Below are 113,623 nucleotides of genomic sequence, written 5' to 3' on the forward strand. Positions count from 1 at the left end.
GGCCTGCGCGCGCATCGGCGCGGTCCACTCGGTCGTGTTCGGCGGATTCGCCCCGCACGAACTCGCCCTGCGTATCGACGACGCCGCGCCCAAGGTGGTCGTCTCCGCCTCCTGCGGCGTCGAGGGCAAGCGTGTCATCGCGTACAAGCCGCTGCTCGACCGGGCGATCGAACTCGCCACCCACAAGCCGCAGAAGAGCATCGTCCTGCAACGCCCGCAGGGGCAGGCCGAGTTGGGGCCGGACGATCTCGACTGGGCCGAACTGGTCGCCGCCGCACCGCCGGCCGACTGCGTTCCCGTCGCCGCCACCGATCCCCTGTACATCCTCTACACGTCCGGAACGACCGGAAAACCCAAGGGAGTTGTCCGCGACAGCGGCGGCTACGCGGTCGCGCTGCACTGGTCGATGGGCGCCGTGTACGACGTGGGTCCGGGCGAGACGATGTTCACCGGCTCCGACGTCGGCTGGGTCGTCGGGCACTCGTACATCGTCTACGCGCCCCTGCTCGTCGGCGCGACGACGGTCCTGTACGAGGGCAAGCCGGTCGGCACTCCGGACGCGGGCCAGTTCTGGCGCGTCGCCGCCGAGTACCGGGCCAAGACCATGTTCACGGCGCCCACCGCCTTCCGGGCCATCCGGAAGGAGGACCCGAAGGGAGCGTTCACGGCCGAGTACGACCTCTCCCACCTGCGCTATCTCTTCCTCGCCGGCGAACGGCTCGACCCCGAGACCTACCACTGGGCCGGCGCCCTCCTGGACATCCCGGTGATCGACCACTGGTGGCAGACCGAGACCGGCTGGCCCATCGTCGCCAACCCGGTCGGCATCGAAGCCGCCCCGGTCAAGCCCGGCTCCCCCACCCGTGCGCTGCCCGGCTGGGACGTCCGCATCTTCGACGCGTCCGGCGCCCCTGTACCCCCGGGTGTCGACGGCGCGATCGTCGTGAAGCTCCCCCTGCCGCCCGGCGCGCTGCCCACCCTCTGGAACGACGACGACCGCTACGTCGCCTCGTACCTCTCCGCCTTCGACGGCTACTACCTCACCGGCGACAGCGGGCACATCGACGAGGACGGCTACGTCTTCGTCATGGGCCGTACCGACGACGTCATCAACGTCGCCGGGCACCGGCTGTCGACCGGCAGCATGGAAGAGGCCCTGGCGGCCCACCCCGACGTCGCCGAATGTGCGGTCATCGGTGTCGCCGACGCCCTCAAGGGACAGGTGCCGCGCGGCTTCGTGGTCCTGAAGGCCGGTACCGCCCGCGACCCGGGCGAGGTCGAGGCCGAACTCGTCCAGCTCGTACGCGACCGCATCGGCGCCGTCGCCTCCCTCAAGGACGTCGCGGTCGTGGCCGCTCTGCCCAAGACCCGCTCGGGGAAGATCCTGCGCAAGACGATGCGGGGCATCGCCGACGGCCACGACGAACCCATCCCCTCCACCGTGGACGACGCGAGCGTCATCGAGGCCCTACGGCCCGTGCTCCGCCGCTCCGGTCAGACCTCGTGAACGGCTGAGTCAGGTCCGGACGACGAAGGGGCACCGCTGCCGCTCACCCTTGAGTGGGCGGCACCGGGAACAGCATGCAGCTACTGGTGGCATGCGCGAGCAGGCGATCCTTCGCGTCGACCAACTGCGCCTGCGCCAGGGCGGTTTGACGCCCCTGGTTGACGACCGTACCGATGGCGCGCACCGTCCCGGTGTCCACGGTGATCCGCCGCAGGAACTTCACCGTCAGGTCGAGTGAGGTGTACGCCATGCCCTGCGGAAGGGTGGACTGGACGGCGCACCCCGCGGCCGAGTCGAGCAGCGTGGCGAAGATGCCGCCGTGCACGCTGCCGATCGGGTTGTAGTGCTCCTCGCCCGGCGTCAGGGAGAACACCGCTCTGCCGGGTTCCACCTCGTCCAGGGTGAAGTCGAGGGTGTGGCTGACGGGTGGTCCCGGCAGCCGCCCGGCCACCAGCTCACGCAGGAAGTCGATGCCCGCCATGCGTCCGGCGGCTTCCGCCAGGACGACGGGGTCGTCCCAGTTGTACGTACGTGTTCGTCCCACGGTCCAGTGCCTTCCCCTCTGACTTCGTCCATTGAAGCTAGCTCTGTCTGCGTCTGACTGTCAATGGCGAAGCCAGGCTCGTACGATGGGGGGATGGAGTGGCTTGAGGCGAGCACGGAGAACTGCCCCGTCCAGCGCACGCTCGACGTGGTCGGAGAGAAATGGACGATGCTGATCCTGCGCGACGCCGCCAACGGAGTCCGCCGCTTCGACGACTTCCACCGTCACATCGGCCTTTCGGAAGCCGTCCTCAGCGACCGCCTGCGCAAGCTGACCTCGGCCGGCATCCTGAAAACCGTCCCCTACCAGGAGCCCGGCAGCCGCGCTCGCAACGAGTACCGCCTGACCCGCAAGGGCTGGGACCTGTGGCCCGCTCTCATGGCGCTCGGCCAGTGGGGCGAGACGTACCTCCTCGACCCCGAGGACACCCTGCTGGACATCCGGCACACCGACTGCGACGCTCCGGTCCGGGTCGTCGTCGAGTGCTCCGCGGAACACTCCGCCCTCAACCCCTGGGACGTCACGGCCCGCCTGGGACCGGGCGCCCGTCGCCGGTCGTGAGCCGGCGACCGGGCCTCAGCCGTGCTGTTTCCGCCGCGACGCGTCAGTGACCCTGGCCGTGTCGGCCGAGGGTCTCCACGGGAGTCGCACCGGGGCGGGTCCACTGCGGTACGGGGCGGCCCGTCGAGCCCCAGGTGGCGACGCCCTCGGCGTCCGTGCGCCAGTACCAGCAGATCGGCGAGCCGTGCCCACCGACCGGCGCGCCGGCCTCAGGGGCCTCGGGCCAGCCCTGCGGGTTGTCCTCCCACCCCTCGCGGCGGCCGAAGGGCGTCATGTCGAGCAGGCCGAGGGACCCGTTGACCGGCTCGTTGCCACGCCCGGTCGTCGAGTAGGTCAGGAACACGCGGTCGCCGTCGCGCAGGTAGCAGGTGAGGTACCCCATGTCCCCGCCGACCGGCTCGTCGACGTCGCGCACCGAGTACCAGGGCTGGGTGTAGCCCATGAAGTCCACGAACGAGGCCACCTCGTCCCACTCCCCCGTGGTCACGATGGCGAAGGAGACGCCGCGGGCGTTGAGGTAGACGGCGTCCTTCATGTGCCAGGCCGTGGTCGTGCAGCCCTCGCACTGTCCCTGGTGCGGCGCGCCGTCGTACCACATGTGCTTGTAGACGATGAGCTCGTCGCGGCCCTGGAACAGGTCCAGGAACGGGACCGGCCCATCGGGTCCGTCGACCTCGACCGTCCCGTCGAACTCCACCATCGGCAACCGGCGGCGGGCCGCGGCGATGGCGTCGCCCTCGCGCGTGTGGGCCTTCTCGCGGACCAGAAGCCCGTCACGGGCGGCCTGCCAGGTGGCCAGGTCGACGACGGGCGGGCGGCCCGGCAGCTCGGTGGTCGGGTCGTGCGGCGTGGTCGTCATGGTGTCCTCCGTGGCGATGCATGGCCGGGCAGCGTCGTACGGCGCCTTTCGGCGGTCACCAGAACAGACTCGCAACCCGGACGGAACTCATCGCGGCATGGGCGCGCATGTGGAGCAGTACCGCCTTCGACACCGCCGCCCGACGGTCATCGGCATGGGTGCCAAGGTTCTCGATCCGATGGCCGTCCTCGACGAGTCCGTGCCACGATGAAAACGTCCCGCGGCGAAGACGCGGCCGAGGCACACGCATGATCGACCTCGGTGGCGGCTTCCAGCGGCCCGAGGTGGTGGCTGACCGACGACTGGGAGTAACCCGGCCAGGTTGCCGATCCGGTCACCGCATCCATTGCGCAAGGGAGTCGCCAGCCATGTCACGCGCCCGCGTCCACAACTTCTCCGTTTCGCTCGACGGTTTCGCCACCGGTGAGGGTCTGAGCCGTGACGCGCCGTTCGGCCACGCCGGCGAGAGGCTGCACCAGTGGATGTTCGCCACCCGGTGGTGGCACGAGAGGGTCGGCGAGCCCGGCGGTTCCGACGGCCTCGACGACGCCTTCGTGCGGCAGTTCACGCCGGGGATCGGGGCCGAGATCATGGGCGCCGGAAAGTTCGGCTACCCCGGATGGCACGACGACCAGGAGTGGAAGGGGTGGTGGGGACCCAACCCGCCCTTCCACACACCGACCTTCATCCTCACCCATCACACGCGCCCGTCGATCGAGATGGAGGGCGGCACGACGTTCCACTTCCTCGACACCTCGCCCGCCAAGGCGCTCGAGACGGCCCGCGAGGCCGCGGGCGGCCAGGACGTACGCATCGGCGGCGGGCCCACCGTGATCCGCGACTTCCTCGCCGACGGGCTCATCGATCACGTGCACGTTGCGGTGGTCCCGATCGTGCTCGGCCGAGGCGTCCGCCTGTGGGACGGGCTGGAGGACCTCGAGAAGGACTACGACATGGAGGCCACCTCCTCGCCCAGCGGAGTCACGCACCTGACGCTCACCCGATCGGGTCTCTGACCCCACCCATTTCGCCGGCCCATCCCGACACCGGCACACCTTCCCGCATGCAGACCACCGTCCCGGAGGTAACCGCAGCGTGAAGCGCCGTCAAGGTGCGTACGTCTGCGGCCGTTTGCACGTCCTCGAGTTCGTCCAGGCTGACGAAGGCGTACTGATCGTGCTCGGGACTCAAACGAATCGGGGTTCCCTCCGCGAGCGTTCCGCCGTCGAAGAAACAGTCGAGCACCGGCCCCGTGCCGCAGACGTCCACGCGGTGGTCGATGCCGATCAGCCTCAGTTCGGACCGGAGCTCAACTCCGATCTCCTCGTGGGTCTCCCGCCAGGCCGCCGCGCACGGGTCTTCGCCGTGATCGAGCATGCCGCCGGGCAGCCACCAGTCCGCGGCAAGCGGTTGACCGGGGGCGTACCGCACGAGCAGCATCCGCCCCTGACTGTCGAGGAGCATGACGCATGAGGCGATGAGCGCCTGAGGCTGGGTCTTGATCCACTCCTCGCGGGGCACCCACACCACGCCGGCCGCTCCTCCGGCATCCGCCTGCGGCGATACCGCGGCCTCTTCGTTCACGGTCACTTGCAACACTCCCGTAGAGATCGCTCTTTCCGATGAGGTGCGGTCGCGCGGGCCGAGCCCGCCGGCCCCTGTCCTTCGCCGAACGGGCGGCCCCGCCACCAACCGGCTGAATCCGCAGGCTGAGCAGCGTGGCTTCGAGGGCCAGGGCTGTCGGCCCGGAGCAGGGTGGTCGGTGCTGTCGTCGTCGAGGAGGACTTGTGAAGCGTCGCGTCGTCGCCGTACTGGCCACCGTCTTCGCCGGGCTGATGCTGTGCGCCGCCCCGGCCCCCGCTCATGACGACCATGGCACCGTCGAGAGCAACGACTGGAACATCCCACTCACCAGCATCCGTCTGCCCTAGCGCCGAGTCCGCCGGGGCCGAGCCGAACGGGCCGGCCGGCCCGAGCCGGCTGACCCATTCGTGAACTGCCCGACACCGCACCACCGAGGTGACTGTTCGTCAGCAGGTACGGCCGACGTAGTGGGCGCCCTGGATCTTGGCGGCGGAACCGAGCCAGCTCTTGCCCGGGCCGACGCACCGCTCGTAGTCGGCCGCGAGGGCGACCTCGACCTTGATGACCACCCGCGAGCCGTCGGACGTGCAGTGGTTGTAGAAGGCGTCGGAACCGGTCTCGTAGAAGCCGCACGGGTCGGCTGCCGCTGGGCTCGCCTGGGCGGTCACCGCGCCCAGGGACGTGAGGACGAGAGCGGCGGAACCGAGAGCACCGGTCAGCATACGACGAATGCGCAAGGGAGACTCCTTGGCCAGGGCAGGGCTGAAGGGCCCAAGGCCCGGTGCCTGCCGATCAGTTGGATCCTGCATCAGGATCGCCGTGCCGCCCCACGCTGCTGAGGGAGTAGCGCGCCGTTCACCTGGCGAATCGTTCTGTCGCTACATCCATGGGGTGATCTTGCCCGATTCCCCGGTCCGGACCGGTCAAGGCTGTGCAGACAGCTGAGCCCGGGTCAGGGGGCACGCCTGCCGGTTGCGGTGATGCGGGCGATCGCCTCGACCGTGAGGGCACGGTCGTGGGGTTGACGCGACAGGGCCCGGTGGAGCGTCAGGCCCTCGATGAGCGCGTCGAGCTGGCGGGCGGTGTCCGGGTCGAAGTGCTTTTCGAGGTGGACGCGGCTGCGGCGCATCCATTCGTGGGTGAGTTCCCGGTAGGCGGGCTGGCGGGCGGCCAGGGTGTACAGCTCCTGAGTGAGCACGAGGTCGCGTCCGCTTCCCTCGGACAACATGTGCACGAGGTCGGCCACTGCCTGGCGGGCCTGGTCGGGATCCGCCGGGGCGGACAGGTGGGCGTCGAAGACGGCAACGATGTGGTCGGTGAAGCGGCTGAACGCTTCACGCAACAGGTCGTCCATGCCGCTGAAGTGATAGGTCATCGATCCCAGCGGGACGCCGGCGCGCACGGCGATCTTCCGGTGGGACACGCGCGCGATGCCCTCCTCGGCGATGAGGTCGAGGGTGGCGGCGATGATGCGTTCGCGGCGCTGGGGGTCGGTGTGTCCGGTGGCCATGACGACAGACTTACAGGCTCCGCACCACTCGAGCAGGGTTCCCGACGGCGACGACATTCGCGGGGATGTCCTTGGTGACCACCGCGCCGGCACCGATGACGGAATTGTCCCCGATGGTGACACCGGGCAGGACGATCGCGCCACCGCCGAGCCAGACATTGTCGCCGATGGTGATCGGTCGGGCGGCTTCCAGCTTGTCGCGGCGGGGCTGCGGCTCCAGCGGGTGCGTGGGGGTGAGCAGTTGGACGTTCGGGCCGATCTGGCAGTCCTCACCGATGGTGACGGCCGCGACGTCCAGTGCGGTGAGGTTGTGGTTGACGAAGGTGCGCGCCCCGATGGTGATGTTGCTGCCGTAGTCGACATACAGGGGCGGCCGAACGTGGGCCTCCTCGCCGAGCGCGCCGAGCAGTTCGGCGAGGATCGGCCGGGCGGCGTCGGCGTCCTCGGCGTAGCCGGCCTGGTAGCGGGCGGCCAGGCGTACGGCCTCCTGCTGCCGGCGGGCGATCTCCGGATCGTCGGCGATGTAGAGGTCGCCCGCCTGCATGCGCTCGAGGTTCGTGCGCGGATCCTGCGCGAAGTAGTCCGTCGGCATGGGCACGAGCGTACACGGCCGAGTGTACGAACGTACATTCTGGGGCGTGGGGCAGCCCGGGTTCAGAGTCGATACGGGGGTTACCGGCGTCGGTTCTGCAGTACCTGGGCGAGGAGGATGACGAGCAGCCCGGCGAGCGGCACCACCAGCAGGCCCACGCGCAGGCTGGTCGCGTCGGCGACGAGGCCGACCACGGGCGGGGAGAACAGGAAGCCCAGGCGCATGAGCCAGGACACGATCGTGAGCCCCGATCCCGGCTTGAGGCCGGGCAGTTCGTCGGCCTCCTGCATCGCGGCAGGCACCAGGGTGGCCACGCCGCACCCGGCCGCGGCGAAGCCGAGGATCGTGCCGGGCACCGTGGGCACGGCCAGCGCCAGCCCCATGCCGGCCGCGGTGATGAGCCCGCCGGTGCGCGCCACGGTGCGCTGACCGAACCGGTCGACCAGGCGGTCGCCGACGAGACGGCCGACGAACTGGGCTCCGACCAGGGCGATGAACCCGGAAGCCGCCACGGTGACGGACGCGTGCAGGGAGTCGGAGAGGTAGAGCGTCGCCCAGGAGTTGCCCGCGTCCTCGACGACCGTGCCGGCCGTCGCGATGACGACGAGCGCCGCGAGCACATAGCCCACGCGCAGGCCGCCCCGGGAGGGCTGCTGCGGACTCTCGTCCTGGACCTCCGCCTCCTCCCCCACGGACTCGGTGTCGGGACCGGGCAGGCAGTGGCGCAGGGCCACGAGAGAAACGATCCCGAACACCACCGCCGAGATCAGCAGGTGCTGCCCGCGCGACAGGCCCAGTGCGATCGCGCCGGCGGCCATCGAACCGCCCGTGACGGCCCCGACGGACCAGACGGCGTGGAAGGAGTTGATGATGGAACGTCCGTATCGGCGCTGCACCCGCAGGCCGTGCGCGTTCTGGGCGACATCGGTGATGGCATCCATGGCCCCGGCCAGGAACAGCGCTCCGGCGAACACGGCCACCGACCCCGCAAGCCCGGCGGCCAGGGCTCCCGCTCCGGTCAGCAAGGTCCCGGCCACCGCGACACGGGCCGACCCCAGCCGTCGGATGAGCACGCCCGCGGCCAGGCCGGCCGCGATGGCACCGGCCGGAAAGGCCGCCACGGCCAGTCCGTACGCGGTGTTCCCGATGCCGAGGTCGGCCTTGATCTGCGGGTATCGCGGAATGAGATTGGCGAAGAGGGCCCCGTTCGTGAAGAACAGCATGGCGACGGCCGCACGGGCATGCCGTTCATGCCGGGTGGGCGGACGCAGTACGTCAACTGTCATGCGGCGGAGCCTACAAGCTGGAGCGTACGAACGTACACTCCCTTCGGTGAAGGCCACCGAGTTCCACGTGCCGCACCGGCGGGCAGGGCATTTCAGCCCTGCCCCTCCTGTTGGCGGCGGACCTCGTCGATGACGCGGCGCAGCAGCTCACGGGCCGCGGTGATCTCATCGGCCGGAATGTCGGCAGCCAACCGGCGGTGGACCTCCGCCGCGCGGACCGTGATCTCGTCCAGGACGCGGCGCCCGGTGGGCGTGAGTTCCAGGAGCGGCGAACTGCGGTGCTCCGGATTGGGGCGGAAGTCGACGAGGCTCTCGCTTGCGAGGTCGTTGGCGAGGCGCTGCACGCCCTGGCGGGCGACTCCCAGACGGCGGGCCGCCTGGGCCACGGTCAGCGGAGTCCCGGACGCGACGCTCAAGAGCTGCCAGCGCGCCTGCGTCTGACCCTGGGATGCGGCGATCACCTCCCCCGACTTTCGCAGCGCTCCGGCCGCCTCGAACACGTCTGCCACCAGCAGCGCCACCTCGTCGGACATGCCCGCCCCTCAGATTGACAACATGTTTCCACTTCGGAAACATGTTGTCATATTACGGCTGGGGTCACCGCATCGCACCCCCGCACCAGCCACCGCCCTCCTGGAGGAGATCATGAGCACCGCGATATCGAACCTGCAGGCCACGTTGGAGCGCGCGGCCACCATCCGGCCCAAGGTCGGCGGCTTCCCCTACCTGGCCGAGTCGCTGCGGCAGGCCGGCGTTGCCCACTGCCGCATGGCGGTGCCGTCCAACGCCATGCTCTACCTGACCGACACCGGCCCCGTCGCCGTTCAGGGCGAGCCTCTGGTCACGGGCATGGTCGATGTCCTGCCGTTCGACGGCCAGGCACTCGTGGCGGCTCTGCGCGCCGATCAGGCAGGCGAGACCACCTTCCCCGAGTTCGTCGAGGGCTGCTGGAGGGCCGGCGTGGTCTGGTACGACGTCGACCTCGCCGCTCGCACCTGCACCTACTACGGCGCCGACGGCGACAGCTACACCGAGACCTACCCCGAGGTCGAGATCTGAGCTTCGCCAAGATGGGGGGCCGTCGGCTAGATTCCAGGCGCGACGGCGAGGAGGCCAAGGTGACCGAGACGACAGTGGCGCAGGTCATGGCCGAGTTGGCCGTGCTAGAGGACCCGAAGATGCGCGCGGCGAATGAGAAGCGCGGCGACGATCACGGTGTGAACCTCGGCAAGCTGCGCGCGCTCGCGAAGCAGCTCAAGACGCAGCAGGATCTTGCGCGCGACCTCTGGCAGACGGACGACACCGCGGCGCGGCTCCTCGCCTTGTTGATCTGCCGGCCGAAGGCATTCGAGCGGGACGAGCTGGACACCATGCTCCGCGAGGCACGTGCCCCCAAGGTGCACGACTGGCTCGTGAACTACGTGGTCAAGAAGAACCCGCACTCCGAGGAACTGCGGCTCGCCTGGTTCACGGATCCGGATCCGGTGGTCGCCAGTGCCGGCTGGGCGCTGACCACCGAGCGGGTGGCGAAGAAGCCCGAAGGTCTCGACCTCGCGGGGCTGCTCGATGCCATCGAGGCGGAGATGAAGGACGCCCCGGATCGTCTGCAGTGGGCGATGAACCACTGTCTGGCTCAGATCGGGATTCAGCACGCCGAGCACCGCGCCCGCGCCATCGACATCGGCGAGCGCCTGGAAGTGCTGAAGGACTACCCGACTCCCCCGAACTGCACCTCTCCTTTCGCGCCCATCTGGATCGGCGAGATGGTGCGCCGTCAGCAGGAGAGTTGAACAACCCCCGGTGCCACATCGACGGTGAGGGTCACGCTGCCGCCCGGCACGACCGGGCGGTTCAGCGTGCCGAGGGCCGGCGATGCATCACCGGAGTGGAGTTGTTCGAATCCGGTGGCACCGCCCGGTCCTCCCCACCCCGGATGGTCCCGGGTCCTGATGCCCGTCGGGCTCCCGGGATCCATCGGGGCGTTCGGGCTCATCCGGGGGTGATGCGGCCGCGCCAGCTGCCGGACTCGATCCCGCGGTGCTCGATGTAGTCCTTGAAGCGGCGCATGTCGCCCTTGATGCGGCGATCGATGGTCCCCGTCATGTCCGCTGCCTTCTCCGCGGCTCCGCTCGGTTCGACGTCCATCACGAGCTCCACCCGGGTGTGGGTGTCGTCCACGCGCTGGAAGCGGACCGTGCCCTTCTGATGGGTGTCGCCGCTGACGGTGCGCCAGGTGATCCGCTCGTCAGGGAGCTGGTCGACGATCTCGGTGTCGAACTCCCGCCGTACCCCACCGATCTTGGTCGTCCAGTGGTTGTGGCTGTCGTCGAGCTGCCGGACCTCCTCGACGCCCTCCATGAACTTCGGGAACTCCTGGAACTGCGTCCACTGGTTGTAGGCGGTGCCGACGGGAACCCCGACTTCCACGGTTTCCTTGACTGTGCTCATGCTTGATCCTCCTTTCACGGTGTGCGGCGGGTACCCAGGAGCCGTACGTCTACAAGGGAAAATCCAATGCGGTCACGGCACAGTGCTCCGGACGCCGATCAGATCGGTGACCGCCTCGATGCCGCCGTCGGCGAGGGCGGTGCGCTGACGGTCGGCGCCGGTCCCGTCACGCAGGAGCCGACGTACCAGTGCCGTGACCAGCCGGGTGTCGCCGGACGCGTCGAGTGCGGGAGAGATGTGACTCAGGAGCTGCTGCAGCACCGCCGAGGCAGGCTGCAGCGTGCCGCCGAGGCCGATCAGGGTGTCACTGAGACCGTGGCGGGCTGCATGCCACATCGCGGCCCGGAGAAGTTCGGGTTCGTGGGTGAGCGCGGGCGCGCCGGCGGCGGCTTCCCTCAGGGCGGTCTTCACCAGGGCCCGGATGATCCCGGCGAGCATGACGGCCTCGTCCGCGGTCAGCTGAACGTCCGAGCACCGCACCTCGATGGTGGGGAAGCGGGGTGAGAGTCGGGCCTGCCAGTACACCTGGCCGGAGTCGACGATCAAACCGGCGTCCTGCAGTCGCTCCACGCGCCGGTTGTAGTCCGCGGCGTCCTCGAAGCACGGGGGCAGGCCGCTGACCGGCCAACGGCTGAAGATCACCGTGCGCCAGCTCGCGAACCCGGTGTCCTGCCCGTCCCACAGGGGGGAGTTCGACGACATGGCAGTCAGTGTCGGCAGCCATGCCCTGATCCGGTTCAGCACCTGGACGCCCTCTTCGCGGCCGGGCACGGCCACATGCACGTGCATGCCGTTGACCAGCTGCTCCGCCACCAGCTGCGGCGCCTGCGTGACCATGGCCCGGTAGCGGGCCTCGTCGGTGACGGCCACCGGGCTAGCGCGTCGCAGGGGCGATGTCCCACAGGCCGCGAGCCGGCAGCCATGTTCCTCGGCGGCCACCGCAACCGCCTGCCTCAGACGCAACAGGTGCCCCCCGGCCTCGTCCAGCGTGTCGCACACCGGGGTGGCCACCTCGACCTGCGCCTGGAGCAGCTCGTGCTGCACCTCCCGGTCGGCCGCGAGACGCCCCAGCCCCGCCGCCTCCCGCACCTCGGCCCCCTGCGGCACCGGCAAAGCCGTGGCCGGGTCGAGCAGCAGGTACTCCTCTTCAACGCCGATCGTCGTCATCGACCGCCCTATGCTCCGCCCGACTGCCGGGCCAGGTCCCCATGCGTCTGGCCGACGCACCGCACACAGCGATGATCACCCCGCAGGACACCATCCATGTGGCTGTCCGAGTGCCGCGGCAGTCGCACGACAAACCAACGTTGCCGATCAGAGACGGTGTGCCCGCCGCACACGATCACGCTCAAGGAAGGGCACCGGGGGGCCGATGCCGGTGGCATGGAGACTCGTTCCCTCGCCGTCGCGCACCCTCGCGTGCGCCGTCGGCCGATCGCGGTGGCCGCCGCGCTGTTCGCCGTTCTCTGGGGGGCCGTGGTGCCCGGCCCGCAGGCCTTGGCGGCCAGGGCCGCCCCGCCTCGTCCGGTGGCGGCCGCGGACCAGGAAGGCCTGCGGGCACTGTTCGGATCGGAGAACCGTGTGATCCGTACGGACGAGCGGGTGATCGCCGTGACGTTCAACGCGGCCTGGAACGATGCCGGCTTGACCGGCATCCTCGGTGACCTCGAGCGGCGGCACGCGCCGGCCACGTTCTTCCTGACCGGTGACTTCGCTGATCGACACCCCGAGGTGGTGAAGAGGGTCGCCGCTGCGGGGCACGGGCTGGGCAACCACTCCTACAGCCACCCGTACTTCGCGGACCTGTCGGCGGAAGGAAGGCGTCGCGAAGTGCAGGCAGCGGACCGGTCCCTGCGTGCGGCCGGGGCGGGCAAGGCGTTGACCCCGTTCTTCCGGTTTCCCTACAGCGAGACCAGCCCTGCCCAGATCAGGGAAGTCAACGGGCTGGGGTTCGCGGACATCGAGTTCACCACCGACACCAACGGGTGGATGGGCTCCGAGGGCGGCATGACCGTCGACCACGCGGTGCGCAGAGCGCTGGACGCCCTGCGCCCGGGCGCGATCCTGCAGATGCACGTGGGCGCGTCGCAGGGCCGCACCGAAGTGATCGATGCCGGAGCCCTGCCACGGATCCTCGACGCGGTCTCCGACCGTGGGTACCGGGTCATCGACCTCCGTGCCCTGCTCGCGTCCCCGGCCACCCTCGCGGCGCCCTCGGGCAGAGGCATCGAGGGCGACGCGTCCCGGGGGTGAGCCGACCGGTCTTCCGGCCGGCTCGTCCGCCTTGCGGTGGTGGCCCGGTTCAGCTGTTGCGGGTGAAGACCTCGTTCTTGGTGGAGCCGTTGGAGCAGAGCTTCTTCTCGTCGGCCGTCATCTTGCGGGACTCGACCACGACCGCGTTGTGCTTGCCGTCCGTGCCGTTCGGGGCGGGGCCGGTGATCACGTCGGGCACGAACCAGTAGTAGTGGCCCCACTTGGGGTCGTCGTAGTGGGTCTGCCAGGTGCCGGATATCTGCTGCATCACCTGGGCGCGGGAGATCCAACCCACCTCCCCCGGCTGCACGTTCACCGTGAAGGAGCTCGTCTCCGTGCGCGAGCTCTGCCACGTGTAGTTGTACGTCGCGGTGACACTGGCGGTGATGATGCCCTCGATGCCGCCGCCAACGGTGACCGAGCCGCCCACCGAGTGGGAGGAGCCCACGGTGTCGGCCCACGACATCGTCTGGGCGGCGGGCGAGGCGGTGCAGTTGTAGAGCAGTTCGGAGACCTGACGGGGCTTGCCGAGGTAGGCCTCGCCGATCTCGGGGGAGTTGAAGCTGCACTTGCCTTCGCCGGAAGCGCAGTCGGCCAGGATCTGCTCCGCCGTGGGCTGTTCGTCTGCGGCAGCGGGCACGGCCGCCGCGATCGTCCCGAGGGCGGTCGCTGTCAGCGCCAGCGTGCGGCCGCCGTACCGCAGAGCGCGGTTGATCATCATCGTTGTTGCCTTTCCACCGTGCGTGGGGGGATGGTGACGAGGCCGCTGCACCGTGTTACGGAGGGGTCTGCAGTCACCGCGTGGTGCCCACGAGGCTCACGCAATCCACGGCGGAGCTACACCAAGAAACAGCAAAGTTGTACTTGATGTTCAGAACTGGTGAACAGTCAACTTCCAGCACGGCGGCTTGGTTTGATCCCGTCGGGCGTCAGGGCGAGGCCGAGGACCGCCCGGTCGTCGTTGTCCGACTGCGTCGACCAGCGCTCGGCGTCGGTGCGTACGAACGACACGACCGTCTCCGGGTCGATGGCGCGCCGGCCCGAGAAGCGTTCACCGAGCCGCTCCTGAACCGGATAGAAGACACCGTCCGCATTGCGCGCCTCACTCACGCCGTCCGTGTGCAGGACGAGCACCTCCAAGGGCCCGAGCAGGTGGACGGTCGTATCGACCGCGCCCGGCGCCATCGCGCCCAGGCCCAGGGGCAGACCGGGCGCCGTGAGCAGCCGTCGGGCGCCCTGCGGGCCGACCACGACGGGCGGGGGATGGCCGCGGTCCACGATCCGCACCTCGCCGCCCTCCGGCGGGAACTCCAGCACCAGTGCGGTCACGAACAGCTCGGGGTCGCCGTCGCCGCCGGCCGGGCTGTTGCGGGCGATGCTGAGCTCCAGGCGCTCGGCCAGGCTGCTCAGGTTCTGCCATTCGTGGGCCGAGACCCGGAAGCTGCCCAGCACCGCCGCGACCGTCTGGACCGCGTCCAGGCCCTTGCCGCGGACGTCGCCGATGATCGCGCGGACTCCGAAGGGCGTCTCGCACACGTCGTACAGATCCCCGCCGACGAGCGTGCCGCCTTCCCCCGCCTCGTAGAACCCGGCGGCGCGTACCGGGCCGAGCCTGCGTGGTACGGGACGCAGCAGGGTGCGCTGCATGGCCTCGGCGACCGAGTTGGCCCGGATCAGATGCTGCCGGGTGCGCTCCCGCTGCCAGGCCAGCGCAATGCTGGCGATGCCGATGAGGGCCGTGGCGAGGTACATCGCGACATGATGCTGCTCGTCGAAGTGGCCGGGACGCCGGGCGGCCATCCACATCTGGAGGCCCAGGCACACCACCGCCGACATGGCGGTGCCCCGCGGGCCGCGGGTCGCGGCGGCCAGCGGCGGTACGGCGATGAGCATGAAGCTCACCGGTTCGCGCCCCCGGACGATGAGTTCGGCCGCCACGTCGACGAGCACCGCGGCCAACGGCAGCCACCACACCCACCCTCGCGCGGAGGGCGGCCGGAGTTCGGAGCGGAGGTTCGTGCTGGACACGGCGCGCCCCCTAACTTCCGTGGCTTCCACGGACGGCCGTCGTGCCGCGGGCCGGCCGGCGCAGCGCCTCGAGCAGTCCCGCCTCGATCCGGGCGAGCTGGACGGTGAGGCTGCGCAGCCACGTGTCGAGGTCGACCAGCACGGGCAGTGGCGGCCCTGTCGGTTCCGAGGCCGGCGGCCGTGTCCCGACCGGTGGCGGACGGTCGGCGGTGCACAGGGCGGCGAGCCGGTCGGTGACCTGAGCCAGCGCGCGGGCGCCTGCCCGTGCCCGGTCGGCGGTGTCCGGAGGCAGCGAGCTCGCGGGCAGGTCGAAGCGGGCCAGCCACTGGGCGCCGAGCAGGATGTGGTTGGCCGTGATGAGCACGGCATGCCAGTCGGCGCGCGCGGGCGAGTCGACTCCGGGCTCGCTGCGGAACTGGGCGTAGGCGGACTCTGCGAGGCGCAGCCGGTGCAGGGCGGGGAGCGTCGGCGGGGCCGGCGCAGATCCGGGTGGTACGGCGGTCAGCATGTCGACGGTGCCCTTGATCAGCGGGCCGCACTCCCGCAGCAGCTCCGCCATGGTTCTGCGCACCTCGGTGCGGGCGCCGGCCGGCCAGGCGAGCATCGCGCACAGGAGCCCGATGGCGCTGCCGGTCACCACGTCCACGATCCGTGCCTCGGCCAGCCGCCAGGAGACCGGGGCGATCTGGGCGAACGCGGTGGCCACCACCAGCGTGAACAGGCCCTGCGCCCAGGCGATGCCGAGCAGCGGCCCGAGCGCGAAGGCGATGAGCATGGCCGGCGCGAGAATCGCGGCGTACGCCTCGGTGTGCCGGTCGAGCCCGATGAGCAGGGCGCCCGCCGCGACGGCGCCCACGAGGTTGCCGGTGACGGCCTGCCGGATGGCCGCCCACGTCGCCCCTACGGTGGTCCGGCTCAGCGTCAGCACCGCCAGCAGCACCCAGAAGCCGTGGGTCAGATCGAGCGAACCGGCGACGAGCCGAGCGGCGGCGAGCGCCAGGGCGATCCGTACGGCGTTCTGGAACTGCACCGAGCGCAGCGTCATGTTGCCGGTGAACCGGCGCGCCCACAGCTGGGGCGCCGCAGCATGCGTGTACCAGAAGAGTTCCCGTGGCCGGATCGGCGGGGTGCGTCGCCCGTCGAGGCCGACCCGTACGGAGATCTCCAGGATGCGCGTCGACTCGGCGACGGCCAGCAGCGCCGCCTGCCGGCGCAGCACCGGCACCGGCGGCACGTCGGCGGCGGGTCCCGTCGCCTGCCGGACGCGCAACTGCTGGAAGTCGTCGATGGCCTTGTCCATCCGCTGCGGGCCGGGGGCTGGCCGGCCCGTGCGCAGGGCGGCGTCGGTCTCGTCGCACAGGGACGCCACCTGGGGCAGCAGCGACCCGGACGGCGTGTCGGCACGGCCCACGCGCACGCCGACCCCGGCGCCTTCCCGGACGAGTTCGCGCAGTTCGCCGGTCTCGGTGAGATGGGCCAGTTGTTCGAGCAGCCGGCGGGTCGCGGACCCCGCCTGGGCGAGACCGCGGGGCACACGGCCGGGGCCCGCGGGGCGCTCCGCGGGCGGGAGGCTCGAAAGTCGCAGCCGCGCGCCTGTTTCCCGCAGTGCCTCTGGGGAGAGGCTGCTTCGCCCCGCGATGGTGTCGCCCGCCGTCGCAAGGGCCGCGGCGAGGGTCGTCCGGTAGGGCGGATCCGGCGGCTGTGGGAGCAGGAACAGCTCGCACAGCACCAACGCCAGCACTCCGAAGCTGAGCCCCGCCAGCCGCAGCCCCAGCGTCTCGGGTTCGTACGGCGGGAAGCAGGCCAGGATGTAGAAGAGCTGGAGTCCCGGCGCCGCACCTGCCGGGCGCGGGCCCGCGATCGCCGCGAAGGCGAGGAAGAAGCCCACGACGAGCATCCCGAGCACCGCCGCCCAGGTCTTCACCGCCAGCACGGTCCCCAGCGTGACCAGGAGCAAACCCACGGGCAGCGCCTTCAGCATCACTTCGGCGCGCTGCCGCCCGGACCCGGGGATCGGGGACAGCAGGCCCAGCGAGATCGGCGCGAACAGGGCGTACAGCGCCAGCACCGGTTCGTCGAGCCCGTACACGAAGCTGTAGAAGCCGGCAGCGGCAGCGGCAGTCACCCGCACCGACCGGTGCAGGATCTGCGTCCGCTCGGCCCCGCCCTTCACGGCAGGCGCCCGCCACGTGGCGCCCGCGAACCTAGCGGCGGGACACTGCCGAGGACCACGAGCCGGTGGCGTACGGCCATGACGACCACGGAAGCCGCGAGGATCACCGCGCCTCCGAAGCGCAGGATCGTGTCGTAGGCGGCCTCCGCCGACCGCTCCGGCGTCATGGCCGTGATCGCGGCCGCGGCACCCGCCAGCGCCACGCCGCCCAGCGTGACCAGGAACGTCAGCAGCACGCCCGAGGCCTCACCGGCCCGTTCGGGCGCCACCACCTGCTGGGTGGCGACACTGGCGAAGGTCCAGCCGAGACCGAGGCCGAGTCCGCACCAGGCGAACACCGGAACGTATAGCCACCAGGCCGTGACGAGGCTGAGCACGATCATGCCCGACCCGGCGACCGCCCCGGCAAGCGCCATCACCACCGTCGGCTGCATGTGCAGGGACAGTCTGGCGCCGAGCGGCCCGCTGAGCGCCACGAGCACGGCGGGTGCCAGGAACACCACGCCCGCGACGAGCGGGGACAGCCCCCGCACCTGCTGGAGGTACAGCGTCGAGACGAAGACGGTGACGGCGTAGCCCATGTTGGTGACGGTCCCCGTGCCGGTCACCAGGACGTAGGGCGTGTTACGAAAGAGCCGCAGATCGATGAGCGGATGCCGGGCGCGTTGCTCCCGCCGTACGAACAGGGCGCCCGCGACGGCGGCGATGACCAGCAGGGTGAGCGTGCGGGCGTGGTCCCAGCCCCAGGCGCTGCCCCGCTCCACGGCCAGCGTGAGCGCCGCCAGGGCGCACACGACGGTCAGGCAGCCGGTCAGGTCGAGCTGGCGTGGGGCCGTCGGGTCCCGTGAGTCGGAGACGTACAGGTACGCCACGATCAGCGCGAGCACGCTCAGTGGCACGAGGAGCCAGAAGATCCAGCGCCAGCCGGGCCCTTCGGTGAAGCCGCCGCCGACGAACGGTCCCAGGGCCGTGCCCACGTTGGCGATCCCGAACACCGCCCCGAGCGCCCTGGCCCGGATCGCGTCCGGGAAGGCGTTGGTGATCACGGAGACCGACACCGGGAAGACGAAGCCCGCGCCGATGCCCTGCACGATCCGTGCCCCGACGAGCGCCCAGAGCCCCGGCGCGAGCGCACAGCCGACCGACCCGGCCGCGAACAGCGCGGTCCCGCCGAGCAGGGCGCCCCTGCGGCCGAAGACGTCGCCCACTCGGCCGCCCACGATGAAGCAGCAGCCGATGGAGAGCATGTACGCGGACAGCGTCCACTGGGCGGCCGAGGCAGTGGCACCGAATTCGTCGGCGATCCCGGGGACGGCCAGGTTCAGGGCGAAGAAGTCGAGCTGGATGCAGAACAGGGCGACCGCCACCGCGATGAACGCCCCCGTCCGCGCGGCCGGCGAAGACTCAGCGCGCATGAGCACGTTCCTCTCGGGCCGACGCCGCCGCGGCGCCTTGGGCGGGCCGGACATGTGATCCACTGCCCATTGTCGGCCGACCCGGTACGAACCGCAGCCCGACGCCTCCGCACGGTGGCGACGCCCCGCGGGCACAGAATCCACCGGCACCGCGATCGGCTCATGGTGCCGGTGGCTGTCGGACCCATCTGTGACGGGCTGTCAGTTGAAGGGTTCGAGGGTGAGGTAGGCCTGGCGCGGATCGCCGTCGTGCACGAGCGACTCGTGGTGGCCGACGTCGTCGAAGGCGAAGGCGTACGCCTTGCCGTCGGCCATCTGCGCGTGGATGTGACGGGCGTAGTGGTTGGTGACGCCGTCCTTGTAGAAGGCGCCGGCGTCGGAGTCGGGCTGGTTGGGGTTGACCAGCAGCGTGGAGCGGTTGAACCCGGCGCACAGCGTGCGCGAGATCGGGCCGCGCACCTGGTCGTTCGGCGCGTCGAGGAGCCGGTGACAGCCGAAGACGGAGGAGGCGTCCGGCTTCTGGAAGCTGGTGACGACGGCGCCGGCGGTGTTGGTGAAGTTCATGACGCCGCCGGAGACCCGGCCGTAGTACTTGGTGTTGGGCTGGTTGGCGAAGGGCGTGACCGTCAGCGTCGTGGAGGAGTATTTCTGCCAGACGCGATTGATGTAGTCACTCATGACGGCGGCCGGGAGGGCTCCGGTTTCCAGCCCGTACAGCGGCGACAAGGCGCGCAGCACGGTCCCGTCGGGTCGGGTCTGGATGAGGTTGGCCCAGCCTCCGGGCTGTGATCTGAGGGCGTTGAAGAAGGCGTTGTATCCGCCGGACTTGAGCCGGCCGGTGTTTGCCGTGCTGCCGTCGGCGCGCTGGACTCCGACGGCGTACGGCGCGGAGAACATGTCGACCTGCGTGCTGTTGATCCACAGGCCGGAGTCGTTGAGTGTGTATTCGGACCAGTTGAACAGGATGTTCCGGTTGGGGTCCGTCGGGTTCTGTACGGCGGGCTGGACCAGGCCTCCGGTGGTGAGCTTGAACACCAGTTTCTGGCCGTAGGAGAAGTACACGCGGCCGGAGAACTTCGGCATTCGGATGGTCGTCGACCGGCCCGCCGCCGGTCCCGGTATCGCGGCGTCGGGTGCGGGGGTCGGCGGGTTGCCGCCCGCGGGCCAGGGGTGGAAGGTGCCGCCCGCGTCGGCCCAGCCCTGCCGTCCGGTCGACAGTTCGGTGCCGAGGTTGTAGATGTACACCTGCTCGCCGCGGGCGGAGTTGTTGGTGATCTTCAGGGGGATCGTCGCCGGAACGGCGGCCTGGGCCGGCGACTGCGCGCCTGCCGTGAGCAGCCCTCCGGCGAGGACCGTGGCGATGGTCAACCCCACGGCCGAGGCTCTGCGTTTGAGTGTGCGCAGCATGCTCTGTCTCCGTTCGGCTCCGGTCGATCAGGACGATTCTGAGAGCGCTCTCAGAATCGCGCTCTGGTATGGACCTGTCAATGAGTTGGGGCTTGGCGCAGACCGGTCCGGGAGGTGGGAGAGGCACCGGCGCCACTCGGCGGGTCGTCAACTCCCCTTGCGGGCGCCGGCGTCGACGGTGGCGCCGGCCTACACGGAGACCGTGGTCTCGGCCGTCTCGTCGACGCGCCTCGCCGCGGCCGGCCTCAGAGTCACGGCCGCCGCGGCTCCCGCCGCCAGGCCGAAGGTCAGGGCGGCCGGGACGCCACCGCCCAGGCCGGCGAACAGTTGCAGCGGCCCGTAGCCCATGCCCGTCCTGTCGGTGGCCATCCGCAGCATCTGGCTCGCGAGCAGCCCCAGGACGGTCGCGCAGACCGCGCCCACCGCCATCGCCGGGACCGTGGCCCGGGTGAGCAGTGCCGGCAACCGCCGAAGCGCCCACCACACCACGGCGAGCAACAGCACGTCGCCGAGGCGGACCACGAGCCAGTCGCCGAGAGCCGCCCCAGTGGGGCCTGCCCAGGCGCCCAGCAGCAGCCACTGGCGCAGCAGGTCACCCGGTTCGGAGAGCAGCCCACCGCCTGTGGCGGCCGTCTGGATGGCGGCGGCGACCGGCTGGTACGACAGCACCACCAGGGACACCGCGATCACCGCGGTCCCAACAGTGGCGGCCAGGCGGGCGGCACCCGCCGGAACGGCCTCCGGCGCCGGCGGCCCGGTCCCCTTGTCGGTGACCCGCGCGGTGAGCACCGTGCCCGCCGCCGCGACCAGCGCCGTCACGACCAGGATCTGCCGCCCGGAGGAGCTCACACTCGCCAGCTGCGGCAGGAAACGGTAACTGCCGTGCCCCCACGCGGCGATCAGCCACGGCGCCGAGACGGTCACCGCGAGGGTCCCGGCCACCAGACCCCAGCCCCACAGCGCAAGGAACGCGGCCGTCATCCGTCCCCGCACCGGCGGCAGCCGGCGGACCAGGAGCAGCGCCCCGAGCACGAAGAAGGCGAAGACCGCGCAGAAGCGGATCTGCAGCGCGGTGGCGTACAACTCGCGGTAGCGGTCGCCGGGCTGAAGCGATGCCGGAGGATCGTACGACCAGGGAGTGAGCCACTGTTCGAGTCCGGCGGCGGTCTGCCCACCCAGCACGCCATCGGCACCCGGCAGGTCCAGCGCGTGCGCACTCGCCCCCGCCCACCAGAGCAGCGCCGCCAGCAGCACCCCTCCGACCAACGCCGGTATCACCGCACGCCGATACGTCATGTCGCCCCGTCCCCCCGCCTGTGGTACCGCATCCCCGTTGCTCTGAACGGGGGAGACTACGGGACGCTGATCACGTACGGCGAGCCCGCCACAGGTCTCGCAGGAGGGCGATCTCGGCCATGTGGTGGATCAACTCGAGGTTGGCACCCCACAGGGCGGAGATGAACGGCTCGTCGGGGTCGGAGCCGTAGGGGTACTGGGAGAAGCCGAGCGTGTCGAGTTGCTCGTCCGTCATGGCGCCGACGCTCTCGCGCCAGCGGTCGATCACCACCCAGAACCGGTTGAGCGTCAGGGCGGCGGACGGGCTGAAGTCGACCATCAGCTTGGGGTCCTGACGCCGTTCGCCGAAGGTCCACTCCCACTGGCCCGCGAACTGGTAGTGCAGATGGCCCAGTCGCCAGGCGATCGTGGTGATCGGTGTCTCGTCCGGTTCGGTCGGGCCGGTGTGGGCGAGGATCTGCTCGACGCGTTCGACGCTCACGCTCCAGTCCTCGGCGATCTTCGCCACGGACATGCCGCCGGCTGCCTGCCGGCCGATCTCGGCGTACTCGTTGGAGGGGATGTCCGGGGCGCCTTGGTCCAGCAGCCACTCACCCGGCCCGAAGGCTCTCGGCGTCGTCGCCTCGGCCCGGCGCCGGATCGACCAGCTGCCGGGTGCCGGCTCCCACAGGTACTCCTCGTCGCCGAGTCCCGTGAGCCGCACCTCGGCCATCTCCCTGGCGCGGTCGAACTGGTCGAGCAGCAAGCCGAATCGGTCGGTCCGCACGCCACCGATGTCCATGCCGGGCCCCCTTCGAGGAAACGCATCTCACTGCGTCTCAGCCGGAGGCTAACGGCTCACGCGTGCGGGGCGCGACGGATTTACGTGCCCCACGCGTCCACGCGCCCACGTGTCCACGGAAAAACGTCCGCGCGTACAGGATCTCCGGCGTGTCACGATGGCTTCGGGGAAGCGAGGTCTCGTGGACGAGTTGACGCGATGGCGCCGCGCGGTGGTCGCTTGGGCGGCCGGCGGAGCGGGGGCAGGCACGGCCGCCGCGACGGCGCGGGAGCTGGCCGGCGGCCAGGTGCGGACGATCGTGCTCGTCGAGGGAAGCAGCGATCAGGTCGCGCTCGAAGCGCTGGCCACGCGGCACGGCCGTGACCTCGGTACGGAGGGCATCGCGGTGGTGCCGCTGGGAGGCGCGACGAATATCGGGCACTTTCTGGACGTGTGCGGTCCGCCGGGGCTGGGCCTCCCGCTGGCCGGTCTCTGCGACATCGGTGAGGAACGGCATTTCCGGCGCCATCTGGAGCGGGTCGGACTCGGGTCCGGTCTCACCCACGCCGGGCTGGAGGCACTCGGGTTCCACATGTGCGTCGCCGACCTGGAGGACGAGCTGATCCGCGCTCTCGGCGCCGAGAACGTGCGGGAGGTGATCGAGGCCGAGGGCGAGTCGCGCCCCTTCCAGACCTTCCGGAACCAGCCGGCCCAGCGGGAACGGCCCGTCGAGCACCAACTGCGGCGCTTCATGGGCACGCACAGCGGTCGCAAGGCGCTCTACGCGCAGTCGCTGGTCGCGCACCTGGACCTCGCTCGTGTGCCCCGGCCGCTGGAACGCCTCCTCGCGCACGTCTGACGTCCGGCTTCTCGCCGTGCCCCTGCTCCACGTTCGGGGCTCCCACCGGCAAGGCATCTCGACTCGTCGACCCGGAAATGGCACCGTAATCCGGCATGAAGCTGACCGATTCCGGACAAAAGGTAAGTTCGGTGCGCTGGAGGCTGGTACTCGCCAGCACCACCATGCTTTTCGTAGAGCTGGCGCTGATCAGATGGGCAGGCGCCAACGTCGTCCATCTCAGTTACTTCTCGAACTTCATCCTGCTGGGATCGTTCCTCGGCATCGGCATCGGCTTCCTGATCCCCGCGGCGCGCGGACAGTGGCTCAAACGCTGGACCCCGATCCCCCTGGCACTGCTCGTCATCCTCGTAAGCACGTATCCGGTCCAGGTCCGTCAGAGCAGCAGTGAGGTCATCTACTTCACCGCCGTGAAGACCACCGGCCTCCCCCAGTGGGTGACATTGCCGGCCATCTTCCTGCTGACCGCGGTGATCATGGCCGGGATCGGCAAGATCACCGCCGACCTCTTCCGCCAGCTCCCCTCCCTCGACGCCTACCGCTACGACCTGCTCGGCAGCATCGCCGGTTCGGTCTCCTTCGCCGTACTGTCCTGGCTGCGCGCCCCCTCGGTGGTGTGGGGCGTACTCGCCACCGTGGCCCTGCTGATCCTCGGCGGCCGCCGCAACACCCTCGTCTACGGCGTCCCGCTCGCGGCGATGGTCGCCACGCTGTTCGTGGAGACGGCCACGGCCGGCATCTCCTGGTCGCCGTACTACAAGATCGAGCTGAAGTCCTCACCGACCACCACGCGGACGTACTACATCTCCGCCAACGGCGTTCCGCACCAGAGCACCGCGCCGCTCCCGGTACTGATGCGGGAGAACTCGCCCTATCGGCAGGCGTACGACCAGACACCCCGCAACCCGCACAAGCGCGTGCTGATCATCGGAGCCGGCAACGGCAACGACGTCGCCGTCGCGCTGGCGCACGGAGCACAGCGCGTGGACGCGGTCGAGATCGACCCCCGCCTGCAGGAGATCGGCGCGCAGCTGCACCCCGCCAGGCCGTACGACGACCCCAGGGTGCACGTCTACATCGACGACGGGCGGGCCTTCCTGGAGCGGACCAACGCCAAGTACGACCTCATCATCCTGGCGCTCCCGGACTCCCTGACGCTGGTGTCGGGCGCGAGCAACCTGCGGCTGGAGAGCTACCTCTTCACCCGGCAGGCGTTCGAGGCCGCCCGCGATCACCTGACGCCGGACGGCGCGTTCGCGATGTACAACTACTATCGCAAGAGCTGGTTGGTCGACCGCTTCGCCGGTGACCTCGACGACCTCTACGGCCACGCCCCCTGCATGACGACGTTCAAACGGAACGCGGCCGTGCTGGTGGCCGGAATGACCCCCGCCGACCAGTCCTGCAAGCAGACCTGGCAGCCCAGCGGCCCGGTCCCGGCGGCCGCGACCGACGACCACCCGTTCCCGTACCTGCTGCACCGGACCATCCCCACGATCTATCTGGGCGCGCTGGGCGCGATCCTGCTGGTGACGCTGCTGGCGGTACGCCTGGCCGGGGTCCGCATCCGAAGCACGTTCCGCTACGCCGACATGTTCCTGCTGGGCGCGGCCTTCATGCTGCTCGAAACGAAGAACGTGATCGGCTTCGCGCTCTACTTCGGTACGACCTGGCTGGTCAACGCCCTGGTCTTCTTCGGAGTTCTGCTCTCCGTGCTGGCCGCTGTCGAGGTGCGGCGCAGATTGCGGCGGGTCAACCTGCTGGTGCTGCAGCTGATGCTCTTCGGCTCCCTCGCGGTGGCCTTCCTCGTCCCGCCGCAGGCCGTGCTCTCCCTGCCCACCGTGGGCCGGCTGGCCGCGGCCATCGCCCTGGCCTTCGCGCCCATCTTCTGCGCCAACCTCATCTTCTCGGACCGCCTCGCGCAGGCCTCCGACCCGACCTCGGCGTTCGGCGCGAACCTGCTGGGCGCGCTGACCGGGGGCGCGCTCGAGTACCTGGCCCTGATGACGGGCTATCAGGCGCTGCTGCTGGTGGTCGCCGCGCTGTATCTGGGGGCCTGCATCGCCATGCACTTCGCCGGACGCGGGCCGGGCGGGCAGACGACGCGGATGCCCGACGAGACAGTGAGCGTCAAGACCTGACGTCGGCGGCGGATCCGGTCGAGCCGGGGGCCCGGTCGTCCCGTGGACATGCAGGGCGCCCGGCCGAGTGCTGCAATGGCTGGAGGGGCCCGACCCTCCGGCTGCGCCGCGGGCGAGCGATGCCCGACGATGTGTGACCGGGCCCGTACCCACCTCTGAGGAGTGGCCATGAACCAGGACATCGGGGACATGGGGCCCGTCGACTACCTGATCGTCGAGTTCCCCGGCAGCCGTATGACGGGTGAGGGGCTGCCCCTGCTCGTCGACCTGGTCGAGGGCGGCATCATCCGCATCCTCGACCTCGTCTTCATCCACAAGGGCACCGACGGTTCGGTCGAAGGGCTGGAACTCCGCAACGTCGGGGACGAGGTCGACCTGACGGTGTTCGAGGGAGCCTCCTCGGGACTGCTGGACCAGGGCGACCTGGACGACGCCGGTGCGGCGCTGGAGGCCGGCAACTCCGCCGCCGTCGTCGTGTACGAGAACGTCTGGGCCGCGCCCCTGGCGCGTGCGCTGCGGCGCGGCGGGGCCGAGGTGGTGGCCGGCGGGCGTATCCCCGTGGACGCGCTGCTGGCGTCGCTGGCGGCCGCCGAGGCGACGGCGGCGCCCTAGGGGACCGAGGCTGTCGTCACCTGGGTGCCACGCCACCCAGCGCGACTCCACCCGGGCGCTACTCCGTCCGGTGCCACTCCATCCACGGATCACAGGGGAGATGACTGACATGCCAGGACTCCTTCGCGGCGTCGCCCGCACCGCCGTCGTCGCGGGGACGGCCACAGCCGTGTCGAACCGCGTCTCACGGCGGCAGGCGGGCCGGTGGGCCCAGCAGGACGCCGAACGACAAGTCGCCTACCAGCAGGGCGTCGCGCCTCCGACACCCGCCGCGCCCGCCGCACCGCCGTCGACCGCCGACGAGATGACCAGCAAGATCGACCAGCTGAAGCAGCTCGGCGACCTCAAGGACCAGGGCGTGCTCACCGAAGAGGAATTCGCGGCCCAGAAGCGCCAGGTCCTCGGTTGACGCGGGGGGAACGGGGTCGTGCCTGAGCCGGGGTCTTCGGCTGCGCCCGCCACCGGTACGCAGCCGGAAGAGGCCGACCGGCTGCGTGAGCTGCTGCGCAGCCCGGCGTATCAGAAGACGCTCGTCTTCTCAGCGCTGATCGGTATCCCGGTCTCCCTTGCCGCGTTCTGGTTTCTGGCCGCCCTGCACGAGCTCGAGCACCTGATGTGGGCCGACCTGCCCTCGGGGCTGGGCTGGGACACCCCTCCGTGGTGGTGGCCGCTGCCGTTGCTGACGCTCGCCGGCGTCGCCGTCGGCCTCGTGGTCCGGTATCTGCCGGGAGCCGGCGGTCACGTTCCCGCCGGCGGTCTGCATGCCGCGGGGCTGCCTCCGGTCTCCCTGCCGGGGGTCATCCTGGCGGCCGTGGCCAGCCTGCCGCTGGGCGCCACCCTCGGCCCCGAAGCGCCGCTGATCGCGCTCGGCGGCGGCCTTGCCCTGCTCTTCGGGCAACTGGCACGTGCCCCGGTGACGACGCAGAGCGCGGCACTTCTCGGAGCGGCCGGCGCCGCTGCGGCGCTTCCGGCGATCTTCGGCAACCCGCTGGTGGGAGCAGTGATCCTGATCGAGGTGGCCGGAGTGGGCGGGCCGCGGCTGTTCGCCGTCATGCTGCCGGCGCTGCTGTCCAGCGGGATCGGCTCGCTGGTCTTCACCGGATTCGGCCGCTGGACCGGCCTGTCCATCGGCAACCTGACGCTCACGCTGGGGGTGCCCACGCCGCGCCTCGACGCCGGGGACGTGCTCTGGGCGATTCCGATGGCCGTCGCGATCGGAATCGCCGTGCACCTGATGCTGGACACCGGGCGCCTGGCCGCGGTGTTCGTCTCCAAGAGGCCCGTCGTCCATACGGTGGCCTGCGCCCTTGCCGCCGGGGCGTGCGCGACGGTCTACACGCTGGCCGTCGACCGGACGCCGGTGGACGTGGCGTCCTCCGGCCAGGCCACGCTGGCCAAGCTGGCCGAGGACCCCCACTCCTGGGGTGTCGGTGCACTGATCGCCGTGCTGCTGTGCAAGGGGGCCGCGTACGGGCTGTGCCTGGGCAGTCTGCGCGGCGGTCCCATCTTCCCCGCGCTGTTTCTGGGGGCTGCGTTCGGCGTCCTGCTGGCACCCCTGCCGGGGTTGGGAGTCGTGCCCGGCCTGGCGGCGGGCATGGCGGCCTCGGCCGCGGCGGCGCTGCGGCTACCGGTGAGCAGCGCGGTGCTGGTCGTGCTGCTCATGGGCAGCGGAGCGATGACTCCCGTGGTGCTCCTCGCGGCGGTGGTGAGCTTCGTGACCGCCCAACTCCTCCCCCCGGGCCGTCCCGTGCCACCGCTGGGCAAGCCGGCCCCGGTACCGGGCGGGGCCACGGTCGGCCCGAGCTCCGGTCCACCGGACGGGCACCCGTCTGACCGGGGCGCCGGGACGGCGGCGGAACGGGCCGAGGGCGCCTGACTCGACTGGGAGCTGTGGCCAGGTAGGGGCATGCGGCACTGTCGCGGTTGTGTTCGGCTGGGACGGGCCGAGGCTCCCCGTCGTGGTGGGCCGGGGACACCGCAGCGGGCCCCGGGATGCCCCGCAACCGCGACGCGCCAACATGCGTGGCCGCCCTGCCCGGTCGACAGTGGAAGCCAGAGCCCTGCGGACAAGGAGCTCACATGGCCGATCGCCGGAAGCGCACCGCGCTCGCATTGCTCGTAGTGCTCGTCCAGCTCGCCGCGCAGCGGAACCCGGCCGGGCCGGGCTCGCCGTCGTGATGAGTTCGCGTCCGAAGGCATCGGCGCCGGAGCGCATGTCCGAGGCGGCCTTCCGGGCCCTGTACCGCCGGTTGCGTGAGCAGGCGGGCGGCACCTGTGGTGACCGCGGGGCGCTCGGCCGGCTCACGCCCGAGCGGGTCGTCGCCGCCGTCGGCGAGGTCCGTACCGGGCGTACCGTCTCGCTGGCCGCGCCCATCGAGACCGAGCCGGGGCCGGACAATCGGCAGCCCGCGTCCCACCGGATGATCGCGCCGACGGACAAGAAGGAGACCACCGCCCCGGGGCTGCACTTCGCCCGCGACCGGTTCGCCATGAACGTGCACGGCGACGCCGACAGCCACCTCGACGCGCTCTGTCACGTGATGTTCGACGGCCGGCTCTACGGCGGCGTCCCGGCGAGCACGGTGACGCCGGACCACGCCGGCGCGCTGACGCTGGACCTGGTGCGGGAGGGCATCGTCGGACGGGGTGTGCTGCTGGACATCCCCCGGCTGCGGGGCGTCCCGTGGCTGGAACCCGGCGAGCAGGTGAGCGCCGAGGACCTCGAGGCCGCCGAGGCCGCGCAGGGGGTCACGGTCGGACCGGGCGACCTGCTGTTCGTGCGCGTGGGGCATCGCAGTCGGCGACGCAGCCTCGGCGCCTGGGACCCGGCCGAGGCCCGGGCCGGACTGCATCCGGAGGCGATGCGCTTCCCGGCCGAGCGGGGCGTGGCCGTACTCGGATCGGACGGCAACAACGACGCCGGACCGAGCGCGGTGACCGGGGTCGACTACCCCGTGCACGTCCTGGCCGTGAACGCCATGGGACTGCACCTGCTGGACTGGCTGGACCTAGAGGAGCTTGCGGAGGTCTGCGCCGGGTCGGCCCGCTCGCGGTTCCTGTGCGTGGTCGCCCCGCTGCGGCTTCCCTCGGCCACCGGATCGCCGGTGAACCCGATCGCCGTTCTGTGAGCGCCGGCAAGGGCACCCTTGCCGAGGCGGGCTCCCTTGCGGATGCCGCACCGGCGGCCTCCGTATACGTTCGAAGTGGGCCCCCAGACGTGTCCGGGTCACCGCAGCGGCGGGAGACCACCCCAGCCAAGGACGGTGGTCGTCATGGGCGACTCCCCCCAGTACGACGTCATCATCATCGGCACCGGAGCCGGCGGGGGAACGCTCGCCCACCGGCTGGCTCCCTCGGGCAAACGGGTCCTGGTCCTGGAACGCGGTGACTACCTGCCGCGCGAGCGCGACAACTGGGACTCCACGGCCGTGTTCGTCAAGGGCAAGTACCGGGCCCCAGAGTTCTGGCTCGACAAGCACGGCAACGAGTTCCCGCCCGAGGTCAATTACTACGTCGGCGGCAATACCAAGTTCTACGGCGCGGCCCTGTTCCGGCTGCGGCCCGAGGACTTCGGGGAACTGCGCCACCACGACGGCCTCTCCCCCGCCTGGCCGATCCGGTACGAGGACCTGGAGCCGTACTACACCCAGGCGGAACACCTCTACCGCGTGCACGGCCGGCACGGCGAGGACCCCTGGGAGGGCCCGTACAGCGAGCAGTACGCCCATCCTCCGGTCGAACACGAGCCGCGCATCCAGCAGTTGAGCGACGACCTGGAGAAGCAGGGCCTGCATCCCTTCCATCTGCCCATCGGCGTCGACCTCACCCAGGACGCGAACGGCGGGGCGACCCACTTCAGCGCCTGCATCCGCTGCAACCGGGTCGACGGGTTCCCCTGTCTGGTCCGGGGCAAGTCCGACGCCCAAGTGGTCTGCGTGGAACCGGCCTTGCGGCAGCCGAACGTCGAGATGATCACCAACGCCCACGTCACGCGCCTCGACACCGACCCGACGGGCCGCAGCGTCTCCGCGGTCGTCGCCACGCTCGCGGACGGGCAGGAGGCCCGCTTCGAGGCGGACATCGTGGTCGTGGCGTGCGGAGCGGTCAACTCGGCCGCGTTGCTGCTCGCTTCGGCGAACGACCGGCACCCGGGCGGGCTGGCGAACAGCTCCGACGTGATCGGCCGCCACTACATGCGGCACAACAACCTCGCCCTGATGGCCGTGTCGAAGGAACCCAACGACACCCAGTTCCAGAAGACGCTCGCACTGCACGACTGGTACCTCGGCGCGGACGACTGGGAGTTTCCGCTCGGCGGCATCCAGATGCTCGGCAAGTCGGACGCCGAGCAGATCCACGGCGAGGCCCCGCGCTGGGCCGGGGCGGTGGCGCCCGACATGCCCTTCGAGGTGCTGGCCCATCACGCCGTCGACTTCTGGCTGTGCGGGGAGGACCTGCCGCTGCCGGACAACCGGGTCACGCTGGAGGGCGACGGCCGCATCCGCCTGACGCTCGACGAGAACAAGAACACGGCCGGACTGAAGCGCCTGCAGCACAAGCTCCAGCACCTGCTCGGCCACCTCGGCATGCACGAGCACCACCTGCTGTCGCACAGCATCTACCTGCACAAGGGGATGCCCATCGGCGCGACCGCGCACCAGGCGGGCACCGTGCGGTTCGGCACCGATCCGGCGTCCTCCGCCCTGGACGTCCACTGCAAGGCGCACGACGTCGACAACCTGTATGTGGTCGACACGAGCTTCTTCCCGAGCATCGGCGCGGTCAACCCGTCCCTGACGGCCATGGCGAACGCCCTGCGGGTGGGCGATCACCTCTTGGAACGCCTGGGTTGAGCGGTCCCCGGCGACTCGCCTTCGAGCGGGCGAAGTTCCTCCGCCGGTCGGCCCAACACCGGCTCGTGCCACGCGCCGCCGCGCGCCCCCGGTGATTGTGTGACCCCTTGACCTCCGGGCCACGGCCCGGGCGACCCAGCCACGCAATGGAGAGACAGTCATCGTGAGTTCCCCCGAGGGCGCGCCCCGCGACGTGATCCCCGCCCACCTGCTCAAGGGCCAGAAGGCGTTGGTGACCGGCGCGAACTCCGGCATCGGCAAGGCGACGGCCGTGGCCATGGGCCGGGCCGGCGCCGATGTGGTGGTGAACTACGTAGCCGGCCGCGACGAGGCCGAGAAGGTCGTCGAGGAGATCAAGTCCTTCGGCGTGCGGGCGGAAGCCTACGAGGCGGACGTCTCCGACGAGGACCAGGTCGTCGCCATGACGAACCGGATGGTCGAGGAGTTCGGCACGATCGACATCCTGGTCGCCAACGCCGGCCTGCAGCGCGACGCCGCGTTCACCGAGATGACCCTCGCCCAGTGGCAGAAGGTCATCGACGTCAACCTGACAGGGCAGTTCCTGTGCGCCCGGGAGGCCACCAAGGAGTTCCTGCGGCGCGGCGTCGTCCCCGAGGTGTCGCGCGCGGCCGGCAAGATCATCTGCATGAGCTCCGTGCATCAGGTCATCCCCTGGGCCGGGCACGTCAACTACGCCTCGTCCAAGGGCGGCGTGCAGATGATGATGGAGACACTCGCGCAGGAACTCGCGCCCAAGAAGATCCGCGTCAACGCGATCGCCCCGGGTGCCATCGCGACCCCCATCAATCGCAGTGCCTGGGAGACGCAGGCGGCCCGCGACGACCTCCTCAAGCTGATTCCCTACGACCGCGTCGGCGACCCGGAGGACATCGCGCACGCGGCCGTGGGCCTCGCTTCCGACCTCATGGACTACGTGGTGGGCGCGACGCTCTACGTGGACGGCGGGATGACCCTCTTCCCCGGTTTCGCCACCGGCGGCTGACAGCACACACGCACGACGGCCCCGGACGGAAACCCCTGTGCACACGACTCTGCACGTGCTTGCGGACGCGCCGGCGCAACTGCTGCCGGCCAGGTCCCTGATGGCCTTCACTCTGGCGTCCCACATCATCCTGGTGCCCCTGGGTGTGGCACTGCCGCTGATCACGCTCATCCTGCACGGCTACGGCCTGCGCCGCGGCGACCGTACGGCCCTGCTGCTGGCCCGCCGCTGGTCGGCGGTGATGGCGGTCCAGTTCGCGATCGGGGTGGTCACCGGCACCGTCCTGTCGTTCGAGTTCGGGCTGCTCTGGCCGGGCCTGATGGGAAGGTGGGGCGATGTCTTCGGCATCGGCTTCGGCGTCGAGGCGTGGGCCTTCTTCCTGGAGGCCGTGCTCATCGCGATCTACCTGTACGGCTGGCGCCGCCTCCCCGCCCGGACCCACTTCCTGCTGGCGCTGCCGCTGCCCGCAACGGCCCTGCTCGGCGCCTTCGGGATCCTGGCCGCCAACTCCTGGATGAACACGCCGCGTGGCTTTCGCCTCGACTCGGCGGGCAACCCCGTCGACGTGAACATCTGGAAGGCGATCTTCACCCCGATGTTCGGCCCGCAGTACTGGCACTTCGTCGTGGCGATGCTCGTGACGGCCGGCTATGTCGTGGCCGGCGTCTACGCCGTGGGCTGGCTCCGCGGGCGCCGGGACCACTACCACCGGCTCGGCTTCACCATCCCGTTCACGGTCGCCGCGGTGTTCACGCCGGTGCAGTTCATGCTGGGCGACTCCATCGCGCGGCAGGTCTTCCACAAGCAGCCGGTGAAGTTCGCCGCCATGGAGATCGTCTGGAAGACCGACACCCACGTCCCCGAGTACCTGTTCGGCCGTCTGCATCCGGACGGGAGCATCTCCGGCGGCATCAAGATCCCGCAGTTCGACTCCATCCTCGCCGGTTTCAGCCCGGACACCCGGGTGACCGGGCTGACCTCCGTCCCCGCCGACCAGCGGCCGAACCCCACCCAGGCGACCATCGCCCACTGGGCCTTCGACACCATGGTCGGCATCGGCTCCCTGCTCGCGCTGCTCGCCCTGTGGTACGCCCTGATCTGGTGGCGGCGCCGCCGACTGCCCGCCTCGCCCTGGTTCTACCGGTGTGCCGCCGTGTCCGGCGTGGCCTCCGTCGTCGCCGTCGAATGCGGCTGGATCACCACCGAGGTCGGCCGCCAGCCGTGGATCGTCTACGAGAACATGCGGGTCGCCGAAGCGGTCACCTCGACCCGGTCCGGCACGCTGTGGACCATGTTCGGCCTGGTCGTCGTCGTGTACGCGTTCATCTTCGGGTCGTTCCTCGTGATCCTGCTGCGGATGCGCACCCGTTGGCGGCTCGCCGACGAGGCGGACAGGGCGGGAACCGGGAAGCGGACAACGGCCGAGGCACCCGAGACGGACACCCCCTACGGGCCGCGTCCTGCTGTCCCGTCCGGCGCTTCGCCGCCGTCCGGGAGTGACGGATCGTCCTCGTCCGCGGAGGGCCGGTCGTGATCGCCGATGTCATCGCCGTCGTCCTGCTGCTCGCGATCACCGCCTACACCTGCGCGGGCGGCACCGACTACGGAGCCGGCTTCTGGGACCTGATCGCCGGCGGAGCGGAGCGCGGCAAGCGGCCCCGGTGGCTGATCGACCATGCAATGGCGCCCGTCTGGGAGGTCAACAACGTCTGGCTGATCTTCGTACTCGTCATCATGTGGACGGGTTTCCCCGTCCTCTTCCAGCAGTTGTTCCAGTCGATGTGGCTGCCGCTCGCCCTGGCCGTCGTGGGCACGGTCCTGCGCGGCGCGGGGTTCGCGCTGCGCAAGCCCGCCCAACGGCTGGCCGGACGGCGCCTGTACGGCGCGGTGTTCGCCGTATCCTCGCTCCTTACACCGTTCTTCCTCGGCGCCGCGGCCGGTGGTGTGGCGTCGGGCCGGGTGACGGCGGACGCCAAGCCCTCGGACCACGCCTGGGCCCACCCCACCCCGTTGCTGTTCGGGGTGCTCGCCGTGGCGACCACCGCCCTGCTCGGTGCGGTGTTCCTCGCCGCGGACGCCCGGCGCTTCGAAGCGCCGGATCTGGACGGTTACTTCCGTCGGCGGGCGCTGGCCGCTCTGGCCGCCGTCGCCGTGCTGTCCGTGGTGACGCTGATCGTCGCGCACGGCGATGCAGAGCATGTGTGGCACGGGCTCACGCACGGTGCCGGACTCGTGTTCGTGATCGTGGCGGCGGTGAGCACCCTGGCCACCGCCTGGCTGCTGATCCGTCCGTCCGGCGCCTGGTCCCGGGTCACCGCGGTCGGTGTGGTGGCGTCCGCGGTGGTCGCCTGGGGCCTCGCACAGCGGCCGTACCTCGTCCCGACCTCCCTGACCATCGCGGAGGGCGCGGGCGCCGACACGACGCTGCGCTGGCTGGGGGTGGTCACCCTCGTCGCCGTCGTGCTCGTCATGCCCGCGGTCGTCCTTCTCTACTGGCTGGACACCCACGGGGAGTTGGAGGGCCTCACCGACACCGATCTGCGGCTCGGTGCCGGTGACGACGGCTGAGGTCCGCGGCGAAGGGTGAGGGCACGGTGAGCGAGGACGACATCCTGCTGGGGTTCGCCCTGATCGTGGCCCTCGCCGTCGGCTCCCAGATCCTGGCCGGCCGACTGCGGATCCCGGCCCTGATCGTGCTCCTGCCGGCCGGGTTCACTGCGGGAGCCCTCACCGACATCGTCCACCCGGACCAGCTCGTCGGAGAGGACTTCTCGGCGCTGGTGTCGCTGTCGGTGGCGCTCATCCTCTACGACGCCGGGCTGGGGCTGGACATGCGCCTGCTCAAGGGCGCGACCCGCAACACCGTCATCCGGCTCCTGGTGTTCCAAGTAGGGCTCACCTGGGCGGCGGTGTTGGCCCTGGGACCGGCGCTGTTCAGCGTTCCGGCGGCCGTGGCCACCATGATCGGGGTGATCCTCGTGGTGTCCGGGCCGACCGTCGTCGGTCCGCTGCTGGAACACGTCAAGCCGTCGGACAAGGTGCGGCGCGTGCTGGTGTGGGAGGGCTCGCTCATCGACGCCGTCGGCGGCATCCTCGGCGCCGTCGTCTTCCATTCCATCGTCTCCGGCGGCCTGCAGACCGGTCACTTCCGGGTGGGCTCGTTCCTGGGCAGCATCGCCGTCGGGCTGGCGGGCGGCGTGGTCGGGGCCGCGCTGCTGTGGTTCACCCTCCGGCTCCTCCACCTCGGTGAGACCCTCGGCACGCTCGCCCAGCTCGCCGTCGTCGTGGTGGTGGCCGCGGGCTGCGACGCGGTGCACGACGACACCGGGCTCATCGCCGCGATCGTCACCGGCCTCGTCGCCGCTAACCTGCCGGGCTTCGACATGCCCGCGCGGCGGCCGTTCTTCGAGACGCTGGTCCAGCTGATCATCGGTCTGCTGTTTGTCTCCATCTCGGCGTCGGTGACGCCCGAGTCGCTCGAGCCGGTGCTCCTTCCCACCCTCGCGCTGGTCGCGGCGCTCGTCCTGGTCATCAGACCCGTGATCGCGCTGCTGTCCACCCTCAGGACGGACTTCACCGGCCCCGAACGCGCCTTCATCGGCTGGATGGCCCCACGCGGCATCGTCGCCGCCTCCACCGCCACGACCTTCTCCGCCGCCCTCACCAGCGAGGGTCTGCGCGACGCGGACAAGATCCTCCCGGTCACCTTTCTGGTGATCGTCGGGACGGTCCTCGTCTACGGACTGACCGCGAAGCCCGTGGCCACCAAGCTGGACGTCGTACGCACCGCGCGATACCGGCCGTTGCTGCTGGGCGACGACCCGTGGGTCGTGGACCTCGCCCGTGCACTGCGCATCGCCGGCCTGGACGTGCTGATGTGGGCGGGATCCACCCAGGGACGGGCCCGGATCGAGGCGGCGGGCATCGAGCAGACAGCCGGGGAACTCATGGCCGTGGCCACCGATCCGCAGGCCCGCCTGGAAGGGATCACATCGGTCTTCCTGCTCACGGACGACGACGACTTCAACGCGCTCGTCGCGGTGGTCCTGCGGGACAGCGTCGACGGTCCGGTCTACCGGGTGGGCCCACCGCCGGCCACCCGGGGCGTGGTCGCCCCCTACACCTCCGGAGAGATCCTCTTCGGCCGGCAACTCGTCCGCCACACCCTCGCGGAGCGCCATGGGCGCGGCGCCCGCTTCCACGTTCAGCCCGCGTCGGCGCCGTATCCGCCGGGGTACGAGACGCTGTTCGTCGTACGGCCGGACGGGCGCCTGGAGCCGACGACCGAGGCACGGGCGGTCACGGCCGGGGAGGGCGACACGCTCGTGCTGCTCGGCCCCACGCCGGCACCGGGCGTGGACACCACTGGTTGAACCGGGGCGTCAGGATCGGCGCTCGAGCGCCGCGTTCAAAGTGATGGCGGCGTCGATGAGGGCGAGATGCGTGAACGCCTGCGGGAAGTTGCCCAGCTGACGTCCCGTCGGGTCGATCTCCTCCGAGTACAGGCCCAGGTGGTTGGCGTACCCCATCATCTTCTCCAGCACCAGCCGCGCCTTGCCGGTCCGTCCCGCGCGTGCCAGGGCGTCGACGTACATGAAGGTGCACAGCGAGAAGGTGCCTTCGGAGCCGCGCAGGCCGTCGGGGGAGGCGTCGGGGTTGTAGCGGTAGACGAGGCTGTCGCTGACGAGTTCCTGTTCCATGGCGCCGAGGGTGGATATCCACATCGGGTCCTCCGGCGTGATGATCCCGACCGTCGACATGCGCAGCAGCGAGGAGTCGAGGACTTCGCTGCCGTAGTGCTGGACGAAGGCCCCACGCTTCTCGCTCCAACCCTTGGCCATGACCTGCTCGTAGCAGTCGTCGCGTGCCTGGCGCCAGCGTTCGGACGGGCCCGGGCGTCCGTTCGCGTCGGAGAGCCGCAGGGCCCGGTCGAAGGCGACCCAGGACATGACGCGGCCGTAGGTGAAGTCCTGCCGGCCGCCGCGGGTCTCCCACAGTCCTTCCTCCGCCTGGTCCCAGTGGTCGACCAGCCAGTCGAGGTTGGTCAGCAGTGAGTTCCATCCGTGGTGCCCCAGCTGCAGACCGTGCCGGTGCGCGAAGTAGATGCTGTCCAGGGCCTCGCCGTAGATGTCCAGTTGGAGTTGGGTGGCGGCGCCGTTGCCGATCCGTACCGGCGCGGAGCCCGCGTAGCCCGCCCAGTGGTCCAGGATCTGTTCGTCCAGGTCGGAGGAGCCGTCGACCTTGTACATGATGTTCAGCGGCCCGGTGTCACCGTGCCGTCCGGCGCGCTCCCTGACCCGGTCGGCGAGCCACAGGATGAACGCCCTTGCCTCGTCGGTGAATCCCAGTCCCAGCAGGGCGTACACCGAGAAGGACGCGTCACGGATCCAGGTGAACCGGTAGTCCCAGTTGCGCTCCCCGCCCAGTTGCTCCGGGAGTGCGGCCGTCGGGGCGGCCACCACGGCGCCGGTGGGGGCGAAGGTCATCAGTTTCAGGGTGATCGCGGAGCGCTCCACGGCTTCGCGCCAGCGTCCCGTGTAGCTCGACTGGCCCAGCCAGGTACGCCAGAACTGCACCGTCTCGTCGAAGAGCTGATGGTATTCGGCCAGGCGCATCTCCCTGGGCGGCCCGTCGGCGCCCCACTCCAGCGCCAGCCCCCGCTCCTGGCCCGCCTCCAGGGTCAGCGTGAAGTGCAGGGCGTCCCGCCGGTCGGCGAGCAGGTCGAGCAGTCGCTCGTCCTCCGCTTCGCGTACGGGGTGCACGGTGAGCTTCGAGCCGTCCTCCGCTACGAACGCCGCCCCATGCGTGGTGATGTGCAACCGGTGCGCCTGCCGGCCGTAGTCGAACCGCGGCGCTATCTCGACCTCGAACGTCATCCTGCCGCGCACGCATCGGACCATGCGCACCAGTCGGTGACTTTCCGTGACCTTCGTGCCCGTCACGGGCATGAAGTCGATCACCTCACCGGCGCCCGCCTCGGTCATGAAGCGGGTGACCAGGATGGCCGTGTCGGGAAAGTACAACTGCTTGGTCGCGTAGGCGCCGTTCTGCGGCCGGACCGTGCAGTGCCCACCCTTGTTCTGGTCCAGCAGGGCCCCGAACACACTGGGTGAGTCGAATCTCGGGGCGCAGAACCAGTCGATGCAACCGTCGGTCGTCACCAGTGCGGCGGTCTGCAGGTCGCCGAGGAGGCCGTGGTTCTCGATCAGCGGGTAGTCGTCCATCGAGGCCACCTCTCGGCGTGCGCTTCACCCGAATGCCCCCCGCCTCAGACTAAGCCGGGAGTCGGAGATCGGCGCGCGGGGATGAGGGCGGCGGGGGTGCGGGGGCCGGGCAGCGGCCGTCCGGCATCCCCTAGCGTCCGGATGCCGCGGCCCGTCGGGTCGCGCGGTGCCACAGTCGCCGCTGGGCACGGAGAGCGAGGACTCCGACGGCCACGAGAACGATGACGTTGAGCAACAGCTGGACGAACGAGCCCCACACGTGGTCCCAGTCCCCGAACGCCAGCGAGACCGCCATGTCCGAGGCGGCGGGGATGGTGGTGACGGAGATGAAGACACCCAGCAGGGCGCTGCCGCGCGCCTCGGTCAGCGACACGATTCCGACGATGCCGGCGAGGAAGGCCACGACGACGGAGAAGAAGTTCGGCGTGCCGATGAGGTTGGACACGGGCCGCAGGCCCAGATCGAAGGCCTCCGACTGAAGGCCGAGGCCCCGGGCCACGGCGGCGAATCCCAAGGTGGCGACGATCGCCAGGGAGAACCCGACCACCAGCGCCCACACACCCTCGCGGACCCTGCGTCGGCTACGGCGGTCGAGGCCGAGGGCGACGCTGGTGATGGCGTTGTACTCGGGGCCGACCACCATCGCCGCCACGATGAGGATCTGAGAGTTCGACATGATGCCGACAGAGCCGATGATCCCGGCGATGACCAGGAACAGGTAGAACGACGGCCGGTAGGTGCCCTCAGCCCGGATGCGCGCCTCGACGCCGGCCCACAACGGCGCGTGGACGAGCGCGCTCGGCTGATCGGCCTCGAGCTGCTCGGCCCGCTGCGAGAACATCACGTCGATGCTGTCCACGGCGATCGACCCCGTACGGTCGACGCCCAGTTCGCGCAGCTGCCCCAGCACGTCGTTGGCGGCGCCCTGCACCACGTCGCACTCCACCGCGTCGCCCTCGGGGACCTGGCCCGACCTCACCACGACGAGATTGAGCACGCTGCCGTGCGAGGAGAGCAGGGCGACGGTCGGCCGGGTGAGGGCGGACGGCATCACCATGCGGAAGTGGACCAGTTCCATACGGGTCTCCTGTGGACGGGAAACGGGACGCCCGTGTGGGCGGGAAGCGGCACACCCGCTATCCGTCCGGTTCGGCCACCGCTCGCAGCGCCGCTGCCATGACCTGCTCCGGGGTGGCGCTCGCGTCGACGGTGACGCCCGGCTCGTCGGCCTGCAGCGGTTCGAGAATCGCGTACTGCGAGTCCAGCAGCCCCGGTGGCATGAAGTGCCCCTTCCTGCGGGCGATCCGCTCCCTGGCCGACCGGCGATCGATGGCCAGGTGGACGAAGCTCACCTTCGCGCCCTCGCCCGCGCTCCGTAACTCGTCCCGGTACCGGCGCTTCAGAGAGGAACAGGCGACCACCCCACCACGCCCGTGTGACACGGCCGAGCGGATCCACCGGGCCAGGGCCGCCAGCCAGGGCCGGCGATCGGCGTCGTCGAGGGGGTGCCCGAGGGCCATCTTGGCCCGTTCGGCCGCGGAGTGCAGTTCATCGCCCTCCAGGAAGGGCACACCGAGCCGTTGGGCAAGGCGCGCACCGACGGTGGACTTCCCGGACGCCGACACGCCCATGACGATCACGACCCGGGGGCTGTCGACCTTCGCGGTCAAGCTCCCTCCCTGAGGTGACGGTGGAGGTCCGGTACACGCCCACTATCGCCCCGGGTCCGGCCGGGCGCTGCGCGGGTGGTCCTTCCGGGACGTCAACTGGCCAGCTCGTAGACGCTCTTTCCCGTCAGCCACAGGCCGATCGCGACGCTGCCGAACACGATGGCCTGGTGGGCGTGGTCCGCCATCCAGGTGCGCAGGCCGAGCAGTCGGCGCCGGGCCGAGGCCGGTTTCAGTACGACGTACAGCTCGGCGGCGAGCAGGCCGGCCGTCGCGACGATGCAGAACGCGACCAGCTCCACCCAGGTCGTGACGTGGGAGGTGTCGGCCTCCACCACGGTCACGGCGCCCGCCGCGACGAGTCCCCACGGCTGGAGGAGGACGGCCAGTCCCGCCGCCGGCCAGATCGCGCCGCGGTCCAGCCGGGTGGCGAGGAAGGAGGACGACTTGCCGCGCGACGGCGAGGCTCCGGCGTCATCGGGCGCAGCGTTCGCTGTGCGGTCGTGGCCAGGTGGTCGGTGCCGGTCCCGCCGGCGGTGCCGGTGGAGGCCGTACCCGATCAGCGACACCCCGATGAGGAGTTTGGCCGCGAGGTTCGCCGTGGACGGAGGCGACCTGGGAGCCGGGGGCTGCCCGCCGGTCAGCGTCAGGACCAGGGCGATCACCGCGACGAAACACGCCATCCACCCCGCGATGAAGGCGAGCCCTGTCCGTACCCCCCTGCCGGGGATGCCACCACCAGCACGAACGCCATGAGAGGGAGGGGGTCGAGCGTGATGGCGAGGGCGATGAGCAGCAGGTCCACGACCATGGGCGATCCCATCAGGCGCCGTACGGCACGAGGGTAGGCACGGCCGTGATCCGCCGCATCTCTTGACCGACGGCCCCGGCTTCCCCGGCGTCCGTGTAGTGCCCCTTGGCGGGCGACGGAGTGCCGTGGCCCGCCAAGTCACGCAATCTGGAGACCGGGAAGGAGCGGCGCGATGGAGACTTCCGCACGGATGCCGTCGACGGCAGGGACCGGGACGCCATGCCCGGGCTCCACGCGCGCCGGTGAGTGATGCCGCGCGGGGGCACGGGCGAGGACTCCGCCGACGGCCACCGGCGGAGCCGCTCCCTGCTGCACGCGTCATGGTGGCGTGGCCGCATCAGGAAACTCACTGCCTGGCTGAAGGCCGTCCACGCACGGGTGGAGACCCGCTTCCCGGTGGTCACGGGGATCGTGGACCGCATGGTGTCGGTGAACATCTTCGACTCCGCCACCCGCATCGCGGCGCAGTGCTTCCTGACTGCCGTTCCCCTGCTGTTCGTGCTGAGTGCGTACGCGCCCCAGGCGGTGCAGGACCAGGTCACCGCGGCGGTCAGTGCCGTCTTCGGTCTGAACGGGCAGGCGAAGTCGCAGATCGAGCAGGCGTTCCAGCCCCCGACCGACGATCTGCGCCAGGCGACCGGCTTGGTGGGCACACTGATGGTGCTGCTGTCGGCCACCGCGGTCAGTCGTGCGGTGCAGCGGCTGTGCAGACGGGCCTGGCTGCTGCCCCGGTCAGGGGCGAAGGTCGCTCCGTGGCGGTGGCTGGCATGGATCGTCCTGTGGCTGGGCGCACTGGTCGGGCAGGGGCTGCTGCACAACCGGGTCGGCCTCGGGGCGCTGCTGGGAGTCCCGGTCATCCTGGTCGTGGAGACGGCCCTGTGGTGGTGGACCCAGCACCTTCTGCTGGGCGGCGGCGTCCGCTGGTCACCCCTGTTGCCGGGGGCGGTCATCACGGCGATCGCGGTCAGCGCCCTGTCCCTGACCGCGCACTTCTACATGCCTCGGGCGCTCAACCGGGCACTGGAGAATTACGGTTCCGCCGGTCCGGTCTTCGTGCTGCTGTCCTGGCTGATCATCGTGTGCGTGGCCGTCGCCGTCGGCCTCAGCGTGGGGGCCGTACTGTCCCAGGAGCCGTTCATGCAGCGCCGCCTCGGAACGCCGACGTCGCCTCCCGGCACGGCACAGGACGTCTGATCCACATGCCGTGCCGCCGGGTCGGGCTTAGCGTTCTGAATATGGGCGTTGGGTGTTGCGCCGAATGAGCGGGTCCGATGAGCAGCCGGAGGTGGCTGATCCGCTCGGCGACGCCTTGGCGGCGGCTGTGCGGCGCACCGGTGCCAGGTCCGGGGGTGTCTACCTGCTGGACCCGGCCGAGACCGCATTGGGCCTGCTCGCCCTGTGCGGTCTCCCGGTCGATGCCTTCGCACCGTGGTGGCGGATGTCGTTCGCCATCCGCGGTCCGGCGCAGGATGCGGTTCGCCACGAACAGCTCGTCTGGGTGAGTTCCCTGGAGGCGCTGGCCCGCTCCTACCCGCGTGCCGCGGCGACCATCCCCTACCAAGTCGCGTTCGCCATCGTCCCGCTGAAGCAGATCCGGCACTGCCGGGGTGCGCTGCTGCTGATCTGGGCCCCGGACCGGTCCCCCCGCCTCAGCCGCCGCGAGCGCGGCCGCATCGCCGTCAGCGCGCGCCGCATCGCCCGCCTGCTGGACGCGGAGGCCTCGCCTCCGGTCATTCCGGACCGGCCCCGCTTCGTCCATCCGCACCGCGAGGAGCCGAGGCCGCAGTCCGAGCTCGCGGCGGCCGACCTGGTGGAACGCCTGCCTCTGGGCACGCTCGCCCTTGACCTCGGAGGGCGCATCACCTACGTGAACACCGCAGCCGCCCGTCTGCTGGGCAGACCGGCGAAGCAGCTGCTGGGAACCCAGCCCTGGCAGTCACTGCCCTGGCTCGACAACATCGCGTACATGGACGCGTACCGCACTGCCATGAGCAGCCGCGAGCACCTCGCCCTGACCGTCCTGCGCCCACCGGACCAGTGGCTGGACCTGGGCCTGCACACGGACGACAGTGGCACCAGCATCCTCATCACCCCCGACCAGTCGTCCAAGCCCCTCGGCACGCAGCCGGCCTCCCCCGCCAGCACCCCGCCGACGAGCCGGATCCATCTGCTGATGGCCCTGACAGCGGCACTGACCGAGGCCGTCGGTGTCCAGGACGTCGTCGACCTGATCGCCGACCAGATCCTGCCTGCCTTCGGCGCCCACGGCATGATCATGTCCGCCGCCGACGCCGGCCGTATCCAGATCATCGGACACCGCGGCTACGAGCCCTCCCTGATCGAGCAGTTCGACGGCCTGCCCACGGACGCCGACCTGACGCCGGCCGGCCGCGCTCTGGCCACCGGCGCGTCCCTGTTCTTCGCCAACCGCGGTGAACTCGCCCGCCTCTACCCGAGGGCACCGCAGATCAGCGACAAACACGCCTGGGCCTTCCTGCCGCTGCTCAGCTCCGGACGTCCCATCGGCTGTCTGCTCCTCGCCTACAACCGGCCCCACACCTTCACCGCCGCCGAACGCTCCATCCTCACGCCTCTCGCCGGTCTCATCGCCCAGGCCCTGGACCGTGCCCGCCTCTACGACGCCAAGCACAACCTCGCCCACGCCCTGCAGCAGACCCTCCTGCCGCACGCCCTGCCCACCGTGGCCGGTCTCGAGGTCGCCGCCCGCTACCTCCCCGCCAGCCAGGGCGTGAACATCGGCGGCGACTTCTACGACCTCATCCGCCTCACCAACACCACCGCCGCGGCCGTCATCGGAGACGTGCAGGGCCACGACATGACGGCAGCGGCCCTGATGGGCCAGGTCCGTATGGCCGTCCACTCCCATGCCACGGCCGGGGCCGCTCCCGACCAGGTCCTCGCCCGCACCGACCGCGACCTCGCCGACCTGCACGCCAGCCGTTTCGTCTCCTGCCTCTACGCCCACATCGATCTCGCCCGCCACCAGGTGACTCTCGCCAGCGCCGGACACCCTCCCCCGCTCCTGCGGCTCCCCGACAACCGGGCCCACCCCGTCGACGTCCGCCCCGGCCCTCCACTGGGCCTCGGCTTCGGCACTCCCACCTACCCGCTCACCACCCTGCCGCTGGGCCCGGAGACGCTCCTCGCCCTCTACACCGACGGCCTCGTGGAAGACCCCGGCACCGACATCACCCAGACCATCGCCGACCTCGCCCACCACCTCAGCGAGTCGAGCGATCTGCCCCTGCACCAGCTCGTGGACAGCCTGGTCCGCCACACCCACCGCACCAACCGCCACACCGACGACATCGCCCTGCTGCTGCTTCAGCCCAACCGTCTCGCGGACGCGTGAGGACGCTCCCGATCCGCTCTCCGCGCGCGAGGCCGGGTGCGGGGTGCGAGCGTGGAGGCGGGACACGGCCCGAGCGGGCCTTCGGTTGCACGCGGGACGGAGCGGGACGGCATGGCTCGTGCGATCTGGACAGGGGTGATCACGTTCGGGCCGGCCAGCGTGCCGGTCGGCCTGTACACCGCGACCGAGGACCACACCGTCCACTTCCAGCAGCTGCAGCGCGGCACCGCCGACCGGATCCGCAACCGGCGGGTCAACGAGCGCACCGGCAAGGAAGTGGAGAACAAGGACATCGTCAAGGCCTTCTAGGCGGCCGAGGGCGAGTCCATCGTCATCGACCCCGACGAACTGGACGAGATCGCGCCGGGCCGGTCGAAGGACATCGAGATCTCGGACTTCGTCGACCTGGCCGACATGGAGCCCGTGTACTTCGCCCGCACGTACTACGTCGCCCCGCGCGGCAAGGAACACCTGAAGGTGTACGAACTGCTGCGCGCGGCGCTGGCCGAGGCGGACAAGGCGGGGATCGCGACCTTCGTGATGCGCGGCAGGCAGTACCTGACCGCGTTGCGCGCGGCCGACCAGGTCCTTGTCCTGCAGACCCTGCACTGGGCCGACGAGGTGCGCGACCCGGGCAGGGAACTGCCCGAGCTGCCCTCCGGCCGAGCCGGGCGCGGCAAGGAGCTGGACATGGCTTTGCAGCTGGTCGACGCGCTGAGCTCGGAATGGGAACCCGCCCGCTACCACGACACCTACCAGGAGAAGGTGCGGGAGCTGGTCAAGGCGAAGGCCGAGGGCCGGGACATCGCCGTCGCCGAGGAAGCCCCCGAGGCGACCGACGTCGTCGACCTGATGGATGTCCTCCAGCACAGTCTCGACCAGGCCCGCTCCTCCGGGAGTGGCGCTGCCGAGCAGCGCAAGAAGCCGGCTTCCGGCCGTCCGGCGCAGAAGAGCGAGCTGCGGCGGATGAGCAAGTCGGAGCTCTACCAGCAGGCCTCCGACCGGAATGTCCCGGGCCGCTCGAAGATGACCCGCGCCCAGCTGATCGACGCCCTCGCCGGGGCGGGCCGCAGAGGAAGGAAGAAGGCCGCCTGACCGAGGCACCCTGACGGCGGAGGCTGTGGTCGTACCGCCCCTTCAGTGACCCCAGGCGTCCGGGCCGCCGCCCCGCCATTCGATCAGGGCGGACTGCCGTACGTACTCGGGATCGGCGTCCTCGATCCCCGCCTGACTCAGGAACTCGGCCACGTCCAGGAGCCCGTACGCCATGCCCAGGAACCGGGTGTCCGCACGCACCCGCCGACCGCCGTCCTCGGCGGGCGGATAGATGACGATGAGCTGCGCACTTGCCATAGCACCAGGGTGCGATGCGGTGCGCCCGGGCGCATGCGGGGCGGGAGTGACGCAGCCGCTCGGCTCCTCACGTGGTCGATGCGCCGCGTCGCTCGTGCCGGGAGCGGGCCAAGTGATGGGCCGCACGCAGCAGGTCACGGGTCGCCGCTGCCGTGCGCGGGCCCGGGTTCACGACGGCCAGCCAGCCGAGGGCGCCGTACACGGGATGGGCGATCAGGGTGTCAGCGGCGCTGGGATCGACCTCGCCGGTGGCTGGTTCGCGGGGCGCGTGACCGGTCCACCGGACGAACGCCTCCTTCCCGGCGTTGACGTTCACGCGGAAGGTGTCCGCCCGGTCCAGACGTGAGGCCTCGTCGCCGGGGTAGTTCTTGGTCACTATCGTCGCGAACGGCTGGGTCGTTGTCGGGGGCACCCGATCGGGGGCGTAGTAGAAGAACGTGTCGCCCCAGCTGATGTCCGGTGTGCCGTCGCCCGGTGCCGGCCTGAGGATCAGCACACCGTCCAGTCCGTCCACGAAGCCGATGATCTCGTCCATGGTCATGTGCTCTAGCGTTGCATTGAAGTGCTTGTGGAGACTTTGAGGGGCAGACGGAGGGCTTTCGGGGTGGCAAGTCTCAAATCAGGTGTTCTGCGCACCGCCGATGTCGCGCGGCAATGCGGGTACTCCGTTCAACAAGTGCGCAATCTCGAACGCGACGGTGTCCTTCCACCGGCGACACGCACGGCCACGGGCTACCGGATCTACGGGGACCTGCATCTGCAGTCCGCGCTGGCCTACCGCACCCTCGCAGCGGGCGCCGGTCCCACCGAGGCCAAGCGGATCGTCCGGGCCGTCCACCACTCCCCCGCCTCGCAGGCACTGGCCCTGCTCGACGCGGCCCACGCCCGGCTGGACGCGGAGCGCACGGAACTGAGGCTGGCCCAGGAGGCCGCCCGGGCCATCGCCGGTGAGCCGATCGAGGACGTACGGGCGTCGGACTCGATGAGCGTTTCCGACCTCGCCGCCGCTCTCGGCGTACGTCCTTCGACGCTGCGGCACTGGGATACTGAGGAACTCGTCGTCCCGAACCGTGACCCCGCGCGTGGCACACGCCGGTACACACCCGCCCAGGTCCGGGATGCGCGGATCGTGCACCAGCTGCGCAAGACCGGCTACCGCATCGCACCCCTGCGCGCCCTCATGCCGGAGCTGCGCGGCGCCCGCCGATCGGAGGACGTCAACTCCGCGCTGGCGGCCAGGGAGTCAGGTATCGCAACTCGCTCCAGAGCGCTGCTCGAAGGGGCGGTCGCGCTCAGCGCGGTCCTCAATATGGTGGAGGCTTCGGCAGACACGACCGAGAGGACCGGCACCCGTGAGTGAATGGCAGCTGCCCGAGACATTCCGCAGTACGTCGGGCGACATCCGCTGGGGCAGCCTCGGGCAGCCCGGCCAGGATCCGGTCGTCCTCCTCCACGGCACGCCCTTCTCCTCGTACGTCTGGCGCGCCGTCGCCCGCGCGCTCGCCCGCCACCACCAGGTGTTCGTGTGGGACATGCCCGGTTACGGGGAATCGGAGATGTCCACCGACCAGGACGTCTCCCTGGCAACCCAGGGCAGGGTCTTCACCGAGCTCCTGGCCCACTGGAACCTCGACGAACCTCTGGTGGTGGCACACGACTTCGGCGGTGCCGTCTCCTTGCGGGCACACCTGCTGCACGGTGCCCGCTACCGCGCGCTCGCCCTGGTCGACCCGGTCGCGCTGGCCCCGTGGGGCTCCCCGTTCTTCCGCCTCGTCGGCGAGCATTCCGATGTCTTCGACCGACTGCCGCCCGCCCTGCACCGCGCTCTGGTGCGCGAGTACATCAGCTCGGCCAGCAGCCCCGGCCTGCACCCCGCCGTCCTCGACCGGCTCAGCCGGCCCTGGCTGGGCGAGGTCGGCCAGTCGGCCTTCTACCGGCAGATCGCCCAGGCCGACCAGCGCTACACCGACGAAGTCCAGGAACGGTACGGCGAGATCGGCTTCCCGACGCTGGTGTGCTGGGGTGAGGACGACACCTGGATCCCCGTGGCGAAAGGCCGCGAGCTGGCCGCCCGGATCCCCGGCGCGCGGCTGGAGCCGATCGCCGGCGCGGGCCACCTCGTCCAGGAGGACGCACCTGCCGAACTCATGGCCGCACTCACGGCTTTCCTCCAGGAACAGAAGAGCTGACGCCTTTCCAGCGGCAGGGGCACGGCCCGGCGGAGGAGTCCGCGTGACCGTGCCCCTGACCTTCCGGCCCTGGAGGCCGCTCAGGCGAGTTCGACCAGGAGGTCGCCGCCCTCGACCTGCTGGATGGGATTGATGGCGAGCCTGGTCACCTTGCCGGACTTCGCGGCGGTGATCGAAGCCTCCATCTTCATCGCCTCGATGGTGGCCACCGTGTCACCGGCCGTCACCTCGTCCCCCTCGGAGACCGTGAGGGTCACCACGCCGGCGAACGGTGCCGCGACGTGGCCGGGGTTGGCACGGTCGGCCTTCTCCGTGACGGGGACGTCGGAGGCCGCCGCCCGGTCGCGGACCTGGATGGGCCGCAGTTGGCCGTTCAGGGTGGACATCACGGTGCGCATGCCGCGCTCGTCCGCGTCGCCGACGGCCTGCAGCTCGATCAGCAGCCGCACACCGCGTTCGAGGTCGACGGAGTACTCCTTGCCGGGACGCAGTCCGTAGAAGAAGTCCTTGCTGTCGAGGACGCTGGTGTCGCCGTAGGTGTCGCGGTGCGTGTCGAACTCGCGGGTGGGGCCCGGGAACAGCAGCCGGTTGAGCGTCGCCCGCCGGTCCTTCGCCAGGCCCTCGCGGTCGTCGGCGTTCAGCTCCTGGACCGGCTTGGCGTCGGCGCGGCCCTGCAACGCCTTCGTGCGGAACGGCTCGGGCCAGCCGCCGGGCGGGGTGCCGAGCTCGCCGCGCAGGAACCCGATGACGGAGTCCGGGATGTCGAACCGGTCCGGCTCCGCCTCGAAGTCCTTCGGGGAGACGCCCGCACCCACGAGGTGCAGCGCCAGGTCGCCGACCACCTTCGACGAGGGGGTGACCTTCACCAGGTGGCCGAGCATCCGGTCGGCGGCGCCGTACATCGCCTCGATCTCCTCGAAGCGGTCGCCCAGGCCCAGCGCGACCGCCTGGGTACGCAGGTTGGAGAGCTGTCCGCCGGGGATCTCGTGGTGGTAGACGCGGCCGGTCGGCGAGGCCAGACCCGCCTCGAAGGGGGCGTAGACCTTGCGGACGCTCTCCCAGTACGGCTCCAGGTCGCCGACGGCCTGGAGGTCGAGGCCGGTGGGCCGGTCGGAGTGGTCGGTCGCGGCCACGATCGCCGACAGGGACGGCTGGGAGGTGGTGCCCGCCATGGACGCCACCGCGCCGTCCACCGCGTCCGCGCCGGCCTGGATGGCGGCGAGGTAGGTGGCGAGCTGACCGCCGGCGGTGTCGTGGGTGTGCACGTGGACGGGCAGGTCGAACTCCCTGCGCAGGGCCGACACCAGGGTCGCCGCGGCCGGGGCGCGCAGCAGGCCCGCCATGTCCTTGACGGCCAGCACGTGGGCGCCCGCCTCGACGATCTGCTCGGCCAGGCGCAGGTAGTAGTCCAGCGTGTACAGGCGCTCCGACGGGTCGGACAGGTCGGAGGTGTAGCACAGGGCCACCTCGGCGACGGCCGTTCCGGTGTCCCGTACGGCGTCGATGGCGGGCCGCATCTGGGCGACGTCGTTGAGGGCGTCGAAGATGCGGAAGATGTCGATGCCGGTGGCGGCCGCCTCGTGCACGAAGGCGTCGGTCACCTCGGTGGGATACGGCGTGTAGCCCACGGTGTTGCGGCCGCGCAGCAGCATCTGCAGGCAGATGTTCGGCGCGGCTTCCCGCAGGGCCGCCAGGCGCTCCCACGGGTCCTCGGCGAGGAAGCGCAGGGCGACGTCGTAGGTCGCGCCGCCCCAGCACTCCAGGGACAGCAGTTGGGGCAGGGTGCGCGCCACCACCGGGGCGACGGCGAGCATGTCCTTGGTGCGCACGCGCGTGGCGAGCAGCGACTGGTGGGCGTCGCGGAAGGTGGTGTCGGTGACGCCGATGGTCGGGGACGCGCGCAGCCAGCGGGCGAAGCCTTCCGGGCCGAGTTCGGCGAGCCGCTGCCGGGACCCGGCCGGCGGCTCACCGGCGGGCAGCGCGGGCAGCTTGGTCAACGGCTCGAGCAGGTCGGGCCGTTCGCCATGCGGCTTGTTCACGGTGACGTCGGCCAGGTAGGTCAGCAGCTTCGTACCGCGGTCGGCGGAGTGGCGGGCGGTGAGCAGGTGCGGGCGCTGCTCGATGAACGACGTGGTGACCCGGCCGGCCTGGAAATCGGCGTCGTCCAGTACTGCTTGCAGGAAGGGGATGTTGGTGGCCACGCCGCGGATGCGGAACTCGGCCACGGCGCGCCGGGCACGGCCCACCGCGGTGTTGAAGTCCCGGCCCCGGCAGGTCAGTTTGACCAGCATGGAGTCGAAGTGCGCGCTGATGTCCGTACCGGCGTGGGTGGTGCCGCCGTCGAGGCGGATGCCCGAGCCGCCCGGCGAGCGGTAGGCGCTGATGCGGCCGGTGTCCGGGCGGAAGCCGTTGGCGGGGTCCTCGGTGGTGATACGGCACTGCAGCGCGGCGCCGCGCAGCGTCACGGTCTCCTGGGCGAGGCCGAGGTCGGTGAGGGTCTCGCCGGCGGCGATGCGCAGCTGCGACTGCACCAGGTCGACGTCGGTGACCTCCTCGGTCACGGTGTGCTCGACCTGGATGCGCGGGTTCATCTCGATGAAGACGTGGTTGCCGTCGCGGTCGAGGAGGAACTCCACGGTGCCGGCGTTGCGGTAGCCGATCTGGCGGGCGAACCGCACGGCGTCGGCGCAGATCCGGTCGCGCAGCTCCGGGTCGAGGTTCGGCGCGGGCGCCAGCTCGATCACCTTCTGGTGGCGGCGCTGCACCGAACAGTCCCGCTCGAACAGGTGGATGACGTTGCCCTGCCCGTCGGCAAGGATCTGCACCTCGATGTGGCGGGGCTCGACGACCGCCTTCTCCAGGAACACCGTGGGATCGCCGAACGCGGACGCCGCCTCACGGGACGCCGCCTCGATGGACTCCCGCAGCTGGGCGGGATCCTCCACGCGGCGCATGCCGCGGCCGCCGCCACCTGCGACCGCCTTGACGAACACGGGGAAGCCGACGTCGTCGGCCGCGCGGACCAGTTCGTCGACGTCGTTGGAGGGCGCGGACGAGCCGAGCACGGGTACGCCGGCCTCCCGCGCGGCGGCCACCGCGCGGGCCTTGTTCCCGGTCAGCTCCAGGATGTCCGCGCTCGGCCCGACGAAGGTGATGCCCGCTTCCTCGCAGGCCCGGGCCAGATCAGGGTTCTCGGACAGGAATCCGTACCCGGGGTACACCGCGTCCGCTCCGGCACGGCGCGCCGCGCGGACGATCTCCTCCACGGAGAGGTAGGCCCGCACCGGGTGTCCGGGCTGCCCGATCTCGTAGGCTTCGTCGGCCTTGAGCCGGTGCAGGGAGTTGCGGTCCTCGTGCGGGAAGACGGCGACGGTGCGCGCGCCCAGCTCGTACCCTGCGCGGAACGCGCGAATCGCGATCTCCCCGCGGTTGGCGACCAGCACCTTGCGGAACATTCTTGATCCCTTCAGCCTTGCGGTGACGGAGCACCCATGGTGTCGGCGGCGCCCCTCTCACGCCATGTGAGCCGGGCCACTCGCGATCTCCCCTCTCACCTGCCCAGGTTCCGCAACCTGTCACCACGCAGCATCGACACCTGAGCGGCCGGACGGGCCTACGCTGTCCTTGAGCCTCCTGTGGTCAAGGGTGGCGGCGGTCCGTCGCGGACCCTGGAGCCGCGGTGGGACCGGTGCCGGGTGAGCGAGGTGCCCTTATGACCAGCGCCAGTCCCCACGGTGCGCATGCGCACGACGCGGTCGGCGAGACGCCGGACCCGGACACGTCCGCGGTGGGACACCCGGGTGTGTTCCAGGATCTGCTGCCGCTCGCCCTGTGGGTGGCCGATGCCGAGGGACGCATGGCGCAGTGGTCGCTCGCCGCCCACGACCTGCTCGGTCACACCCAGGAGCAGGTGGTGGGCCAGGAGGTCAACCGCATCCTCGTACCCGAGGAGAACCGCGACCTGGCCGATCGGCTCACCCGGTCCGTACAGGCGGGCGCCGCGGTGGTCGCGCGGCTTCCGGTCCGGCATCGCGACGGGCATCTGGTCGACATGGACATGTGGATCTGCCCCATCGCGGACGGGCCGCAGCGCACGGGTGTCATGGCCATCGCGGCGGAGACCACTGCTGTGGAGCAGATGCGCGATGCGCTGGCGGCTCTGGAGGGGCTGTTCACCCAGTCCCCGATCGGCCTGGCCATGCTCGGCTCCGACCTGCGTTTCCTCCGGGTCAACCAGGCGTTGGCCCGGATGGACGGCGTACCGGTCGCAGAGCACGTCGGCAGGCGCGTGACCGAGATCGCACCCGGCACCGACGCGCTGGAGTCGGTGATGCGGCAGGTCCTCGACCGGGGCGAGGCGGTGGTGGACTCCCGCCACTCCGCTGTCAGCACGAAGAAGCCGGGACTGGTGCGGACATGGTCCTGCTCCTACGCGCCCCTGCTCGATGGCGCCGGCCGGCGGATCGGACTGATCGCGTCGCTGATCGACATCACGGAGGGACAGCACGCCCATCTGGAGGCGGAGCAGGCGCGGCGGCGGCTCGCGCTGCTGGCGGAGGCGGGCACGCAGATGGGTTCCACGCTGGATCTGAGGCAGACGGCGCAGGAGGTGGTCCGGGTCCTGGTGCCCCGGTTGGCCGACTCCGCCGACGTGCAGTTGCTGGAGGAGGCGGTGGCCCCGGACGAGACGGCTGCATCGGCGCACGGTGTGGTGCGCCGCGCCGCGGCGTCCTTCACCGATCCGGCCGCGCCGGCCGACCAGCTCGCGGTAGGCATGACCCTGCAGGTCCCGCCGGGCTCGGTGTACGAGCAGGTCATCACGGAGGGGCGGCCGATGAACCTGTTCCTGTCCGACATCGGCCCCATGATCACCGACCCGGACGTCGACCGGCTGCGCGCCTACCTGCGCACCCATGTGGGCGCGGCACGCCTGATCCCTCTGGTGGCCCGCGGCAGCGTGCTCGGCGCGGTCGTCGTCACCCGGACCCGGCAGCGCGGGCCGTTCGACGACCAGGACACGCTGCTGATCGACGAACTCGTCGCCCGGGCGGCGCTGAACATCGACAACGCGCGCATGTACAGCCGGGAGCGCGACGCGGCCCTCACCCTCCAGCGCAGCCTGATGAACCCCGTCCTGCCTCCCGTCGACGGGCTGGAACTCACCGCGCGCTATCTGCCGGCCGGGGACCACGGGGTCGGCGGCGACTGGTTCGACGCCATCGCCCTGCCGGACGGCCGGACCGCCCTGGTGATCGGGGATGTGATGGGGCACGGCATCCATGCGGCGGCGGTGATGGGGCAGCTGCGCACCGCGGTACGGACCCTGGCCCGCCGGGAACCCTCACCCGAGCAGGTGCTGCCCGCCCTGGACACCGTGGTGGCGGATCTGGGCGACAACGAGATGGCCACCTGCCTGTACGCCGTCCACGATCCTGCGACCGGCCGCTGTCTGATCGCCAGGGCGGGGCACCCGCCGCCGGTGGTCGCCGACGAGCGCGGAACGGTCACTTTCCTGGACTGCCCTGCGGGCCCGCCCCTCGGCGTCGGCCGCAAGGACTGCGAGGTCCAGCAGGTGGTCCTCCCCGCGCACGGTCTTCTGGTGATGTACACCGACGGCCTGATCGAGACCCGCGGCACGGACCTCGACCAGGGCATGCGCCGGCTGGCACAGGCCCTGCGACATCCCGGCCGCCCTCTGGCGAAGGTCTGCGACGACCTCCTGGCCCATGTCATGCCCGAGGCGACCGACGACGACGTGGCGGTGCTCCTGGCCCGGGCGCTGCCCCGATGACCATGCCCGCAGGGACCGTAAGGAGCAGTTTCCGAAGCACGCTGTGCCCGGACACCCGATACTGGGACTGAGCCGCTGCCAGGCATGCCGAACGGTAGGAGCGCCCCGGGGCCCCAGCACGGCCCCGCGAACGGCGCGGGACGGGTGGGCGATGAACGACACATCCCCGACGACGCTCAGCGAGAGTCCGGAGGATCCGTTCTCGATCCACCAGTCCGCGTCCGCCGTCGTGGACCGTGGCGGACGGGTCGTCGCGTGGAGCGAGCAGGCCACCACACTGCTCGGGTACCGCCCCGACGAGGTACTGGGCCGGTCGGTCCGCGAGGTGCTGGTCGACAGCGGGGACGAGTCCTTGGTCGCCGAGGTGACTCACGCCTGCCTGCAGGAGGGCGGCTGGTATGGGCTGCTGCCGGTTCGGCACCGGGCAGGCCACCGCGTGTACGTGGGGTTCAGGGCCCGGTGTGTGCAACGCCTGGACTCCAGCGTCGAGTGGCTTCTGGTCGGCTCGCGCGCCGAGGACGTCATCCAGTGGGAGATCGACAGGGCCGTGCTGGACGGCCTGTTCAGCCGGTCCCCCGTGGGTGTCGTGGTTCTCGGGCCGGACCTGCGCGTGCTGCGGATAAACCGGGCGGTCGCGAGGTTCGGGGGACTGCCGCCGGAGGCGTACCGCGGGCGCCGCGCGGGCGAGTTCCTCCTGGGTGCGGACGCGGAGCGCGCCGAGGAGAAACTGCGGTCGGTCCTGGAGACGGGCCGGCCCGTGATCTTCGCCGAGCAGCCGGCCCGGCTGCTGAACGACACCCGCAAGGAACTGTTCATCTCGATCTCCGCCTTCCGGATGCAGGACCCGTCCGGAAAGGTGCTGGGCGTCACAGAGATCGTCGAGGACGTCACCGACCGCCATCGGGCCCGTCGCCGGCTCGCACTGATCAACGAGGCCGGCGCCAGGATCGGCAGCACCCTGGATGTGGCCACCACGGCACGTGAGCTGGCCGAGGTGGCGGTTCCCGAACTCGCCGACGCCCTCTCGGTGGATCTGCTGGAGCCCGTGACCCGCGGGGAGGAGCCGGCACCCGACGCCAAGGGCCCGCTGCGCAGGATGGCGGCGCAAAGCATCCAGCCCAAGGCTCGGCAGGTGATGTACCCCGTCGGCAAACTGTTCTCCTTCCCCGAGGACACGGCGCCGTCACGATGCCTGGCCGAACGGCGTGCGGTCCTCGAGCCTCTCGTGGAGGGCAATCGCGGATGGTTCGCCGCCGAGCCGGAACGGGCGGCGAAGGCACTTGCGATGGGTGTCCACTCCCTGATGGTCGTGCCGCTGACCGCGCGCGGTGTCATCCTCGGCCTGGTCTGCCTGTGGCGCTCCCAGCGGCCGGAGCCCTTCGAGGAGGACGACCTCACCCTGGCGGAGGAGTTCGCCGCCAGAGCCGCGGTCTGCATCGACAACGCCCGCCGCTACACCCAGCAGCACCAGGCCGCGGAAGCCCTCCAGCGCAGCCTGTTGCCGAGTGAGGTGCCCGAGCACCCGGCGGTCGAGACCGCCCACCGCTATCTGCCCGCACAGGCCTCCGCCGGGGTCGGCGGCGACTGGTTCGACGTCATCCCGCTGTCGGGACTGCGCGTCGCGCTGGTCGTCGGCGACGTGGTCGGCCACGGCATGCACGCCTCGGCCACCATGGGCCGGATGCGCGCCGCCGTGCGCACGCTGGCGCACCTCGACCTGGCTCCGGACGAGGTCCTCGCCCGGCTCGACGACCTGGTGGACCAGCTGGCCACCGAACAGCAGCAGATCGATGCGAACATGCCCCAGATCCTGGGCGCGACATGCCTGTACGCGATCTACGACCCCGTCTCCCGGCACTGCGCCATGGCCCGCGCGGGTCATCCGCCGCCGACCGTACTGGGTCCGGACGGGCAGGTCCGCCCGGTCGACCTGCCCGCCGGACCACCGCTCGGCCTCGGCGGGTTGCCGTTCGAGACAGCGGAGCTCGAACTGGAGAAGGGCAGCCTGATCGCTCTGTACAGCGACGGTCTCCTCCTGGCCGACGACCGTGACATCGACCAGGGCCTGGCCCTGCTGCGTACCGCGCTGTCCGGTCCTGCCGAGTCGCTGGAGCACACGTGCAAGGCGGTGGAGGACGCGATGCTGCCCGACCGGTCCGCCGACGACGTCACGCTGCTGCTGGGCCGGACCCGGGTGCTGGCGGCCGAGCAGGTGGCCACCTGGGAGCTGTCGGCCGAGGCCACCGCGGCCGCCCGGGCCCGGGCGCTGGTGACGGACCGGCTGACCGCGTGGGGGCTGGAGGAGTGCGCCTTCACCACCGAACTCATCGTGAGCGAGCTGGTCACCAACGCCTACCGGTATGCCGGCGGCCCGGTCCTGCTCCGGCTGATCCGTGACGGCCAGCTGATCTGCGAGGTCTCCGACAGCAGCAGCACCTCGCCCCATCTGCGCCAGGCCAGCAGCACCGACGAGGGCGGACGCGGGCTGTTCCTGGTGGCCCAGCTGGCCGAACGGTGGGGGACCCGCTACGGCCGCAACAGCAAGACCATCTGGGCCGAGCAGCCGCTGCCGGAGCCTCCCGCGGAGCCGGGCGTCTGACCTGCCACGACCTGCGACCGGCAGCGCGGGACGCGCGGCGGCTCAGGCCTCGCCGAGGATCCCGGGCAGCTCGTCCATCCACGCCAGGACGGCTTCCTCGTAGCGCAGCCCGAAGGCGAGCGTCGCTCGCTGATACGCGTCGAGTCCGTCGGCCGCTGCGCGTTCCCGGTAGCCGGCCAGCCGGGCCTCGTGCAGGGCACGGTGCTCGGCGACGAAGTCCAGCAGCCGCTCCCGCTCCACAGCTGAACCGAACGCGATGGTGAGCAGCAGCGGGTAGCGGATCTGCTCGGTGCCCGGCGGGCGGGTGACCCACTCGGCGAACGCCTCGCGGCCTTCGTCGGTGAGCCGGTAGGGCTGCCGTGCCCGCGGCCCGGCCGGCCCGGCACGCACCAGGCCACGATCCGCCAGCGTGGCCAGTTCCCGGTACACCTGGCTGCGGGTCAGGGTCCAGAAGTCGCCGATCAGCTTCTCCGCGACCTTCACCAGCTCATAGCCGCTGGCCTCGCCCGCGTGCAGGAATCCCAGCAGCGAGGCCGCGCTCGCGTTGAGTTCGGTACCGGGCATGAACCTTCCCTTGACATTCCACTGTGGACTGTGCTGGCCTTGATGACGTACACAATAGTCCACTATGGACTGTGAGGTGATCCGTATGAACACCAAGAAGGGTTACGCGGCCGGGTTCCGCACCCTCGACACCGAGGTCAGCGACCGGAAACTGGCCGTGGAAGGCACCCTGCCGACCTGGCTGCGCGGCAGTCTGCTGCGCAACGGCCCGGCACGCTTCGAGGCCGGGAACGGAGCTGACGGCAGGGCGTTCCGGCACTGGTTCGACGGGCAGGCGATGCTGCACCGCTTCGCCTTCGCCGACGGCCAGGTCACCTACACGAACAGGTTCGTCGACACACCCAGCAGCAGGGCCGCGCGCGAGTCGGGACGGATCGCCTATCCGGAGTTCGCCACCGACCCCTGCCGCTCACTGTTCGCCCGCTTCTTCAGCATGTTCTCCCGGCCGGAGGTGACGAACACCAACGTCAGCGTGGCCCGCTTCGGTGAGCGCTTCGTGGCGCTCACCGAGACCCCGCTGCCGGTGGAGTTCGACCCCGAGACGCTCGCGACCGCCGGTGTCGTCGGCTACGAGGACGCGCTGAAGGGCCAGGTCACCACCGCCCACCCGCACCAGGACCCCGGCACCGGCGATCTGGTGAACCAGCTGACGCACTTCGCGCGGCGCAGCGAGTACCGCGTCTACCGCCAGCCGACGCCAGGCACGAAGCGCGAGCTGATTGGCCGTCACCCGGTGACCAGGCCGGGGTACATGCACAGCTTCGCGATCACCGGCCGGTACGTCGTCCTGGCCGAGTTCCCGCTCACCGTGAACCCGCTCGCTCTGATCCTCAGCGGCAGGCCGTTCATCGAGAACTACCGCTGGGATCCCGAGCAGGGCACCCGCTTCATCGTCTTCGACCAGCGCGAGGGCGGCGTGCACGGGGTGTACGAGACGACGGCGTGCTTCGCCTTCCACCACATCAACGCCTGGGAGGACGAGGACCACGACGGTGACCTGGTGCTCGATCTGTGCGCCTACTCCGACGCCTCGGTGATCGACGCGCTCTATCTGGACCGGCTGCGGGCCGGCCGGGGCGTTCCGGTCTCGTATCCCACCCGCTTCCGGATCGGCCTGCGCACCGGCCGCGTCGAGAGCGAGCGGCTGGCGGAGGAGTCCATGGAGCTGCCGCGCATCGCCTACGAGCGGCACAACGGACGCGCCTACCGGTACGCGTACGGCGTGAGCTCCCTCGAAGGCCGCGGGGACGACTTCATCAACCAGCTCGTCAAGGTCGACACACGGACGGGCGGAACCCGGAGCCGGCACGAGGAGGGCTGCTACCCGGGCGAACCGGTCTTCGTCCCTGCCCCGGACGCGGCCGACGAGGACGACGGTGTACTGCTGTCCCTGGTCCTCGACTCCGCGAACGGCTCCTCGTCCCTGCTTGTCCTGTCCGCCCGGACGCTCGACGTACTGGCCCGGGCGCAGGCCCCGCACATTGTGCCGTACGGCTTCCACGGCCTGTTCACCGGCCGCGCCTGAGTTCCGGCCGGACAGTGCGGCCGGACGTCAGAGCATGCGGCCGAGCAGACGGTCACGATGGAGCAGCTGATGCCCGGGGTGGTCGGCCGCCAGGCGAGGCGGCGGCGCCGAGCAGCAGCACCGTGGCGCCCAGCACGACGTGCACCGTGAGCAGCGCGTCGTCGCCGACGGGGTCGTAGCCGCCCTCCCCGTCTCTGCCCCGGCCTCGCCCGTGCCCCCCGCACCTTCCGTCACGGCAGGATGGAGTCGACGTACCCGCCGTCCACGCGCACCGCGCCGCCGGTGGTGGCCGAGGCCTGGTCCGAGCTGAGGTAGACCACCATGTTGGCGATCTCCTCCGGTTCGATCAGCCGTTGCAGCAGGCTCTGCGGCCGGTGCTTGCGCATGAACGCCCGCTGGGCCTCGTCCCAGGGCAGGTCCCGGTCGACCAGTTCGTAGACGAAGTCCTCCACGCCGCCTGTGTGGGTGGGCCCGGCGATGACGGAGTTCACCGTGACGCCCGTGCCGGCGGCGTGCTTGGCGAATCCCCGGCTGACCGCGAGCAGCGAGGTCTTGGACATGCCGTAGTGGATCATCTCGGCCGGGGTGACGATCGCCGAGTCGCTGGCGATGTACTGCACGCGTCCCCAGCCGCGTTCGGTCATGCCCGGCAGGAACAGCCGTGTCAGCCGTACGGCGGACAGCACGTTCACCTCGAAATAGCGCCGCCACTCCTCGTCGCTGATCTCCAGGGGGTCGGCCGAGCCGAAGATACCGAGGTTGTTGACGAGGATGTCCACCTCGGGCAGTGTCTCGGCCACCTGGTCCGCGCCCTGTTGCGTGCTCACATCCGCCGGCACCGGCACCCATTCGGCGCCGGGCACCTGCTTGGCCAACTCGGCGACGCCCTGCTCGACGCGCTCCGGGTTACGGCCGTTGACGCCCACGCGGGCCCCCGCGCGGGCCAGTCCGGCGGCGATCGCCGCGCCGATGCCCTGGGTGGAGCCGGTGACCAGTGCCGTGCGGCCCTTCAGATCGATCTGCATGCCTGGCAGCCCCTTTCACATACGGATTCGGTGGCTGTGTACCCAGCGACGTTACTTGCACACGCGCACTACATGCAATCGCTCACATTGAAGGAACGCAATCGAGTTGTGGAAGGGCGGGACGAGGGCGCGTCGGTGAAGAAGCGTGCGCCGACAGCCCCGGCCTCCGATCGCGCCCGAGCCCCCGTCCGGGCGACCATGGCCGAAGGAAGCCAGTCGGCGTCAGGCGCCCGCCGATCCGGGAGGTGACCCAAGCTGCACACTCCGCTCTCGGTGCTCTTCGCGATCTGCGCGGCACTGAGCAATGCCGTCGCGACGGTGCTGCAGCGCAAGGCGGCGCTCACCGTGCCGAGTTCCAAGGGGTTCCGGGCCGGGCTCATACTCGACCTGCTGCGGCGCCCCGTCTGGCTGGCCGGCATCCTCGCGGTGATCGCCGCCGCCGTCTGCCAGGCACTCGCACTGGCGACCGGCCCGCTGACGATCGTGCAGCCGCTGTTCATCCTGGAGCTGCCGCTCACCCTCATCGTCGCGTCGCTGTTGATGCACCGGCGTCTGCCGGGCAGGGGCTGGCTGGCCGTGGCGGTGGTGGTGGCCGGGCTGGCGGTCGCGCTCGCCGCCGCCTCCCCCAGTGGCAACCGGACGCACGTGGACCTGGACCGCTGGATTCCCGCGCTCGCCGTCTGCATGGGCCTGGTCGCCGGCCTCGCTGTCGCCGCCCTGCGGCGCCCGGAGGGCCGCGCCCGGGCGGCGTGTCTGGGTGCCGCGACGGCGATCAGCTACGCGGTGACCGCGGCGCTGATGAAGGCCGCCATGCACATCCTCGAGGAGCAGGGACTCGGAGGCTTCCTCTCCGCCTGGCAGACGTACGCCTTCGCCGCGACCGGTGTGTGCGCGCTGTTCCTGCTGGAGAACGCGATGCAGGCAGGGCCGCTGGTCGCCTCGCAGCCCGCGCTCACCCTCGGCGACGCACTGGTGAGCCTCGCCCTCGGCATCACCCTGTACGAGGAGACCATCCGTTCCGGGTGGTGGCTGCTGCCCCAGTTGTTCGGCGTCGCGCTGATCGCCGCCGGCGTCCTCGCGCTGGCGCGGATTCCGCTCACCCAGGCGATGGTGGCGCCGGAGGAGGGGGCCCGGGCGGAGGAACGGATGCCGTGAGCGGTGCCCTCCCGGCATACGGCGGCGAAGGGCTCCAGCGGGAAGATCCCTAGCCCACCCGGGTCCTCTGGGTCACCCGGACGCAAGCACGGCGGTGCGCCACGTGGCCGACGCCCGCCCGATGGGCCATGTTGCTGACCGTCGAGCCGTGATCGGCACCGGCCGGATCCGAAGGAGGCCCCGCGGTGGGTGAGCTGTACATCGACGGCGAGTGGACACAGGCGACGGCCGGTGGGCGGCGGGAGGTGCTCAATCCCTACGACGCCTCTGTCGTCACCACGGTCGACGAGGCCGACGCCACGGACGTGGACCGCGCGGTGCGCGCCGCCCGGCGCGCCTTCGACAAGGGTGACTGGGCGAACGCTCCGTCCCGCGACCGGGCCGACCTCCTGCTGCGCGTGCGCGACCTGCTGATGCGCGATCAGGAGGAGATCGCCCACACCGAGACACTCGACACGGGCAAGACGCTCACCGAGGCCCGAATCGACGTGGAGGACGTGGCGAACGCCTTCCGCTACTTCGCCGAGCTCGCGGGCAAGGACGGCGGCCGGATCGTGGACGTCGGCCCGGACGTCCTCAGCCGTGTCGTCTACCAGCCGGTCGGCGTGTGCGCGCTGATCGCCCCTTGGAACTACCCGCTGCTCCAGGCCTCCTGGAAAGTGGCACCCGCGCTGGCCGCCGGCAACACCTTCGTCCTCAAGCCCAGCGAGATCACGCCCCTCACCACGATCGCGATGATCCGGCTCATCGCGGAGGCCGGCGCCCCGCCCGGCGTCGCCAACCTCGTGCTGGGCTCCGGCGCGACCGTCGGCGCGGCCCTGACCAGCCACCCCGAGGTGGACCTGGTGTCCTTCACGGGCGGTCTGAACACCGGACGCGCCATCATGGCCAGCGCCTCCGAGGGGCCCCGGAACATCGCCCTGGAGCTGGGCGGCAAGAACCCCAACATCGTCTTCGCGGACGCCGACTTCGACGCCGCCGTCGACTACGCGCTCGACGCCGCGTTCCTGCACTCCGGGCAGGTCTGCTCGGCCGGTTCGCGCCTGCTCATCCAGGACTCCCTGCACGACCGGTTCGTCGAGGCCTACGCCGACCGTGCGCGGCAGATCCGGCTCGGCAGCGGCTTGGAGGAGGGCACCGAGAGCGGCCCGCTCAGCTCCGCCGAGCACCGCGAGAAGGTCGAGAGCTACATCGCCATCGGCAAGGAGGAGGGCGCCCGGCTCGTCGCCGGCGGCACCCGCCCCGACGACCCCGCCCTGAGCGCCGGCTTCTTCCTGCTGCCGACCATCTTCGCCGACTGCGACCGCTCCATGCGCATCGTCCAGGAGGAGGTCTTCGGCCCGGTCGTCACCGTCGAACGCTTCCGCACCGAGGACGAGGCGGTGGAGCTGGCCAACGACACCCGCTACGGCCTGGCGGGCGGCGTGTGGACCTCCGACGCGAGCCGCGCCCAGCGCGTCGCCCAGCGCCTGCGCCACGGCACCGTATGGATCAACGACTTCCATCCCTATGTGCCGCAGGCCGAGTGGGGCGGCTTCGGCCGCTCCGGTGTGGGGCGCGAGCTGGGTCCCACCGGCCTGCGCGAGTACCAGGAGGCCAAGCACATCTACCAGAACCTCGCCCCCGCCCGCTCCGGTTGGTTCAAGGGCTGAGGCAAGGCAGCACGCCGCTCGCCGCGCGGCACGAGGACCACCGACGCAAGGCCGCCCGCCCGCGGCACGACGGCCACCGAAGAAAGGCACCCATGGCCCCCGCCACCGCGCACATTGCGTACCACCCGGTGGGTACGCGCCGTTCGGGCGCCCCCGACGCCCCGAAGGCCGTCATCACCGGCCTCCCCGGCCACATCGAAAGAGAGGTGCAGCGGTGACCGGCACGCAGCCTCCCGCACCGGCCTCCGGCATCCCCGGAGGGGAACCGGGCTCGGAGTTCCGCAAGGACATGAGCCCCTGGGCCAACTTCGCCCTCGGCTTCACCTACCTCTCCCCGGTGGTGGGCACCTACACCCTCTTCGGCATCGCGATCGCCGACGGCGGACCGCCGATGATCTGGGCGTTCCTGATCGCCGGCTGCGGCCAGTTCCTCGTCGCGCTGATCTTCGGGGAGATCGTCGCCCAGTACCCGATCGCAGGCGGCGTCTACCCCTGGGCCCGGCGGCTGTGGGGCAAACGCTGGGCGTGGATGACCGGCTGGGTGTACATGTGGGCGCTGCTGGTGACCATCACCTCCGTCGCGTACGGCGCCGGCCCCTACATCGCCATCCTCTTCGGCTTCAGAGCCACCGTGCACACCACCGTGCTGTGCACCGCCGTACTCATCGTCGTCGCCATCCTCATCAACTACATGGGCACCAAGGCACTGTCGACGGCGGCGCTGATCGGTTTCGCCGGCGAGCTCATCGGCGCCCTCGTCGTCGGCGTCTTCCTGCTGTCCACCCACCGCCACCAGAGCATCGGCGTCATCTTCGACACCTACGGCGTCGAGGGAGACGGCTCCTACCTGCCGGCGTTCCTGGCAGCCGCCATCATCGGCCTCTACCAGTACTACGGCTTCGAGGCGTGCGGCGACACCGCCGAGGAGGTCGCTCACCCGGGCCGGGTCATCCCCCGCGCGATGCGCCGCACCATCTACATCGGCGGCGCGGCGGCCACGTTCACCTGTATGTCGCTTCTGCTGTCGGTCACGGACTTCAACGCGATCATCTCGGGCGAGCAGGCCGACCCGGTGGTGGACGTGCTGTACGACGCCATGGGCGAGACCGGGGCGCGGATGGTGATGGCCGTGGTGCTGATCTCCTTCCTGTCCTGCACGATCAGCCTCCAGGCCGCGGCCGGGCGGCTCATCTACTCCTACGCCCGTGACGAGATGATCGTCGGGCACCGGCTGCTGCGGCGGTTCGTCCACGCCCGTGCGGTGCCGAGCTGGGCACTGTTCGTGTCCGCGGCGGTGCCGCTGATCATCGCCTTCGCCTCACTGCTCTCCGAGGACGCCCTCACCAACATCGTCTCGTTCGCGATCCTCGGCATCTACGGCTCGTTCCAGATGGTGGTCCTGGCCGCACTGCGCGCCCGGCTCAAGGGCTGGAAACCGGCAGGGGAGTTCAGCCTGGGCCGCTGGGGTCTCACGGTGAACATCGCGGCGCTGGTCTACGGCATCCTCGCCATCATCAACATCTGCTGGGCCCGCACCCCGGAGAAGTCCTGGTGGGAGAACTGGATCGTCCTGCTGTGCGGCGCGGTGGTCCTGGGCACCGGCCTGCTCTACATGTTCACCACCCACCACTACGGCCGCGGCGACGCACTCGCCGGCGACGCCGTGCCGGAAGACCGGAGCAAGGCCTCCAAGGGATCGTGACCAGGACCTGATCCACCACGACAGGCGCGGTCCCGGCCTGAGCCGCCGTCACGACGAGGCGGGGCCGCGCCCGTCCAGTGCCCGAAGTGCCTCGTCGGCCGCCGCGCGAGTCTCCGCCTCCGCGGCGTCCGAGGCGAGGGCGGTGAGCCGGGCGCGCAGCCGCTCCTCGTTCTGCGGCCGGGTTCCGGTGTCCGCCAGCCAGTGGGCCAGGCCCTCCGCGGCGTGGAAGCGGACCGTCTCGTCCGGGTCGTCCAGGGCATGGACGAAGCGCGCCAGGTCCTGACCGGTGTGCTCGTCGGTGGCGTTGTACGTGTCCAGCAGGGAGAGCGCAGCGGCCCGCACCTCGGCCGAAGGGGTGCGGTCCACTGTCCGCCGCAGCGCGGGCAGCGCCTCGGCGAGGCCGATGAGGGCGTTGTGCGTCTTCCAGATCGTGTTCGGATCGGCGACGAGGTGGGCCACCAACGCCTCGGCCACAGCATGGCGTTCCCAGAGGCGAAGCCCCTCCTGCACCAGCGCGTCCAGGCCGGCCACCGCACCCGCTCGCACCTCGCCGTCGGGGTCGTCCAGATGCGGCAGCAGCAGCCAGACGGCGTCCCATCGCCCCGCCTCCCCAACGGCTTTCGCAGCGGCGGCACGCGTACGGCCGGGCAGCGTGGGGTCGATGAGAGCCGTGCGCAGCACCGCGGCGGCGGTCCGCGTCCCCGCGGCTCCCAGCGCGTACGCGGCCGAGGGTCCGACGGTGGAGTGGGTGATCCATCGCGTCGCCGGCACGGTGACCCGTTCCTCGCCCCGCCGGCCGAGAGCGTCCAGCAAGAAGTCCGCGACGTTCGCGTCCCGTTCGTCCTCCAGTGCCCCCACCAAGGCGTCCTGGGTGTGCGCGTCCTCGACGTCGAGGAGCCGACGTGTCACCGCGATCCGCACCTGGGCGGCCGCGTCGCGCAGTCCGGTGACCAGAGAATCGAGCAGGCGCACAGTCGAGTGCCCGGGCAGCAGTTGGAGAGCCTGAACGCGAGCGTCCGGTGCGCCCTGTTCGGCCGTGCGGATCAGCTCCGCGCCGACGGCCGGGGCGTCCTGGAAGCGCCACACGAGTGCACGGGCACGTCCCCACACGGCTCCGTCCGGGTCACCCAGAAGCGCCACCAGACCCGGAACATCGCCCGGCACGCCCAGGGCCGCCAAGCCGTCCAGGGCGTTGATCCGCAGGTGATGGTCGGGGTCGCGGAGCAGGCGGGAGTAGGCGTCCACGACCGCCGGACCGTCGAGTCCGAGCCGGATCGCGGCGCGCGAGGCCCGGCGCCGTACCCAGGGATCCTCGTCGCCCATCAAGGCGGGCAGCACGGTCCGGCCCGCCTCGGCGACCGCGCTCCGGCCGAGCCCCATGGCCACGGCCTCACGCACCTCGGGCGCAGAGTCGTCAGCCGATTCGACGAGCACCCACGCGTGTTCGTCCCGTCCGACCTTCCCTAGACCTTTCGCCGCGGCTGCCCGCCCCCACGTGTCGCCGGTCCGCAACGCCCGCAGAAAGAAGGCGATTTGCTGCTCGGATCCCATGAACACCCCGAGGAATCAGACCAGCGAGCGGGCCGGAGGTTGTACGGGCGCACCACGTGGGCCGCAGGCCCTAGCTGCCGACCGTCTGCGCCTCGCGGGACCGGTTCGCCGTCAGGAGGCTGTGGCCCAGGGGTGTGAGAACGTGCAGCACGGTGTTCCGGTCGCGGATCGAGGCGACCAGCCCTGCCTCCCGCAGGATCCGCACGTGCTCGCTGACCGTCGCCGGGGTCACCCCCGCACGCCGGGCGACCTCGCTCGTGGTACAGCCGTCCTCCAGGGCCCGGAGCACGGCGGCCCGCCCGTGGCCGAGCAGCCTCGCCAGCGCCCGGGTTCCGGTGCCCCCCTGCGGAGGCAGCCACCAGCGGTGCGTGCGGGTGACGGGATAGACCAGTACGGGCGGCAGCGTCGGGTCCGTCAGGGTGATCGGTGTCTGCCAGCAGAAGACGGAGGGCACCAGCAGCAGCCCCCGGCCCTCGAGGCGCAGCTCGCGCTGCAGTGGGTACGCCGTCTCCAGCACGGGTGGCCGCCAGCGCATCGACGGGCCCAGCGTCGACAGCAGCGCGTCTACGCCGCCCCGCAGTATTTCCCGCGCCCGCACCGCACGGTCGGCCTCGATCTGCGCCCGTACGGCGGACCAGTAGGGGGCCAGTGCGGCATGGAAGTACCCGTGCAGTGCCTGCCCGAGGTTCTCCAGCGCGCAGGGCTCGCCGTCGGCGAGCGGGCGCAACCATCCCGGTGCCGCGGTGAGCACGTTCATCTCCCTGCTCAGCCGTCGCCGAGGCGTGGACAGAATCGCCTGCACGCCCTCCGAGAGCCCCGCGGAAGCCTCTGCCGGATTGAGGAAATCGGGAAAGCTCCCGCGCGGTGGGGCCAACGCCCGGACGAGGTGCAGCTGTTGCCGGGGCACCCGGTTGAGCCCGGCTCGCGCCTGCACACGCCAGGCGTCGAATACGGCACGTCCCTGACGCGTCGCCAGCAGGTTCACGCTGAGTACGAGCTCCCACAGCGGGTCGGGTGCGGCGGCGACGCGTGTCCTGAGCAGATCTTGGCGCGTGAAGTGCACTCGGAGCACGGAATTCCATCTCAGTCGGTCACGTGATCAACTGAAGTTTCAGCATGGGATGGTCCTCCCGATACTCCCGGTATTTCGGTGAATCGCGAAATCTCTTTTCACGCCAACTCACCCGGCGCGCACCGTCGTCCATGCGCGTCAGCAGTGACTTTCGGCGCGCGCCGAATCACCTGGCAGGAACGGTCGATGACGGGCAGCCTGAGAGACGTAAGCGACCAAGATCTTCGTCATGCCGATCCAGGGGGAAGAAACGATATGCGCAAACGTGCCGCGATCGGGGCAGTGGCCACTGCCGCCTTCGCCACCGTGCTGGTCACCGCGCCGACCGCTTCGGCCGAACCCAATCCGCCCGGCTGTCCGAAGGAGTACTTCTGCGCCTACAGCGGAGAGAACCAGACCGGTCAACTCGTCGTGAAAACCAAGGGGAACTGGAGCGGCAACGTCGCCTTCCGCTCTGCGTTCAACAACGGAAAGGCCTTCCCGGGCGCCGACCACGTCGACGTGACGTACACCGTCGAGGGCGGCACGGAAACGGCCTGTCTGCACTACAACCCGGGCCCCGGCGCCTACAAGGCGAATGCCGTTCCGGGCACCCATGTCGTCAAGGTCGTATGGCGCGGCGAGTGCTGACCACGGAGGGATGCTCATCATGCTGACCGGAAAGCGACTCGCAGCCCTGGGCGCCGGAGCCGTCGCGGCCGCCTTCGCCGGCGTCCTCGCCCTCGCCCCCGCGGCGTCGGCGGAAGCCAACCCGCCCGGCTGCGGGAAGGGTTACTTCTGCGCCTACAGCGGCGCCAACCAGACGGGACGGCTCGTCCTCAAGGTCGCGGGCAACTGGTCCGGCAACCTGGCCGTCGGGTCCATCTTCAACAACGGAGTCGTCTACCCGGGCGCCGACCATGTCGATGTGACGTCGTTCCTCGGCGGTCAGCCGTCGACCGACTGCTTCCACTACAACCCCGGCCCGGGCAAGTACAAGGCCAACGCCGAGCCTGGGCTCACCATCACGCGTGTCGTCTGGCGAGGCGAGTGCTGAGCCGCTGACACCGCACGCACGCGCAGGGAGACTTGCCCCGCCTCCACAGGCGGGGCAGGTCTCGCTTCCACGGCCGGGACAGGCGTACGTCAGGTCAGGCGTTGCGCGCCCGTCCGGACGCCGGATGAGCCACGTAGCCCCCGATGCCGGCCAGGATCCCCGCGGCGGCGACGAGCAGCGCCACGGTGAGCCCCGCACGCAGCAGCAGTGTGCCGACGGCCGCGCCGGTGAAGACCGCCACGAGAGCAGCGGCGCGGTAGGGCTGGGAGGTGTCCGGTGTGCCGCCGCCCAGCTCCGAGTGTCTGACCAGGGTGACGAGCGTGCCGGTCACCAACGTGGTGTTCAGGCCCGCCCCGAGCCGCCACATCGTCGCGCTGCGTACACCCATGGCCAGTGCGGTCAGGGCGATCACGGCATAGTGCCGCGGCGCCAGGTCGCTTCGCACACTGTCCAGTCCGATCGCCGCCAGCGCAGCGGCCACCAGCAGCGTGGACGCGATCGCGGCGGAGGTCAGCAGCCACCGGAGACCGCGAAGCCGAGGAAGAGGATGTTGCCCGTCATGAAGGCGGTGAAGACCTGCCCCAGGCCCAGGAAGGCCACCGCGTCGACGATCCCGGTGACCGCGGTCAAGGCGATCAGCATGTTCGGCAGCGGATCGGAACGAGCCGGTGCGGACATGTACGTCCCCTTCCGCGGCCTTGCGCGGTCACCTCCTGACAGGCCTCACCTCACCACCCCTACTCCCCCACGCCACCAGAGAGCGCCCGGTCGGCGTCGGCGATCCGCCCCCGCAGCATGAGGTCCAGGACCACCATGAACCGCTGGGTGCGCGGCTCGCCGAGTACGAAGGGGTTGACGCCGTCCGGTCGGCTCCGCAGCTGTTCGACGCGTTGGAGGCCGTGGTCGTTGGGGTGGTTGGACAGTTCCACGTCCACCTTCGCGTCCCGCATCCGCTTCCGGAAGGAACGTACGGACGCCCGATAGACGCTCAGCTCCGACACCGTGCCGGGCGGGTTCACCCCGCCCCAGAGCATGGCCGTGTGGCGCTCGGCCCCCGACCGCACCGGGATGACCGGCGAGACGGTGCCCGTCGTGTGGCCCGGGGTGTGGTGCAGTCGGATCGTCGTGCCGCCGAGCGTGAGCCGTTGCCCGTCCGCGATGTCCAGATCCCTGGCGGGTGCGTTGTCCGGTCGGGTCCGGGCGATGAGGTCCCAGTCGGCGGGCGCCATCAGAACGCGCGCTCCGTACCGGTCCGCGAGATACTGTGCCCCGCCGAAATGGTCGTCGTGGCCGTGCGTGACGACGACATACTTGATCGTCGCGGGATCGGCGCCCAGCTCACGCAACCCGGGGACGAGAACGCCCTCGGCCTCCGCGGGCGAGGTGAGCGCGTCGATCAACACGATCCCGTCATCCGTCAGCACCGCCATCGCAGAGACCCAACCAACGCTCACAAAGGCCAGGTTGTCGAAAATCCTCAACGGCTCCGGCGCGGGCGGACGAGGAAACTCGAAGTCGGGCGTCAGCGCCGTCACAAGGGCGAGCAGAACCGGGTCGCTTCCGGCGAGCGCCCGGGCCCGGTCGTAGTGAACCTGCCCGTCCCGACCCACCGCAACGGCAGTCGAGCCGAGACCGAGCGCGCCCACACCACCGGCAAGTCCGAGAGCGCCGAGCTGGGCGAAGCGGCGCCTGGAGAAGGGGCCGGCTAAGTCGTCGCTGTGCGGAGAAGAAGTCATGGTGGTCCTCCCTGGTTGACCGCTCCGACTCGTGATCCGATCGGGATCACGATAGGCGAGCCTGCCGGCATCCTCCGTCTCCGCAGGCCCGTCGGCAGAACAGGCAGTGGTGGTGGGCGACATGAGCTCGGCGACGGCACCCTTGCCGTCCCGGGTGATGTCGCATTCCCGCAACCCGCCGGATCTCGGCGAGCGGTGCCCGGGCCACGAGGCACCCGCACGAGCCGCTTGTGATGCGGCGGCGCCGGGTCGGGCGCATGCTGGACGGGTGAGTGGCACCTATCCGGCGCGTGGCGAAGCCGCGCCCGAACCTCGGTCGGCACCACGACAGACCTTGGTGCTCACGGCCATGATGTTCGCGGTTGCGATGACGTTCATCGACCAGACCATCGTCGCCATCGCCGCCCCGGACATCGTCCGTGAACTGGGTCTGTCATCCTCTGGCATGCAGTGGGTCGTGAACGCCTATCTGCTGTCCCTGGCCGCCTTCTTCGCCCTGGGCGGCCGCCTCGCGGACCTCTACGGGCCGCGCCGGGTGGTCGTGATCGGCACCCTGGTCTTCGTCGTCTCGTCGGTGCTGTGCGGCTGCGTCCCCGAGGGCGACGCGGCACAGAGCTGGCTGATCGCCTTCCGCGCCACCCAGGGTTTCGGGGCGGCACTGCTGTTCCCCGCGGCGCTGGCCGTGGTGGTGGCGGTGTTCCCGCGCGAGCGACGCGGACGTGCCCTGGCCCTGTTCTTCGGGATCTCCGGCGCGCTGACGGCCATCGGACCCCTCCTGGGCGGCTGGCTCACGAACTGGACCTGGCGCGCGGTGTTCTGGGTCAACGTCCCCGTGGCGATCGTGGCCCTGGCCCTCACGGCATTTGCCCACATCGCCGACCGGCGACGACCCGGCACGCTCGACGTCCGAGGTGCCGTTCTGATCGTCGTCGGCATGGGTCTGAGCGTTCTCGGCTTTCAGCAGGCGTGGTCCTGGGGGTGGGACAACCCGGCAACCTGGGCCTGCATCGTCGGCGGTCTCGCGGTGCTCTGCGCGTTCGTCGCGTACGAGCGGCGCGTGCACCATCCGCTGATCGACCTGCGCGTCTTCAAGGACCGGGCGTTCACGGTGGACACGGTGGTGCTCTTCTTCGCCATGCTCGCCTTCGTCCCGCTGTTCTTCTTCGCCTCCGTGTACGCCCAGGTGTGCCTGAGTGCCTCGCCGAACCAGGCGGCGCTGTTCCTGCTCTACTTCTTCGCGGGCTTCGCGATCGCCTCGCAGTGGGGCGGCCGGATCCTCGACAAGCAGGGCGCCCGCCCGGCGCTGAAGATCGGCTGCGTCCTGGGCTGCGTCGGCTTCGCCCTGTGGGCCGGGAAACTCACCGATCTGAGCATGCACGACCAGTGGCCGTACGCCGCCCTTGCCGGCGCGGGCATCGGCTTCATCCTCGCCCCCGCCTCGACGGACGCCGTCAACCGGGCGATCGGTCCCTCCTACGGGGAGGTCACCGGAATCACCCAGACGGTACGCAACTACGCGGCGAGCGTGGGCCTGGCCGTCCTCGGCACCGTACTGACGCACGTCACCAACTCGAACGTGACGAACACCCTGGAAGCCCGCGGCCTGCCGCCCGACGTGGCGGAGAACGTGGCCCGCAACATCAGTGAGTCCATCACGGGCACGGGTGACAACAGTTCACCCACCGGCACGGGACCTGCCGCGACGGCTCTGCGCGATTCGATGGACGCGGTGCGCATGGACTTCGCCGAGGCCAACCAGTGGGTGTTCTACGGCATGGCCATCGCCCTCGGCATCGGCTACCTGTGCGCCCTGCGCCACCCGGGCGGACGCGCGGTGACGCCCACGTACGAGGAAACGGCGACGGCACCGTCCCGGGAAGCGACACAAACCCCCGTAGGACAGCCTGACCGGCGAACAGGTCCGTGACGTAACGGTCAGGTCCACCTTCACAGTGGGGCCCGCCGGATCCCGTTACTTGAGTGACCGACGGTCAGTCGTCACACGTCGTGCGGCCCATTGCCGGTGCCCGGCGCCGTGGGGCCGAGGCCGCCGGTGAGGCGGCGGTAGGCGGCCCGGGCGTGAAGCAGGCGGGCCAGAGCCGTTCCGACCAGGGCCGCGGCCAGGAGGCAGGTCAGCCAGAAGGTGTCGCGGTGCCCGACCCAGGTGAGGATTCCCGCGGGCGGGATGGCGAAGCCGTTGAGGAACAGCCAGCACAGGAGGGCCGTGCCGGGAGCCGCGGTGAAGCGGGCGCAAAGGCCCAGCAGGGCGGCCAGCAGGGACAGTAAGGCCAGGGCGAGTCCCGGTCGGTCGGTGCCCACGAGGGAGTTGAGCAAGGCCACCAGCACCAGCGCCCCGCCGAAGGCCGCGGCCCAGACCAGCGGGGTGGCGACGGGCCGGGGAACGGGCCTGGCACCGGAGCTGAGGGACACCCACTCGATCATGCTGACGTTTCCTCCCCGATCTCCCGCGACCCATTGTTCCAGGCAGCCCTGGGTCACCTGCCCGGCGGTCGGTTCCGGGCGCTCGTTAGGGTGTCATTAAAGGTTGTCCAAAGAAACACTCGAACCAGACAGGGGGACCGTGGTGGGCGCTCCACGCCTGAGCAGTACGCCGTTGCCGGGGATCGGGGTCCGTTACGACCTCACCACCCGGGAACAGCGTCGCGTGTCCGTGGTCGCGCACCGGGACGGATCGCGGACGCTGAACGCGTACCAGCAGGACGATCCGGACGCGTGTGCGCTGTCGGTGCGGATGACGTCGGGAGAGGCGGAGGCCCTCATCGACGCGCTGATGCCGGCGCACCACAGCCCCAACCTGCTGTCCACGACCGACCTGGGCCTGGTGGCCGAGCGGGTCGAGCTGTCGGCCACCTCGCACTGGAACGGGCGGGTGCTGGGCGAGACCCGGATGCGTACCGAGACCGGTGTGTCCATCGTGGCCGTACTGCGCCGCGCCGAGGCCATCCCCTCGCCGGCACCGGACTTCCGGCTGGCGGGCGGCGACATCCTGATCGTGATCGGCACCCGCGAGGGCGTGGAGGCTGCCGCCGCGATACTCGGACGGGAGTGAACGGCGTGCACTCCTCCGCTGTCTTCCTCATAGAGTTCGGCGCCATCATCCTCGGCCTGGGCCTGCTCGGCCGGTTCGCCGCGCGTTTCCAGTTCTCCCCGATACCCCTGTACCTGCTGGCCGGACTCGCTTTCGGCGAAGGCGGGCTGCTCCCGCTCGGCACCAGCGAGGAATTCGTCGCCATCGGCGCCGAGATCGGTGTGATCCTGCTGCTGCTGATGCTCGGCCTCGAGTACACGGCCAGTGACCTGGTCTCCAACCTCAAGACCCAGTACCCGGCCGGCCTCGTCGACGCCGCGCTCAACGCCCTGCCCGGCGCGGCCATGGCCCTGCTGCTGGGCTGGGGCCCGGTCGCCGCCGTAGTCCTGGCCGGTGTCACCTGGATCTCCTCGTCCGGCGTCATCGCCAAGGTCCTCGGCGACCTCGGACGACTCGGCAACCGCGAAACCCCGGTCATCCTCAGCATCCTGGTCCTCGAGGACCTCTCCATGGCCGTGTACCTGCCGATCATCACCGCGCTGCTCGCGGGGGCCGGTCTGGCGGCGGGCAGCGTCACCCTCGCCATCGCACTCGGCGTCGCCGGACTCGTTCTCCTGCTCGCGGTGCGCTACGGGCGCCACATCTCCCGCTTCGTATCCAGCGACGACCCCGAGAAGCTGCTCCTGGTCGTCCTCGGCCTGACCCTGCTGGTCGCGGGCATCGCCCAGCAGCTCCAGGTGTCGGCGGCGGTCGGTGCGTTCCTGGTCGGCATCGCGCTGTCCGGCGAGGTCGCCGAGGGCGCGCACAATCTCCTGGCGCCTCTCCGGGACCTGTTCGCCGCGGTGTTCTTCGTCTTCTTCGGCCTGCACACCGACCCCGCGAGCATCCCGCCGGTGCTGCTGCCCGCGCTGGCCCTGGCCGTCGTCACCGCCTTCACGAAGATCGCCACCGGCTACTGGGCGGCCAAGCGCGCGGGAATCTCCGCCAAGGGCCGCTGGCGCGCGGGCGGAACGCTGGTGGCCCGCGGCGAGTTCTCCATCGTCATCGCCGGACTCGCCGTCACCGCGGGCATCGAGCCCTCCCTCGGCCCGCTCGCCACCGCCTACGTCCTCATCCTGGTCATCCTCGGCCCGCTCACCGCCCGCTTCACCGAGCCGGTGGCCATGCTCCTGACGGCCCGTCTGCGCAAGCCCGCGCCGACGGCGCACGTACCGGCCGCGAGGGAGACTTCACCTGCGGCGCCGCTCGAAGCGGTGGACGATCAGGACACCGTCGGCCGGTCGTGAGCTCGCGGCCACCGGGGCTGAACCCGAGGCTCACAGAGGTCTGTTCGGCCAGTCCAGGAGGCCGGCGCCGATGACCGCCGTCTGCAAGGGCGTAGCGGTGGGCGGGATCGTTGGGGTCGCTGCCGGTCAGAGTGCGGATGCGGGCCAGCCGGTACGTCAGCGCGCGCACGCTGAGCGACAGGTGCCGGGCCGCGGCGGCTGCCACACAGCCGGTGTCGAAGTACACGGTGAGCGTGTCGAGCAGCGGCTGCGCGCCGCCGCGCGCCTGCTCCAGCGGGCCCAGGGTGTTGTGGACCAGGTCGACCAGTGCCTGCCGGTCGCGGGCCAGTACGGGGAAGACGAGCAGGTCGGCGGCCCGCAGAAGGGGATCGTCCAGGCCCATGCGCTGGGCCACGTCGAGGGCGTTGAGGGCCTCTTCGTAGCTGTGGCCGATACCGACGGCGCCCTGCCGGGGCCGGCCCACGGCGACCTGGCCGACGCCGGTGGCGGCGTGCGCGAGCCTGGCGAAGTGAGTGAGGACTCCGTCCTGATCGCCGGGGGCGATGCACACCATCCTCCCCTCCTTCGTGGTGAACAGGATGCGCCGGTTCTCGAAGCGTGCGAACAGCTCCCCCGCCACCTGGCGGGGTACCGGGTCCGTCTCGTCGTACTTCTGCGGCCCCTCGGCCACGGCGACGGCGTGGGCGCGGGACAGCCGCAGCCCGAACCGTTCGCAGCGCGCGGCGAGATGGCCCGGATCACCACGCCCGAGGCGGGCGGCCTCTTCCTTGCGGATGACGAGCCGCTGCGCTCGTTCGTATCCGTCGGCGAAGGCGTCCACCGCCTGCTCGATGACGGCGAGGACGCTGTCGGGGTCGGCGTGGACCGGCCGGTCGCGGCTCCCGGCCGCGAGATGGGAGCGCACCAGGGCACGCCAGCCGTGCCCCGCCTCGGCCGCCCTGGCGCCGAGGGCCCTGCGGGACTCGACCTCGTCGCGGGTCAGACGGCGGCCCGTGACGGCGGCGTCCGCAAGGATCCGCTCGAAGCCTTCGAGGAACACGTTGGTGGCGCGCTCCATCGTCGTCACCTTCTCCCCGTTCGCCGACGGCAGTTGTCGTCGGCCGGCGGCGCCGGGCGCGGGCGGCGGCGATCCGGCCGACGTCGCGCCCGCGCACCCCGGGCTGTGCGGCTCAGCCGTTCGCATGGGCGACCTCGGCCGGTTCCGCCACCGTCGTCGCGGCCGGCGTTTCGCGCGGCGAGCGGCGAGCGAGGCCGCGGGTCAGGGGCTCGGTCCAGCGGGCGGCGAGCGGTCCGAGTACGACCAGGATCAGGACGTAGGCCGTGGCCAGCGGGCCGATGCGTGGCTCGACGCCGACGGTGAGCCCGGCGATGACGATGGAGAACTCGCCCCGCGCCACCAGGGTTCCGCCCGCGCGCCAGCGCCCCTTGCGGGAGATGCCGGCTCGGCGGGCGGCCCAGTAGCCGGTGGCGATCTTCGTGAGGGTGGTGACGGCGGCGAGGGCGAGGGCGGGGACCAGTACGGGCGGAATGTCCGCGGGATCGGTGTGCAGGCCGAAGAAGACGAAGAACACCGCGGCGAACAGGTCCCGCAGTGGGGTGAGGAGGTTGCCCGCCCCTTCGGCGACCTCGCCGGACAGCGCGATGCCGACCAGGAACGCACCGACCGCCGCCGACACCTGGAGCTGCTGGGCGATGCCCGCGACGAGCAGAGTCAGGCCGAACACGACCAACAGCAGCATCTCCGCGCTGTCCGAGGAGACCGCACGGCTGACGAGGCGGCCGTGGCGCAGCGCCACGTACAGCACCGCGCCGACCGTGCCGAGGGCGATCAGCAGGGTCAGGGCGCCGCCCGCGAGGCTCACCCCGGCCAACAGGGCGGTGAGGATGGGCAGGTAGACGGCCATGGAGAGGTCTTCAAGGACCAGCACGCCGAGTACGACCGGAGTTTCGCGGTTGCCGAGTCGGCGCAGATCCCCGAGGACCTTGGCAATGACGCCGGACGAGGAGATCCAGGTGACACCGGCGAGGGCGACGGCGGCGACCGGGCCCCAGCCCAGCAGCAGGGCCATCGCGGCGCCGGGGGCGGCGTTCAGGACGAAGTCGACCGCGCCGGAGGGGTATTGGGTCTTGAGGGTGTCGACGAGTTCGGAGGCGCTGTACTCCAGGCCGAGCAGGAGCAGCAGCAGGATGACGCCGATCTCGGCGCCGGTGGCGACGAACTCCTCGCTGGCCTGAAGCGGAAGGATGCCGCCGTGGCCGAAGGCGAGTCCGGCGAGCAGATACAGGGGTATGGGCGAGAAGCCCACCCGGTCGGCGAGGCGGCCCAGCAGCCCCAGGGCGAGGATGATCGCGCCGAGTTCGATGAGCATGGCTGTGGTGTTGTGCACGGGCGTCTGACCTCCGTGATCGGTTCGGTGGCGGCGTCTGTGCCAGGTGCGGTGTCGGCGGCCGGAGTTGAGCTCCGGGACTGCCTGGGTGCGGTCGCGGGTGCGGGCAACCGCTCGGGCCGCTCGGCTCGGTGGCGTCGTACGGCGAGACGGTGTTGAGGTTCGTGTGCGCAAGCCGAGTGAGCGGCTGCGCGCATGGCGAGGTGAGGTGGTGTCCTTGCGGTGGGGCTGGGACGGGCCTGCCGGTGGGCCCGGAGCGCGGCGTGACGGGTGACGGGCCGTGCTGTGGCCGGTTGTCCTCGTCGGGCGCGGTGCGCGTCAGCGCGCGGCGCGGCCCTTCAGGCCGACGGCGTTGCCGGTATCAGGAACGCCGTCGCGGGCGGCGTTCTCGACGCGTGCGGGGATCTCGACGCGCGCACGGATGACCGGACCCATGTCACGCCCCCCATCACGTCCGCCGGAATCGGCGACGACCACCAACGACTGAGCAACCCCTCGCTCAACGGAGCGTAAGGGCTCGGTAAAGGATTCTAGCGCATGCCAAATTCCGATGATCATACGGAAGTTGTCGTATCCGCGGCCGTCCCGGCTCCGGCGCGTCAGCGACGCGGTGGGCAGCGTCGCCCTGCGCGCGGGCGATGCGGGTCGAAGAGCTGACCGGCGATGCCGGTGAGGACCAGGCCGGCGGCGATGAGCAGTCCGTCGGCCACGACGATTCCGGTGACCAGTACGGCGACCGCGCCCGTCAGCATCGACCAGACACCGGTGCGGCGGTACTCGCGGGGCCGGGTGGGTCGTCCGGCGCCCAGCGCCCGGGCGAAGCGAGGGTCATCACGCGCGAGTCGCGCTTCGAGCGCGCCCAGACTCTCGTCGTCGGACTGAGGCATGGCTCCCCCTTCCCCGTTGCCCGACATCCGCACAGCTCGGCGACGTGAACAGCCCGCTCCGGCATCCCACCCGGCATCGCCCCGGCCGCTCCCGCCATCAGGCCCAACTCCCATCTTTCCTGGGGGCGGACCTGCACAAACGCCTGGTGACGGACCTGCACGAACACTGCCGACAATGTCCGTGCCACGCACACGGACTCCGATGAGCGAAGGCCGTCAGGCCGGCTCCGGCCGCAGTCAGCTCGGGTGGCGGGCGGGCCGGCCCACGGGCGTCGGCGGTGCCAGTGGTTCCGTCACACGGCGGAAGACTCGCTGGATCGCAGGAGCGCAGAGCGCGGAAATAACCGCGACCGCGATCAGTGTGACGGTGATCTCACCTACGGGTTCCCGGATCCAGGCGTGGTCGTACCAGCCGAAGTACTTGGCCGCCTGAGCCACGAACCCGTGCAGCAGGAAGCCGGACAGGGTGCCGGCGCCCAGCACCGTGAACCACGTCCGGCGCCCCGGCACACAGGCGAGGAAGGCGGCGACCAGGACGACCGAACAGCCGAAGGTGGCCAGGGTCATCAGAGGGCCGTACCAGGCGGGTGCGGCAAGCCCCTGGGCGCTCTCGCTGTGGAAGAACCAGCCGTAGTCCATCCGCGAGGCGGCCCAGTACGCCACCACGAGTGCGCAGCCGAGGACCGGCAGGGCGAGGGTGCGCGCCTCACGGCGGCGGACCAGGAGGAAGTGCCCCGGCTTCAGTTGCAGGCCGAGCACGAAGTACGGCAGGAACTGCAGGACCCGCTGGAGACCCAGGTCGTTGCCGATCGAGGGCGAGAGGGTGGCCAGCATCGCCACGCCGAGAGCGAGCGGCAGCGGCCACCGCACCAGCCGCCAAATCGGAGCCGTCAGCCGCCAGACGAACAGGGCCGCCAGGAACCAGGTCAGGTACAGCGGGTCCAGCAGGCTGATCGGCCGGTCGGGATCCTGGCTGGTCCACCGCGTGAAGAGGGTGTACGCCACCTCGAAGACCACATACGGGACCACCACGCCGGTGAGCAGCCTCCCGATCTTCCGGGGTTCCGCTTCGAAGCCGCGCGAGAAGTAGCCCGAGATGACCGCGAACACCGGCATGTGAAAGGCGTACACGAGCATGTACAGCGCGGTGACGGTCGGGCTGCCCTCCCGCAGCGGCTCCCAGGCGTGACCCGCCGCCACCAGGAGGATCGCCAGGTACTTGGCGTTGTCGAGGAAGGGATCCCGCCGCTCGGCCCGTCTCTGCGCAAACGCCGCGAACGGCAGCGGTTGCTGCCGTCGCTCCGGTGCGAGTGTGACAGCGGGTGCGGGTGTGGCGTCAGCGGACATCGCCAGCACCCTAAGCACATTTCCCCACGCCGGTTCAAGCACACCGTGTGCTGACGCACACGTATGAGCCACCCACGACGGCCGCCGCTCCGGTCCCTGCAGGGAACTGCCGACTTCTACATTACTGTAGAAGCTGCGGCCGCCCGCTTCGGCGACCGCACAGCAGCCCCGTACCCCGTTTGGAGTTCTCATGGCCCTGTGGGACCGCATCAAGGAGTCCGCATCGACGATGCAGACCCAGTTGGTGGCGAAGAAGAACGACCTCAAGAGTGGCGCCTTCCGCGACGCGAGCATGGCGATGTGTGCGCTCGTCGCCGCCGCCGACGGCACCGTCGACCCCTCCGAGCGGCAGCGGGTGGCCCAACTGATCGCCACCAACGAGGTGTTGCAGAACTTCCCCGCCGAGGAACTGCGCCGGCGCTTCGAGGAGAACCTGAACCGGCTCACCACCGACTTCGACTTCGGCAAGGTGAGTGTCATGCAGGAGATCGCCAAGGCGAAGAAGAAGCCCGCCGAGGCGCGCGCCGTCGTCCAGATCGGCATCGTCATCGGCGGCGCCGACGGCGACTTCGACAAGGATGAGCAGGCCGTGGTGCGGGAGGCGTGCTACGCGCTCGACCTGCCGCCGCACGAGTTCGACCTCTGAGCGTTCTCCCCTCGCCCTCATAGGGCGGACGAATCCGGCCGCCGGCTGTCGCCGGGGTGGGCGGTGTCCGCCCCATGGGCTCGCTTCCGCCCCGGCGCTGCGGGTCAGCGGATGTCGTCGAGGTCGAGGTCCTTGCCGACGACCAGGGTGACCGCACCCGCCCCCGCGGCCGAGTCCGGCGTGGCCCGGACCCCTGGCAGCCGGGCGGCGAGTGCCTGGGCCTGCTTCTCCAGGCCCGCCGGGTAGGTGACCTTCGTGGTGCCGCTGTTCTGGGGGGCGTTGCCCGTGCCCGCGACCGTGATGCCGGCCTCGCGCAGCTTCTGGGCGACGGTGCCGGCCAGCCCCGAGACCCCCGTGCCGTTGAGAACCTGGACGCGCACGGAGGAGGCGTACACGGGGTTCTTCGCGTCCGCCTCCAGGCGCTTCTTGTCGACCTCCTTGTCCCTGGCCAGGGCGGCGAACAGCTCGGTGGCCTGCGGGAACTGCCAGACCACGTTGGCCTTGTCGGAGGCCACGTCCGCCTCGCGCGGGTAGTTGGGGACCGTGAGGAAGGTCAGACGGTCGCTCGGGATTCCCTTGAGCTCCGACGCGAGGCCGTACAACGGCTTGATGCCGGCGAGATCGGGGTCCGTGGTGAGGGACTTGGTGGCCGACTGCAGGAAGCCGTAGAGCGCCTTCGGGCTGGTCAGTTTGGCCTGCGCCTTCTCGGCGAGGGCATCCATGAACTCCTGCTGGCGCCCGATGCGTCCGATGTCGGAGCCGTCGCCGACGCCGTAGCGGACGCGCACATAGCCGAGCGCCTTCTCGCCCCCGACCGTCTGGCAGCCGGGCTCCATGTCCAGTCGGGCCTTCTTGGAGTGGATGGCCTGCTCGGGGCAGACCTCGATGCCGTCCAGGGCGTCGACCATGCCCTTGAAGCCCTGGAAGTCGACGGACATGAAGTGGTCTATGCGCAGGCCCGTGTTGGCCTCGACCGTCTTGATGGAGCAGGCGGCCGCACCGGCGACCTCGCCGCTGGTACCACCGAGCGCGAACGCCTCGTTGATCTTGTAGTGGTGCGGCTCGGAGCTGCTGCCGTCGCCCGTGTCGCAGGCCGGTACCTCCACCCAGGAGTCACGGGGGAACGACACCACCGTGGCCCATTTCCGGTTCGCGGGGACGTGCAGCACCATCAGCGTGTCCGACTGCATGGTGGTCAGGTCCTTGCCGTACTCGGCGTTGGCGCCGTCGCGGCTGTCGGAGCCGACGACCAGGATGTTCTTCGACCCCGGGCTGAGGTTCTCGGGCCGGTCGCCGCCGATCTTGTCATCGACGTCGGCGGACTTGATGTTGTCGTTGAGGTCCTGGTAGACCCAGGCGCCCACCCCGGCGACTCCGAGGACGACGGCCGACGTCACCCCCACCCCCCACGCCAGGATCCTCCCCCGCCGCGTCAACCGGGTCTTCCCCTCGCCGCCCGGCATGCGTCGGCGTTTCCCCGTCCCCGTCACCTGCGCCCCCCTCGATAGATGAATGGCCGAAGCCCGAACCCCTCACCCCGAACAGACGACGATCTTCGCAACATCCGTTGCCTGGATCGCAGGAACCGCCAAAATTCCCGTGCCGGAGCCCTCGACGCTCGGCCTACCGCCAAGCCCAACGCCCGCTCGGGAACCCGCCGTTCACAGAGGCGTCGCCGCGCGCAGAATGAGGACCATCGTCACCGCCGAGTTCGCGGACGACATCGCCGAGACGGCCGTCCCCGCGGCCGCGCACCACGCCGCCAGGCCCACCGAGGTGAACAGCGACGGCCAACGACGGCCCTGCGGGGCGGGCGCGAGCAGTGCGGCCACCCGGCGCGGCACCGGCCCCGCCGCCGCGAAGCCCGCCAGCGTCGCGACCGGAGTGCCCCGGGACACCAGCGCCGCCTTGCCGATCGCGCTCGCCACCGTCCGGCGGCTGCCGATCGCCCGGGCGGCCTCTTCGTCCGCCCAGCGTTCCGTGGTGTACGCCACCACTGTGCGCAGCGGGCGCAGGAAAGGGTTGGCCCGCGCGGCCAGTTGGACGGCGAGCAGGAAACGGTGGTGCCGCGCGGCCAGATGGGCCCGTTCGTGAGCGAAGAGCGCCCGGCGTTCGGCGGGTTCGAGGCGGTCCAGCACTCCCGTGGTCACCACCACCCGGTCGCGCCGGCCACCCGGCAACGCGTACGCATACGGAACCTCGTCGGGGAGTACGACCACACCCGTGCCCGGCAGCCCGGCGAGCGCCCGGTGGGCGTGACGGCGCACCCGGCCGTGCCACCACAGCGTCCGTCCGCAGACCACGACCACCGCGCACAGCGCCGGGATGGCCGCCTTGCCGACGATCTCGTCGTACGGCACGGCCGCCCGCACCTCCGGGTCCGACCAGCCGTCGGGCAGCGGATTGCCGGGCAGTTGGGCGGTGCCGACCACCATCGTCAGGCCCAGACAGACCGTGCTGCACACCGTCATCACGGCGGCGACAGCGGTGAGCAGCCGGGTCGCGGTGCGGGGATGCAGGTGCTGCTCGGCGAGGCGTGCGATCGGCCATGCCGTGAGCGGCAGGACGAGCGGGAGAAAGACGAAGACCCCCATGAGGTGTCAGTGGTCCCCTTCACTCCGGGTCCCGCCCGGTTCGCTCCCCGACTGCCCCAGCAGTTCACGCAGGAGCCGCTCGTCGTCCGGCCCCAGGCTTGTGACGAAGCTGGCGAGCACGGCCCCGCGGTCGCTCTCGGCATCCAGCACCCTGCGCATCCTGTGCGCCGCGAGGCCCGCCTGGTCCGAAGCCGACGTCCACGCGAAGGAGCGGCCCGCACGCTCCCGGGTCACCGCGCCCTTGGCCAGCAGTCGGGTCAGGATCGTGATCACCGTCGTATAGGCGAGGTCGTCGCCGAGCCGTTCCTGCACCCAGCCGGCCGTCGCCGGACCGTCCGCCTCCCGCAGCGCCGACAGGACCAGCGCCTCCAGCTCGCCCTGTCCCCGGCGCCGGGAACGCTGCCGGTCATCCGCCATGCCCTGTCTCCCTTCCGCTGACCTGCGCGTCATGTGCGATACATCGAGCGGTACATCGTAAGGAAAGCAGAAGGCGGCCTGCCATTTCTTCTACAGTGATGTAGATTTCAGAGGACCGCAATCAGCACAACCACCTCATGCGAAGGGGAGAGCATCAGTGGGAGTTTCCCTGTCCAAGGGCGGCAACGTCTCGCTCAGCAAGGAGGCACCGGGCCTGACCGCCGTCCTGGTCGGACTGGGCTGGGACGTGCGCACGACCACCGGCACCGACTACGACCTCGACGCCTCCGCCCTGCTGCTCAACACCTCCGGCAAGGTCCTGTCCGACCGGCACTTCGTCTTCTACAACAACCTCAGCAGCCCGGACGGTTCCGTGGAGCACACCGGTGACAACCTCACCGGTGAGGGCGAGGGCGACGACGAGTCCGTCAAGGTCGATCTGGCGGCCGTGCCCACCGACGTCGACCGGATCGTGTTCCCGGTCTCCATCCACGACGCCGAGAACCGCGGCCAGAGCTTCGGCCAGGTCCGCAACGCCTTCATCCGCGTCGTCAACCAGGCCGGCGGCGCCGAGATCGCCCGCTACGACCTGTCCGAGGACGCCTCGACCGAGACGGCCATGGTCTTCGGCGAGTTGTACCGCCACGGCGCCGACTGGAAGTTCCGAGCCGTCGGACAGGGGTACGCCTCCGGGCTCGCCGGGATCGCCGCCGACTTCGGTGTCGACGTCTGACAGCGGGCCCCTGCTCGGCCGTGGGACGCTGATCCCCGCTGCTCCACCTGCGCCAACACCTCACCCAGCCCACCAGAAGGACGGGACCCCACATGTTCGGACTGAGCGAATTCGCGATCATCCTCCTCGTCGTCATCGCCGTCCTGTGCGCGAAGAAGCTTCCCGAACTCGCCCGTTCGGCGGGCAAGTCGGCGCGCATCCTGAAGTCCGAGGCCAGGGCGATGAAGGACGAGGACGCTCCCGGGGCACCCCGGGTGATCCCGGGGGAGACCGTCGCGTCGGAGGGACCGAGGCCCCAGAGCTCGGGTGCGCAGTAGGGCGGCGCGGCACGAGAGCGCGAAAGGGCTCCCACAAGGCACTTCCTTGTGGGAGCCCTTCGCCGTGCCGCCTGCCGGTGAAGGTTGAGAAGACGATCACGAGCAGGACATCCGCGGCGTGTTACGGCGTCACGGCGCCAGAAGCAGGCTGTTGCCCCGCTCCTTGGCGGCGGCGTAACGCTTGGCAACGTCCTGCCAGTTGACGACCTGCCACATGGCCTCGATGAAGTCGACCTTCTGGTTCCGGTACTGGAGGTAGAAGGCGTGCTCCCAGGCGTCGAACACCAGGATCGGCGTCGAGCCCTGGCCGACGTTGCCCTGGTGGTCGTAGACCTGCTCGACGATGAGGAGGCCACTGAGCGGCTCGTAGGCGAGCACGCCCCAACCGGAACCCTGGGTCGTGGCCGATGCCTTGGACAGCTGGGTCTTGAAGTTCGCGAAGGAGCCGAAGGACTCGGCGATGGCGTCCGCGAGTTCGCCCACGCCGTCCTTCTCCAGCGGCTCGCCGCCGCCCTCGCCCGTCATGTTGTGCCAGTAGATCGAGTGCAGGATGTGGCCGGAGAGATGGAAGGCCAGATTCTTCTCCAGGCCGTTGATCGAGCCCCACGACTCCTTGTCCCGCGCCTCGGCGAGCTGCTCCAGCGTGTCGTTCGCGCCCTTCACGTACGCCGCGTGGTGCTTGTCGTGGTGCAGCTCGATGATCTCGGGGCTGATGACCGGGGCGAGCGACGCGTAGTCGTACGGAAGCTCCGGGAGCGTGTAAGTCGCCATGTCCAACGTCCTCCGACGTTATTGCGAATAGTATGCAGCTGCACATTAACAGCAAGAGCAGCAGCTTTTCGATCAGGCATTGGACCTAGGACCTGCGCCGTGTCGCAGCGCGGCACCACTGCTCGCCGAGCCCTCCACGCCAGGCCGGGCCAGGCCCGCCGTCCACTTCTCCTCGATGCGGCCGACCTTCCAGACCAGCAGGGCCAACGCCCAGGTGGCGAAGAAGAGGCCGACGATGACGTAGCCGATGATGTTCAGGTCGAGGCCGGAGACCCAGTCCCAGAACGGCCCGTGCAGGTCCGCCTTCTCGGCGATCAGGCCCAGCAGTTCGACGGTGCCGATGATGAGGGCGACGGCGACCGACAGGCCCGTGACGGTGAGGTTGTAGTAGACCTTGCGGACCGGCTTGGAGAACGCCCAGCCGTAGGCGAAGTTCATGAACGAGCCGTCGATGGTGTCGAGCAGCGACATGCCGGCCGCGAACAGGAGCGGCAGGCACAGGATCGCGTACCAGGGCAGCCCCGATGCCGCGCCCGAGCCGGCCAGGACGAGGAGCGCGATCTCGGTCGCGGTGTCGAAGCCGAGGCCGAAGAGGACGCCCAGGGGGTACATCTGCCAGGGCTTGGTGATCGACTTCATCAGGCGGCCGAGGAGGCGGTTCATGAAGCCCCGGTTGTTGAGCTGCTCTTCGAGGGCGGCCTCGTCGAAGTGGCCGGTGCGCATCTGCCGGAAGACCTTCCAGATGCCGGCCGTGATCACGATGTTGATGACCGCGATGAGGTAGAGGAACGTCCCCGAGACCGTCGTGCCGATCCAGCCGGTCACGCTGTGCAGTGCGGAGTCGTCGTCCTGCACCGGGTCGGCCAACGCCTTGACGCCCAGGGAGAGCAGGAAGGCGAGGGCGAAGACGATCGAGGAATGACCGAGGGAGAACCAGAAGCCGACCGACAGCGGGCGCTGCCCCTCACTCATCAGCTTGCGGGTGGTGTTGTCGATGGCGGCGATGTGGTCGGCGTCGAAGGCGTGGCGCATGCCGAGGGTGTAGGCGGTGACGCCGATGCCGATGCCGAAGGTCTTGCTGCCGAGGCTGTAGTGCTCGGGGGCGACGATGACCACGAGGGTGAACCAGCCGATGACGTGCAGCGCCAGGATGAACGCGGCCATTCCGCCGAGGCTCGCCCACTCCTTGCGGGTCATGGACGTGCGGATGCGGTGCCACGAGGAAGTCATGGAGTGGGGGCCTCACTGCTGGTCCGATGGCTGTTCTCAGCCGCGTAGCCCAGGCTTCTGCCGAGCAGTTGCAAGAACAACGCAGGGGCGGCAAAGCCCACGTCAGGATTCAGTCAGCCCTTATTGCACAATACTTGCAATAGCTTTGGTGATGCAGAAAGAGGTGGGTCGGCATGGGACGCAAGGCATCCCCGATCGTGCTGGGCATCGAGTCGTCGTGCGACGAGACCGGCGCGGGGCTCGTCCGGGACGGCCGGCTGCTCGGCCACGCCCTCGCGTCGAGCATGGACGAACACGCCCGGTACGGCGGTGTCGTACCCGAGATCGCCGCCCGCGCCCACGTGCATGCGGTCCGACCGGTGATCCAACAGGCCCTGGGCGGGGCCGGGTTGCGGCTCTCCGACATCGGCGCGGTCGCCGTCACCACCGGACCGGGTCTGTCGGGCGCGCTCCAGGTGGGGCTTGCCGGTGCGAAGGGCATCGCGTACGCGCTCGGCGTCCCCCTGTACGGCGTGCACCACCTCGCCGGCCATGTCGCCGCCGACACCCTGGAACACGGGCCGTTGCCCGATCCCTGCATGGTGCTGATCGTCTCCGGCGGCCACACTTCGCTGCTCCTCGTCCGCGACCTGGCCCGCGATCCGATCGTCCCTCTCGGCGACACCCTCGACGACGCGGCCGGGGAGTGCTTCGACAAGGTCGCGCGGGTCTTCGGGCTGCCCTATCCGGGCGGCCCGGCCATCGACCGGGCAGCGCGCGTGGGGGATCCGCGCGCTGTCCCCTTCCCGCGCCCCCTGACCGGCCCGCGCGACGAGCCGTACGACTTCTCCTTCTCCGGGCTGAAGACGGCGGCCGCGCGGTGGGCGGAGGGGCATGCGGGCCGTGAGCTGCCCGTGGCCGACGGCGCGGCGTCGCTGCAGGAAGCCATCGCCGACGTACTGACCCGCAAGGCGGTGGCGGCCTGCGTCGAGCATGGGGTGGGCACGCTGGTCGTGGTCGGCGGGGTTGCCGCGAACTCCCGGGTCCGCTCCCTGGCCGAGGAGCGCTGCCGCGCCGCGGGCGTCGAACTGCGCGTACCTCCCCTGCGGTTGTGCACGGACAACGGCGCGATGATCGCCGCCGTCGGCGACCTCCTGGTGCGTGCCGACGCCGAACCGGCGCCGCTGGACGTGTCGATCGATCCGTCCGCACCGCTGGAGTACGCGGCGCTGCACCCTGTGGCGGCCGTGGCGGTGGCGGCCTGATGGACATCCGCGTCTTCAAGGACGGGGCGCTGCTCCCCCACACCACCGCCCTGCGGTCCGTGTACGCCGACGCCTTCCGCGCCCCGCCCTGGGACGAGGACGAGGAGAAGGCCGCCGAGTTCGCGGCGCGACTACCCCTGAACGTACGGCGTCCGGGTTTCACGGCCGCGCTCGCCTTCGACGGTGAGGAGGTCATCGGTTTCGCCACCGCCTGGACCACTCTCTCCCCCTTCCCCACCGACCGCTGCTACCCCCAGGCGGCCGCCGGGCTCGGTCGCGACCGCACCGGCGACTGGCTCTGCGGCGCGCGCGAGATAGACGAACTCGCCGTACGCGCCGCCGCCAAGGGCACCGGCCTCGCCGCCGACCTGCTGGAAGCGGTCACCGCAGACGCTCCCGAAGGCCGTTCCTGGCTGCTCACCTCCGTCCAGTCGGGGCGAGCCATGACCTTCTACCGCCGCCAGGGCTGGACCCAGGCCACCCACCCCTCCCCCGACGGCAAGGGCATCGTCGTCTTCCTGAGCCCTCGTCACCCCGCCCGGTCCCTGGCCGCCCAGCCGCTGCCGCGGGCGTCGTCCCCGGCATCGCGGAGGTCGGCCGCACCGCCCGGCACGGCTCCTACTGCCGGCTGAACAGCAAGGTCCGGGCCCGGTCACGCCCGCCCGTCGCTGTCGACCTCGACCGGATACGGCACGAACGTGCTGCTGTGCTCGTCGACGGCGAGTGCCCGGCCCAACGGAGGAGCCGCCCGCTGAGGACAGTCGAGGCGTTCACAGACGCGGCAGCCCATGCCGATCGGGGTCGCGGCGGAGGCGTTGGTGAGGTCGAGGCCGTCTGAGTAGACGAGCCGATGGGCGTGGCGGATCTCGCAGCCCAGCCCGATGGCGTACGTCCTGCCGGGCTCGCCCCAGCCGCCGCGGTGCCGGGTGACCGCGCGGGCCGTCCACAAGTAGCGCTGCCCGTCCGGCATTTCGGCGATCTGGACATGGATGCGACCGGGTGCGGCGAACGCCTCGTAGACGTTCCACAGGGGGCAGGTGCCGCCCGCCCGCGAGAAGTGGAAGCCGGTGGCCGACTGGCGTTTGGACATGTTCCCGGCGCGGTCGACACGGACGAAAGAGAAGGGCACGCCGCGCAGCCGGGGGCGCTGAAGGGTGCTCAGGCGGTGGCAGACGGTCTCGTAGCCGAGACCGTAGCGGTCGGTGAGGCGCTCGATGTCGTAGCGGAACTCCTCGGCCGCCGCGTGGAAGGCCCTGTACGGCAGGATCAGCGCGGCCGCGAAGTAGTTGGCGATGCCGATGCGGGCCAGGGCGTGGGCGGGTGAGCCGGGCGGGAAGTCCTCGGCGGCCTGCCGGTCGAGTTCGTCGCCGTATTCGAGGAGCGCCAGTTGGGTGGCCATGCGGAACGCTCGCTGGCCGGGGCGCAGGCGGTTGGACAGGTGGAGGGTGCGGGTCGCCGCGTCGAAGTGGTGCAGACGGTCGCCGGTCCCTGCGGCCGGGCGGACATCGTGCGCGTCGGCCAGTCTCGCGGTGAGCGCGCCGACGACCTCGCCGGGCCGGATGCCGATCTCCTCGGCGAGGCGTTCGGCCGCGAGGTCGGTGTCGTGCAGGTAGTTCTGGCGGCGGTAGAAGAAGTCCCGGATCTCCTCGTGGGGTGAGCGCGGTGTCTCGACTGCGGTGTCCCGGCCGTCGGCCGCTCCCGCGAGCCGCTCGGCAAGGAGCTGGTTGCGGCGGCCCAGGTCGAGCAGGACCCGCGCGACCGCGGGCATGCGGGAAGCGAGTTCCGCGAGGTCGGACGGGGAGACGCGGGACTCGGCGATCTCGCCGGTGAGCGCCTCGCGCAGGTCGGCCATCAGGCGGGTCGTGTCGCGCTCGGAGAAGAAGTTCGGGTCGAGTCCGAAGGTCTCGGTCAGCCGGAGCAGGACGGGGACGGTGAGCGGGCGGGAGTCGTGCTCCATCTGGTTCAGATAGCTGGGTGAGATGGCGAGGACGCGCGCCAGCTCGGCCTGGCTCATCCGGCGCTCCTCGCGGAGCCTGCGCAGCCGCGCGCCCGCATAGGTCTTGCTCACCGCGTGCGTTCCTCCGTGTCAGGGACGAGCTGAGACCCGGTCAGCGTACGCGAACGGGCGGCTCCCGCACCCTTCGCAAGATTGGCAAACAGCGGCGAGAAGATTCGCAAAGCTTGGCAGGCTTCCACAGTTGATGGCACTCAGTGCCAGTGCCAGAGTGTGAGTGCGGCCCGCCGGACCCGGCAGGCTCCGCCCGGAACCGGGGCGCGATTCATGCCCTGACGTCGGAGATCCCGGCTGTACGGCAGCCCGTACCGGCAGCATTGCTCACCTTCGCCCCTTCGGGTGGCGGCGGGCCGCACCCCTTGAGAGAGACACGCAGTGCCAATCGCGCGGCGAGCCGCACACAATTGGCAGACGCAACAGACCGAGGAGACGGTGACAGTCATGGCAGAGGCGAGGACGCAGGCGGCCGAGGAGCTCGCACGGCGCTGGGCCACCGACCCGAGGTGGCAGGGCATTGAGCGCACCTACAGCGCCGAGGACGTCGTCCGGCTGTCCGGGAGTGTCCGTGAGGAGCAGACCCTGGCCCGGCGCGGGGCCGAGCGGCTGTGGCGCCAGCTGCATGAGCGGGACTACATCCACGCCCTGGGCGCGCTGACCGGCGGCCAGGCGGTGCAGCAGGTCAAGGCCGGGCTCCAGGCGATCTACCTGTCCGGCTGGCAGGTCGCCGCCGACGCCAACCAGGCCGGGCACACCTACCCCGACCAGAGCCTGTACCCGGTCAACTCGGTGCCGCAGGTGGTGCGTCGGATCAACAACGCGCTGCTGCGCGCCGACCAGATCGCCACCGCGGAGGGCGCGGGCGACGCGACGGACTGGCTGGCGCCGATCGTGGCCGACGCCGAGGCCGGCTTCGGTGGTCCGCTCAACGCCTTCGAGCTGACCAAGGCGATGATCGCGGCGGGTGCGGCCGGCATCCACTACGAGGACCAGCTCGCCTCCGAGAAGAAGTGCGGCCACCTCGGCGGCAAGGTCCTCGTCCCGACCTCGCAGCACATCCGCACCCTCAACGCGGCCCGTCTGGCCGCCGACATCGCCGATGTGCCGACGGTCGTCGTCGCCCGCACCGACGCCCTCGCCGCCAACCTCCTGACCAGCGACGTCGACGAGCGCGACGCCGAGTTCGTCACCGGCGAGCGGACGGCGGAGGGCTTCTACCGGGTGCGCAACGGCATGGCGCCGGTCATCGCCCGCGGCCTCGCCTACGCGCCGTACGCCGATCTGATCTGGGTCGAGACGGGCACCCCGGACCTGGCGCAGGCCCGCGAGTTCGCCGAGGCCATCCAAGCCCGGTACCCGGACCAGATGCTGGCGTACAACTGCTCGCCCTCCTTCAACTGGAAGGCCGCGCTGGACGACGACCAGATCGCCAAGTTCCAGCGTGAACTGGGCGCGATGGGCTACAAGTTCCAGTTCATCACGCTGGCCGGCTTCCACTCCCTCAACCACGGCATGTTCGACCTCGCCCGCGGCTACGCCGAGCACGGCATGACCGCCTACGTCGACCTGCAGGAGAAGGAGTTCGCCGCGCAGCCCCACGGCTTCACCGCCGTCAAGCACCAGCGCGAGGTCGGTACCGGGTACTTCGACCTGGTGTCGACGGCCGTCAATCCCACGTCGTCCACGACCGCGCTGACCGGGTCCACGGAGGAAGAGCAGTTCCACTAGGCCACCCGGCCGGGAACCTCACCCACGGCTCCCCATGACCGAGCGGAGGGGACGGCCGACCGTCCCCGGCACCGCCCCTCCGCTCCCACCCCTCAGGAGATCCCGATGTCCACGACCGCACTGACCCGTCACGTCCGCGTCCTCGTCGGTGCGGGCCACCGGCACGAGGAGATCCTCACACCCGCCGCACTGGACTTCGTGGGCCGGCTGGCCGACGCCTTCGGCAAGCGCCGCCTGGACCTCATGAAGGAGCGCCGCAGGCAGGTGCTGAGACTGGCGTCCGGCTCACCACTCGACTTCCCGATGGTCACCTCCGCCGTCCGTGCCGACCCCACCTGGCGGGTCGCGCCTCCCGCCCCCGGCCTGACCGACCGGCGCGTCGAGATCACCGGCCCCCCGGACCGCCGGATGGCCGTCAACGCACTCAACTCCGGCGCCGAGGTCTGGATGGCGGACTTCGAGGACGCCACGGCCCCGCTCTGGGACAACGTCGTCGGCGGGCAGCTCACCCTTCTCGACGCCGTCGAGCGCCGGATCGACTTCACCACGCCCGAGGGCAAGGAGTACCGACTGGCGGACCCGGACAAGCTCGCCACCATCGTGGTGCGCCCACGCGGCTGGCATCTCGACGAGGAGCACCTGGAGTTCGACGGGCGGCCCGTGCCCGCCGCGCTGGTCGACTTCGGCCTCTACTTCTTCCACTGCGCCCAGCGGCAGATCGACGCCGGGTACGGCCCGTACTTCTACTTGCCGAAGCTGGAGAACCGGTACGAGGCGCGTCTGTGGAACGACGTCTTCGTCCTCGCCCAGGAACTGCTCGGCATCCCCCGCGGCACGATCCGCGCCACGGTCCTCATCGAGACGATCACCGCAGCCTTCGAGATGGAGGAGATCCTCCACGAGCTGCGGGAGCACAGCGCGGGTCTCAACGCGGGCCGCTGGGACTACCTGTTCAGCCTCATCAAGACGTTCGGTCACCGCACCGACTTCCTCCTCCCCGACCGGGCGAAGGTGACGATGACCGCCCCCTTCATGCGGGCGTACACCGAACTCCTCGTCCGTACCTGCCACAAGCGCGGTGCCCATGCCATCGGCGGCATGGCCGCCCAGGTGCCCGGCAAGGACCCGGCCGCGAACGAGGCCGCGCTCGCCAAGGTCCGGCTCGACAAGGAGCGGGAGGCCGAGGACGGCTTCGACGGCTCCTGGGTGGCCCACCCCGGGCTCGTCCCCGTCTGCCACGAGGTCTTCGGCGGTGTCCTCGGCGAACGGCCCCACCAGATCGACCGTACCCGCGACGACGTCGAGGTGAGCGCGGCCGACCTGCTGTCGGTGCGAAGGATCAGCGGGCCGCCGACTGCGGAGGGCGTGCGCACCAACGTCGCTGTGGCGGTGCGCTACTTCGCCGCCTGGCTGCGCGGCCAGGGCGCCGTCGCGCTGGACGGCCTGATGGAGGACGCGGCCACTGCCGAGATCGCCCGTGTGCAGGTCTGGCAGTGGCTCCGGCACCGGGTGATCGACCGAGAGACGGTGCTGCGGCTGCTCGACGACGAGGTCGTCGCGCTCGGCGCCGAGTACCCGTGGGCGCCCGTCGACGAGATCCGTGCCCTGTTCGAACGTACCGCGCTGGCGGGCGAGTTGCCGCTGTTCTTCACCCCGGACGCATACACGCGGCACCTCGTGCAGCGGACGGAGGCCGGGGCGTGAGCGGGAGCATCCAGCGCATCGGGGTGGTCGGCGGCGGGCAGATGGGGGCCGGGATCGCCGAGGTGTGCGCACGGGCCGGACTCGACACGGTGATCTGCGAAGTGGACGCGGTCGCGGCCCGCGCCGCGCGGGACCGCGTGGCGGCGTCACTCGACCGCGCCGTGCGCCGCGGCAAGCTGGAGGAGGCCGCGGCGCGGGACACGCTCGCCCGCATGGACTTCAGCGGCAGCCTGGACGATCTCGCCGACCGGCAACTCGTCGTCGAGGCCGTCATCGAGAACCCGGCGGCCAAGACCGAGGTCTTCGCCGCCCTGGACAAAATCGTCGAAGACCCCGAGGCGGTACTGGCGACCAACACCTCCTCACTCCCCGTCATGCGGCTCGGCATGGCGACCGGCCGGGCGGACCGGGTGGTGGGCCTGCACTTCTTCAACCCGGTGCCGGTGCTGCCGCTGGTCGAGATCGTGACCTCACTGCACACGTCGCAGGCGACGACCACCGCGGTCGAGGACTTCGCGACCCGCACGCTCGGAAAGACCGTGATCCGCTCCCAGGACCGGGCAGGTTTCGTCGTCAACGCCCTGCTCGTCCCGTACCTGCTGTCCGCGGTCCGGATGGCGGAGTCCGGCTTCGCCACCGCCGCCGACATCGACACCGGCATGGAGCTGGGCTGCGCCCACCCCATGGGCCCGCTCAGGCTCGCGGACCTGATCGGCCTCGACACCGTCGCCTCGATCGCCGAGTCGCTCTACGACGAGTTCAGGGAACCCCTTTACGCCCCTCCCCCGTTGCTCCAGCGGATGGTGGAGGCGGGGCTGCTCGGCCGGAAGACCGGCCGCGGGTTCCATATCTACGACCAGGACTGAGGGCCTGGTACGACGCGGGCTGAGGGGCCCGCGTCGCCGCCGGGAATGAGGGTTCCCGCGCGGTGGACACAGGGGAAGGGCGGGAAGCGCGTATGCGGCGCGCTTCCCGCCCCGTGGCGTTGCGCGCCCCGGGCGCGCCAGGCACTCCCGGCACTCGGGTGTCCCATTTCACCATCCGAATGACGGACGCCTTCCTTCCCTCCGAGATGCCACCCCGTAGGCTGGCCGGTGCAGCTGGTTCGCCCCGCCCGCCAGGTGGGATGCGTCGCAAGAGGGAACCCGGTGGGAATCCGGGACTGCCCCGCAGCGGTGAGTGGGAACGACCGCCGTCATGAGCACTTGGCCCGACGAAAGGGCCTGGGAAGCGACGGCCAGTAGGTGTCCTCCGGTCAGGAGGACGTGCCCGCGAGTCCGAAGACCTGCCAACTGCCCGTGCGCGGACCATTCCGCGCATGGAGATCTCGGTGACCTCGAGGGCGGGTCGGCGTACATACCAGGCGGACGACCGCGGTTTTGCCGCGCGGGGTCGGTTCCGTCCGGTTCGTCACCCCTTCGCGCTCTCGTCCCGTCGCCGGGATCTCAGGGATTCATCTCGCGAAGGAGATCTCCGTGACCAGCAAGTCCGCAGCCGCGGCAGCACGGGCCACCGTGTACGGCTACCCCCGCCAGGGCGCGAACCGGGAACTGAAGAAGGCGATCGAGGGCTACTGGAACGGCCGCGTCACCGCCGACGCTCTCCGCTCCACCGCCGCCGAACTGCGCGCCGCCAACTGGCAACAGCTCGCCGAGACCGGCATCCACGAGGTCCCGACAGGCGACTTCTCGTACTACGACCACGTCCTGGACACCACCGTCATGGTCGGCGCGATCCCCGAGCGCCACCGGGACGCCGTCACGGCCGACACCCTCGACGGTTACTTCGCCATGGCGCGCGGCACACAGGACGTGGCGCCGCTGGAGATGACGAAGTGGTTCGACACGAACTACCACTACCTGGTGCCGGAGTTGGGCCCGGACACCGTCTTCACGGCCGACTCGGCCAAGCAGGTCGCCGAGCTGACGGAGGCCCTGGCGCTGGGCCTGACCGCCCGCCCCGTCCTGGTCGGCCCGGTCACCTACCTGCTGCTGGCCAAGCCCGCCCCCGGTGTGCCCGCGGACTTCGAGCCCCTCACCCTCCTGGACCGCCTGCTGCCGGTGTACGCCGAGGTCCTCGCCGACCTGCGCGCGGCCGGCGCCGAGTGGGTACAGTTCGATGAACCCGCACTCGTCCAGGACCGCACCCCGGCCGAGCTGAATGTCGCCGAGCGCGCCTACCGTGATCTCGGTGCCCTCCCCGACCGTCCGAAGCTGCTGGTTGCCTCGTACTTCGACCGGCTCGGCGACGCCCTGCCCGTGCTGGCCAAGGCCCCGGTCGACGGGCTGGCCCTGGACTTCACCGAGTCCGCCGCCGCCAACCTCGACGCACTCGCCGCCGTGGGCGGGCTGCCCGGCAAGCGGCTGGTCGCCGGCGTGGTCAACGGCCGCAACATCTGGGTCAACGACCTGGAGAAGTCCCTGTCCACCCTCGGCACCCTGCTCGGGCTGGCGGACCGGGTCGACGTGGCCGCCTCCTGCTCCCTCCTCCATGTGCCCCTGGACACGGGCCTGGAGCGGGACATCGAGCCACAGGTCCTGCGTTGGCTGGCCTTCGCGAAGCAGAAGACCGCCGAGATCGTCGCCCTCGCCAAGGGCCTTGCCCAGGGCACCCACACCATCGCGGCCGAACTCGCCGCCAACCGGGCCGACCTGGCGTCCCGCGCCGGCTCGCCGATCACCCGTGACCCGGCCGTCCGCGCCAGCGCCGCCGCCGTCACCGAGGCCGACGCCCGCCGCTCCCGGCCGTACTCCGAACGTGCCGCCGCTCAGCGCGCCCACCTCGGCCTTCCCCTGCTGCCGACCACCACCATCGGCTCCTTCCCGCAGACCGGCGAACTGCGCACCGCACGCGCCGACCTGCGCGGTGGGCGCATCGACGCCGCTGGGTACGAGGAGCGCATCAAGGCCGAGGTCCAGGAGGTCATCTCCTTCCAGGAGAAGACCGGGATCGACGTCCTGGTGCACGGCGAGGCCGAACGCAACGACATGGTCCAGTACTTCGCCGAGCAGCTCACCGGCTACCTCGCCACGCAGCACGGCTGGGTCCAGTCCTACGGCACCCGTTACGTCCGTCCGCCGATCCTGGCCGGCGACATCTCCCGCCCCGAGCCGATGACGGTGCGCTGGACCCAGTACGCCCAGTCCCTCACCGACCGCCCGGTCAAGGGCATGCTCACCGGCCCGGTCACCATGCTCGCCTGGTCCTTCGTCCGCGACGACCAGCCACTGGGAGATACGGCCCGGCAGGTCGCCCTGGCCCTGCGCGACGAGGTGGGCGACCTGGAGGCGGCCGGGACTTCGGTCATCCAGGTCGACGAACCCGCGCTGCGCGAGACCCTGCCGTTGCGCTCCGCCGACCACCCGGCCTACCTGGCCTGGGCGACGGAGGCGTTCCGGCTCAGCACGAGCGGAGTGCGTCCGGACACGCAGATCCACACCCACATGTGCTACGCCGAATTCGGTGACATCGTCCAGGCCATCGACGACCTCGACGCCGACGTCATCAGCCTGGAGGCCGCCCGCTCGCACATGCAGGTCGCCCGGGAACTCGCCGCCCACGGCTACCCGCGCGAGGCCGGCCCCGGCGTGTACGACATCCACTCCCCGCGCGTCCCCAGCGCCGAGGAGGCCGCGTCCCTGCTGCGCACCGGCCTCAAGGCCATCCCCGCCGAACGGCTCTGGGTCAACCCGGACTGCGGCCTGAAGACCCGCGGCTGGCCCGAGACCCGCGCCTCCCTGGAGAACCTGGTCACCGCGGCCCGCACGGTCCGTGAGGAGCTCTCCGGGTCCTGACAGCGGGAGCGAGGTGCCGGGGAGGGGGCGCGCGTTCCGCTCCCCGGCAGATCCTCGACGTCGAGCCCGGCAGCAGGGGGTTAACCCCACCACCGATCCGGTTGATCCCCCCATCGCGCCTCCCGCCCCCGGGCAGCCATCGTGGGACACGAAACGGGCACAGGGAGGCGGAGCACACGGCACTCCCTGCCACGACAGCGCTCACAGTCAGGGGGAAGCACACATGGCCAACCGGAAGCGTGCGATCGGCGGCTTGCTCACCCTGGCCGTGGCGGTCGGTGTCGCGGCGTACCCGCCGACGGGTGACGACGGGCCATGGCAGAGCACCGGCACCACGATCGCCGCCGCCAAGTCCGCCCACGCCACCGACCACGCTCGGCTGCGCGCCGTCCTGCACCGCCTGACCACGGTCGACGGCGGTCCCGGAGCGCTCGTCGAGGTGCGGAACCGGACCGGCCGCACAGTACTGACCAGCGGTGTCGCAGACGTGAGGACGCACGCGCCGGTACACCGTGACAGCAGGTTCCGGATCGGCAGCATGACCAAGATGTTCGTGGCCACGGTCATGCTCCAGCTGGTGGGAGAGCGTCGCGTCGCGCTGGACGCGCCCGTGGAGCGCTATCTGCCCGGCGTGGTCCGCGGACACGGCAACGACGGACGGAAGGTGACTGTCCGTCAGCTGCTGCAGCACACCAGCGGCATCCCCGACATCCTGGACCATCTGAGCCCGCAGGAAATCCTCGAGGACCCGCTGGCCCACCGCGAGATGCGTGACCTCGTGGACATCGCACTCGCCCACCCCCCGACCTTCGAACCGAGCACCGGCTGGCGCTACTCCAACACGGGCTACTTCGTCGCCGGCATGATCATCGAGCGGGTGACCGGCCATACGCACGGCGAGGAGATCCGCCGGCGCATCATCACGCCGCTGGGTCTGCGTGAGACGTATGTGCCGGGTGACTCCTCGGAGATCCCCGGACCGCATCCGCGCGGGTACGTGCGGCCCGGCGAGGACGCGCCGCTCCGGGACATCACCGCGATCAACCCCACGGTCGGGGGCCCGGCCGGCGAGATGATCTCCAGTGGCGGCGACGTCAACCGGTTCCTGGCCGCTCTCCTGCGCGGCAGGCTGCTGGGCCCGGGCCAGCTGCGGGAGATGACGAGGACCCGCCCGACGGGCAACTCGGACGGCCGGGCGTACGGACTCGGACTGGAGAGCAGGCCGCTGCCCTGTGGCGGCCGCTACTGGGGGCACACCGGCGACATCCCCGGGTACGAGACGGCCGGCGGTGCCACGGTCGACGGCAGGCAGGCGACGGTCATGGTGAACCTCGGCCCGGGTGGTCCGGACGCACAGAGCGACGACATCAAGGCGGCTGTACAGACGGCGCTCTGCGAGGGACGCGGGAGGCACGAGGCACGCCCCGCGGATACCCGGTAGCCGGGCCGGACCCCCGCCGGACTCATATCCAGGTGTCGAGCCACATCCTGGCGTGCCAGTCGGCGTACGGGATCGTCTGCCCGCTGTAGAGCGGAAAGAAGTAGATGAAGTTCCAGGCGATGAGCAGGACCAGAGCGCCCGCCGCGACCGCACCGCCCGTACGGCGCACCTCGCCGGCCCCCGGCGGACCCAGCAGCGCGCCGAGCAGCATCGCCACGGCCAGACACAGGTACGGCACGAAGACGACCGCGTAGAAGGAGAAGATCGTGCGGTCCTGGTAGAGGAACCAGGGCAGGTAACCGGCGCCCACCGCACACAGGACAGCGCCGGCACGCCAGTCGCGGCGCAGGGCCCATCGGTAGAGCAGATAGCCGAGGGCGAGGCACGCCGTCCACCACAGCAGTGGCGTGCCCAGGGCGAGGATCGTCTGTGAGCAGTCGACCGACGTGCGGCAGCCGTCCGTTCCGGGTTTCGGGGACTCGTAGTCGAAGAGCACCGGGCGGCCGAGGATCAGCCAACTCCAGGGGTTGGACTCGTACTTGTGGAAGCTGTGCAGCCCCACGTTGAACTGGTACACCCCGTACTCGTAGTGCCACAGGCTGCGCAGCGGCGCCGGGATCCACGACCAGGGGCCGCCACGGCCGTCGGCCCAGTGGCGGGCGTAGCCGTGGTCGGAGCGGAACCAGCCGGTCCATGTGGCCACATAGGTCACCACGGCGACGGGGACGACGGACAGCACCGACCATCCGAGGTCCTTGCGCAGGACCGCCCGGTACGGGTGCCACGCCCCTGCCACGCGGCGGGAGCCGACGTCCCACAGCAGGGTCAGGACCATGAAGAAGGCGAGGAAGTACAGGCCGTTCCATTTGGTCGCGGCCGCGAGTCCCAGGAAGACGCCGGCCGCGAGCCGCCAGGGCCGTACTCCCGTCCCGGCGTGGTCGCCGGTGTGCCGGTCCGGGCGCGCGTGGCCGTCCTCGCCGACCGGCAGGGCGGCCGCGAGTCGGGCCCGGGCGTGGTCCCGGTCGATCAGCAGGCTTCCGAAGGCGGCCAGTACGAAGAACATGACGACCAGGTCCAGCAGCGCCGTTCGGCTCATCACGTAGTGCAGACCGTCCACGGCCAGCAGCGCTCCGGCCAGGCAGCCCAGTGCCGTCGAACGGAACAGGCGGCGGCCTATTCGGCACAGCATCAGCACCGACAGCGCGCCCAGGACCGCCGTCATGAAGCGCCAGCCGAAGGGGTTCAGGCCGAACATCCACTCCCCGACGGCTATCACCCACTTCCCCATCGGCGGATGGGCGACGAAGGCGCCGGTGTCGGAGAGCGGGATGATCTGGGGGTCCGCGAGGATCTGCGGGTCGGCGATCTTGCGGTCCGGCCAGGTGCCCTCGTAGCCGAACTGCAGCAGGGACCAGGCGTCCTTGGCGTAGTAGGTCTCGTCGAAGACGACGTCCCGTGGACGCCCGAGGTGCCAGAGGCGGATCGCCGCGGCCAGGGCGGCGACGAGTACCGGCCCCAGCCATTCGATCACCTTCGCGAGGGCGTGCGCGCGTGCCGGGCTGAGGCGCGTGCGGTACGGGATGCGGGTTGAGGGCTCGGGGAAGGGCGGAACGAGACGTTCGCGGGTGTCGGTCCGAGGGCGGCCGACGTATCCGAACCGGCGCAGACGGGCCTGCCAGTCGTGGGGAGTTGTCGTCGGCGGGGTGCCGTCGAGGACCTGGGCCCGCGACACGCTGCTACTCGTCATCGGATGACCTTAAACGGTCACAGTTCGTTGACGGTGCCCTGAGCCGGCCAAGCCCGCGGGAACGGCACCGCGCGCAGGGACCGAGCGGTGACAGGGGTGTGCTCGGCCGCCGCGTGGAGCCTCCCGGCGCGCAGGACGACGGCACCGCTGCGGAGCATCGTGTCGACCAGCTCGGTGGCGAAGTCCTCGCGCTTCCGGTCCAGTTGTCGTGCCGCGTCGGTCAGCCATGCCCGTGCGAGCAGGTAGGACTCGACCTCGGCGGAGGGCACTCCGCCTCGGATCATCAGGGCGAAGGCGAAGATTCTCCGGGCGCCGTACCAGACCGCTCCCGCCGGATCGTCGACGAGGCGCTGTGCGCGGCGCAGCGCGGTGGCGAAGGCGGCGCCGGAGTCGATGGGGATCGGTCCGTGGGCGGGCAGCAGCACCTTCGGGTTCAGGTCCGCAAGTCGGCGCAGGGAGTTGAGGGCGAGGGCAGCGGCGTCGGGTCCGTCGAGGGCGAGGTTGACCCAGCCGACGTCGTAGTCGGACAGCGCGTCACCGACGGCCAGCAGCCGTTCCTCCGGCTGCCACAGGGCCAGGTGGCCCGGCGTGTGCCCGGGCGTGGACACGACCTGCCAGTCGGCATCGCCCAGGCGGAGCACCTGGCCGTCCTGGAGCGGCATGTCGACGGTGTAGGGAGCGACCGGCTGGTCGAGGTACTCCGCCAGACAGCACCCGGGGTCGCGGCGGGCAATGGCTCTCGCGTCCGGGGCGCCGGCCGCGATGGCCGCGCCGCCCGACTGCAGCAGCGCGTTCGCGCCGACATGGTCGGAGTGCCAGTGGGTGTTCACGACCATGGCGAGGCTGCTCTCCCGGGCGTGCACCCATGCGGCCGTCTCCTCGGCGTGGCCGACGAAGCCGCTGTCGACGAGGGCCGGTCGACGGCCGTGCAGCAGGAGCAGGTTGGCGTCGGGGAACGGCCTGCGCTGCCATGTCACCCAGGCCGGGAGACGTTCTGTGCCGCGGTCCATCGAGTCCTCCCTGCGGCCCGTCACCACGGTGCCGGGCTGCCCTTGAGCTGCTGCCAGTACCGCCGGTGCGCATGCCGCGCCCCGTCGCTCATTCCGGCAGGCAACTCCTTGTCGAGCGGATCGGCCAGCTCCGCGATGTCCCGCAGCGCGGCGGCCTGGCAGGCCCGCTTGGTGAACGCGTACTGCTCGACGCAGTCCTGCGGCGTCGACCCGGCGACCTCCACCGCCCGCTCCACCACCTCGTCGGTATCGGCCAGTTCGTGCACCATCCCCAACGCATGTGCCTGCGCCGGGCTGAAGATCTCGCCGAGCAGACAGGTGCGGGCCGCCACCGGTTCACCCCACGCGTACGCGAGCATCCGCACGTACACCGATGGCATCGGGATCCCGATGGGCACCTCGTTCAGCCCGAACTTGGCTCCCTCCGCCACCGATACCCGGTAGTCGCACACCGCCGCAGTGATCAAACCCCCTGCGAACGCATGCCCGTTCACCGCCGCCACCGTCGGACGCGGGTAGGTGAACAGCCGCATGTTCGTCGCCCGGTAGTCCTCGAACCACGAGGCCACGGCCTTCCGGTCCCCCGCGAACAGCGGAAAGTGCTCGCCCAGGTCCAGGCCGGCGGAGAACCGGCCGCCCGCGCCCGTCAGAACGACAGGGCACTGATCATGATCTCGCTCGAGGCGGTCGAACGCCTCATGAAGATCGGCGAAGAAGGCACGGCCCTGCGCATTCACCGGATTCGTCGTCATCGTCACCACGGCCACCCGGCCCCGCCGCTCAATCGTCCAGCTCATAGCCATGCCTCCGGGTGAAATCGGGCCGTGCGGCGGGCGGGGTGCGGTGCCAAGTCGCCGTTCATGGCGTGGTGTTGTCGACGGTGGGGCGATGATCAGCGCTGTTGTCCGGGGAGCCGGCAAGAGCGGAGCCGTCCGTGCGGGCCTCCAGCGCATGCAGTACGGCCACCATGTCCTCGCCGCCGTGGCCCTGGACGACGGTCTCGCCGTACAGGGCGTGGCAGACGTCGAGGAGGGGCGACGCCACGGCGGCCTTGCGGGCGGCCTCGGCGATCAGCCGGTTGTTCTTGAGGACGTCCGCGGCCCCGGCCTGGACCGCGAAGTCCCGGGCCAGCAGCTTGGGCCCCTTCACCCGGGAGACGGCGCTGGCCATCGGTCCCGCGTCCAGGACGTCGCGGAGCAGGCGTTGGTCGAGCCCGTGCCGGTCGGCGAAGTGGAACGCCTCGGTCAGGCCGGTGACGAGGGTGATCAGGAACAGGTTGACCGAGAACTTCATCAGCAGGGCGCCCGGTACGCCGCCGCAGTCGAACGTCTCGCGGCACATGGGGGCGAGGAGGGGGCGTACGGCCGCGACGGTGTCGTCGTCGCCCGCCAGCATCGCCACCAGGTCGCCCTGTTCGGCGGGGACGCGGGAGCCGGAGACCGGCGCCTCGACGTAGCGCCCGCCCGCGGCCCGGACGGCGTCCTGGAGGGCGGCCGAGTACTCCGGCGCGGTCGTGCCCATGTGGACGACGGTACGTCCGGCGATGTGCGCGGCGAAGTCCGGGGTGCCACGCCCGAGGACCGTGTCCACGGCGGCCTCGTCGGCCAGCATGAGGATGACCGTCTCCGCCCGTGCGAAGACCTCGGAGGGTGTGTCCGCGATGTGGGCGCCTGCGGCGCGCAGAGGTTCGCTGCGGTCGCGGCTGCGGTTCCACACGACGAGGGGCGTTTCGGCGCGAGCCAGGTTGAGCGCCATGGGCTGTCCCATGACCCCGAGACCGATGAATCCCACGTACACGATGCACCGCCGATCCTCTATGACGGTGGTCATAGTAACCCGACACTATGACCGCGGTCATAGAATGGACTCCGGATCATTTGGGGAACGGTCGCTGGAGGTCGGGATGGCGGTGTCCGAACGAGGCCCGCGCGAGCGGATGGTCTTCAGCGCTGCCCAGCTCATCCGGCGCGACGGGGTCGCCGCCACGGGGATGCGTGAGGTCGCCGCACATGCCGGGGCGCCGCGCGGCTCGCTGCAGCACTACTTCCCCGGCGGCAAGGAGCAGTTGGTCAACGAGGCGGTCGGCTGGGCGGGCCGGTACGCGGGCAACCGTGTCGCCCGGTTCCTTGCCGCGCTGGACGAGCCGACGCCCAGCGGGCTGTTCGCGGAGATGGTCCGCCAGTGGACCGACGAGTACGAGGCCGCCGGCTTCGCGGGCGGCTGCCCGGTCGCGGCCGCCACGGTGGACTGGGCCGAGTCCACCGAGTCGACGCGGGAGGCGGTGGCCGCCGCATTCGGCACCTGGACCGGGCCGGTGGCCGGGGCTCTGACCGACCTGGGTGTGCCGCAGGAGCGGGCCGGTGCGCTCGCCACGCTCATGATCAGCGCGCTGGAGGGGGCGATCCTCATGGCCCGGGCGGAGCGGGACGTCCGGGCGCTGACGACCGTGGCGCGGGAACTCGGCCCGCTCCTGGACGCCGCGGTGCACAAGGCGGGTTGACACGAACCGGCGCCCCTTGAGGCCGTGGGCCGTCACGGCCTCGCCCCTGCGGGAAACACGCCCTTCATCCAAGGCGTCCTCAGGGGAAACGACTCCTTGCGGGAGCCCTCAGGCATGCCGTCCGCCGTGCACGCGGACCCCGGGTACACAGCACCCCGGCCCTTATTGCATACTCATCGCAATAACGAGACAGATGCAGAGGAGGGCAGGGTCGCATGGGAACGCCGGACCGCTGCCGCACCCAGGCCGCCTCCCTGCCGTTATGACCACCCCGCAACTCCGCCTGCACACCCGCGAGATGCTCCCGCGCTCAGGACTCCTCGCCCGTCGGGCCCGCCGATCCGCAGCGGACTGACGCAGGCCGGGCCTGGGTAAAGCTTTCTATCGCACTTAATGCGCAACAACTATTGGCAAGCAACAAGGGTGTGACGCTCATGACGACCCGTCGAATACGTAGTGCTGCCGTGACGGCGGCGGCGATGGTGGCCGGGGTCGCCGCCTGCTCCGCACCCAGCAGCGGCGGCAGCGACGGCAAAGCCGCCGACTCCGTTGTGATCGGGGTTGCCTCCGAGCCGGACACCCTCAGCCCGCTGCTCGGCTACGGCAAGGACGGCAACTCGAAGCTCTTCGACGGTCTGCTCGCCCGCGATGCCGACCTGAAGCTCAGACCCGCCCTCGCGAAGGCGCTGCCCGAGATCGGGGCGGACGGCCTCACCTACACGTACACCCTCCGCGACGGCGTGAAGTTCAGCGACGGCGAGCCGCTGACGGCCGACGACGTGGTCTACACGTACCGGACGATCCTGGACGAGAAGACCAACAACACGGCACGCAGCGAACTGGACGCCGTCAAGGACGTGCGGGCCGGCGGTGACGACAAGGTCGTCTTCACGCTGAAGTACCCCTACGCGCCGTTCGCCGGGCGCACGGTCCTGCCCATCGTCCCCGAGCACGTCGCGGGCGAGCAGGACCCCAACACCGGCTCCTTCAACACCGAGCCCGTCGGCACCGGCCCGTACGTCCTGTCCGCCTGGCGCAAGGGCGAGAAGCTCACCTTCAAGGCCAATCCGGACTACTGGGGCGGCGCGCCGAAGGTGAAGACGTTCACCATGGCGGTCATCGCCGACGACAACGTGCGCGCGACCCGACTGCGCTCCGGTGACCTGGACGGCGCGGTCCTGCCGCCCAACCTCGCCGCCACCTTCAAGAACGACGACGGCACGAAGTCGTACGAGGCGCGGTCCTACGACTTCCGCGCCGTCACCCTGCCGACCGCAGGCAAGGTCACCGGCGACCGCGCGATCCGGCAGGCGCTGGATGCCGCCGTGGACCGCGAGGCCATGGTCGACAAGATCCTCGACGGTGCGGGCACACCGGCGTACGGGCCGCTCCCCGTCGACGATCCCGCGTTCGCCAAGGGCATCGAGCGCAAGCAGGACCTGGACAAGGCCGAGCGGATTCTGGACGCGGCGGGCTGGAAGGCAGGCAAGGACGGCATCCGCGCCAAGGGCGGGCGGCAGGCCGCGTTCACACTGCTCTACCCGTCCGGCGACAAGGTCCGCCAGGACCACGCCCTCGCCTACGCCTCCGACGTCAAGAAGGCCGGCATCAAGGTGACGGTGGAGAGCGCCACCTGGGAGGTCATCGAACCGCGGATGAAGGACACCGCGGTCCTCGCGGGCTTCGGCAGCACCGGCGACCCCGACTTCGGCCTCTACACCCTGCTGCACTCCTCCCTCGCCGGAGACGGCTTCAACAACATGGCCCGCTACGACAGTCCGGCCGTGGACAAGGCCCTCGACACCGGCCGCCGCACCCAGGCCCCGGCCGAGCGCGAGGCCGCGTACGAGGCGGTGCAGCGCGAGCTCGTGAAGGACCCGGGCTACACGTTCCTCACCCACATCGACCACCTCTATGTGCTCGCCGACCGCTGGGACGGGCTGACCACGCAGCTCGAACCGCACGAGCACGGCTTCGCCAGCGGCCCCTGGTGGAACATCGAGGACTGGCAGCCGAAGAAGTGAGCATCAGGTCCCTGCCCTGGGGAGCGATGGCACGCCTGGCGGGACGGCGGACCCTGTTCGCCGTCCCCGTCCTGATGGTCGTCACGTTCGGCGTGTTCGCCATCGCCGCCGCATCCCCCTTCGACCCCGTCAAGGCGTACGCCGGCACGGCCGCCCTCGGTGCCGACCAGGAGACCCTGGACCGGCTGCGGGACAACCTCGGTGTGGACCAGCCCTTCACCGCCCGCTGGTGGCACTGGCTGACCTCCGCCCTCGGCGGCGACCTGGGGCACTCCAGCGTGCTGCGGCAGCCCGTGGCGCAGGTGATCGGTGAGCGCCTGGTGTGGTCGACGCTGTTGTGCACGGTCGCGTTCGTCGCCGCCGTGCTGATCGGCACGCTGCTCGGAGTGCTGGCCGCCCGGCGTCCGGGCTCGATGCCGGACCGTGCCGTCAGCTCGCTCGCGTACACCTTGGAAGCGGCGCCGGTCTTCTGGATCGCCCTGCTCGCCGTCTGGCTGTTCGCCCTCCAGTTGGACGTCCTCCCGGCCGGCGGCCTCACGGACACCGCCAGCGAACAGGTCACCCCGGGGCAGGTGGCGAGCCATCTGCTCCTGCCCGCCGGGGTGCTCGCCGTCTCCCAACTCCCCTGGTTCACCCTTTACGTACGGCAGGGAGTCGGCGACGCCCTTGCGGAGGACCCCGTACGGGGCGCCCGGGCCAGGGGTCTGAGCGAGAGCACCGTCCTGCTCGGCCACGCGCTGCGCTCCGGTCTCCTGCCGGTCCTCACGCTGATCGGCTCCCGCGTCCCCGAACTGATCACGGGCGCCCTGCTCGTGGAGACCGTCTTCAGCTGGCCGGGCATCGCCGCGGCCACCGTCGAGGCGGCCACCGCCGTCGACTTCCCCCTGCTCGCGGCCCTCACGACGCTGGCTGCCGCCGCCGTCCTCGTCGGCAACCTGCTCGCCGACCTCCTCTACGGACTGTTCGACCCGAGGGTGAAGCTCAGTGAAATGTGACTCCCATGACCCCAGTTGAGACCGACGTGCGGTCAGGGCCCGCATGGCGCTCCCCCGGCACCGAGCGCCGCTCGACCCGCACGCTGCGGATCCGCACCTCGGCCGCGCTGGTCGCCGTGACCTTCCTCGCCGTTCTGCTCGTGCCGCCGCTGGTGCAGCTCGACCAGCAGGCCGTCGACCTGGCCGCCAAACTGCAACCGCCGTCCTGGGCCCATCCCTTCGGCACCGACGACGTCGGCCGGGACCTGCTGCTGCGCTGCGTCTACGGCCTCAGGGTCTCCCTGCTGGTCGGCGTGGCCGCCGCGCTCACCGCGACCGTCATCGGCACGGCCGTCGGCGCCACGGCCGGGGCGGTGGGCGGCTGGGCCGACCGCGCGCTGATGCGGGTGGTCGACACGGTCTCCTCCGTGCCCCATCTGCTGCTGGGCATCTTCATCGTCGCGATGTTCCGGCCGGGCGTCTGGCCGGTGATCGTCTCGGTCGCGCTCACCCACTGGCTGTCCACCGCCCGGATCGTGCGCGCCGAGGTCCTGTCCCTGCGTTCACGCCCGTACATCGACGCCGCCGTCTCCGGCGGCGCCTCGCGGTGGCGGGTCGCGGTACGGCACCTGCTGCCCGCCGTGCTGCCCCAGGCCGCGCTGGCCGCCGTACTGATGGTGCCGCACGCCATGTGGCACGAGTCGGCGCTGTCCTTCCTGGGACTCGGCCTGCCCACACACCTGGCCAGCCTCGGGAACCTCATCCAGGGGGCTCGGGGCTCGCTGCTCGCCGGACAGTGGTGGCCGACCCTGTTCCCGGGCCTGTTCATCATCGTCCCCACGCTCGCCATCGCCGGACTGTCCGGGGCCTGGCGGGAGCGGATCAACCCGCGCCGCCGATCGGAGCTGATGCTGTGACCGAGCGACCTCCCGTGCTGTCGGTGCGTGGGCTGTCCGTGCGCTTCCTCATGCCCGGCGGACGTCGTGTCGCGGCCGTCACCGACGCCCGCTTCGACGTGGCGGCCGGCGAATGCCTCGCCCTGATCGGTGAGAGCGGCTGCGGCAAGTCCGTCCTCGCCTCCGCCCTCCTCGGCCTGCTGCCGGCCAACGCCCAGACCGCCGGCGAGGCCCGGCTCGGCAACCTCGACCTGCTCGCCGCCGACGAGCAGACCCTCGCCCGCACGGTACGGGGCCGCCGTATCGGCCTGGTCCCGCAGAGCCCGGCGGCACACCTCACCCCGGTGCGCACCATCCGCTCCCAACTGGAGGAGACGGTCACGGCGTTGACGGGCGTGCGCGGCCGGAGGAGCGTACGGGCCGCTGCCGAGGCGGCCGCCGAGCGCACCGCCTTCCCCGTGGACCACCTCGACCGCCACCCGCACGAATTGTCCGGCGGGCTCGCCCAACGCGCCGCAACCGCCCTCGCGCTGGTCGGCGACGCGCCCCTCCTGCTCGCCGACGAACCCACCACCGGGCTCGACCGCGACCTGGTGGAGCACACGGTCGACGAACTGCGACGCCACATCGACGACGGCGACCGGGGCCTGCTGATGATCACCCACGACCTGGCGGCTGCCGAGCGCATCGCCGACCGGGTCGCGGTCATGTACGCGGGCCGCATCGTCGAACTCGCCGCCGCAGCCGCCTTCTTCGGCAGCCCCGGCCCCCGCCACCCCTACAGCCGCGGCCTCCTCGACGCCCTCCCCGACCGTGCCTTCGCGCCCATCCCCGGCATGCCCCCGGAGCTCGGCGACCTCCCCGCCGGCTGCGCCTTCGCGCCGCGCTGCGACCGTGCCACGGACGCCTGCGCCGGTCTGCCCCCGGTGACCGAGGCCGTGGCCTGCCACCATCCGTACGTCCCGGAGGACGCCCGTGCTTGAACTGCGCGCCATCACCGCCGGATACGACAGACGCGCACCCGTCGTACGGGACGCCTCCCTGACGGTCGAACCCGGCGAAGCCGTCGGCCTGCTCGGCCCCAGCGGCTGCGGCAAGTCCACCCTCGCCCGCGTCGCCGCGCTCCTGCACCGCCCGGAAACCGGAACCGTGCTCCTGGACGGCACCCCGGTACGCCGCTGGCGCCATGCCGCCCCGCGCGAACAGCGCACCGCTTTCGGCGTCGTCTTCCAGCAGCCCCGCCTCTCCGCCGACCCCCGGTTGCGCCTGGCCCAGCTGATCGCCGAGCCCCTGCTCGCCACCGGCCGGCGGGAGGGCTCGGCCGACCGGGTCGCCGAACTGGCCGGAGCCGTCGGCCTCACCCCCGACCTGCTCTCCCGGCGCCCCCACGAGGCCAGCGACGGCCAGCTCCAGCGCGCCTGCCTCGCCCGCGCCCTCGTGCTCCGCCCGCGCTGGCTGGTGTGCGACGAGATGACGGCCATGCTCGACGCGTCCACGACCGCCGCCTTGGTGACGGTGGTCGAGGACTACCGCCGGACCACCGGCGCGGGCGTACTGGCCATCGGGCACGACCGCACGCTGCTGCAGCGGTGGTGCGACCGCACGGTCCACTGGGACGAGGTGGGCGCCGAGAAGCCCCTGGCGCGACGGTCCTGAACAACTCCACGCGCCCTGGACGCGGGTGTCAGTCCTCGGCCGGCATCACCCGGGTCACCTTGCCCTTGGTGTCGGCCTCCAGGTAGCCGGCCTGGTACGCGTCGGTGAGATATACGGCGATGCCGGCCGGGGTGTCGAAAACGTCGCTGGGCTGTCGCACCAGCAGGTAACGGGATTCCGGCTTGTCGACGTTGAGTTTCTTCTCGGCCTCTTCGAGGAGCGCGGGAACCCGGTCCCAGTTGAAGTCGTCGAGGCTGACGGGCTGGTCGCCGCCGGAGAGGGTGCCGGAGATGATGCCCTTCTCCACACCCTGCCCCGGGCGGTAGGTGTAGGAGTCGTACTTCGTGTCGCTGCCGTCGACCATCAGCTCGGCGGACGCGTACTCCGGGTACACGGTGAAGTCGCCGAACCTGTCCCGGCCGGTCTCGTCCTTGAACGCCTTGATGGCTTCGCGGATGCCGTCCGGGGTGAGCAGGGTGCCGGTCGTCGGCTGCTCCGACTGCCGGGCCGCCGGATCGGCGCCGGTGTCCGCGTCGGTCGGTGAGACGGTCGGCTTCGGGGTCGATGTGGCGGGCGTGTTGCCGCGCGCGTCCGCGTCACCCGACTCGCCTCCGACGGGCAGCAGCCACCACAGCAGAGCCAGCGCGCCGGCGAGCGAGGTCCCGGTGACGGCCAGCAGGGCGGTCCGGCCCGGGCGGCGTCCGGGGGCTGCTTGCGCGGGCACCGTCAGCGGCTGGGGAGGGGTCTGCCCCGGCCATGGGTGGACCGGTGGCGGCCCGAATCCGGCAGGCGTGGGCGTCGAGGCGGGGCCGCCCGACGGGAAGGACGTGGTCGGCGACGAAGTAGTCCCGCCGGGGTATGAGGGGGCTGTAGGGGCGGAGCCCGGGGCGGACATGTACGTGGGACCGGGCGGCGGGTTCAGCGGATACGACGTGGCCTCGTCCCGCGCCGCCGGGCCGTCCGGCCCGCCCGGAGCGGACTCGGCCTCCGCCAGCTTGAGGTCCAGCACGGCGGCGGACGGCCGCGCCGACGGGTCCCGTACGAGCACGCTCATCAGTACGTCCCGCAACGCGCCGGCACGCACCGGCGGCGGCACGTCGTCGTGGAGGACCGCGGCGAGGGTGGCCAGGGTGTTGGCCCTGCGCAGCGGGTGGTGCCCCTCCACGGCGTTGTACAGCATCATCGCCAGCGACCACAGGTCGGAGGAGGAGCCGCCCTCGTGCCCCGAGATGCGCTCCGGCGCCATGAAGTCGGCCGTGCCGATGATGGAGCCGGTGGCGGTGAGATTCGTCGACTCACGGATCGCGGCGATGCCGAAGTCGGTGAGTACGGGACGACCGTCGGGCCGCAGCAGGACGTTGGCGGGTTTCACGTCCCGGTGCTGGATGCCGGCGTCGTGCGCGGCGGTCAGCGCGGCGAGCACTCCCCGGCCGATGCGCGCCGCCTCGGCCGGCGGCATCGGGCCCTGGGCCAGCCGGTCGGCCAGCGAGCCGCCGCTGACCAGCTCCATGACGATCCACGGGTAGGTGCCGTCGCCACCGTCGACGATGTGGTGGATGGTGACGACGTTCGGATGGTCGATCCGGGCCAGGGCCCTGGCCTCGCGCAGCACGCGTTCGCGCAGCATCCGCGCGCTGTCGGGATCGTATTCGGCGAGGTCCCGGTCGGGCGGCCGGACCTCCTTGACCGCCACCAGCCGGTGCAGCACCAGATCCCTGGCCCGCCAGACCGTCCCCATCCCGCCGCCACCAAGGCGGGCCTCCAACTCGAAGCGCCCGTCGACGACTCGTCTACCGGGACCTCTGTCTGCCTCACTCATGGGCGGGAGCTTAGTTGTCGCCACGGACAGTGCTCGCCGGCGGTCATGGCTACGGGGCGGATCGCGGGTGAGAGTGACGGGAGCGCCGTCTCGTACAAACGCACATGCAACCTCCAGAGGCGCCCCTCCCAGCTCATGCGATGCGACAGGAGACTTCCTCCTTGCATCTGCGGCATTATCATCGACGGATGCGGCCGAATGGCGGCGTGGTCCGTCGGGACCGCCAGTGATTGTGCGTCCGTCAGGACCAGAGGGAGTGGACCCGTGATGACCCGTACCGCGCGCCGGAACCACCGGACCCTGCAGGTGGCCGGCGCAGGCGCCGCCGCGCTGCTGGCGCTGAGCGCCTGCTCGTCGTCCGACGACTCCTCCTCGTCGAAGTCGGACTCCTCCGCGTCCGCTTCCTCGTCGGGCAAGCTGTCCGGCGAGGTGACCGTCTTCGCGGCGGCCTCGCTGAAGGAGAGTTTCACGACGCTGGGCAAGGAGTTCGAGAAGGAGCACCCGGGTACGAAGGTCACCTTCAGCTTCGGCGGCAGCGACTCGCTCGCCGCGAGCATCACGGGCGGCGCTCCGGCCGACGTGTTCGCCTCGGCCAGCCCCAAGACGATGAAGATCGTCACGGATGCGGGGGACGCCTCCGGCACGCCCTCGACCTTCGTCCGCAACGAGCTGGAGATCGCCACCCTGCCGGGCAACCCCGACAACATCTCCTCCCTCAAGGACCTCACCAAGTCGGGCCTGAAGATCGTGCTCTGCGACAAGGAGGTGCCGTGCGGTGCCGCCGCGCAGAAGGCGCTGGAGGCGAGCGACCTGAAGCTCACGCCCGTCTCCTACGAGCAGGACGTCAAGGCCGCCCTGACGAAGGTCGAGCTGAAGGAGGCCGACGCGGCCGTCGTCTACAAGACGGATGTGCACGCGGCGGGTGACAAGGTGGAGGGCGTGGAGTTCCCCGAGTCCGCCGACGCCATCAACGACTACCCGATCACGCTGCTGAAGGACGCGCAGAACGCCGAGGCCGCCAAGGCGTTCATCGCGCTGGTGCAGTCCGCCGAGGGCCAGCAGGTCCTGACCGCGGCCGGGTTCCTCAAGCCGTGATCCCGAGCGACAAGGCCGGCGCCGCGACCGACTCCCTCCGGGGTGGGCCGCGGCGCCGCCGCATCCGTACGGGCGTGCCACTTCCCCTCCTGTTCCCCGCCCTGATCGGTGTGGCGTTCCTCGTCGTGCCGCTGATCGCCCTGCTCGTACGGACCCCGTGGCGGAGTCTGCCCGAGCAGCTGACCAGCGCCGAGGTGTGGCAGGCGCTCCAGCTGTCCCTGGTCTGCGCAACCTTGGCCACCGCCGTGAGCCTGGTCCTCGGCGTGCCCCTGGCCTGGCTGCTGGCCCGCGTCGAGTTCCCCGGCCGGGGCCTCGTACGGGCCCTCGTCACCCTCCCTCTCGTCCTGCCGCCGGTCGTCGGCGGTGTGGCGCTGCTGATGGCGCTCGGCCGCAACGGCATCGTCGGGCAGTGGCTGGACTCCTGGTTCGGGATCACGCTCCCGTTCACCACGGCGGGAGTCGTGGTCGCGGAGGCGTTCGTGGCGATGCCGTTCCTCGTCATCAGCGTCGAGGGCACCCTGCGTGCCGCCGATCCCCGCTACGAGGAGGCCGCCACCACCCTGGGCGCCTCCCGCTTCACCGCGTTCCGCCGGGTCACCCTGCCCCTCATCGCCCCCGGCATCGCGGCGGGCGCGGTCCTGGCCTGGGCCCGCGCGCTCGGCGAGTTCGGCGCGACGATCACCTTCGCCGGCAACTTCCCCGGCCGCACCCAGACCATGCCCCTGGCCGTGTACCTGGCGTTGCAGAGCGACCCCGAGGCGGCCATCGCGCTCAGCCTGGTGCTGCTGGCTGTGTCGATCGCGGTGCTGGCGGGATTGCGGGACCGATGGATGACAGCGGGATGAGCGGGGGTGCGGGACCGGGAGGGCATGACCGTCACACGCCCGCTCCCACCCACCACAACGCGACGACCAGGCTTGAACCACCGCAGGATCGCCCGACCGCCCCAGGCCGGCCCTGCCCGACCGTGAGATGACTGCCGGATGACCGAGACCTACGACGTCCACGCCGACGCCGTTCCGGACGGGCTCGACGCCCGCCTCGTCGTGGACCGTGGTGCCTTCCGCCTCGACGTAACGCTGACCGTCGCTCCCGGCGAGGTGGTCGCGCTGCTGGGCCCGAACGGTGCGGGCAAGACCACCGCCCTGCGTGCCCTCGCCGGCCTGACCCCGCTCAGCGCCGGCCATCTGCGGCTGGACGGTGCGGAGTTGGACCGTACGCCGCCCGAGTCCCGGCCGGTCGGCGTCGTTTTCCAGGACTACCTGCTCTTCCCCCACCTCACCGCGCTCGACAACGTGGCGTTCGGGCCGCGCTGCCAGGGCGTCTCCAAGGCTGAGGCGCGGGCGCAGGCCGCCGAGTGGCTCGGCCGTCTGGGGCTGACGGCTCACGAGGGCGCCAAGCCGCGCAAGCTGTCCGGCGGCCAGGCCCAGCGTGTCGCCCTCGCCCGCGCGCTCGCCACGAGCCCCCGGCTGCTGCTGCTCGATGAGCCGCTGGCGGCGCTGGACGCCCGTACCCGCCTGGAGGTCCGCGCCCAACTCCGGCATCATCTGGCCGAGTTCGAAGCGGTCGCCGTGCTCGTCACGCACGATCCGCTCGACGCCATGGTCCTGGCCGACCGTCTGGTCGTCGTCGAGCACGGCCAAGTCGTCCAGGAGGGCGCCCCGTCCCACATCGCCCGCCACCCCCGTACGGACTACATCGCCCAGTTGGTCGGCCTGAACCTCTACCGGGGCGAGGCCGAGGGTCACACCGTGCGACTCGCCGCCGGGCCGTCCGTCACCACGACGGAGGACCTGTCCGGCCCCGTCTTCGTGGCGTTCCCGCCCAGTGCGGTCACGCTCCACCGCGACCGCCCGACCGGCTCCAGCGCACGTAACCTCTGGCAGTGCCAGGTGGCCGGCCTGGAGACGCACGGCGACCAGATCCGCGCCGATCTCACCGGCGAACTCCCCCTGGCCGCGGACCTCACCACGGTCGCCGCCGCCGAACTCGATCTGCACCCGGGCGCGGAGGTCTGGGCGACGGTGAAGGCGGCACAGACTCACGCGTATCCCGTCTGAGAACCTCAGCAAGGTGCAGCCTGGGCGCCGCCACTCGCGTGAGGTGGGCCGGGGCGCAGCAGCGTCCTGTCGCTACGACCGCCCGCCGAACTGCCAGTCGTGGACCTCGACATCGGCGTACCGCTTCGGCGTCAGTACGGCACGTGCCGTCGCCGGGTCCGGTGCCCGCACCAGGGCCGCCGTCCCCAGCCACGCGGTGCCGTCGTCGGACAGCAGGGAGCCGTAGGCGATCAACTCCTCCCGCTCGGGCGGCAGATCCTGGTCGGCGGCCTGTCCCGAGCCGAGGCCGAGGACCAGATAGCGGCAGCCCTCGGTGGCGCCGCCGGGGAAGTCCCACATGGTACGCCCGAGCAGGTTCTGCCAACGGCGCAGCAGCACGTCCCGGTACACACCGGCCTGATAGTTGGGCTCGTCGAAGGCGAACGCGCGGGCGGTGGCGGCATCGGGCAGGTCCACGATGTGTACGCTGCCGGACGGCGTGTCACCGTCGGCGGCGAACGTCGGCCCCCGGGCGATCATCTGCGCCGCGAAGAGGTCCATGTACGACCAATGCTCCTCCAGCAGTTGGTCGCGCAGTTCCAGAGAGTCGGGCCGGTCACGGTGGTAGCAGAAGAACTCCATGCCAACAGTCTTCACCACCCCCCTCGTACGCCGCCGAGAGCGGAGCGGAGCTCGCCACTTCCCGTAGGCGAGGGCCAATGCCTCACTCGCCGTGGCATGATCCGCTCCCATGCCGTCGTTACCCGCGTGGTCGTCAAGGGCCGCTGGCCGTCTGCTGATTGTCCTGCTCGCGTTGCTCGCCGCGCAGGGCGCCACCGGGGCCGATGCCGTCACGGCATCCGGGGCCGAGGCCACGGCCACCACAACGCCCGCCGGGACACCCGATCGGCTGCGCTACGACGTGTCGCTGCGCGGCAACGCCGACGGCTCTCGCTGGACGGGTCGGCAGCGCGTGTCGCTGCGCAACTCCTCCGATCGGCCGCTGCGCGAGGTGTACGTCCGGCTCTGGGGCAACGGCGTGGACGAATGCGGCGCGCCGGGAGCGCCGTCACCGGTCGAGGTGTCCAGGGTCAGCGGGGGCACAGCGGGCCGGCTCTCCGTGAACTGCACGGCTCTGCGGATCGCTCTGCCGAGGCCGCTCGCGCGCGGGGAGCGCGCGGTCGTCGCCTTCGACGTGTCCATCTCCGTGCCCGAGCGCAACAGCCGCTTCGGCCGCGAGGGCGCCTTCCGTTTCCTGGGTAATGCGCTGCCGGTGCTGGCCGTGCACGATGCCAACGGCTGGCACCTCGATCCGTATGTGCCGACCGGGGAGAGCTTCCATACCCTGGCCGGCGATTTCCGGGTGGCCATCGACCACCCCACGGCGCTCAAGGTCCCGGCCACCGGACGCACTTGGACGCGCCCCGGCAAGCACGGTCGCAGCCTGACGCTCAGCGTCGCGCACCGAGTGCGGGACTTCGCGTGGGCGGCGGGCCCGTTCCGCACCGCCACCGAGACCACGCCCGGCGGCGTGCGGGTGAGGTCGTACTGGGCGCCGGGC

At 70.9% G+C, this 113,623-nt stretch carries 100 protein-coding genes, 3 pseudogenes and 1 riboswitch (2 of these 104 running past the window's edge); of the genes and pseudogenes, 56 read left to right on the forward strand and 47 right to left on the reverse strand.

Going from position 1 to position 113,623, the window contains the following annotated elements; translation table 11 throughout:
* Positions 1–1,507, forward strand: partial view of a propionyl-CoA synthetase gene (locus tag ACZ7M7_RS16145; RefSeq protein WP_472116982.1) — the 3' portion only. Its footprint begins 383 nt before the window's first position; the window shows 1,507 of its 1,890 coding nt (coding positions 384–1,890); its start codon lies off the left edge, out of view; its stop codon occupies positions 1,505–1,507.
* A 43-nt stretch (positions 1,508–1,550) separates the two neighbouring features.
* On the opposite strand, the gene ACZ7M7_RS16150 is transcribed toward ACZ7M7_RS16145, so the two are convergent.
* Entirely contained in the window at positions 1,551–2,051 is a 501-nt protein-coding gene (locus ACZ7M7_RS16150; protein WP_451168608.1) for a PaaI family thioesterase, read from the reverse strand.
* A gap of 93 nt (positions 2,052–2,144) precedes the next feature.
* On the opposite strand from ACZ7M7_RS16150, the gene ACZ7M7_RS16155 reads away from it, so the two are divergent.
* Positions 2,145–2,612, forward strand: a complete 468-nt coding sequence (locus ACZ7M7_RS16155; protein WP_383602272.1) for a winged helix-turn-helix transcriptional regulator — start codon at positions 2,145–2,147, stop codon at positions 2,610–2,612.
* A gap of 43 nt (positions 2,613–2,655) precedes the next feature.
* On the opposite strand, the gene ACZ7M7_RS16160 is transcribed toward ACZ7M7_RS16155, so the two are convergent.
* Positions 2,656–3,471, reverse strand: a complete 816-nt coding sequence (locus ACZ7M7_RS16160) for a DUF899 domain-containing protein (protein ID WP_472116985.1) — start codon at positions 3,469–3,471, stop codon at positions 2,656–2,658.
* A 368-nt stretch (positions 3,472–3,839) separates the two neighbouring features.
* Here ACZ7M7_RS16160 and ACZ7M7_RS16165 point away from each other — a divergent pair, with 368 nt between their 5' ends.
* Positions 3,840–4,487, forward strand: a complete 648-nt coding sequence (locus ACZ7M7_RS16165) for a dihydrofolate reductase family protein (RefSeq protein WP_383627733.1) — start codon at positions 3,840–3,842, stop codon at positions 4,485–4,487.
* Here ACZ7M7_RS16165 and ACZ7M7_RS16170 read toward each other — a convergent pair.
* Positions 4,468–5,061: an NUDIX hydrolase gene (locus ACZ7M7_RS16170; RefSeq protein ID WP_472116988.1), complete on the reverse strand. Its 594-nt coding sequence runs from the start codon at positions 5,059–5,061 to the stop codon at positions 4,468–4,470. The two genes, ACZ7M7_RS16165 and ACZ7M7_RS16170, sit on opposite strands and share 20 nt — an antisense overlap.
* Positions 5,062–5,258: 197 nt before the next feature.
* Between ACZ7M7_RS16170 and ACZ7M7_RS16175 the strand changes: the two genes are divergently transcribed.
* Positions 5,259–5,402: a hypothetical protein gene (locus ACZ7M7_RS16175; RefSeq protein WP_383602260.1), complete on the forward strand. Its 144-nt coding sequence runs from the start codon at positions 5,259–5,261 to the stop codon at positions 5,400–5,402.
* A 99-nt stretch (positions 5,403–5,501) separates the two neighbouring features.
* Here ACZ7M7_RS16175 and ACZ7M7_RS16180 read toward each other — a convergent pair whose 3' ends face one another.
* The 5 genes from ACZ7M7_RS16180 to ACZ7M7_RS16200 form a co-directional block, all read right to left on the reverse strand.
* The gene (locus ACZ7M7_RS16180) at positions 5,502–5,792 is read right to left on the reverse strand and encodes a DUF6355 family natural product biosynthesis protein (RefSeq protein ID WP_383602257.1); all 291 of its coding nucleotides are present in this window, start codon (positions 5,790–5,792) and stop codon (positions 5,502–5,504) included.
* A 215-nt stretch (positions 5,793–6,007) separates the two neighbouring features.
* Positions 6,008–6,565, reverse strand: coding sequence for a TetR/AcrR family transcriptional regulator (locus tag ACZ7M7_RS16185; RefSeq protein ID WP_383602254.1), 558 nt, complete (start codon positions 6,563–6,565; stop codon positions 6,008–6,010).
* A gap of 10 nt (positions 6,566–6,575) precedes the next feature.
* A complete protein-coding gene (locus ACZ7M7_RS16190) occupies positions 6,576–7,157 on the reverse strand; it encodes a sugar O-acetyltransferase (protein ID WP_472116992.1) in 582 nt (193 codons plus the stop codon).
* An 80-nt stretch (positions 7,158–7,237) separates the two neighbouring features.
* A complete protein-coding gene (locus tag ACZ7M7_RS16195; protein ID WP_472116995.1) occupies positions 7,238–8,443 on the reverse strand; it encodes an MFS transporter in 1,206 nt (401 codons plus the stop codon).
* A 92-nt stretch (positions 8,444–8,535) separates the two neighbouring features.
* Positions 8,536–8,976 carry a MarR family winged helix-turn-helix transcriptional regulator gene (locus ACZ7M7_RS16200; protein ID WP_383627727.1) on the reverse strand — a complete coding sequence of 147 codons (441 nt, stop codon included), beginning with the start codon at positions 8,974–8,976 and terminating at the stop codon, positions 8,536–8,538.
* Between the two features lie 112 nt (positions 8,977–9,088).
* On the opposite strand from ACZ7M7_RS16200, the gene ACZ7M7_RS16205 reads away from it, so the two are divergent.
* Positions 9,089–9,502 (forward strand): DUF1398 family protein, encoded by a 414-nt coding sequence (locus tag ACZ7M7_RS16205; RefSeq protein WP_383602242.1) that lies wholly within the window; start codon positions 9,089–9,091, stop codon positions 9,500–9,502.
* Positions 9,503–9,588: 86 nt separating this feature from the next.
* Positions 9,589–10,233, forward strand: coding sequence for a DNA alkylation repair protein (locus tag ACZ7M7_RS16210; protein ID WP_383602477.1), 645 nt, complete (start codon positions 9,589–9,591; stop codon positions 10,231–10,233).
* Positions 10,234–10,432: 199 nt separating this feature from the next.
* On the opposite strand, the gene ACZ7M7_RS16215 is transcribed toward ACZ7M7_RS16210, so the two are convergent.
* Complete coding sequence (locus tag ACZ7M7_RS16215; RefSeq protein WP_383627726.1) at positions 10,433–10,891, reverse strand: SRPBCC family protein; 459 nt, start codon at positions 10,889–10,891, stop codon at positions 10,433–10,435.
* 72 nt (positions 10,892–10,963) lie between these two features.
* Positions 10,964–12,058 (reverse strand): carboxylate-amine ligase, encoded by a 1,095-nt coding sequence (locus ACZ7M7_RS16220; RefSeq protein WP_472116999.1) that lies wholly within the window; start codon positions 12,056–12,058, stop codon positions 10,964–10,966.
* A gap of 216 nt (positions 12,059–12,274) precedes the next feature.
* Here ACZ7M7_RS16220 and ACZ7M7_RS16225 point away from each other — a divergent pair, with 216 nt between their 5' ends.
* Entirely contained in the window at positions 12,275–13,144 is an 870-nt protein-coding gene (locus ACZ7M7_RS16225; RefSeq protein ID WP_472117002.1) for a polysaccharide deacetylase family protein, read from the forward strand.
* A 49-nt stretch (positions 13,145–13,193) separates the two neighbouring features.
* On the opposite strand, the gene ACZ7M7_RS16230 is transcribed toward ACZ7M7_RS16225, so the two are convergent.
* The 7 genes from ACZ7M7_RS16230 to ACZ7M7_RS16260 all read right to left on the reverse strand — a co-directional run bounded on the left by ACZ7M7_RS16230 (position 13,194) and on the right by ACZ7M7_RS16260 (position 22,244).
* Positions 13,194–13,865 (reverse strand): hypothetical protein, encoded by a 672-nt coding sequence (locus ACZ7M7_RS16230; RefSeq protein WP_472117005.1) that lies wholly within the window; start codon positions 13,863–13,865, stop codon positions 13,194–13,196.
* Between the two features lie 167 nt (positions 13,866–14,032).
* Positions 14,033–15,172 (reverse strand): PP2C family protein-serine/threonine phosphatase, encoded by a 1,140-nt coding sequence (locus tag ACZ7M7_RS16235; RefSeq protein WP_472117008.1) that lies wholly within the window; start codon positions 15,170–15,172, stop codon positions 14,033–14,035.
* A 10-nt stretch (positions 15,173–15,182) separates the two neighbouring features.
* The gene (locus ACZ7M7_RS16240) at positions 15,183–17,345 is read right to left on the reverse strand and encodes an FUSC family protein (protein ID WP_472117011.1); all 2,163 of its coding nucleotides are present in this window, start codon (positions 17,343–17,345) and stop codon (positions 15,183–15,185) included.
* Positions 17,342–18,760, reverse strand: coding sequence for an MFS transporter (locus tag ACZ7M7_RS16245; protein ID WP_472117014.1), 1,419 nt, complete (start codon positions 18,758–18,760; stop codon positions 17,342–17,344). Before ACZ7M7_RS16245 ends, ACZ7M7_RS16240 begins: the two co-directional genes overlap by 4 nt.
* A 201-nt stretch (positions 18,761–18,961) precedes the next feature.
* Complete coding sequence (locus ACZ7M7_RS16250; RefSeq protein WP_472117017.1) at positions 18,962–20,167, reverse strand: glycoside hydrolase family 64 protein; 1,206 nt, start codon at positions 20,165–20,167, stop codon at positions 18,962–18,964.
* A gap of 189 nt (positions 20,168–20,356) precedes the next feature.
* Entirely contained in the window at positions 20,357–21,463 is a 1,107-nt protein-coding gene (locus tag ACZ7M7_RS16255) for a hypothetical protein (RefSeq protein WP_472117020.1), read from the reverse strand.
* 70 nt (positions 21,464–21,533) lie between these two features.
* Positions 21,534–22,244, reverse strand: a complete 711-nt coding sequence (locus tag ACZ7M7_RS16260; RefSeq protein WP_383602216.1) for a DinB family protein — start codon at positions 22,242–22,244, stop codon at positions 21,534–21,536.
* 181 nt (positions 22,245–22,425) lie between these two features.
* On the opposite strand from ACZ7M7_RS16260, the gene ACZ7M7_RS16265 reads away from it, so the two are divergent.
* From ACZ7M7_RS16265 to ACZ7M7_RS16315, 11 genes are all read left to right on the forward strand, one after another.
* Complete coding sequence (locus tag ACZ7M7_RS16265; RefSeq protein WP_472117023.1) at positions 22,426–23,082, forward strand: TOPRIM nucleotidyl transferase/hydrolase domain-containing protein; 657 nt, start codon at positions 22,426–22,428, stop codon at positions 23,080–23,082.
* Positions 23,083–23,213: 131 nt separating this feature from the next.
* Entirely contained in the window at positions 23,214–25,223 is a 2,010-nt protein-coding gene (locus ACZ7M7_RS16270) for a spermine/spermidine synthase domain-containing protein (RefSeq protein WP_472117026.1), read from the forward strand.
* A 168-nt stretch (positions 25,224–25,391) separates the two neighbouring features.
* Positions 25,392–25,835, forward strand: a complete 444-nt coding sequence (locus ACZ7M7_RS16275) for a DUF6325 family protein (RefSeq protein WP_472117029.1) — start codon at positions 25,392–25,394, stop codon at positions 25,833–25,835.
* Positions 25,836–25,944: 109 nt separating this feature from the next.
* On the forward strand, positions 25,945–26,244 hold the full coding sequence (locus ACZ7M7_RS16280) for an SHOCT domain-containing protein (RefSeq protein ID WP_383627712.1): 300 nt from the start codon (positions 25,945–25,947) through the stop codon (positions 26,242–26,244).
* A gap of 18 nt (positions 26,245–26,262) precedes the next feature.
* Positions 26,263–27,711 (forward strand): chloride channel protein, encoded by a 1,449-nt coding sequence (locus tag ACZ7M7_RS16285; RefSeq protein WP_472117031.1) that lies wholly within the window; start codon positions 26,263–26,265, stop codon positions 27,709–27,711.
* A gap of 337 nt (positions 27,712–28,048) precedes the next feature.
* Positions 28,049–28,963: a cyclase family protein gene (locus ACZ7M7_RS16290; protein ID WP_472117034.1), complete on the forward strand. Its 915-nt coding sequence runs from the start codon at positions 28,049–28,051 to the stop codon at positions 28,961–28,963.
* Positions 28,964–29,107: 144 nt separating this feature from the next.
* Entirely contained in the window at positions 29,108–30,688 is a 1,581-nt protein-coding gene (locus ACZ7M7_RS16295; RefSeq protein ID WP_472117037.1) for a GMC oxidoreductase, read from the forward strand.
* 163 nt (positions 30,689–30,851) lie between these two features.
* Complete coding sequence (locus ACZ7M7_RS16300) at positions 30,852–31,691, forward strand: SDR family oxidoreductase (protein WP_383627706.1); 840 nt, start codon at positions 30,852–30,854, stop codon at positions 31,689–31,691.
* A gap of 100 nt (positions 31,692–31,791) precedes the next feature.
* Positions 31,792–33,225 (forward strand): cytochrome ubiquinol oxidase subunit I, encoded by a 1,434-nt coding sequence (locus ACZ7M7_RS16305; protein WP_472117993.1) that lies wholly within the window; start codon positions 31,792–31,794, stop codon positions 33,223–33,225.
* Positions 33,222–34,259 carry a cytochrome d ubiquinol oxidase subunit II gene (locus ACZ7M7_RS16310; protein ID WP_472117040.1) on the forward strand — a complete coding sequence of 346 codons (1,038 nt, stop codon included), beginning with the start codon at positions 33,222–33,224 and terminating at the stop codon, positions 34,257–34,259. Before ACZ7M7_RS16305 ends, ACZ7M7_RS16310 begins: the two co-directional genes overlap by 4 nt.
* Before the next feature lie 26 nt (positions 34,260–34,285).
* Positions 34,286–36,064 carry a cation:proton antiporter gene (locus ACZ7M7_RS16315; protein ID WP_472117043.1) on the forward strand — a complete coding sequence of 593 codons (1,779 nt, stop codon included), beginning with the start codon at positions 34,286–34,288 and terminating at the stop codon, positions 36,062–36,064.
* 9 nt (positions 36,065–36,073) lie between these two features.
* Here ACZ7M7_RS16315 and ACZ7M7_RS16320 read toward each other — a convergent pair whose 3' ends face one another.
* The 4 genes from ACZ7M7_RS16320 to ACZ7M7_RS16335 all read right to left on the reverse strand — a co-directional run bounded on the left by ACZ7M7_RS16320 (position 36,074) and on the right by ACZ7M7_RS16335 (position 40,265).
* A complete protein-coding gene (locus ACZ7M7_RS16320) occupies positions 36,074–37,924 on the reverse strand; it encodes a glycoside hydrolase family 15 protein (protein WP_472117047.1) in 1,851 nt (616 codons plus the stop codon).
* Positions 37,925–38,045: 121 nt separating this feature from the next.
* Complete coding sequence (locus ACZ7M7_RS16325; protein WP_383602181.1) at positions 38,046–38,993, reverse strand: DUF389 domain-containing protein; 948 nt, start codon at positions 38,991–38,993, stop codon at positions 38,046–38,048.
* Positions 38,994–39,051: 58 nt separating this feature from the next.
* Positions 39,052–39,546 carry a gluconokinase gene (locus ACZ7M7_RS16330; RefSeq protein WP_472117996.1) on the reverse strand — a complete coding sequence of 165 codons (495 nt, stop codon included), beginning with the start codon at positions 39,544–39,546 and terminating at the stop codon, positions 39,052–39,054.
* Positions 39,547–39,677: 131 nt separating this feature from the next.
* A complete protein-coding gene (locus ACZ7M7_RS16335) occupies positions 39,678–40,265 on the reverse strand; it encodes a GAP family protein (protein ID WP_472117050.1) in 588 nt (195 codons plus the stop codon).
* A 377-nt stretch (positions 40,266–40,642) separates the two neighbouring features.
* Between ACZ7M7_RS16335 and ACZ7M7_RS16340 the strand changes: the two genes are divergently transcribed.
* From ACZ7M7_RS16340 to ACZ7M7_RS16355, 4 genes and pseudogenes are all read left to right on the forward strand, one after another.
* Positions 40,643–41,587, forward strand: a complete 945-nt coding sequence (locus ACZ7M7_RS16340; RefSeq protein WP_472117053.1) for a YhjD/YihY/BrkB family envelope integrity protein — start codon at positions 40,643–40,645, stop codon at positions 41,585–41,587.
* Between the two features lie 64 nt (positions 41,588–41,651).
* A complete protein-coding gene (locus ACZ7M7_RS16345; protein WP_472117056.1) occupies positions 41,652–43,766 on the forward strand; it encodes a GAF domain-containing SpoIIE family protein phosphatase in 2,115 nt (704 codons plus the stop codon).
* 111 nt (positions 43,767–43,877) lie between these two features.
* Positions 43,878–44,582, forward strand: a pseudogene (gene ku / locus ACZ7M7_RS16350) (non-homologous end joining protein Ku); the annotation flags it as partial.
* 150 nt (positions 44,583–44,732) lie between these two features.
* Positions 44,733–44,861, forward strand: coding sequence for a Rho termination factor N-terminal domain-containing protein (locus ACZ7M7_RS16355; protein ID WP_472117999.1), 129 nt, complete (start codon positions 44,733–44,735; stop codon positions 44,859–44,861).
* A 42-nt stretch (positions 44,862–44,903) separates the two neighbouring features.
* On the opposite strand, the gene ACZ7M7_RS16360 is transcribed toward ACZ7M7_RS16355, so the two are convergent.
* Complete coding sequence (locus ACZ7M7_RS16360; protein ID WP_383602164.1) at positions 44,904–45,119, reverse strand: hypothetical protein; 216 nt, start codon at positions 45,117–45,119, stop codon at positions 44,904–44,906.
* 67 nt (positions 45,120–45,186) lie between these two features.
* Complete coding sequence (locus ACZ7M7_RS16365; protein ID WP_472117059.1) at positions 45,187–45,660, reverse strand: DUF6194 family protein; 474 nt, start codon at positions 45,658–45,660, stop codon at positions 45,187–45,189.
* Between the two features lie 63 nt (positions 45,661–45,723).
* Between ACZ7M7_RS16365 and ACZ7M7_RS16370 the strand changes: the two genes are divergently transcribed.
* Together ACZ7M7_RS16370 and ACZ7M7_RS16375 are read left to right on the forward strand one after the other, a co-directional pair.
* Entirely contained in the window at positions 45,724–46,479 is a 756-nt protein-coding gene (locus tag ACZ7M7_RS16370) for a MerR family transcriptional regulator (protein ID WP_472117062.1), read from the forward strand.
* The gene (locus ACZ7M7_RS16375; protein WP_472117065.1) at positions 46,472–47,308 is read left to right on the forward strand and encodes an alpha/beta fold hydrolase; all 837 of its coding nucleotides are present in this window, start codon (positions 46,472–46,474) and stop codon (positions 47,306–47,308) included. Before ACZ7M7_RS16370 ends, ACZ7M7_RS16375 begins: the two co-directional genes overlap by 8 nt.
* Before the next feature lie 80 nt (positions 47,309–47,388).
* Here the strand turns inward: ACZ7M7_RS16375 and ACZ7M7_RS16380 are convergent, their stop codons facing one another.
* Positions 47,389–50,763: a pyruvate carboxylase gene (locus ACZ7M7_RS16380; RefSeq protein WP_472117068.1), complete on the reverse strand. Its 3,375-nt coding sequence runs from the start codon at positions 50,761–50,763 to the stop codon at positions 47,389–47,391.
* Positions 50,764–51,020: 257 nt separating this feature from the next.
* Here ACZ7M7_RS16380 and ACZ7M7_RS16385 point away from each other — a divergent pair, with 257 nt between their 5' ends.
* Positions 51,021–53,099 (forward strand): SpoIIE family protein phosphatase, encoded by a 2,079-nt coding sequence (locus ACZ7M7_RS16385; protein WP_472117071.1) that lies wholly within the window; start codon positions 51,021–51,023, stop codon positions 53,097–53,099.
* A 151-nt stretch (positions 53,100–53,250) separates the two neighbouring features.
* Positions 53,251–55,698: a SpoIIE family protein phosphatase gene (locus ACZ7M7_RS16390; protein WP_383602148.1), complete on the forward strand. Its 2,448-nt coding sequence runs from the start codon at positions 53,251–53,253 to the stop codon at positions 55,696–55,698.
* A 42-nt stretch (positions 55,699–55,740) separates the two neighbouring features.
* On the opposite strand, the gene ACZ7M7_RS16395 is transcribed toward ACZ7M7_RS16390, so the two are convergent.
* On the reverse strand, positions 55,741–56,262 hold the full coding sequence (locus ACZ7M7_RS16395; protein ID WP_383602145.1) for a PadR family transcriptional regulator: 522 nt from the start codon (positions 56,260–56,262) through the stop codon (positions 55,741–55,743).
* 85 nt (positions 56,263–56,347) lie between these two features.
* Here ACZ7M7_RS16395 and ACZ7M7_RS16400 point away from each other — a divergent pair, with 85 nt between their 5' ends.
* Positions 56,348–57,787: a carotenoid oxygenase family protein gene (locus ACZ7M7_RS16400; protein WP_472117074.1), complete on the forward strand. Its 1,440-nt coding sequence runs from the start codon at positions 56,348–56,350 to the stop codon at positions 57,785–57,787.
* A gap of 230 nt (positions 57,788–58,017) precedes the next feature.
* Here the strand turns inward: ACZ7M7_RS16400 and ACZ7M7_RS16405 are convergent, their stop codons facing one another.
* Positions 58,018–58,812, reverse strand: a complete 795-nt coding sequence (locus ACZ7M7_RS16405) for an SDR family NAD(P)-dependent oxidoreductase (RefSeq protein WP_383602140.1) — start codon at positions 58,810–58,812, stop codon at positions 58,018–58,020.
* Between the two features lie 255 nt (positions 58,813–59,067).
* On the opposite strand from ACZ7M7_RS16405, the gene ACZ7M7_RS16410 reads away from it, so the two are divergent.
* The 4 genes from ACZ7M7_RS16410 (at position 59,068) to ACZ7M7_RS16425 (ending at position 63,321) form a co-directional block, all read left to right on the forward strand.
* On the forward strand, positions 59,068–59,967 hold the full coding sequence (locus tag ACZ7M7_RS16410; RefSeq protein ID WP_383602472.1) for a DMT family transporter: 900 nt from the start codon (positions 59,068–59,070) through the stop codon (positions 59,965–59,967).
* A 185-nt stretch (positions 59,968–60,152) separates the two neighbouring features.
* Complete coding sequence (locus ACZ7M7_RS16415) at positions 60,153–61,619, forward strand: aldehyde dehydrogenase family protein (RefSeq protein WP_472117078.1); 1,467 nt, start codon at positions 60,153–60,155, stop codon at positions 61,617–61,619.
* 92 nt (positions 61,620–61,711) lie between these two features.
* Complete coding sequence (locus ACZ7M7_RS16420; protein WP_451168582.1) at positions 61,712–61,837, forward strand: hypothetical protein; 126 nt, start codon at positions 61,712–61,714, stop codon at positions 61,835–61,837.
* On the forward strand, positions 61,834–63,321 hold the full coding sequence (locus ACZ7M7_RS16425; protein ID WP_383602131.1) for an APC family permease: 1,488 nt from the start codon (positions 61,834–61,836) through the stop codon (positions 63,319–63,321). Before ACZ7M7_RS16420 ends, ACZ7M7_RS16425 begins: the two co-directional genes overlap by 4 nt.
* Before the next feature lie 48 nt (positions 63,322–63,369).
* Here ACZ7M7_RS16425 and ACZ7M7_RS16430 read toward each other — a convergent pair whose 3' ends face one another.
* The gene (locus tag ACZ7M7_RS16430) at positions 63,370–64,872 is read right to left on the reverse strand and encodes a HEAT repeat domain-containing protein (protein ID WP_472117081.1); all 1,503 of its coding nucleotides are present in this window, start codon (positions 64,870–64,872) and stop codon (positions 63,370–63,372) included.
* A 70-nt stretch (positions 64,873–64,942) separates the two neighbouring features.
* Entirely contained in the window at positions 64,943–65,944 is a 1,002-nt protein-coding gene (locus tag ACZ7M7_RS16435) for a winged helix-turn-helix domain-containing protein (RefSeq protein WP_472117083.1), read from the reverse strand.
* Between the two features lie 255 nt (positions 65,945–66,199).
* Between ACZ7M7_RS16435 and ACZ7M7_RS16440 the strand changes: the two genes are divergently transcribed.
* Both ACZ7M7_RS16440 and ACZ7M7_RS16445 read left to right on the forward strand, forming a co-directional pair.
* Positions 66,200–66,574 carry a peptidase inhibitor family I36 protein gene (locus ACZ7M7_RS16440; RefSeq protein ID WP_328419724.1) on the forward strand — a complete coding sequence of 125 codons (375 nt, stop codon included), beginning with the start codon at positions 66,200–66,202 and terminating at the stop codon, positions 66,572–66,574.
* A 19-nt stretch (positions 66,575–66,593) separates the two neighbouring features.
* Positions 66,594–66,980 carry a peptidase inhibitor family I36 protein gene (locus ACZ7M7_RS16445; RefSeq protein WP_453820625.1) on the forward strand — a complete coding sequence of 129 codons (387 nt, stop codon included), beginning with the start codon at positions 66,594–66,596 and terminating at the stop codon, positions 66,978–66,980.
* 94 nt (positions 66,981–67,074) lie between these two features.
* Here ACZ7M7_RS16445 and ACZ7M7_RS16450 read toward each other — a convergent pair.
* Positions 67,075–67,658, reverse strand: a pseudogene (locus ACZ7M7_RS16450) (DUF1275 family protein).
* A 59-nt stretch (positions 67,659–67,717) separates the two neighbouring features.
* Positions 67,718–68,716 carry an MBL fold metallo-hydrolase gene (locus tag ACZ7M7_RS16455; RefSeq protein WP_472117088.1) on the reverse strand — a complete coding sequence of 333 codons (999 nt, stop codon included), beginning with the start codon at positions 68,714–68,716 and terminating at the stop codon, positions 67,718–67,720.
* A 349-nt stretch (positions 68,717–69,065) separates the two neighbouring features.
* Here ACZ7M7_RS16455 and ACZ7M7_RS16460 point away from each other — a divergent pair, with 349 nt between their 5' ends.
* The gene (locus ACZ7M7_RS16460; RefSeq protein WP_472117091.1) at positions 69,066–70,643 is read left to right on the forward strand and encodes an MFS transporter; all 1,578 of its coding nucleotides are present in this window, start codon (positions 69,066–69,068) and stop codon (positions 70,641–70,643) included.
* 71 nt (positions 70,644–70,714) lie between these two features.
* Here ACZ7M7_RS16460 and ACZ7M7_RS16465 read toward each other — a convergent pair whose 3' ends face one another.
* Positions 70,715–71,158, reverse strand: a complete 444-nt coding sequence (locus tag ACZ7M7_RS16465; protein ID WP_369275385.1) for a hypothetical protein — start codon at positions 71,156–71,158, stop codon at positions 70,715–70,717.
* A gap of 142 nt (positions 71,159–71,300) precedes the next feature.
* On the opposite strand from ACZ7M7_RS16465, the gene ACZ7M7_RS16470 reads away from it, so the two are divergent.
* Together ACZ7M7_RS16470 and ACZ7M7_RS16475 are read left to right on the forward strand one after the other, a co-directional pair.
* Entirely contained in the window at positions 71,301–71,786 is a 486-nt protein-coding gene (locus ACZ7M7_RS16470; protein ID WP_383602110.1) for a cation:proton antiporter regulatory subunit, read from the forward strand.
* Between the two features lie 5 nt (positions 71,787–71,791).
* Positions 71,792–73,051, forward strand: coding sequence for a cation:proton antiporter (locus tag ACZ7M7_RS16475; RefSeq protein ID WP_383627648.1), 1,260 nt, complete (start codon positions 71,792–71,794; stop codon positions 73,049–73,051).
* 30 nt (positions 73,052–73,081) lie between these two features.
* Here ACZ7M7_RS16475 and ACZ7M7_RS16480 read toward each other — a convergent pair.
* The 4 genes and pseudogenes from ACZ7M7_RS16480 to ACZ7M7_RS16495 form a co-directional block, all read right to left on the reverse strand.
* Positions 73,082–74,108, reverse strand: a pseudogene (locus tag ACZ7M7_RS16480) (PucR family transcriptional regulator).
* A gap of 112 nt (positions 74,109–74,220) precedes the next feature.
* On the reverse strand, positions 74,221–75,438 hold the full coding sequence (locus ACZ7M7_RS16485; RefSeq protein WP_472117095.1) for a cation:proton antiporter: 1,218 nt from the start codon (positions 75,436–75,438) through the stop codon (positions 74,221–74,223).
* 599 nt (positions 75,439–76,037) lie between these two features.
* Positions 76,038–76,325, reverse strand: coding sequence for a DUF3040 domain-containing protein (locus tag ACZ7M7_RS16490; protein ID WP_383602102.1), 288 nt, complete (start codon positions 76,323–76,325; stop codon positions 76,038–76,040).
* Positions 76,326–76,562: 237 nt separating this feature from the next.
* A complete protein-coding gene (locus ACZ7M7_RS16495; protein WP_472117098.1) occupies positions 76,563–77,672 on the reverse strand; it encodes an acyltransferase family protein in 1,110 nt (369 codons plus the stop codon).
* A 190-nt stretch (positions 77,673–77,862) separates the two neighbouring features.
* Between ACZ7M7_RS16495 and ACZ7M7_RS16500 the strand changes: the two genes are divergently transcribed.
* The gene (locus ACZ7M7_RS16500) at positions 77,863–78,318 is read left to right on the forward strand and encodes a tellurite resistance TerB family protein (RefSeq protein WP_383602096.1); all 456 of its coding nucleotides are present in this window, start codon (positions 77,863–77,865) and stop codon (positions 78,316–78,318) included.
* Positions 78,319–78,422: 104 nt separating this feature from the next.
* Here ACZ7M7_RS16500 and ACZ7M7_RS16505 read toward each other — a convergent pair whose 3' ends face one another.
* The 3 genes from ACZ7M7_RS16505 to ACZ7M7_RS16515 all read right to left on the reverse strand — a co-directional run bounded on the left by ACZ7M7_RS16505 (position 78,423) and on the right by ACZ7M7_RS16515 (position 81,329).
* The gene (locus ACZ7M7_RS16505) at positions 78,423–79,781 is read right to left on the reverse strand and encodes an LCP family protein (protein WP_472117101.1); all 1,359 of its coding nucleotides are present in this window, start codon (positions 79,779–79,781) and stop codon (positions 78,423–78,425) included.
* Between the two features lie 198 nt (positions 79,782–79,979).
* On the reverse strand, positions 79,980–80,912 hold the full coding sequence (locus tag ACZ7M7_RS16510; RefSeq protein WP_472117103.1) for a M56 family metallopeptidase: 933 nt from the start codon (positions 80,910–80,912) through the stop codon (positions 79,980–79,982).
* 6 nt (positions 80,913–80,918) lie between these two features.
* The gene (locus tag ACZ7M7_RS16515) at positions 80,919–81,329 is read right to left on the reverse strand and encodes a BlaI/MecI/CopY family transcriptional regulator (RefSeq protein WP_383602088.1); all 411 of its coding nucleotides are present in this window, start codon (positions 81,327–81,329) and stop codon (positions 80,919–80,921) included.
* A 157-nt stretch (positions 81,330–81,486) separates the two neighbouring features.
* On the opposite strand from ACZ7M7_RS16515, the gene ACZ7M7_RS16520 reads away from it, so the two are divergent.
* Complete coding sequence (locus ACZ7M7_RS16520) at positions 81,487–82,062, forward strand: TerD family protein (protein WP_472117106.1); 576 nt, start codon at positions 81,487–81,489, stop codon at positions 82,060–82,062.
* Between the two features lie 92 nt (positions 82,063–82,154).
* Positions 82,155–82,379, forward strand: coding sequence for a twin-arginine translocase TatA/TatE family subunit (locus ACZ7M7_RS16525; RefSeq protein WP_383627630.1), 225 nt, complete (start codon positions 82,155–82,157; stop codon positions 82,377–82,379).
* A 129-nt stretch (positions 82,380–82,508) separates the two neighbouring features.
* Here the strand turns inward: ACZ7M7_RS16525 and ACZ7M7_RS16530 are convergent, their stop codons facing one another.
* Together ACZ7M7_RS16530 and nicT are read right to left on the reverse strand one after the other, a co-directional pair.
* A complete protein-coding gene (locus ACZ7M7_RS16530) occupies positions 82,509–83,150 on the reverse strand; it encodes a superoxide dismutase (RefSeq protein ID WP_383602079.1) in 642 nt (213 codons plus the stop codon).
* Positions 83,151–83,222: 72 nt separating this feature from the next.
* The gene (gene nicT / locus ACZ7M7_RS16535; protein ID WP_472117110.1) at positions 83,223–84,380 is read right to left on the reverse strand and encodes a Nickel transporter NicT; all 1,158 of its coding nucleotides are present in this window, start codon (positions 84,378–84,380) and stop codon (positions 83,223–83,225) included.
* Positions 84,381–84,553: 173 nt separating this feature from the next.
* Between nicT and tsaD the strand changes: the two genes are divergently transcribed.
* Together tsaD and ACZ7M7_RS16545 are read left to right on the forward strand one after the other, a co-directional pair.
* A complete protein-coding gene (gene tsaD / locus ACZ7M7_RS16540) occupies positions 84,554–85,624 on the forward strand; it encodes a tRNA (adenosine(37)-N6)-threonylcarbamoyltransferase complex transferase subunit TsaD (RefSeq protein ID WP_472117113.1) in 1,071 nt (356 codons plus the stop codon).
* Positions 85,624–86,256: a GNAT family N-acetyltransferase gene (locus tag ACZ7M7_RS16545; RefSeq protein ID WP_472117116.1), complete on the forward strand. Its 633-nt coding sequence runs from the start codon at positions 85,624–85,626 to the stop codon at positions 86,254–86,256. The genes tsaD and ACZ7M7_RS16545 overlap by 1 nt, the downstream gene beginning before the upstream one ends.
* A 20-nt stretch (positions 86,257–86,276) precedes the next feature.
* On the opposite strand, the gene ACZ7M7_RS16550 is transcribed toward ACZ7M7_RS16545, so the two are convergent.
* Positions 86,277–87,692, reverse strand: coding sequence for a short-chain fatty acyl-CoA regulator family protein (locus tag ACZ7M7_RS16550; protein ID WP_472117119.1), 1,416 nt, complete (start codon positions 87,690–87,692; stop codon positions 86,277–86,279).
* A 387-nt stretch (positions 87,693–88,079) separates the two neighbouring features.
* On the opposite strand from ACZ7M7_RS16550, the gene aceA reads away from it, so the two are divergent.
* The 5 genes from aceA (at position 88,080) to ACZ7M7_RS16575 (ending at position 96,302) form a co-directional block, all read left to right on the forward strand.
* The gene (gene aceA, locus ACZ7M7_RS16555) at positions 88,080–89,363 is read left to right on the forward strand and encodes an isocitrate lyase (RefSeq protein WP_472117122.1); all 1,284 of its coding nucleotides are present in this window, start codon (positions 88,080–88,082) and stop codon (positions 89,361–89,363) included.
* Positions 89,364–89,468: 105 nt separating this feature from the next.
* Positions 89,469–91,067, forward strand: coding sequence for a malate synthase A (gene aceB / locus ACZ7M7_RS16560; protein ID WP_472117125.1), 1,599 nt, complete (start codon positions 89,469–89,471; stop codon positions 91,065–91,067).
* Positions 91,064–91,933: a 3-hydroxybutyryl-CoA dehydrogenase gene (locus ACZ7M7_RS16565; RefSeq protein WP_472117128.1), complete on the forward strand. Its 870-nt coding sequence runs from the start codon at positions 91,064–91,066 to the stop codon at positions 91,931–91,933. The genes aceB and ACZ7M7_RS16565 overlap by 4 nt, the downstream gene beginning before the upstream one ends.
* A 231-nt stretch (positions 91,934–92,164) precedes the next feature.
* Positions 92,165–92,362, forward strand: a riboswitch (cobalamin riboswitch).
* A 180-nt stretch (positions 92,363–92,542) separates the two neighbouring features.
* Positions 92,543–94,861, forward strand: coding sequence for a 5-methyltetrahydropteroyltriglutamate--homocysteine S-methyltransferase (gene metE / locus ACZ7M7_RS16570; protein WP_472117131.1), 2,319 nt, complete (start codon positions 92,543–92,545; stop codon positions 94,859–94,861).
* 223 nt (positions 94,862–95,084) lie between these two features.
* The gene (locus ACZ7M7_RS16575; RefSeq protein ID WP_472117134.1) at positions 95,085–96,302 is read left to right on the forward strand and encodes a serine hydrolase domain-containing protein; all 1,218 of its coding nucleotides are present in this window, start codon (positions 95,085–95,087) and stop codon (positions 96,300–96,302) included.
* A 22-nt stretch (positions 96,303–96,324) separates the two neighbouring features.
* Here the strand turns inward: ACZ7M7_RS16575 and ACZ7M7_RS16580 are convergent, their stop codons facing one another.
* From ACZ7M7_RS16580 to ACZ7M7_RS16595, 4 genes are all read right to left on the reverse strand, one after another.
* Positions 96,325–98,049, reverse strand: a complete 1,725-nt coding sequence (locus tag ACZ7M7_RS16580; RefSeq protein WP_472117137.1) for a dolichyl-phosphate-mannose--protein mannosyltransferase — start codon at positions 98,047–98,049, stop codon at positions 96,325–96,327.
* A gap of 17 nt (positions 98,050–98,066) precedes the next feature.
* A complete protein-coding gene (locus ACZ7M7_RS16585; protein ID WP_472117139.1) occupies positions 98,067–99,059 on the reverse strand; it encodes an MBL fold metallo-hydrolase in 993 nt (330 codons plus the stop codon).
* Positions 99,060–99,079: 20 nt separating this feature from the next.
* Positions 99,080–99,856 (reverse strand): enoyl-CoA hydratase/isomerase family protein, encoded by a 777-nt coding sequence (locus tag ACZ7M7_RS16590; RefSeq protein ID WP_472117142.1) that lies wholly within the window; start codon positions 99,854–99,856, stop codon positions 99,080–99,082.
* A gap of 61 nt (positions 99,857–99,917) precedes the next feature.
* Positions 99,918–100,889 carry an NAD(P)-dependent oxidoreductase gene (locus ACZ7M7_RS16595; protein ID WP_472117145.1) on the reverse strand — a complete coding sequence of 324 codons (972 nt, stop codon included), beginning with the start codon at positions 100,887–100,889 and terminating at the stop codon, positions 99,918–99,920.
* Positions 100,890–100,962: 73 nt separating this feature from the next.
* Between ACZ7M7_RS16595 and ACZ7M7_RS16600 the strand changes: the two genes are divergently transcribed.
* From ACZ7M7_RS16600 to ACZ7M7_RS16625, 6 genes are all read left to right on the forward strand, one after another.
* A complete protein-coding gene (locus ACZ7M7_RS16600) occupies positions 100,963–101,559 on the forward strand; it encodes a TetR/AcrR family transcriptional regulator (protein WP_472117148.1) in 597 nt (198 codons plus the stop codon).
* A 434-nt stretch (positions 101,560–101,993) separates the two neighbouring features.
* Positions 101,994–103,583 (forward strand): ABC transporter substrate-binding protein, encoded by a 1,590-nt coding sequence (locus tag ACZ7M7_RS16605; RefSeq protein ID WP_472117151.1) that lies wholly within the window; start codon positions 101,994–101,996, stop codon positions 103,581–103,583.
* A gap of 26 nt (positions 103,584–103,609) precedes the next feature.
* Positions 103,610–104,578 carry an ABC transporter permease gene (locus ACZ7M7_RS16610; RefSeq protein WP_472117153.1) on the forward strand — a complete coding sequence of 323 codons (969 nt, stop codon included), beginning with the start codon at positions 103,610–103,612 and terminating at the stop codon, positions 104,576–104,578.
* A 5-nt stretch (positions 104,579–104,583) separates the two neighbouring features.
* Positions 104,584–105,474 (forward strand): ABC transporter permease, encoded by an 891-nt coding sequence (locus tag ACZ7M7_RS16615; RefSeq protein ID WP_472117155.1) that lies wholly within the window; start codon positions 104,584–104,586, stop codon positions 105,472–105,474.
* Entirely contained in the window at positions 105,471–106,436 is a 966-nt protein-coding gene (locus ACZ7M7_RS16620; RefSeq protein WP_472117158.1) for an ABC transporter ATP-binding protein, read from the forward strand. Before ACZ7M7_RS16615 ends, ACZ7M7_RS16620 begins: the two co-directional genes overlap by 4 nt.
* A complete protein-coding gene (locus ACZ7M7_RS16625) occupies positions 106,429–107,109 on the forward strand; it encodes an ABC transporter ATP-binding protein (RefSeq protein WP_383602027.1) in 681 nt (226 codons plus the stop codon). The genes ACZ7M7_RS16620 and ACZ7M7_RS16625 overlap by 8 nt, the downstream gene beginning before the upstream one ends.
* Positions 107,110–107,137: 28 nt before the next feature.
* On the opposite strand, the gene ACZ7M7_RS16630 is transcribed toward ACZ7M7_RS16625, so the two are convergent.
* Complete coding sequence (locus tag ACZ7M7_RS16630; RefSeq protein ID WP_472117161.1) at positions 107,138–108,928, reverse strand: serine/threonine-protein kinase; 1,791 nt, start codon at positions 108,926–108,928, stop codon at positions 107,138–107,140.
* A 267-nt stretch (positions 108,929–109,195) separates the two neighbouring features.
* Here ACZ7M7_RS16630 and modA point away from each other — a divergent pair, with 267 nt between their 5' ends.
* The 3 genes from modA to ACZ7M7_RS16645 all read left to right on the forward strand — a co-directional run bounded on the left by modA (position 109,196) and on the right by ACZ7M7_RS16645 (position 112,083).
* Positions 109,196–110,023 carry a molybdate ABC transporter substrate-binding protein gene (gene modA, locus ACZ7M7_RS16635; protein WP_472117164.1) on the forward strand — a complete coding sequence of 276 codons (828 nt, stop codon included), beginning with the start codon at positions 109,196–109,198 and terminating at the stop codon, positions 110,021–110,023.
* On the forward strand, positions 110,020–110,868 hold the full coding sequence (gene modB / locus ACZ7M7_RS16640; protein ID WP_383627578.1) for a molybdate ABC transporter permease subunit: 849 nt from the start codon (positions 110,020–110,022) through the stop codon (positions 110,866–110,868). Before modA ends, modB begins: the two co-directional genes overlap by 4 nt.
* A 138-nt stretch (positions 110,869–111,006) precedes the next feature.
* The gene (locus tag ACZ7M7_RS16645; protein ID WP_472117167.1) at positions 111,007–112,083 is read left to right on the forward strand and encodes an ABC transporter ATP-binding protein; all 1,077 of its coding nucleotides are present in this window, start codon (positions 111,007–111,009) and stop codon (positions 112,081–112,083) included.
* A 72-nt stretch (positions 112,084–112,155) separates the two neighbouring features.
* Here the strand turns inward: ACZ7M7_RS16645 and ACZ7M7_RS16650 are convergent, their stop codons facing one another.
* Positions 112,156–112,704: a YciI family protein gene (locus tag ACZ7M7_RS16650; protein ID WP_472118002.1), complete on the reverse strand. Its 549-nt coding sequence runs from the start codon at positions 112,702–112,704 to the stop codon at positions 112,156–112,158.
* A 109-nt stretch (positions 112,705–112,813) separates the two neighbouring features.
* Here ACZ7M7_RS16650 and ACZ7M7_RS16655 point away from each other — a divergent pair, with 109 nt between their 5' ends.
* Positions 112,814–113,623: the 5' portion of a M1 family metallopeptidase gene (locus ACZ7M7_RS16655; RefSeq protein ID WP_472117171.1), read on the forward strand. Its footprint extends 594 nt past the window's final position; only the first 810 of its 1,404 coding nucleotides appear in the window; the start codon lies at positions 112,814–112,816; its stop codon lies beyond the right edge, outside the window.

It is taken from the genome of Streptomyces sp. NPDC111606 (assembly GCF_055656945.1).

Excerpts from the sequence above, each read along its gene's own strand:
- ACZ7M7_RS16155 (WP_383602272.1), top strand. The coding sequence starts at position 2,145 with ATGGAGTGGCTTGAGGCGAGCACGGAGAACTGCCCCGTCCAGCGCACG.
- ACZ7M7_RS16160 (WP_472116985.1), bottom strand. The coding sequence starts at position 3,471 with ATGACGACCACGCCGCACGACCCGACCACCGAGCTGCCGGGCCGCCCG.
- ACZ7M7_RS16165 (WP_383627733.1), top strand. The coding sequence starts at position 3,840 with ATGTCACGCGCCCGCGTCCACAACTTCTCCGTTTCGCTCGACGGTTTC.
- ACZ7M7_RS16185 (WP_383602254.1), bottom strand. The coding sequence starts at position 6,565 with ATGGCCACCGGACACACCGACCCCCAGCGCCGCGAACGCATCATCGCC.
- ACZ7M7_RS16190 (WP_472116992.1), bottom strand. The coding sequence starts at position 7,157 with ATGCCGACGGACTACTTCGCGCAGGATCCGCGCACGAACCTCGAGCGC.
- ACZ7M7_RS16195 (WP_472116995.1), bottom strand. The coding sequence starts at position 8,443 with ATGACAGTTGACGTACTGCGTCCGCCCACCCGGCATGAACGGCATGCC.
- ACZ7M7_RS16200 (WP_383627727.1), bottom strand. The coding sequence starts at position 8,976 with ATGTCCGACGAGGTGGCGCTGCTGGTGGCAGACGTGTTCGAGGCGGCC.
- ACZ7M7_RS16205 (WP_383602242.1), top strand. The coding sequence starts at position 9,089 with ATGAGCACCGCGATATCGAACCTGCAGGCCACGTTGGAGCGCGCGGCC.
- ACZ7M7_RS16210 (WP_383602477.1), top strand. The coding sequence starts at position 9,589 with ATGGCCGAGTTGGCCGTGCTAGAGGACCCGAAGATGCGCGCGGCGAAT.
- ACZ7M7_RS16215 (WP_383627726.1), bottom strand. The coding sequence starts at position 10,891 with ATGAGCACAGTCAAGGAAACCGTGGAAGTCGGGGTTCCCGTCGGCACC.
- ACZ7M7_RS16220 (WP_472116999.1), bottom strand. The coding sequence starts at position 12,058 with ATGACGACGATCGGCGTTGAAGAGGAGTACCTGCTGCTCGACCCGGCC.
- ACZ7M7_RS16225 (WP_472117002.1), top strand. The coding sequence starts at position 12,275 with ATGGAGACTCGTTCCCTCGCCGTCGCGCACCCTCGCGTGCGCCGTCGG.
- ACZ7M7_RS16230 (WP_472117005.1), bottom strand. The coding sequence starts at position 13,865 with ATGATGATCAACCGCGCTCTGCGGTACGGCGGCCGCACGCTGGCGCTG.
- ACZ7M7_RS16245 (WP_472117014.1), bottom strand. The coding sequence starts at position 18,760 with ATGCGCGCTGAGTCTTCGCCGGCCGCGCGGACGGGGGCGTTCATCGCG.
- ACZ7M7_RS16250 (WP_472117017.1), bottom strand. The coding sequence starts at position 20,167 with ATGCTGCGCACACTCAAACGCAGAGCCTCGGCCGTGGGGTTGACCATC.
- ACZ7M7_RS16255 (WP_472117020.1), bottom strand. The coding sequence starts at position 21,463 with ATGACGTATCGGCGTGCGGTGATACCGGCGTTGGTCGGAGGGGTGCTG.
- ACZ7M7_RS16260 (WP_383602216.1), bottom strand. The coding sequence starts at position 22,244 with ATGGACATCGGTGGCGTGCGGACCGACCGATTCGGCTTGCTGCTCGAC.
- ACZ7M7_RS16275 (WP_472117029.1), top strand. The coding sequence starts at position 25,392 with ATGAACCAGGACATCGGGGACATGGGGCCCGTCGACTACCTGATCGTC.
- ACZ7M7_RS16280 (WP_383627712.1), top strand. The coding sequence starts at position 25,945 with ATGCCAGGACTCCTTCGCGGCGTCGCCCGCACCGCCGTCGTCGCGGGG.
- ACZ7M7_RS16290 (WP_472117034.1), top strand. The coding sequence starts at position 28,049 with ATGTCCGAGGCGGCCTTCCGGGCCCTGTACCGCCGGTTGCGTGAGCAG.
- ACZ7M7_RS16295 (WP_472117037.1), top strand. The coding sequence starts at position 29,108 with ATGGGCGACTCCCCCCAGTACGACGTCATCATCATCGGCACCGGAGCC.
- ACZ7M7_RS16305 (WP_472117993.1), top strand. The coding sequence starts at position 31,792 with ATGGCCTTCACTCTGGCGTCCCACATCATCCTGGTGCCCCTGGGTGTG.
- ACZ7M7_RS16325 (WP_383602181.1), bottom strand. The coding sequence starts at position 38,993 with ATGGAACTGGTCCACTTCCGCATGGTGATGCCGTCCGCCCTCACCCGG.
- ACZ7M7_RS16330 (WP_472117996.1), bottom strand. The coding sequence starts at position 39,546 with ATGGGCGTGTCGGCGTCCGGGAAGTCCACCGTCGGTGCGCGCCTTGCC.
- ACZ7M7_RS16335 (WP_472117050.1), bottom strand. The coding sequence starts at position 40,265 with ATGGCGTGTTTCGTCGCGGTGATCGCCCTGGTCCTGACGCTGACCGGC.
- ACZ7M7_RS16340 (WP_472117053.1), top strand. The coding sequence starts at position 40,643 with ATGCCGCGCGGGGGCACGGGCGAGGACTCCGCCGACGGCCACCGGCGG.
- ACZ7M7_RS16345 (WP_472117056.1), top strand. The coding sequence starts at position 41,652 with ATGAGCGGGTCCGATGAGCAGCCGGAGGTGGCTGATCCGCTCGGCGAC.
- ACZ7M7_RS16355 (WP_472117999.1), top strand. The coding sequence starts at position 44,733 with ATGAGCAAGTCGGAGCTCTACCAGCAGGCCTCCGACCGGAATGTCCCG.
- ACZ7M7_RS16360 (WP_383602164.1), bottom strand. The coding sequence starts at position 45,119 with ATGGCAAGTGCGCAGCTCATCGTCATCTATCCGCCCGCCGAGGACGGC.
- ACZ7M7_RS16365 (WP_472117059.1), bottom strand. The coding sequence starts at position 45,660 with ATGACCATGGACGAGATCATCGGCTTCGTGGACGGACTGGACGGTGTG.
- ACZ7M7_RS16380 (WP_472117068.1), bottom strand. The coding sequence starts at position 50,763 with ATGTTCCGCAAGGTGCTGGTCGCCAACCGCGGGGAGATCGCGATTCGC.
- ACZ7M7_RS16385 (WP_472117071.1), top strand. The coding sequence starts at position 51,021 with ATGACCAGCGCCAGTCCCCACGGTGCGCATGCGCACGACGCGGTCGGC.
- ACZ7M7_RS16390 (WP_383602148.1), top strand. The coding sequence starts at position 53,251 with ATGAACGACACATCCCCGACGACGCTCAGCGAGAGTCCGGAGGATCCG.
- ACZ7M7_RS16395 (WP_383602145.1), bottom strand. The coding sequence starts at position 56,262 with ATGCCCGGTACCGAACTCAACGCGAGCGCGGCCTCGCTGCTGGGATTC.
- ACZ7M7_RS16400 (WP_472117074.1), top strand. The coding sequence starts at position 56,348 with ATGAACACCAAGAAGGGTTACGCGGCCGGGTTCCGCACCCTCGACACC.
- ACZ7M7_RS16405 (WP_383602140.1), bottom strand. The coding sequence starts at position 58,812 with ATGCAGATCGATCTGAAGGGCCGCACGGCACTGGTCACCGGCTCCACC.
- ACZ7M7_RS16420 (WP_451168582.1), top strand. The coding sequence starts at position 61,712 with ATGGCCCCCGCCACCGCGCACATTGCGTACCACCCGGTGGGTACGCGC.
- ACZ7M7_RS16430 (WP_472117081.1), bottom strand. The coding sequence starts at position 64,872 with ATGGGATCCGAGCAGCAAATCGCCTTCTTTCTGCGGGCGTTGCGGACC.
- ACZ7M7_RS16440 (WP_328419724.1), top strand. The coding sequence starts at position 66,200 with ATGCGCAAACGTGCCGCGATCGGGGCAGTGGCCACTGCCGCCTTCGCC.
- ACZ7M7_RS16445 (WP_453820625.1), top strand. The coding sequence starts at position 66,594 with ATGCTGACCGGAAAGCGACTCGCAGCCCTGGGCGCCGGAGCCGTCGCG.
- ACZ7M7_RS16455 (WP_472117088.1), bottom strand. The coding sequence starts at position 68,716 with ATGACTTCTTCTCCGCACAGCGACGACTTAGCCGGCCCCTTCTCCAGG.
- ACZ7M7_RS16460 (WP_472117091.1), top strand. The coding sequence starts at position 69,066 with ATGATGTTCGCGGTTGCGATGACGTTCATCGACCAGACCATCGTCGCC.
- ACZ7M7_RS16465 (WP_369275385.1), bottom strand. The coding sequence starts at position 71,158 with ATGATCGAGTGGGTGTCCCTCAGCTCCGGTGCCAGGCCCGTTCCCCGG.
- ACZ7M7_RS16490 (WP_383602102.1), bottom strand. The coding sequence starts at position 76,325 with ATGCCTCAGTCCGACGACGAGAGTCTGGGCGCGCTCGAAGCGCGACTC.
- ACZ7M7_RS16495 (WP_472117098.1), bottom strand. The coding sequence starts at position 77,672 with ATGTCCGCTGACGCCACACCCGCACCCGCTGTCACACTCGCACCGGAG.
- ACZ7M7_RS16500 (WP_383602096.1), top strand. The coding sequence starts at position 77,863 with ATGGCCCTGTGGGACCGCATCAAGGAGTCCGCATCGACGATGCAGACC.
- ACZ7M7_RS16505 (WP_472117101.1), bottom strand. The coding sequence starts at position 79,781 with ATGCCGGGCGGCGAGGGGAAGACCCGGTTGACGCGGCGGGGGAGGATC.
- ACZ7M7_RS16510 (WP_472117103.1), bottom strand. The coding sequence starts at position 80,912 with ATGGGGGTCTTCGTCTTTCTCCCGCTCGTCCTGCCGCTCACGGCATGG.
- ACZ7M7_RS16515 (WP_383602088.1), bottom strand. The coding sequence starts at position 81,329 with ATGGCGGATGACCGGCAGCGTTCCCGGCGCCGGGGACAGGGCGAGCTG.
- ACZ7M7_RS16525 (WP_383627630.1), top strand. The coding sequence starts at position 82,155 with ATGTTCGGACTGAGCGAATTCGCGATCATCCTCCTCGTCGTCATCGCC.
- ACZ7M7_RS16530 (WP_383602079.1), bottom strand. The coding sequence starts at position 83,150 with ATGGCGACTTACACGCTCCCGGAGCTTCCGTACGACTACGCGTCGCTC.
- nicT (WP_472117110.1), bottom strand. The coding sequence starts at position 84,380 with ATGACTTCCTCGTGGCACCGCATCCGCACGTCCATGACCCGCAAGGAG.
- tsaD (WP_472117113.1), top strand. The coding sequence starts at position 84,554 with ATGGGACGCAAGGCATCCCCGATCGTGCTGGGCATCGAGTCGTCGTGC.
- ACZ7M7_RS16545 (WP_472117116.1), top strand. The coding sequence starts at position 85,624 with ATGGACATCCGCGTCTTCAAGGACGGGGCGCTGCTCCCCCACACCACC.
- aceA (WP_472117122.1), top strand. The coding sequence starts at position 88,080 with ATGGCAGAGGCGAGGACGCAGGCGGCCGAGGAGCTCGCACGGCGCTGG.
- aceB (WP_472117125.1), top strand. The coding sequence starts at position 89,469 with ATGTCCACGACCGCACTGACCCGTCACGTCCGCGTCCTCGTCGGTGCG.
- ACZ7M7_RS16575 (WP_472117134.1), top strand. The coding sequence starts at position 95,085 with ATGGCCAACCGGAAGCGTGCGATCGGCGGCTTGCTCACCCTGGCCGTG.
- ACZ7M7_RS16580 (WP_472117137.1), bottom strand. The coding sequence starts at position 98,049 with ATGACGAGTAGCAGCGTGTCGCGGGCCCAGGTCCTCGACGGCACCCCG.
- ACZ7M7_RS16585 (WP_472117139.1), bottom strand. The coding sequence starts at position 99,059 with ATGGACCGCGGCACAGAACGTCTCCCGGCCTGGGTGACATGGCAGCGC.
- ACZ7M7_RS16590 (WP_472117142.1), bottom strand. The coding sequence starts at position 99,856 with ATGAGCTGGACGATTGAGCGGCGGGGCCGGGTGGCCGTGGTGACGATG.
- ACZ7M7_RS16595 (WP_472117145.1), bottom strand. The coding sequence starts at position 100,889 with ATGACCACCGTCATAGAGGATCGGCGGTGCATCGTGTACGTGGGATTC.
- ACZ7M7_RS16600 (WP_472117148.1), top strand. The coding sequence starts at position 100,963 with ATGGCGGTGTCCGAACGAGGCCCGCGCGAGCGGATGGTCTTCAGCGCT.
- ACZ7M7_RS16605 (WP_472117151.1), top strand. The coding sequence starts at position 101,994 with ATGACGACCCGTCGAATACGTAGTGCTGCCGTGACGGCGGCGGCGATG.
- ACZ7M7_RS16610 (WP_472117153.1), top strand. The coding sequence starts at position 103,610 with ATGGCACGCCTGGCGGGACGGCGGACCCTGTTCGCCGTCCCCGTCCTG.
- ACZ7M7_RS16615 (WP_472117155.1), top strand. The coding sequence starts at position 104,584 with ATGACCCCAGTTGAGACCGACGTGCGGTCAGGGCCCGCATGGCGCTCC.
- ACZ7M7_RS16630 (WP_472117161.1), bottom strand. The coding sequence starts at position 108,928 with ATGAGTGAGGCAGACAGAGGTCCCGGTAGACGAGTCGTCGACGGGCGC.
- modA (WP_472117164.1), top strand. The coding sequence starts at position 109,196 with ATGACCCGTACCGCGCGCCGGAACCACCGGACCCTGCAGGTGGCCGGC.
- ACZ7M7_RS16645 (WP_472117167.1), top strand. The coding sequence starts at position 111,007 with ATGACCGAGACCTACGACGTCCACGCCGACGCCGTTCCGGACGGGCTC.
- ACZ7M7_RS16650 (WP_472118002.1), bottom strand. The coding sequence starts at position 112,704 with ATGGAGTTCTTCTGCTACCACCGTGACCGGCCCGACTCTCTGGAACTG.